Consider the following 115,343-nt stretch of genomic DNA (forward strand, 5'->3'; position numbering starts at 1 on the left):
CGGTGGCGTCGGTCATCAAGGTCAAGGACTACCAGGAAGCGCTCGCAGTTGCCAACGACACCGAGTTCGGGTTGTCGGCCGGCATCTGCACGACATCGCTGAAGTACGCGAGTCATTTCCGCCGCCATGTTCAGGCCGGCATGGTGATGGTCAACACCGCGACGGCGGGGGTCGATTATCACGTGCCGTTTGGCGGGCGGAAGGGGTCGAGCTACGGTCCGCGCGAGCAGGGCGCCTACGCCCGCGAGTTCTATACGTCGGTGAAGACCGCGTATATCAACCCGGGCGCGGTCTGACGCAGAACTAACAACAGAGCTCCCCAAAACGGAACTGGCCCGCCATCGCATTCAGTCGCGATGGCGGGCCAGTAGGGGAAGCTGCGAGAGCGCCAAGCCGAGCGCTCCGGCAGGTACAGCTACATCAACAGCAACTTTCCAACCTGCAACGCCTTACTGCGCTGCGTGACCTTGCTGCGACGAACCGCTGGTCACGCCGCCGACCGCGGCGTTTTGCGCCGCGACTCGGGCTTCGGCAGCCTGAATGTTCGACGGATATTCGTTCGGGTTCGAACGTGCCGGGTTGTAGCCGGCTTTTTCGATCTGAGCCAGCTCTTCACGGACTTGCGCGCGGGTCAGCGGCTGGTTCGATTGAGCGAAAACGGCAACCGGAGCAGCGAGGGTAGCGGCGATAACGACAGCTTGAACGAGCGATTTCATTTTTATTACCTCCAGGTTTTGTCTTTCTAGGCTGCGAAACCATTTGTTTGCAGCAGTGATGACAGTCTAGGGGGAGCGGAAAGTAGGGTAAATACCTAATTTCTGAAATCACTGTTTCCGAAACCAAAACAATAATGAGACAGCAAGGCCATCGAGCGTCGATTTGCGAAGCGATCCGCGACAGCTGGCGCGCATGAGTCAGCCGGCTGATATGGCCTTGATGAGCAGCAAGCCCGCGCCGGCGACGGCTATGGCGCCGCTCGCCCGGGCGACGAGTGCGCCGTCCGGCGCAAGTCGCTCGGCCGTAATGGCGGCCGTCACGGCGGCCATCAAGCGCAAATCCGTCATGCCGACGACCAGCAGAATTGCCGTGAGACCCCCGCAGCAACCGGCGCAATCGATGCCGATGCGCAGACCGTATCTCCACGCGCTCGGCGCATCGGCGGGAAGGCTGGGCGTCGTGCGGCTGCAGGCGAGGCGGCGGGCTTTCCATGTGCTGAACTGCAACGCGCCCGCGAGCAATACGACCACGCTGACCGCCAGCGGCATCGAACGCGCGAGCGCTGGCCACCGCAACTCGAGCGCCGCGAGCGACGCGCCCAGTGCAAACACGGCCGCGCCGAGCGCCGTCCATACGACCGCATACGCGCCACTCACGAGCATCGTCAGCAGGGCCAGTCGCTCCGCACTTGCGCGCGAGCCGATCGCGTCGCGATAGCGCAGCAGCGTCGGCATCAACGACGGCAGCATCATCGCCGCCATCATCACGATCCACATGCCGATGAACGATGCCGCGGCGCGGGCCCACGTGCGCCCGCAGGTCGGCATCCACAGCGTCGACATCGACCAGCCGCCGGGCATCGGCAACGCGCCCATCGCCGACATCGACGCGCCGTGGGCCAGTGTCGCCGCGACGCTCGCGGCGAATATCAGCACGCAGACGCCGACGAACACGCGCTGCGATGAGCGCGCCGCGCGCCGTGTGGCAAGGCGCTGCCCGCTCGTGCAAACAGCGCGCACGAGCGGACTCATGACCGCTCGTACTCGTCGTGACGGCGCCACCAGATGCCCGTCTCGTTGCGCCCCTTCGGCGCGCGATCGAGCCACTGGTATATGCCCCACAGCGCATCGACACCGCGCGCGTAAGTCGAGTACGTGTGATAGACGACGTCGTCTTCGAGCACGAACGCGCTCATGCCTGGCCGGTCGCGCGAATAGGTGGCCGCGTCGGTGCCGCAGGTCGCCGCGAACTGCGCGACCGGTTCGGGCGCCGGACTCACGTCCATCGCGTGACTGTTGCGTGCGTAGTTGTACTCGATATCGCCATCGCGCTGCTGTGCCTCGGTGAACGAGACGTTGAAGTCGAAATTGAAATCGCCGCTTGCCGACGAGGCCCATGGAAACGTCCAGCCCATGCGCCGCTTGTACGTCTGCAGCTTGTCGAGCGGCGCGCGCGACACCGCCGTCAGCATCACGTCGTGATGCGCGAGATGCACGGCGAAGCCGGCGAAGCCGTCCGCGATCGACGAGCACGATGGGCAGCCCGCCTTGTAGTCGGGGCCGAACATGAAGTGGTAGACGAGCAGCTGCGAACGTCCTTTGAACAGATCGGCGAGCGACGCGCTGCCTTGGTCGGTATCGAAGCGGTAGGCCTTGTCGACCCTGACCCACGGCAGCGCCTGGCGTTGCCGTGCGAGCTCGTCGCCGTGTCGCGTGTGGGCTTTTTCCGCGTCGAGCAGCGCGCGTCGCGCGGCGAGCCACTGTTCGCGTGTTCCGATCGGATGCGTAGTCATCGTGGGTACCTCCGTGAGTCGTGCCGCGCCGCGCGAGCCCTTGCCCGACGGCGTCGGTGACGGTTGTTGGTCGTGTTAGATTAGGGCCGGGCATCGATCGGGTGGGAGTGACAAGTGTGGCGGGATTCGCTTGATGCATTGACGTGCTACTCGCGGACTCGCACGCCGTGGACGCGCTGATTTCCGCGGCGGCGCGCGCGCTCGCGGCCGGCGATCCGCTTGGCGCGCTCGACCGCGTCGCGTTGCGCGACGACGCGCCGGCGCTCGCGCTGCGCGGCATCGCGATGGCGCAGCTCGGCGATTTCGGGCGCGCCAAGGCGTTGGTGCGCGACGCCGCGCGCGCGTTCGGCGCGCAGCATGCGGTGGCGCGCGCGAGATGCGTGGTCGCCGAAGCGGAGATCGCGCTGGCGTCGCGCGATCTCGCATGGCCCGTCAAAACACTCGACGCTGCGACCGCCACGCTCGACGCGTACGGCGATCGCGTCAATGCCGCGCATGCGCGGTATCTCGCGGCGCGGCGTCTGCTGCTGATCGGCCGTCTCGACGAAGCGGAGCGCAAGCTTGCCGCGCTCGATCCCCGGCCGTTTCCGCCCGCACTGCGTGCCGCGCATGAACTGGTCGTCGCGGGAGTCGCGCTGCGGCGTTTGCGCAGCGGCGCCGCCCGTGCCGCGCTGGCGCGGGCCGGACGCGCGGCACGCGAGGCCGGCATTCCGGCGTTGATCGCGGAAGTCGAAAGCGCATCGGTGGCACTGGGCAAACCGGCGGCGCGCATGATCGCGCATGGCGAAGAAGAACCGATCCCGCTCGATGAAGTCGAGAAGCTATTGACCTCGAATCGCGCTGGCGGCGCGTTGATCGTCGACGCTTGCCGCTACGCGATCCGCGATGCGAACGCGGCGGTTGCGCTCGCGAGCCGACCGGTGCTGTTTGCGCTCGCCCGCATGCTCGGCGAGGCATGGCCCGACGACGTGCCGCGCGACGCGCTCGTCGCACGGGCGTTCCGCGCCAAACGCGCTGACGAATCGCATCGCGCGCGGCTGCGCGTCGAGATCGGCCGGCTGCGCACGGCGCTCGGCACGCTCGCGAGCGTCAGCGCGACGACGCGCGGCTTCGCGCTCGCGCCGCGTCACGCCCGCGAGGTCGTCGTGCTGGCGCCGCCGGTCGAAGGCGAGCATGCGGCGCTGCTCGCGTTTCTGTCGGATGGCGAAGCGTGGTCGAGTTCCGCGCTTGCCCTCGTGCTCGGTGCGAGTCAGCGCACCGTGCAGCGCTCACTCGACTCGCTCGCCGCGGCCGGCAAGGTGCAGCCAGTGGGCGAGGGGCGCGCGCGCCGCTGGATGACGCCGCCCCTGGCCGGATTCGCGACGGCTTTGTTACTCCCTTCCCCGTTTCCTTCATGATTAGGATGGCCACCATGAACCGCTCTGCCGCCAGAATCGTCCGTGAATATGGGCCCTTTACGGGCGTCGATAAAGTGCATGGCGTCACCTACGACGGCCGACTGGTGTGGATCGCGACCGGCGAACGGCTCGACGCGTTCGATCCGGCGAGCGGCGAGACGCTGCGCTCGATCGCGGTGCCCGCCGACGCGGGCACGGCCTTCGACGGCGAACACCTGTTCCAGATCGCGCACGGCCGCATCCAGAAGATCGACCCGCAGAGCGGCCGCGTGCTGTCGACGATCGCGGCGCCCGGCGACGGCGGCCAGTCGGGGCTGACATGGGCCGAAGGTTCGCTATGGGTCGGTCAGTATCCCGAACGAAAAATCTATCAGGTCGATCCGGACACTGGCGCGGTGCTGCGCACGATCGAGTCGAATCGCTTCGTGACCGGGATCACGTGGGTCGACGGCGAGCTATGGCATGGCACGTGGGAAGGTGACGAGAGCGAGCTGCGGCATCTCGATCCGCGCAGCGGCGAGGTGCTCGAGCGCGTCGAGATGCCGGCCGGCGCGGGCATTTCCGGACTCGAATCGAACGGCGCGGATCTGTTCTTCTGCGGAGGCGGCAGCAGCGGGCTCGTTCGCGCCGTGCAGCGTCCCGTGCGAGAGAGCGACTCGCAATTGCCGGTCGATTCGACGAGCGAGTGATTCGTCATGCAAGCAGCGCGTCCTCGTTATCGGCGCTGGTATTTGGCTTACTTGTACTCGCCGATAACGTAAGTCATCGTTGGTAAACGAAGTATTCCATTGCGTTACTCTTATTGCGAGACTACTCCCCATACGCGGGCCGCCTGCAGCGACTTCTAGCAGGCCGTGGCAAAGCACCCAGCCACCGCCGGATAGCGGTCCCGTCATCTCGCTTCTTCAGCCTCGCCCCACCAGTGCTCGCATCAGACCCACCGACGCGGCGCATGCGCCACCACCCGGTACTCGAATAGCGGTGGAACGTACATCACGTCGCTTCCCGGCTACAAATAGACGATCGACGCTCAAGGAGCTTGTCGTCCCTCTTCCTGCGGGGCGTCCAGTCCAAACCGCAACACCCTCGGATGCTGCACCGCACACGCGAAGCATTCCGAGTGTTTTTCAACAGTAGCGGGGAATTGAGAGCATTTTCGCTGCACCCGCAACAACTACGACGGTTGGTTCTCAGCTTTATTTTCGTCTTCGTTGCTTGCCCGTGCATTGCGGCTGTTCGAAAAGATGTGATCAGAACCAAGCCAGGTTCACGCTCCAATCCTTATCGTTAGCAGACATACGCCTTACACAAACCCTTCATATTATTCGCTCGTTTTACTAAGTCTTGCCCCACACAAGCGGTTGCCGATACAACTAACAAAGGGTCCCCAAATGTCATCGCATCACAAAATGCGCCCAGCGCTTTGTCTAACGTCCGTTGCCGCTGCCTGCGTGCTCGCAGCTTGTGGCGGAAATTCGGATAGCCCCTCTGCCAGCAACAACAACGGTGGCACGACCGCCGGCACGACGTACTCGGGCGTGGTCGCCGCAGCCGCCTTCGTCCCGGGCAGCTCGAGCGGCAACCCAACCTTGAAGGCCGGCTACTACTCTGGTGCCACCGTGTTCGTCGATGCCAATGGCAACGGTGTGCTCGACAGCGGCGAAGCCTCCGCGAAGACCGACAGCAACGGCCATTTCTCGTTGACCACGACCACCACGGGTCCGCTCGTCGCTGACATCACGACCTCGGCCATCAACACGGCATCGGCCGCCAAGGTCGCCAGCCACCTGATCCTGCGTGCTTCGGCCGACCAGATCGCCGACCAGGGCGCCACCAAAGTCGTGATCAGCCCGATGTCGAGCGAAGTGCAGCGCCTCGTCGAAGCCAACGGCAGCAAGTACGCGACCGAGAAGGCTAATCTGTCGACCCGTCTGTCCGGCCCGGCATTCAACAACGCCTCCGTGACGGTTTCCGCCGGCGACGTCCTGGCCGACGCCAACACCCTGTCCGGCGCCGAGCAGTACGCGGTGCTGTTCGAAGAAAACGCACTGACGAACCGCTACACGTACGCCACCGCGAAGCTCGATCGTGGCGACAAGTACCCCGATGCGCTGGCCGTTGCCGGTGGCGACCCCACCCTGACCGGCGTTTCCGGCATCACCGCTGGCGAAACCATCCCGACGGATACGCGCAAGGCGATCAGCTTCGCACAAGCCCAGCAGGCTGCGTTCAACGTCGAAGCGATTCCGCGTTACGACAACGTCTTCGTGATCATGCTGGAGAACAGCAGCACGAACCGCATCAAGGGTTCGGCGTACATGCCGGCGGTCAACTCGATGATCACCAACGGCAACTACTTCTCGACCTACTTCGCGACCGGCAACCCGTCCGAGCCGAACTACACCGCCCTGGGCGGCGCCGACGACTTCGGTATCGGCGACGACAACTGGTGGGGTTGCGCCGCCGCCGGCGCCAACGCTCCGACGGACAAGGCTTTCGCCGGCGGCACGGCTTCCGACGGCCAGCCCCTGCCGTCCCACGTCGCGCTGACGCCGAACGACCCGATCATCGGTACCACCGCCGGCGGCGCCACCGTGGCCGTTGGATCGCTGCTGTCCAATTACACGGCGGCCACCAACCAGACGTGCTCGACGGACGGCACCGGTTCCGTCGCCAACCACAACATCATGAACGCGCCGAACCTGTTCACGCAGATTTCGAGTGCGGGCCTGACGTGGCGTACCTACAGCGAATCCTTGAACCCGGGTCAGGATCCGCGCGCCGACAGCCTCGGTGACACGGGTGTATCGCAGGCCTACAACCAGACCGACGGTAGCATCACCGTGACGGGCACGCCGTTCGCCATGCCCGGTTCGCTCTACAAGACCAAGCACCATCCGGGCATGGCCTATCAGAACGTGCGTAGCCTGCCGGAGTTCTTCGCGAACAACCGCACGATCTTCGGTACCCAGTACTACACGAACGCGGCCGACCTGACCAACACCACGCTCTACAAGGTTCCGACCGGCTACAACGTCGACCAGTTCAGCACCGACCTGGCCAAGGGCGACGTCGGTACGCTGAACTTCATCATGCCTGACCAGTGTGATGACCTGCACGGCGCCGGCAGCGACGGCACCTGTAAGGACAGCACGACCGCCTCGGGTACCGTTCCGGCTCATGCGCTGCTGACCCGCGCCGACTACTACACCAACGCCGTGGTGCAGAAGATCAAGGCATCGCCGCTGTGGCAGAACAAGCAGCGCAACGTTGCCATCGTGGTCATGTTCGACGAAGGCAATGGCACGTCCAACGGTGCCGGCAGCTCGTGCTGCGGCTGGGACGTGGGTGGCAAGGCTACGCAGATGCAGAACGCGGACGGCAGCTGGGCTCCGGTTCAGGCGAAGTACGGCAACGGCAACAAGGGCCATGGCAACTCGATCTTCGTCCTGATGACCAACCAGCAAGACGTGGGCGCCGCGCCGAAGGGCGTCGCCGACAGCGATACGTACAGCCACTTCTCGTTCGTGCGCACGGTGCAGGACATGTTCCAGCTGGCCGACCCGGCTGTTCCGACCTCGTACGCCAACCGTTCGAAGTACACGGAGTCGTACATTGCGCAGAACATCGCCAACCTGCCTGAGTACGCCGGCAGCGCCGACACGCACTACGACGCGGTTCGTCCGATGAACCACGCCTACGTGATTCCGGCCGGCTACACGCAGAAGTTCCAGACGGGTGACGTGAGCGATCCGGCGCAAGTTGGTCCGGACGCGACCCAGAAGAACCTGTGGGCGACGAAGTAATAAAAAGCACTAAACGGTAAGCACGCGCAAGCGTGCCATTCATCAAGCAGTAGCCTGCGCGGGAGAGCGGTTCGGCCGCTCCCCCGCCAGCTGTTTTATCGAACAAAGCCGGGGGAGTAGCGATGCGCAAGGTTTATGCGGGGGCGCTGTATGTCATCTTGTCGACACTGACCGCTTGCGGGGGCGGGGGCTCGTCACAGTCTGCTTCGACGGACGCAGGCACGGGCTCCACGGGCTCCACGGGCTCTACGGGGTCGGCGCCCACGAGCAAGCTGAGCGCTGCGGCCCAGGTCGGCGAGAAAATGTTCTTCGACAAGAACCTGTCCGGCGGCAAGAACCAGGCATGCGCGAGCTGCCACGATCCGGCGTATGCCTACGGCCCGCCCAACAGCCTGGCGGTGCAGCTGGGTTCCGATAACGTATCGGAAGGCCAGCGCGCGGTTCCCTCGCTGCGCTACAAGGCCATGACGCCCGCCTACGACGACAACGCCTCGAACCCCGACGGCATCACGGCGAACGCGCCGGGCGGCGGGTTCATGTGGGACGGCCGCGGCAAGACGCTGGCCGACCAGGTGGCGCTGCCCCTGCTCAATCCCATCGAGATGAACAACGCCTCCAAGGACGCGTTGGTGCAGGCGGTAAAGAGCTCCTCGTATGCCGCACAGTTCACGGCGGTGTACGGCCCGGCCGTGTTCGGCGATACGGACACGGCGTTCCAGGACATCGGACTCGCGCTGCAGGCCTACCAGAACGAGGACCCGAGCTTTGCGCCGTATTCCAGCAAGTTCGACCTGTATGCGAACAACAAGATCGGCGGCACGTTGACGCCGGCCGAATTGCGCGGGATGAACCTGTTCAACGATACCGATCGCGGGGCCGGCTGCGTGGCCTGCCATTTCATGGGCGCCAACTTCAACGGCTCGAACGCGCTGGGGACCGACTTCACCTATCAGGCGATCGGTGCGCCGCGCAACGACACGTCGATCCCGGACAATCCGAACCCCATCGCGGCCAACCTGAAGGCGAGCTACTACGACATGGGGCTGTGCGGCCCGATCAATAACGGCAGCTATGACAGCCACACGCCGCTTTCGGCCACCAGCGGCGCCGGTCCGGACCCCTTTACGGGCGTGAATAACCCGGATCCGTATTGCGGCCGCTTCAAGGTGCCGACGCTGCGCAACGTCGCCGCGCGCAGCGCCTTCTTCCACAACGGCGTGTTCCACTCGCTGGAGCAGGTGGTGCGCTTCTACAACACGCGCGACACCAACCCCGAGTACTGGTATCCGTCCACGGGTGGCGATTCCACCAGGCTGACCAGCAACCCGAGCTATGCGCTGCAACCCACCTATGCAGCGGGCGCGACGGTGAACATGTTCAACGATCTGCCGGCCGCCTACCAGGGCAATATCGACGAGGAACTGCCGCTGGGGCAGGGCCAGACCGACGCGGGCGGCACCACCGCGTTGAACGGTGCGCAGCCGCGTGCTGTCCATTCGGCGCCGCAATTGTCGGATCAGGACGTGCAGGACGTGATCTGCTTCCTGAATACTTTGAGCGACGGCTACCAGCCTGCCGCGACCCAGCCCACGAGCGGTAGCTGCGTGAATTGATCTTTTTGAATACTTGAACTATCCACGATGATGCATTTTTCGAATCCGGTGCGCGGCACTGCCATTGCGGTTTCCCTGACGGCGTTGTTCCTGCTGGGCGGTTGCCAGAACAAGGCCGAGCCTACCGCGGAGAACTTTACCAACACGATCACGCACTACCTGGCCGATCGCGGCCACCTGTGCGTGGCGAAATACGATTGGCCCATCCACGTGGCCGATCAGGACATCGTGGTCACGCATTCCCGCGATGCGCTGCAATTGCCGGTGATGGAAAAGCTGGGCCTCGTCAAGAGCACCGTCATGACGCTCGAGCGCACTGGCGAGGACGGGGCCAGGATCGAGGCGCCGGGACGCGAGTATGTGCTGACCGACGAAGGCAAGCAGTTCTACCTGCACAAGCCGGTGGTGGTGGCGACGCCCGGCAAGACGGTCACGCACGACGCCGATTTTTGCGTGGCCACGCTGACCCTGGACAAGGTGGTGGGCTGGGAGCCGCCCCAGACTCACGACGGCGAGACCAGGACCTCGGTGCTCTACACCTATAAGATCGACCCGGCGCCTTTTGCCAGGACTCCCGAGTTCCAGCGAGCGTTTCCCATGGTGGCGCGCGTGATCGAAGGCGCGGGCACCATGCAACTGCGCGAAGGCGTGCGCTTGACCAAGGACGGCTGGGTAGCGGAAGAATATCTCGTTCGATGATCGTTGAGTTCGCCGACGCCGTATTCCAAGGCGATCGTCCTCGCACGTGGGCCGGTCCATGCCGCTGCGCCAGGACCAGGTGCACCCTTACGGCGTCCCCGCTGGACTCAGCCCCGTGCTCGCAAAATAGATCACGAGAAAATACAGCAGCACATAGAGCGCGTAGGTCTGCCCGTTGCCGGTATAGACGCGGCGTATCCGAGCCGCCGCCACGAGCGCGAAGTGCGATATGCCGCGCCAGAACATCTGCGCGACCGGCGGCACCGTGCGGCTCACGATCGGCCGGTAGAAGTGGTAAAAATCCGGGGCGTTGCGCGCATTGCCGCGGCGGCTGCGGTAGTACAGCACACTGAGCCCGAACACGATCGCCGTGACGATCAGCACGACGATCACGACCGGCGTCGGATTCCAGAACCCGTAGATGCTTTCGAGCGACATGCCGCCCCACACCAGTGTCGCCGCGAACTGCGGATCGATCGCGGCCGACACCGGTTCGAGCAACACCTTCGGAAAGAACGACAGGACCACGATACCGACCACGAACAGCAACTGCGGCACCAGCAGCATCACAGGCGCTTCGCGCACCTGCGGCCGCTGCGGCGGGCGCGCTTTGAGGAAGACGCCGTTCAGCAGGCGCAGCATGTACAGAAAGCCGGCGCAGGTCGCGATCAGCCCGCACACGGCGAGCCCGTACCAACCCTTGTCGGTCATTGCGCTCAGTAGCAGCCATTTGCCGCCGAAGCCCATCAGCGGTGGCAGGCCCGACATCGAGACGAGCGCGATCACGACCATCGCGAACGTGAGCGGCATCTCGCGCGCGAGGCCGCCCACATCGGCAAAGTTGCGCGTGCCGGTGCGCGAGATCACGCCTGCGAGCGCAAGGAACAGGATGCCCTTCACGAACATGTGATTGGCGACCAGATACAGCGCGGTGACCCAGCCGAGATGGCTCATCAGGCCGATCGCGGCGACGATATAGCCGGTCTGGCTCATGCTCGACAACGCGAGCATCCGTTTGAAGTCGTTCTGCCGCAACGCCATCAGCGCGCCGAACAGGGTCGTCAGCATGCCTATCCAGGTCATCGCGTGCGCGAGTTCGAGGCCGACCTCCGAGCGTATCGTCAGATAGGTGCCGATCAACAGGCCGAACATCGCGACCTTGCTGACCACTGCCGACAGCATCGCGGTCACGTCGTCTTCCGCTTCGGTGTATGCGCCCGGCAGCCATACGTGCACGCCGATCGCGCCGGCCTTGATCAGGAAGCCCGCCGCGAGCAGCACGAACGCTCGGTTCGCCTCCGGTCCCGAATGGATCAAAGCTGACAGCGCGATGCTATCGTCGATCGCCGCGACGTTGGCGAAGCCCGCCAGCAGGAAGAACGCCGCCAGCAGCGAAAACAGCAGGAAGGTCAGCACATGCGGTCCCGCGCGCCGGCACTTCGCGATCAGGAAGCACGACGACAGCGTGATGATTTCCCAGCTATAGAAGAACTCGAGCGAGGTGGATGAGCGCAGCAGCGCCGGAATCGACAGCGATAGCACGACGAGCATCGGATAGAAGCCGGCGCGCACGTCGTCGCGATAGAGACTCGCCGCTGCGATCACGAGGCTGCCCGCGAGCAGCAGCCAGGCGAACAGTCCGGCGATACCGCGCGAGCCCTCGCAGAGGAGACTGCCGATCAATCCAATCGCGATCACCGCGAGCACGCCTTTCACGCGCCCCGGCAGACGATCGGCCGCATAGAATAGCGCACCCGCCGCGAGCGGCGAGAAGATCCACGCCGACGCGACGCCCGAGAACACGGCTGCCATATAGGCCGCCGCGATCAGCAGCACGGCGACGCCGAACAGCGGCAACAGCGCGGCGATGTTCGGCCGGGCTTTGGCCTCGACGTCGGACGGAGCCAGCGCGCGCACGAACCAGTGGAACATATAACCCGCTTCGAGCAGAGAGCCGGTCAGGATCAACACGATCCAGTACGGCTTGCCGGCGGCGGTCAGGCGCATCACGAGTTCCCACTTCGCCCAGAAGCCGGGGAATGGCGGCAGTCCCGCGATCGCGACCAGGAAGAGACCGAGCAGGCCGATCAGCAACGGGCTGCGCGACAGGATCGCGCGTGCATCGTCGCCGTGCCGCCGCAGCACGCCGATCAGCCAGAACAGCCCCGCCTTCGCGAACAGATGGTTGATGAAGAGCCCGCCGACGACGAGCGGGATCGATGCGTCCGCGCCGATCTGGCGCAACAACGCGAGCGACAGCATCAACAGCGCCATCTGCCCGATCGACGAATAGCCGAGCAAGCGTTGCGGCTTCGTCTGCTTGATCGCGAGCAGGTTCGAGAACAGGAACGTGACGCCGCCCGAGACGGCGAGCAGCGTCAGCAGGCCGTCGAACAGCGGCAGCAATTTCAGCAGCGCGAAAAACACGCCCGCCGATACGCCGACCGATACCATCGCGCCGACGCCGCTCGGCGCGGTCTCGTAGACGTCGAGCCCCCAGCCGTTGGCCGGAAACGGCTTCAGCTCGATCACGAGACTCGCGAACACGAGCAGGATCGCAGTCGTGCCGATCGGGCCGCCGAGCTGGTCGCGCAGCGACAGCAGTTCGTCGATGTTCAGCGTGCCGCTCACGTAGTAGAGCAGCACCGCGCCGAGCAGAAAGAGCGTCGACGCGATCACGGTCGCAAAGATGTACTTGAATGCGGCGGCGAGCGCGGCGGGCGTGCGCTCGAGCCCGAACAGGCCGTATGTCGCGATCGACACGATCTCGAGAAACACGAACAGGTTGAACAGGTCGCGGGTCATCACCATGCCGTCGATGCCCATCACCAGAATCAGGTACAGCAGCAAGGCCGCGTAGTTGCCGCGCAGACGGTCCCACAGATGCAATGCGCCGAGCAGCGCGACCACATTGACGCTGAACGTGAAGAAGCCTTCCCACAAGCCGAAGCGCAGATTGATCGACACCGGCGGCAGCGCGCCCGCGGTCAGCACCTCGATCGTGTCGCCGCCGTCGAGCAGGCCGTAGAACGACACGCCGGAGACGAGCACGATGCCGCACAGCGCGACGAAAAAGCCGAGCGTGAGCCATGGCTTGCCGAGCCGGTACAGCAGCGGAATGACGAAGCCGCCGCCGAGCCCGAGAATGAAGATGTGCAGCGGATGAAACAGCGCGGCTACCATTTCGACTCGGTGAAGGCGTCGATGGAAAGCGTCTTTCTGGCGGCATGAAGACGGATCGCGAACGACAGCATGATGGCGGTGACCGATAGCCCGATCACGATCGCCGTGACGACGAGTGCCGATGGAATCGGATCGATCGCGCGGTGCGCGGCGGCGGATTTGCTGAGCGCCGCGTCGATGATCGGCGCGGTGCCGCCCGTGACGTAACCGGTCGCGACCATCACGATGTGCAGGCCCGTGTCGATCACCGCGAAGCCGATGATGATGCGCAGGATGTTGCGGTGGGTCAGCATGCCCCACAGGCCGATCAAGGAAAGGCAGAAGCCCGTGATCAGCAGGATCTTCGAAACCGGGATGCCCGTGCTCATGCGCTCTCCTTCTCGTTCAGCTTCTGAACCGGTCGATGATGACACTAAGCTCCGCGCCGACCTTGACGCCGAGCAGCGTGGAAATCAGCGGGATCGCGCCGGCGCTGAAGAACGCGCCGAACTCACCGCGCGGCAGAAAGCGCGGGTCGAGAAAACCGCCAGCGAGCACGAGGCCCAGAATGCCGGTGCACACGTAGATCACGCCCGCGAGCGACTCGACGACGCTCAGCAGCGCGACGTTCAGCGTCGAGCGGGGCCGCGCGAGCAGCATCAGCATCACGGCGGACGCGACGATCGCGCCGCCCTGGAAACCGCCGCCCGCCGACAGATGCCCGTTGACGATCACGTAGCCGCCGAAGGTGAGGATCATCGGCAGCAGCACCTGCTTGCCGGTATGTACGATCTCGCCGGCTGGGCGGCGCGCGGGCGCGGATTCGTCCGCCGCAGCGGCGGAAGTCGCGTTGCTTTCCTCTTTCAGCAGCACGCCGACGCTCGCCGCGACCATGAATAGCACCGCGACTTCGCCGAGTGTGTCGAAGCCGCGAAAGGTGATCAGAATGCCGGTCACGATGTTCGGCGCGCCGAGTTCGAGCGGCCCTCTGACGACGTAGTACCAGGCGAGCGGGCGCAGCGCCTGCAACTCCGTGTAGCCGCCGACCAGCCGCCAGAACACGACCGCGAACAGCAGCACCGTCAGCAGCGCAAACGCGCGACGCATCATGATTCGGCCTCCCCCGCAGTGCGCCCGCCTTCGTCGGCGAGTGCGTCGGTGATCGTGGACGAGGTCATCGGCGTGCGGATCAGCCAGGCGGCGCGCGATAGCGCATGCGAGGACACCGGGTTGGTCACGAGCACGAAGTAGATCAACAGGATCAGACGGAAGGTCCAGTTCGGGTGATAGAACGCGAGGCCGATCAGCACGAGCATGTTGCCGAGCGTCGACGCCTTGGTGCCGGCCTGAATGCGCGTATACGCATCCGGCATGCGCAGCAGCCCGAGGCCGGCGGAGAACAGAAAGACGGCGCCCACCAGGATGAACACGCTGCCGATCAGTTCGAACATGCGCTAGCCCTTCTGATAACCGGTTTTGCGGATCGCGTACAGAAAGATGAAGGTCGCGAGTCCGGAACCGATCGCGGCTTCGGCCATCGCGACGTCGGGCGCGGCGAGCAGCAGGAAGGCTATCGCGGCGAACAGGCTCGCGAGCCCCGAGCTCACCATCGCGGCCAGCAGATTCTTCAGGCAGACGGCCAGTACGCCGCTCACGAGGATGCTCGCGCACATCAGCAGCAGGAGCAGTTCGAGCATGGCTCACAGCCCCCTTTCGAGAAAGCGCGCAATCGCGAGCACCGCGAGAAAGCTCAGCAGTGCATAGACAAGTGCGACGTCGATATAGACGAAACGACCGGAGACTTGCGCGTACAGCGCGATCAGCGACAGCGAGACGACGGTCAGCATGTCGATCGCGACGATGCGGTCGACGAGGGTCTTGCCGATCACGAGACGGATCACGCCGAACAGGATCGCGAAGAAGATCAGCACGGCGGCGATCCGGAGCATGATCTCAGCCAAAGATTTTCTCCAGATGCTTTTCGAACGGTGCGACGAGTGCCTCGGTCGCTTCGTCGATATCGGTCGTCTTCACGTCGAGCCAGTGAATGAATAGTATGTCGTCCCGAATATCCATGACGAGCGAGCCCGGCGTGAGCGCAATAGAATTGGCGAGCGCGAGACGGCCAAGCGGTGTTTGGAGGCGCGTGCGAACCTTGACGATGCCGGGCTTGATGTCGATACGCGGCGAGTACACCAGCGCCATCACGTTCAGATTGGCGCGTACGAGCTCGACGACGAAGGTCGCGCTATACGCGGCGAAGTGATACGGTGCGCCTGGCGTTAGACGTAGGCGCTGCCATGCTTCGCTCGACGATACGAAGACACGCGCGATGACGAAGGTAATGACGAGACCGACGAGTGCGGGTTCGACGGCGAGCGATGCATTGGCGATCATCCAGATGACGAACAGGACGACCCAGAGGCCAGGCATTCCCCGAAGAACGAACGACGACATCGGTTTTCCGTTGTTCGCAGCCATGTCATCGGTTCCTCAGGAGCCCTTGCGGAAAATTCTAAGTGACAATTTATGGCAAATCAACCGGCGCACAGTTGTCTGCCGGTGGTCGTTTTGCGAGCGTCAATGCGCGCGGCGCTTATCGGCTGCTCATCGAGTGAATTAGTGTCATTGCGATCTTTTAAATAAAATGGCGCGCGAAATGCCGACGCCGATCGGCGCGCATTTATTTTGAAACAGACTGCGTTGCCGCGATAAGACGCGACGTTGAATCTCTAAGCGGCGCCGTTCCGTTTTTAATCACCTGTGACTGATCGGAATCCGGAAGTCTAGTCGCCAGTCTATGCGCGCGCTGCATAAATTGATTTTTTTAATGAATTTGCGCCGGTGACCAGATCACGGTCGAATGTCGGGTTTCGCGCGGTCCGCGTGTCGCCGTGCCGCCTGTTTGACTTCTTCAAATGACCAATAAGGAGCAACAATGAAAGCCATGCTGGCAACCCTGACGATTGCGCTGCTGGCCGTCTCGTCCGGAAGCGCAATCGCCAAGGATTGGTCGACCGTGCGGTTCGGGGTCGACGCGAGCTACCCACCGTTCGAATCGAAAGCGGCCGACGGCAAGCTCGTCGGCTTCGATATCGATCTCGGCAATGAGATCTGCCGCCGGCTCAACGCGAAATGCGTGTGGATCGAGAATTCGTTCGACGGCATGATTCCCGCGCTGAAAGGCCGCAAATTCGACGGCGTGCTGTCGACGATGTCGATGACGCCCGCGCGCCAGGCGCAGATCGCGTTCTCGTCGAAGGTGTTCCGCATTCCGACGCGTCTGGTCGCGAAGAAGGGCTCGCCGATCGAGCCGACGCCGGAAGCGCTGAAGGGCAAGCGCATCGGCGTCGAGCAGGGCTCGATTCAGGAAACCTACGCGAAGACGTATTGGGAGCCGGCCGGCGCCGCGATCGTGCCGTATCAGGATCAGGATCTGGTGTATTCGGATCTGCTTGCCGGCCGTATCGACGCGTCACTGCAAAACGCGGTGCAAGCCGATATCGGCTTTTTGCGCACCGCGCGCGGCAAGGACTTCGGATTTGCCGGCAATCCGCTGTACGACGCGAAAACGCTCGGCAGCGGCACAGCGATTGGTTTGCGTAAAGAAGATACCGATCTGCAGGAAAAGATCGACAAAGCCATTGCCGACATCCGCGCCGATGGCACTTACGACCGCATTGCGAAAAAGTATTTCGATTTCGACGTGTACGGTCAGTGAGCCGAGGCCGCGCCGCACGTGACCAGTTTCGACCTGGCACTCGCGCGGCCCGACACCTAAACTTGTGTCATGACCGTCCTGAGCCGTGCTGCGGCAAGCCGGGATGCCCGAATCGGTTGCAACCGGCGCCTCACGCGGCGCTGCAGGTTTCCGCTTACAAAAGTGAGCGGGCAGGGGACGTCGCAATGCGGCCACCGGCTCGCATGCGGATCGCCTTGCGCACGGCGCGATCCGCATCGGGGAGGCACCGACATGCACGGCTTTCAGATCACGTTCTTCACCCAGCAGGGGCGCAGCCATCATGGCAAGCCGCTTGCCGACTGGCTCGTGCGTCTCGCGAGCGAACTCGGCCTGCGCGGCGCGACCCTGATCCCGGCTTGCGAAGGCATCGGCCATCATCATCGCATTCACTCCGCGCACTTCTTCGAGCTTGCCGATCAGCCGTTGTCCGTCGTGATGGCGGTGACGAGTGACGAAGCCGATCGGCTGTTCGATCGACTGCGCGCGGAGGGTTTGCATCTGTTCTACGTGAAGACGACCGCCGAGTTCGGCGTCGTCGGCGAGGCCGACGGGGCTTGAACGACCGGGCCTCGCTGGCAAGCCCCACGCCTCGCTCGTCCAGGCGACGAAGTCGGCCGCCATGTCGGAGTCCACGGGCCGATCGCAGTCTCGTCGAAATCGTTGATGTCGAATACGAGCGCGCGCTCGGGGGTTGCGAAGCCACCGAAATTCATCAGGTGGCAGTCGCCGCAGATCTGGAAGCGAAAGCCGCTGTTCGCGGTCTTCGCAAGATCGTGCGCCTGGATGGTCGCGCTGCCGCGATAGAACGTGAACGGCGACGCGAGCATGCGGCCGCAGCGCAGCGGCACGAGGGATTCGACGCGCCCGCGACTGCTTTCGCGCAGCACGCGAATCGGATCACGATGGATGTTGCCGATGTCGGAGTGGGCGCTGCGCGGCGTGTTCTTGCGTGCATGGCGGCCGACTTCGCGGCGCTCCGCGAGCGTTTCGGGTGGCTTCATCGTTTGCCCCTTGGAAATGCGGCGTTATTCGCTTCGTTTTGCGGTGCGGGCCTCGAGAAAAGCGGTGAACGATGGTCTTGCCTGCTCGCACCCTAGCGTGTCCGCGCCGTGATTGCCAGAGAGGGAGCCCGCTATGTGCCCGCGGATGTCAGGCGCCGCGCATGCGCCCGCTGGGCGTACGCGCGCCCGGTGTGGCCATTGGGCATGTCGCATGCTTCGCTGCAAGAGCCGAGTCATCCCAGGGAGAGCGAATCATGCGGCAGGTTTCGGCAAACATGCTGATCGCGCTGTCGGCCGTTGCGTTGCTGGCGGGCGCGTCCGGCTGCAAGCGGACGGCCGGGAATGGCGGTATCTCGACCGGCCAGGTGAGCAGCGGTGTCATGAGCAATTCGGCGAGCCCGCGCGGCACACCGGGCGATAGCGACGCGGCAAATCGTGCGAACGGCGAGGCGGGCGCGGCGGCGAGCGCAGCGCCCGCCGCGAGCGACGCCGCGCCGGTCCGCAGCACGCCGGCGAGCACGGCGTCCGCGACGCAGTAAGCGTCGCTTAGGCGCGGCGGCGCATTGGTCGCCGTTCCGTGCGCGCAGGCTTGCTCTCGGTCGCGCGCATGGCGACGCGATGAGACGAGATGGGTGTCGTCAGCAACTCCGGAACACTGCCAGGGGTCATCGAATCGGTTTCGCCGCAATAGAACGAGACGCGGAACCGCGCGCAGCAGGCGCCGCCTTCCTGGCAGACATGACTCATGGAAAGACGGAACGGACAGGTATTTGCGCCGCGGCGAAGCGGCGCTCGCGTGTGCGTGTGATATGGAACGCCGGCCCGCTTCAATGCTATGCCGTGGGCTCGTCGTGCCGCACATTGACCATCCACGGCACGCCGAAGCGGTCGATCAACGTGCCGAAGCCGCTGGTCCAGAAGGTCTGCTGGAATGGCATCGTGATCTGTCCGCCGTCCGCCAGCGCGTTGAAGTACTTTTCGCCGGACGCCTGGTCGTCGGCGGTGACCGACAGGCTGAAGCCCGCATGCACAGCATTGCCGCCGCGGCAATCGCCATCCGACATCAGCACGTGCGTGTTACCGACGACGAGCGTCGCGTGCAGGATCTTGTCGGCGTGTTCGGGCGCCACCGGGCGAGCGGGATCGGGCGGCGCGTCTTTCGCGCGCAGCTTCAGCAACTCCTGCGCGCCGAGCGCCGAACGATAGAACTCAATGGCTTCCTCGCAACGGCCATTGAAGAGCAGATAGGGCTGGATTTCCATGCTGATTTCCTGAGACGGGCGAGGGTCGGGCAGACGATTCTATCAGCGTGATCTCGCGGACGAACGGCTGTCGAACTTGCGATGCATCGATCGGCCCCACGATGAAGCCATCCTGATGCTCTACAGCGTATCCCCGCATCAGGCCTTCCCGGCATGACTCCCGCCATTGGCCGGATAAGCCTCCTGCAACGCGATCGAGCCTGTCTCCAGCAGCGATTTGAGGTTGGACATGATCTTCGGCCAGCCACCCGACACCGCCTCGATGAATTTCGACGGATCGCGCTCGATCGTATGCGTGAGCGTCAACTTGACCGCCGTTCCGCTCGGTTCGAGCTCCATCGTGCAGCGCGAGTCGCCTTCGGCCTGCAACTCGGGACGAATCTGGTGCTGCCAGCGGATCACCAGACGCCGCGGCGGATCGGCCTCGACGATCTCGCCCGCGTCGAAGATCTGGCCGCCGCTCGACACGAGTTTCCATGACGAGCCCGCCGTCCATTCGCTTTCGCAGTGCATGCCGAACCAGTACTGCTTGATGAACTCCGCGTCGGTGAGCGCCGACCACAACTGTTCCGGCGTAGTGCGGATATAGGTCACATAGACGAACGTCGATCTAGTCATTGCCTTTCTCCAGGCGTCGTTTCAGGGTCGAGAGCGCCTTCAGGCGCGGCTTTTCGAACTTGGCAATCCAGCGCTCGTAGATCTGCTGCAGCGGCACCGGATTGAGGAAGTGCAACTTTTCGCGCCCGCTGCGTACGGTAACGACGAGGTTCGCCGCTTCCAGCAGGCCCAGATGCTGGGTCACGCCTTGCCGCGTCATGTCGAGGTGGTCGCACAGGTCGTTCAGGGTCTGGCCGTCGTGCGCGTGCAGCACATCCAGCAGCTTGCGCCGGCTCGGATCGGCGAGGGCTTTGAATAGCAGGTCGGTGTCGTCGGGGCGCTCGGCCATGAACGGCTACAGGCAAGTAATTTGTTGCGTTTACTATAGGCAAGAGATTGCTTGCATGTCAAGCAGGCGTGAGGGACACTCCGCAGGTCCGACACATGCGCCGACTACCGCTTACGAGCCGCTCAAGTCCGTTTCGGAATGTTGCCGCCATGCAAAGGACCGAACAGCCGCGCACAGAGCATGCCCGTCGCCAGGATACCGAGGCCGAATGGCACGGCATCACCCGTTGCCTCGATCCGAAAGTCGCCAACACGAAAAATCAGAAGATAGCCGACGACCATATTGAAGAAGCCCCACAGTACATTGACGGTCGATGACGACAGCCCTTTTCCGGACGGCTTCGCGAACGGGCTCTGAAACGGCTCGCCCATCACACCGCAGACGAAATGCGGCACGGCATTCGCGAACAGGACACCGCCGAAAAAATAAGAGACGACATGCGGCCAATCCATTTCAGTTGCTCCTTGAATCGAGTAAATCGATGAGGTCGCGGGCTGTGCCCGTTTCGATGCCGTTTCGGATGAAGTACCTGCAAACGTTCAGGAGTCAGCGAGCCGCTGCAGCAGTCCCACCGCGGCGGCGAGCGTGGCCTGTTCTCGCGGCGATAGCTGCGCTTGCAAGGCACGGATCAGCCAGTCCTCTTTGGCCGCCCGACTCGCCTTGAGCGTTCGTCTGAACGTGGGGGTGAGATCGATAAGGGTTTTGCGTCCGTCGGTTGGATCCGCTTCGCCTTTGACGACGCCCAGCGTCTCCAGACCGGCAACGGTAATGCGCATGGACTGGGGTTTTACGCGCTGCGCTCGCGCTAGCGCGGAAACTGTGGCTGGGCCGTCGCGCTCCAGATGAAACAGCACCGACTTCTGCGCCGACGTAAAGTCGCTCGATTGCGAATGTTCCCGCGCGCGGCGAATCAGTTTGCTCACGGCAATGCGCAGTTCGCCCGCAAGGGCGGCTAGATCGGTAGATTGGGAAGACGGTGATTGTCGTGACATGCCGAAAACATAGCATATGTACAGTTTAACTGTACATATAAACTGAATATATTTTCGCCGTCGAGTCCCCACGAACCCAGCATAAACAAGCGCCTGTGAGATACTTTCTCATTCACGCATAATCCCTGAGTCCACCACGTCTTAACCGGCCCAGGCATGCAAGCTCATCCCCTCCGACTCGCGCCCGGCGACGACCTTCGCGTCGCCGTCGAAGACGCGCTTCGTCAAGGCGACCTGCAGGCGGCGTTCGTCGTCCAGGGCATCGGCAGCCTCCACGTTGCGGCATTGAGGTTCGCCGGCGCGCAAGCGCCGACGGAAATTCGCGGCGACCTCGAAATATTGACCCTCGCAGGCTCCATCTCGCCCGATGGCGCTCATCTGCACATGTCGATCGCGGATGCGCGCGGGCAGGTGTTCGGCGGTCATGTGGCGCGCGGCTGCACGGTACGCACGACCGTCGAGTTGCTGCTCGTGTCGGTTCCGGGCTATTCGTTCGCGCGGGAGCCTGATCCGCAGACGGGTTTTATGGAACTCGTGATTCGCGGCGGCGGCGCTCCGCAGTCCGGCTCCGCCTGATCACGCAAAGGCGCTATCGCTTCGCGCGCCGGTAGTCGCTCACCGCCCCGCCAACATCCGCCCGCCGACTCCCACCAACAGCACACCCGCTGCCGTATCCAGCACGGCCTTGCGCCGAACCAGCGCGCGCCGAACCGACGGATGCGAGGCAAGCAACGCCATCGCGCAGTACCACGCGCACGAAATGCCGATCGACAGCGCCACGACCGCGATATCGAGCCACAACGGCGCATGCGCGGGCACCATCAACGCAAAGATGCTGCCGTAGAACGCGATCGACTTCGGGTTCGTCATGCTGACGAAATAGCCTTTCTTCGTCGCAGCCCAGCCCGACGCGGCGCTGCCGACGTCCGCGGACAATGGCCGCCGCGCGGTCACGATCATCTTGATGCCGAGCCAGATCAGGTAAAGCGCGCCGGCGATCCGCAGCACGGCGCTGAGCCACGTCACGTGCGTGACGATCAGGCCCAGCCCCGCGATCGCGATCAAAGCCCACGTGCCGGACGCGGCGGCGAGCCCCAGGCCGGTCATCATGCCGGCGCTGCGCGACGCGACGGCCGTCGACGTGACGATAAGAAAGTTGGGTCCCGGGCTCGCGACGCTTAGCGACAGAACGCCCGCAAGCGCAAGCAGGATGTTGACGGAACGCAAGATGAATCCTCCGTGGCGGGCCGGCATGGGTCCGAGCGATCGCTCCGACGCCTTCATCATACCGGCGCGCTTCGGGCCCGCTGACCGTGTCCCTGATATTGGGAGGTCGGGTTTACTGTAATTGAAAGAGCGTGCCTTTCCGAAGCATGATCCGTCGTACGTTGTACGATGAATTTCAACGTTGCCCGACAACTTGGTTCGCGAGCTCGCGGAGTCGGTTGCCGGCGAGGCTGCGGCATGGTCGGCTCGCAGACAGAAAATAACCTTCGAGACGCAGTCCCATGCTGGCAAAGCATTTCTCTTGCAATGCGTCCTCGAGATCCGGCCGGGGGCCGGGTCGTTGCGTCGACATAAGTTGGGCGATGTGTGGGTTTTCTGCCGTCGCACGTCGAAGTGGAAGCTCCCGATTTCAGGTTGTACCTTATACGATGTCTTATAACAAATATTGATGCTCCACATGCCCTGACGCTTTCCGCGCCGCATCCGCGCGAAGAGAGCGAGGCCTGCCAGGAACACGCGGTGGATCCACTTCCAAGGAGATAACTTATGAAGATGCGCTCAGTCCGAGAGCTTGCGGTACTCGGCCTGTTTGTTCTGACCGTCGCCGGTTGCGGTGAGGGTAATAACATTTCAGGTCCAGGTAGCTCGACCACGCCACCCACCAACCCGACTTCGCCGACCTCCCCGGTCTGGACGCCCGGCCGCTACGCTGGCGACACGAACCTGCCGGATTCGCCGTCTTTGCCGGCGGACACCCAGGTTTGCTCGACGCTTCAGGCAAGCAACAACCTGGTGAAGAACGCGGACGGCTCGCTGCCGGTCAGCTCGGATCCGACGCCGGTCACCTACGGCGGCGCAACCACGGCGCTGAACAACCCCGACCAGGCGCGTATCCAGGCCGCGCTCGACGCGTGCGGCGCCGCCGTGGACGCGGAAGTCGGCGCGAAGATTACGCAGGCCGATCAGCAGGCTGCCGCTACGCAACAGGCGGCCAATAATCCGAACGTCAACATCGCGGGTGCATCGAGCGAAACGCTGTCGAACCCGACCTATAAGGCCACCAAGTTCGCGGTGCGTCTCGTCAAGAACAGCAGCGGCGCCGGCAATGCATTCCTGAGCGGTCCGCTCGTTCTGCCGTCGGGCGTCACGCTGTGGATCGACGACGGCGTCACGCTGTTCGCGAGCCGCGACGTGGTCGTGTACGACAAAACCGCGCAGGATCGGCCGAACGCGATCACCTGCGGCGCCGCGATCAACAACCCGGCCGGGCTTCCCGCGCCTGTCGGCACCGCCAACGCGGGCGCGGCGACCATCGCGGGCACGAGCGGCATGCAGAACTGCTATCCGCTGATCCGCGGCACGCATACGGTCAACGCGTCGATCATGGGCACGGGCTCGATCGATGCGCGTGGCTACATGCCGCTGATCAGCTCGTCGCCGCAATATCCGACGATCCGCTGGGCAACCGGCGTCATCGAGGCGCTCACGTATTCGGGCAACAACATCACGGGCGTGACGACGCCGAAGTTCAGCTGCACGAACACGATCGCCGCTTACCGTGCGGGCACGCTCGCGCCGGAAGGCACCGCTTGCGACGTGGTCACCGCGATGGGCAAGACGACGCTGACCACGCCGGCCGTCACCTATGTGGTGAACCGCCAGGCAACCAGCATCCCAGGCGGCTACACGGTTACGGGCGGCGGCTGTACCGCTGGCACGGGCGGTTGCGCACGCTGGGTGCCGGCAAGCTGGTGGGATATCTCGTACCACGGCAACAAGGACATCGGCGGCGGCCCGTACAGCTTCCAGGGCAACCCCGGCATGCTGTGGATGCAGCAGTCGAAGAACCTGTCGCTGTATCAGATCACGTTGCGCAACAGCACGTTCTTCACCGTCGAAGCCGACGGCGTGGACGGCTTCACCGTGTGGGGTATCAAGATCATCACGCCGTTGCTGCCGGATGCGGCGAACCAGGCGAGCGTCGGCATGAACAACGACGGCTTCGACGGCGTCAGCGGTTCGTACGCGCACCTCTATACGGGCGCGACGATCGATGCCAGCTCGACGGGCGTGAAGAACACCGACGGCGTCGACCCGAGCGTTGCAGCGGGTCCGGAACACGCGGCTCTCGGCACGGGCAGCAAGACGACGTCAGCAGGCCAGGTGTACTTCGACGGCTACGTGAAGAACGTCGCGATCGTGTACAACTTCCTGAGCCCGTCCGACGACAACGTCGCGTTCAAGGGCGGCCTGCAGGATCCGCGTCCGGCGGCGGCACAGGGCGCGACGACGCCGGCCAACATGCTGTGGTCCATCGACGGTAACCGCGGCGTTTCGTCGAACCGTACGTACGGCATCACGGTGGCGCACAACCACAACTACAACGGCCATGGTCTGTCGATCGGCAGCCCGACGAATGCAGGTGTCCGGAACATTCACTTCTACGACAACTACTTCGACAATATCTACGACGGCACCAATTCGTCGACGGATATGGGCGTCGTGGGGCTGCGTATCAAAAGCGGTCAGGCACGCGGCGGCGACGTCAGCAACATCTACTATGACGGCGCATGTATGCGTGGTGTGAAGGATTTCCTCGTGTTCGACATGTACTACACGGGCCCGAGTGCCGATCCGATCTCGTACACGGGGTTGGGCTGGCTGGTGCCGAACTTCCACGACATCAACCTCAGCAACATCCGCATGATGAACATCCCGGCCAACAAGACCGCGGGCAAGAACGGCGGCGGCGGCCTGACCTTCCGTGGCCTGCATGCCGATACGGCATACGCCAATACGCAGAGCGTGATCCAGCTGAACCTGGATAACGTGGTCGCGGACAAGGACGTCACGATGTCGATTGCGAACCTGAGCAAGCCCGTCGTGAACATTGGTGCGCTCGATGGCTCGACGCAATCGAAAGCCGCCAACGCCACGCTGAACCTGGGCGCGAACGTGAGCCTGATTGGCTCGTCGATGGCTCACGGCACGGGCGGTATTCTGACGAACACGTCGAGCGGCGCGGGCAAGTACACGACCCCGACGAACACGTTGAACCTGACCGTCAATGGCAGCGACGACGCTGGCGCCGCGGGCGACACGAATCCGGCGGCCACGATCGTCTCGCAGAATGCGAAGCTGTCGCTGTGCGATCAGGCTTCGTCCTGGCCGGTCTTCCCGAATGTGAAGTAAGCGTGGTTGCTTGAAAGACCGGGACTCGCGGTGTCAGGCTGCGGGTCTTTTTGAAGCCTCACGGGTGACTGTGGGGCTTATTTTCTTTTGGGCTGGCGCGGGAAGTCATCATTCCGCGGTATTGCCATGCGCCCGAACCAGCTTGTGCAGCAGGTTGGCCGGATCGTCGGCGCAGCCCGCATTGGTGCGTTCGCGAAAACGCGTCATCGATACCGACGAGCCGAGGCCGAATAACAGCAGCCCCAACACCGCTACGCATCCGAGAGCAATGGCGTTCATGGCATTGCGGCTCCTTGTCAGGCAATCGACGCACGCCTGTTTGGCGAGAATCAGGCGGCTCCCATTCTCGCACGGGCCGGCACGCGAGGTCCGCGCGGCTGGACCCCGCAAAAACGACTGCGCCGCGATCGTTCCAACACCGATCGCGGCGCAGCTTACTACTCAAATACGTGGACTACGGCCAGGCTTAGTCTTCGTGATCGAATTCCGGCAGCGCACGCGTTCCTTCAATCGCGACCGAATGCAGCAGCTCAGGCTTCAGATCGAGCAGACGCAAGATCGTCGGCGCGACCTGCGTGGTCAGCACCGGCTCGTCGTTGACCTGCCCGGCGTGATGCGCGTGAGGCACGTACATCACGAGGCCGAGATGACTGTCGTCGGGCGCGTTGCCGCCATGCTCTTCGTCCTTGGACTTGCTCGACGTATAGATGACGCCCGGGTTCGGTTGAACGATGATGTCGGGCGTACGGCCGCGCGACGGGTCACCGAACCGGTTAGCCAGTTGCGGGCCGGACAGGATGTACGCCTGAGGGCCGTCCGCGCAAATGCCGGGTGCGTTGCAGCTCAGATTGGCTTTCAGCGTCTTCACGACCGACGACACCTGGCTTTGATCGCGCAGCCAGATCAGGCCGACGTCGTCGGTCTGCACGAAACCCGTGCCGACAAGTCCGGTGCCGTCGTTGAGGTTGCCGCTCTTCGTAGCGGCCTGCCCAATATTGCCGCCCGAATCCAGGTAGTTGTTGGCTTCGAGCAAGTTGGTCAGCGTATCGCCGTTCTTCACGAGCTTCGAATGATCGGTCGGCGACTGGCCATGCTTCGCGGTCACGATGATCGCCGTCGACGAATAGAGATTGCGTTGCTTCAGTTCGGACACGACGCGTCCCAACGCGTCGTCGATATACGCGATCGCGCCCGCGACTTGCGGACCCGGCGTGAAGCTCGCATCCAGATAGCCGCCGCCCGACGCGACCGTGGCCTTCTGCGCGACGCTCAGCGTCTGGAAGTTGGCGCCGAACACGGTCGGCACCGCGACGTTCTTTTGACCTGTCGAATCCTTGCCATCGATTTCATTGATCAGCGATTGCACGTGATAGTTGTCGAACTTCTTCGTGTGCGTGTACGTGTCGAGGTAGTAGGTCTTGGTATCCGGATCGATCGAATTTATTTCGGTGCGCGAAAGGTCGTCGACGCCCGCGCCCGACGGTCCATTGAGCCAGTCGTAGCCCCACGCGTGCTTGTCCGCCCACGCGGTGCGCGCGCCGTTGACGTTGCCCTTGATCACTTCGAAAACCGTGTTGGTCTTCAGATAGTTGTGCGGATAGACGGGCGTACAGACGCCATTGACGAGCGCATTCGGAATCGCCTGCGGATTGAACGCGCCGCCGCCGTCGAGATGGATCAGCGCGCCGCCGTTCTCGCCGTCGATGCCGGTCGTTTCATCGAAGACGACATTCCAGCCGGTCGGGCCCGTGCAATGGGTATCGGACGGCGCATAGAGCGTGCGGTCGTAGGAGACGTCGTAGAACAGCCCCGCGGACTTCGGCGAGCCGCCGGTCACGAGCGCGGCGAGGCCAGGAAACGAATCCGACAGTCCCGGTGTATGCGCGTTCGTATAGGTGGTGCCTGACTTCGCGAGCAGCGCCAGGTTAGGGCACGTATTCGCGCCGATGCAACGCGCGACGTCCTGCTCATGCAGACCGTCGAAGCTGATCAGCAGCACATGCTTGACGGACGCGCGATCGCGATCGTGATCGCGGCCGTGGTCGTGATCGTCGCCGGCTGTTGCGACTGCCGAGTACAACCCGGCGAGCAATGCGACGGCGGCGCACATTGCGCTTTGCTTACGCTTCCATTTCGTGATCGGTTTCATGTCTCGTCCTTTTGTTTGACAACAAATTTGGGTAGTGCGGGACGAATTTGAACCGTAAAAAAAGTCATTTGCGTGACCTGAAATTAATACTTTGCAATACTGAGGTGTTAAGGTCTTGTTAAGGTTTGGGTGATTCATTCGACGCGCATGCGCTGTGAACCTGATTCGAATCCGCGCGTGATTTTTCGCGAGTCGTCAAGCATAAAAAACGGCACGGGCTATTGCAGCCCCTGCCGTTTCGCCGGTCGGTAGTCGAATACCGCCAGGCGTCATCCCAGTGAATGAATCAAGGCCTGATCCGTCACCTGCACCGGCCTGACCTTGATCGATTGACTATACAGCGGCGGCGGCGTCGAGCAAAACTCGTCGAGGTCTCCTTGTGGCATGCCGGGCTTAACGTATTGCAAAGGCGACGGGTTTACGCGGGGCAGTGGACCTTCCATCGTCGAACCGTACGCGCCGAGTTCAAGCAGGCCTTGAAACCTGCTCGGATTGATAGCTTGCGTGGTGGGAGCAGCGGCCGCCGTGCGGCGCCGCCGCCGTCCGTGCCGCTCGCGCCATGCCGGTCGCCGCGATCGCCGCGCCCGCACGCGGCATGACGCGCGCGCGTTCGCCTAGTGCGCGGCCGGCTCCCGCGTGATGGAATCCACGCGGTCGGGATAGAACGCAAGGTGCTCGCGGATCGACGCGACAGCGTCGTATGGGTGCTCGTAGGTCCACACCGCGTTGGTGCCGCGCTCGCCGGCCGAAGGAATCGAGAAGTATGCGCATTCGCCCTTGTACGGACAATAAGTGGCGTGCGCCGTGCGTTCGAGCCGGGTCATGTCGACGTCCTTGCGCGGGATGTACAGCACGGCCGGATAGCGGGCTTCGAGCAGCGTCAATGCGTCGTGCGTATCGGCAATCACGTGACCGCCTGCCATGACGATCACGCGCGCCTGGTGGTGCTCGACCGTGATTGGATGATCCGGGCCGGGGATCTTGACGGGTTTGTCGTTCGGGACCGAATGAGTGGACATAACGAGGCTCCCTGCGAAAGTGGGGCTGCGAGGTTTCGTGAGTCGACGGCGATGTTCGTCGCCGAACGCCATGCAAGCGACTGAACATTGCCCGTATTGCCGTACTACTTCCTTTCAGGTATTTCTATCACATACTAACGCAGACCTTCCAGGTGCTGTGAGCGGCGCAATGCCCGTCGGAATTGCATCAGTTGCGTGCGCGTGCTTTTGTGCAACGGGATGGCGACTTCGCGGAAGACGAACACGATCAGCCGACTGACAGGAGCGCGTCATGCTCGTTGGATATCCCGTGTATGACCCTGCAAGTGAGCCTGCAATCTCGTCGACAAATGGCGAGGTTGTTTGACTATGCCGGCACTTCGGAAGCGTTGGTCACTTCGCGCATTTGAGGCGTGTGCCGCTCTAACCTTGAACCTGTTGTCCTGCCCTTCGCACGCACAGGTCGTGCCGGGGCAATTGTCGAGCAATACCGTGATTGGCGGCAATGTAAAGCAGCACGCAGACGCTGTGCTGGCGATCATGACCTACACGACAGTCCCGGACGTTACGACCAGTAACCTGTCGGTCAATAACGGCCTGACGGGTAATCCCGGCTTCGGGCAGACTCAATTTGGCGGCGGCTTCACGCTCAGCAGGTCGTTTCCGTTGTACATGGAGGGCACGCTCGCCTACAGCCGCTACGATCCGATCTTCATTGCCACGGATGGCGCCCAGCAGCGTGCGGTGCCGACGAAGTGGAATACCTTCAGTGGCACGGTCGGCCTGGGGTGGGATTTCCGCATCACGGACGAACTGGCGTTCCGTCCGATCTTGAACGGCACGATTGGGCGTGTCTCGAGTGACCTGAAGGTAGGGCAGTCCCTCTTCAATCGTGTCACCGACAGCAACCTGCAGTTCCTCGAAAACGGCTCGCTGAACGCCTACGGCTATGGCGGCTCCCTGATGCTCGACTACGAGCATTACCGCGAAAACTACGAAATCGACGCCGAACTGCGGGCAACCGATATTTACCTGCGCAGCTTCGGCGGTTCTTCGGAGGCCGTTCAGGGCTCGGCCATGGCGCAACAAGTGAGCCTCTGGACGCGCTGGCGCGCGCCTACCGGCTGGCACGCGCTGGACCGGCCGGTCCGCTATGTGCTCGAAGCCGCTTACTCGCACTATTTCGGCGACAGCGCAGGCGTGCTGGGTTTCAACGACCTCACGTCGTTGGGAGTGGGCCTCGAACTCGACAGCAGCAGGTATCCCGTCATCGTCACCCGTACGCGCGCGATGGTGCGCTATGTGTTCGGTCGCAACGTGCACGGGGTGTCGTTCGGATTCGCGATGAGTTTCTAGCCGGGCCAGCTTGCCGGTCCGGCAACGAGGCTCGAACCCATACGCGCGATCCAAAGCTTCTGGTTCTCGCGCGGCACGAAGCAGGGCGACTCCGTGGTCGCCTAGACGTTGCCGTAGTCGTGCCGCGGCAGTGACGCTGCAATCGCGCGCGGCCACGCGGTATAGCGCTTGCTCGGCCCAGACATGAATCGATCAAGGGAGCCGTGATGAACGACAAACCGAAACAGCCCGATGCCGGCGGCAATCTGCCGGGCACGTTGTAGCAGAACCAGGCCCTGAACGAAGGGCCAAAACGAAGGACCTCGTGCCATGCGTACATTCGAACAGAGCCGGTCGACGAAGCGGATCGACAGCGAGCCGGACATGCGCTTGCAGAAGATAGAGATTGCCGACTTCCTCGTAAGCTGGACCGTCATCCGGGATTCGGAAGGCGCTTTCCAGTGGGTCGTGGTCGTGACGGAGCGTGGCGGCGAGCATCACACGATCTTCGAGCGACGCGGGACGTGCGGCCACGTGTCATGGGACGACGCGCTCGACATCGCGGCCGAAACCGCGCGCCGCGTCGCGGCCGGGCTCGTCGAGCCGGGTGAACCGGCGAAGACGAAACAGCGGCGCGGGCGCACGCCGGGTGCATCGCGCCCGAATCATTGATGCGCGATCGCGGGCGGCGCCCCGTGGTGTCAGTAGTATGTGCTAGCGCGTCTGTGCCGCGCGACGCGACCTCGGCAGCCAATGCCGCAATGCGAGCAATACAGTCGATCCCAGCAGCAGCGTGGCGATCGGAAACGTGCCCGCGGCATTCACCGCGATGTCCATCGGGCGCTCTCCGAGCAACTGCATCCGGCGGCGCGTCATCGCGGCGCCGAGCGACTGCAGTTCGTTCTTCAGCACGCGCTCGGCGTCGGGCAGCAGGATGGTTTCCTCGTCGGCGACATGATGAGCGACTTCGCGGATCAGTTGATAAAAGAGCCCGTCGTAGGCGGCGTTTTCGGGGCCCATCCCGCGCAGCTTCGCGATCGTTGCGCGCATCTCGTCGTGCTCGGGACGGCTTTTTCTCAGTGCCTCGTCATTGCCGAGCGCGCGGTCGAGCGCCGGGTAGAAAATTTCACTCCTCGAGTTGCGCGTGGATATCGAGCGCGTCGCACACGCCGTTGACGATCGCGCGTTTGCGCCACCACGGCGTGGACGCGTGGTATCGGTGCGAAGCGGCGAGCACGTGCATATGGTCGAGGCGGATCATCGACGTAATCGACGGCGACAGCGATGAGGCGTCATTGGACATGGCGTTTCTCCAGGCAAAGGGTGCCGGCGGTTACCGCATGCGCCATTCCCGCTGCCCAGCAATCGATCAACGCGGTGCCGGCTGCCGCGAGCGCACTGCTTTGCTGCTCGTGAGGGCGCTCAACGCGGAGTCCGCGGCATCCGCCGCACGGGCGAACAGGTCGTCGACGATTCGGCGCGCCGCGCTATATCCGCCCATCAACGCATCGGCCTCGGTGTCGAACGGCCGGCTGCCCGCAATGTCGACGCGCAGCGGCGAGAACGTTGCGACCGCAGCACCCGCCTGATAGATGTGAACCACCGCCGCGTAGCGCGTGCGTACCGCCGCGCGCCCGGCGGGGCGCAACGTGAAATCCGCCGCGACGGTCACCTCGATCGTGAACCCGTGGTATTCGTAGGTCCGCATCATCATGTCCTTCGTCGCGTGAGTGTGTGATCGTGCCGGTGCGCGATGATAATGCGCGACGGGCGCGGCGCTAATTGCCGCCCTGCGCGCTCGAGCGGCGCTGGCTCCGTGCTTCGAGCGTAGCGAGCCGCGCGAGCAAAGGGCGCGCTTGCGGCTGCAGCGCCGGCGGCAGTTCGGCGTTGGCCTCGATGCGCGCGCGCCAGTAAGCCGGCTTCGCAATTCCCGTGGCCTGCCAGTCGACGCGGTCGCCTTGAACGAGTTGTTCGAGGCGCTGGACAATCGCGCTGACGTGCGTCAATTGCCTTGTGACTGTTTTGTAATTACGCGCGGCTTTCACAGGTTCTCTCCCCGTTTGGTTATCTCCAGCTTACTCGTCGTTCACAGTAAGTCATACCGGCTTGATGACATGTCCGAAAACGCCGGATTCAGCATACGCTCGCATTCGCAAAAAAAAAATACATCGCAGTGAGTTGTCCGAGACAGCCGCATTGTGGACAGCCCCGTCCACTCTCGCGCCGCAGTTTGCGGGACTCACATTCGACGAACCGACGCGCCGGGTTGCTTCTACGCTCGACTGTTGGTATGACGTCGTGATGACAGCGTGTGCAAATGAAGTTCGCGCCGTCGTCGGTTAGTCGGTCAACTTCTGATCTGGATCAAAATAGCAAAAGGCGGTGCGGTGATCGCGCCAACGCTCGGGTACCCTCGTTGGAAATCCCTTTGTGCGTGGCACGATGAACGTGGTGACTATCGCGAGGGAGGGCGAAATGCCTGATGTCGGACAAGGCTCGTGCGCTACCGATGCACGCAAGCGCGGCGCATCCGCGCGTTGCGATTGTGATCGCACCACGACTCACGCTGCGAAGAATCGGCACGCGGCAGCGCTGCGCGGAACGCTCGTGATGACATTTGCCGTCGCCATGATGGGTGGATGCGCGACGTCGGCCGAGCGCACCAATGTGCGGCCTTCCGGTCAACAGACGTGCAATGTGGCCGGCAAATTCTGCAACACGTTTTTCGGACCTTGACGGAAACGCTTCCAGCGCGTGCCGGCGGCCACGGCACGTTCCTGACCGACCCGCGTTCGTCTGCAATCGGACGACCGATGTTGGACGTGTCGCGGCGCGCGCGTTTGCTCGGGCGTGTCCATTGCCTTCAGCTTGTGGACAGCCAGCATCGGTTGGAGGAGCATGGTCGCCTGGATACGCTTGAAGGCGTATGCGCGATCGGACAATTCCACCCGCCACTTACGCGCACGAGCGAGGCAACCAGTCGTCCTGTTGCAGGAGGAAAGAAATGCTCACGCAGAAAACCAAGGACATCGTCAAGGCCACGGCGCCGGTTCTGGCAGCGCACGGCTATACGATCATTCAACGTTTCTACAGGCGGCTCTTCGAGGCGCATCCCGAACTGAAGAACGTGTTCAACATGGCCCACCAGGAGCAGGGGCAGCAGCAGGAAGCGCTCGCGCGCGCCGTGTACGCATACGCCGAGAACATCGAGGACCCGGGCAGTCTCGCCGCGGTGCTGCGCAATATCGCCAGCAAGCACGCGAGCCTCGACGTGAAGGCGGAGCACTATCCGATCGTCGGCGAACATCTGCTTGGCGCGATCAAGGACGTGCTCGGCGACGCCGCGACCGACGACATCATCTCCGCGTGGGCGCAGGCATACGGCAATCTCGCGGACGTGCTGATGGGCATGGAAGCCGAATTGCGCGAAACTCGCGCATCGCAGCCGGGCGGCTGGACCGGATGGCGCACGTTCGTCGTCAAGGAGAAGCGACCCGAGAGCAGCGTCATCACGTCGTTCATTCTCGAACCGAAGGACGGACAGCCGGTCGCGAACTTCGAGCCGGGTCAGTACATCGGCATTGCCGTCGATGTGCTCGCGCTCGGCCTGCAGCAGATCCGGCAATCCAGCTTGTCCGACGTGCCGAATGGCCATACATATCGGATCTCCGTCAAGCGCGAGAGCGGCGAGGCCGGGCGACCGCCGGGCTATGTGTCCTCGCTGCTGCACGATCACGTGAACGTCGGCGACGAAGTCAAACTGGCGGCACCGTACGGCACGTTCTATATCGATGTTCATGCGAAGACGCCGATCGTGCTGATCAGCGGCGGTGTCGGTCTGACGCCGATGGTCAGCATGTTGAAGCGCGCGATTCAGGACCCGCAGCGGCGCGTGGTGTTCATTCACGGTGCGCGCAACGGCGCCGTGCACGCGATGCGCGACCGTTTGCAGCAGACCGCCGCCACCCAGTCGAATTTTCGCGCGATGGTGTTCTACGACGCGCCGCTCGATACCGACGTGCAGGGCCGCGACTACGATTACGCGGGTTTCATCGGCCTCAGCAAGCTGCGCGACGAGATCCTGTTGCCCGACGCCGACTACTACATCTGCGGTCCTGTTCCTTTCATGCGGATGCAGCACGACGCGCTGAAAAACCTGGACATTCACGAGTCGAAGATTCACTACGAGGTGTTCGGACCGGATCTGTTCGCCGAATGACGCAGACGGTCGTGCAGCGACGGCTGCCGTGGAAGCGACCAGCAGGAATGCAGTCACCGTGACCGGGAGCGCGGCATGAAAGTGCATCATCTGAACTGCATTTCGACTTGCCCGCTGTGCGGCAAGCTGTTCAACGGGCACCCCGATTCGTTGATCCGCCGCGGGCATCTGACCTGCCATTGCCTGCTCGTCGAAAGTCCGGCGGGGCTCGTGCTCGTCGATACCGGTTTCGGTCTGCGCGATGTCGCCGATCCCTATTCGCGCCTCGGCAAATTCTTCCTGAGACTGCTGAAGCCTGAGTTCCGAAATGAAATGACGGCGATCAGGCAGATCGAGCGGCTCGGTTTCGACCCGGCCGATGTGCGCCACATCGTGATGACGCACCTCGATTTCGACCATGCGGGCGGACTCGACGACTTTCCGCACGCGACGGTGCACATGCTCGCGAGCGAGCGCCAATACGCGGCGCAGCAGAAGACGTGGCTGGACCGGCAGCGCTTCAGGCCGCAGCAGTGGTCGTATCAGAACATGTGGCGCGTGCATTCGCCGCAGTACACCGAGCGTTGGGAGGGCTTCGCCAAGGTCCATCCGATCGAAGAACTCGCGAGCGAGATCGCGCTCGTGCCGTTGCGAGGCCATACCTATGGTCACGCGGGCGTCGCGGTACACGGCGATGGCGGCTGGTTGCTGCTCGCGGGCGACGCCTATTTCGACAACGGCGAACTCGACCCGGTGCGTCCGCATTGCGCACCCGGTTTGCGCTTCTATCAGTGGATGCTCGAAAAGGATCGCGCGGCGCGACTGTACAACCAGCGCCGCCTGCGTGATCTGGCGAAGAGGGCGAGCCCCGCGCTGACGATTTTTTGCAGCCACGACGTCGACGAATTCGAGCGGCTCGCGGGCCGTTCGGTGGCGGTGCCGGCGGAGCAGATGGCGTGACGCTCGCAGGCTTGCGAGCGCGCCCGGTGCTTCGCGGATCGCTCACGTCTTGCGCCTGGCGCGTTCCGCGCGGACGATGCGCAGGAATGCCGGCCGAAAGTCGTGGCCCCACTGTGACACGCAGTGCGCTTCATCGACGACGACGGGTTCGATGCGTTGCCGGGAACGCGCCCGCAATGCGTCGATCAGCTCGGGCCGCGTCAACTGCTCGGGCGTGACGAACACGATGCCGCGGCGTGCGCCGCGCAACGCGTCGTAGGGCGCCGCGGCCGGGAACGCGATGTGCTGATACGTCATGACGTGACATTTATGGCCAAACGGGTGGGCTCATGAACAAGGAAGACAAAAGCGACGCGCATCCCTACGCGTCGGGCGGATGGGGGTCGATCAAGGCGGTTGCGACGATCCTGCTGCAGGAAAAAGCGCCGCTGAAGGATAGCCAGGTTCTGATGCATCAGAACAAGCCCGACGGTTTCATGTGTGTCAGCTGCTCGTGGGCGAAGCCGGCCGATCCGCATACGTTCGAGTTTTGCGAAAGCGGCGCGAAAGCGACCGCGTGGGATCTGACGGCCAAACGCGTAACGCCCGATTTCTTCGAGGTCCACACGGTCGGCGAACTTGCAAAATGGCACGACCACGATCTCGAGGAGGCGGGGCGGCTGACCGAGCCGCTGCGCTACGACCCGGCTACCGACCGCTACGTGCCGGTGCCGTGGCAGCAAGCATTCGATGCGATCGGCGCGGAGCTGCGCACGCTGGACCCGGCCAGCGTGGTGTTCTACACGTCGGGCCGCGCTTCGCTGGAAACCTCGTACATGCTGCAGCTTTTCGCGCGCATGTACGGCACGAACAATCTGCCCGACAGCTCGAACATGTGCCACGAAAGCACCAGCGTCGGCCTCAAGGAAGCGATTGGCGTGGGCGTCGGTACGGTCTCGCTCTACGACTTCGAGAAGACCGACCTGATGTTTTTCTTCGGCCAGAACGTCGGGACGAATAGCCCGCGCATGCTGCATCAGTTGCAGGACGCGCGCAAACGCGGCGTGCCGATCATCACGTTCAATCCGCTACGCGAGCCGGGACTGCTGCATTTCGCAAACCCGCAGTCAGCGTTGGAGATGCTCACACCCAGCGATACGCAGATCAGCACGCAATACCACCAGGTGAAGACGGGTGGCGATACCGCCGCGATCCTCGGCATCTGCAAGCTCGTCATCGAAGCGGACGATCGCGCGGTGAGCAAGGGCGACGCGCGCGTCGTCGACGTCGATTTCATCCGCGAGCATACGAACGGCTACGAGCAATTCGCTCAGTACGCGCGCGACGCGAACTGGGACGACATCGAGCGAGTGAGCGGATTGCCGCGCGACGCGCTCCAGGCAGCCGCCGACGAGTACATGAACGCGAACGCGGTGATCATCCATTACGGCATGGGTCTCACGCAGCATCGGATGGGCGTGCAGAACGTGTGCATGCTGTGCAATCTGCTGCTGCTGCGCGGCAATATCGGCAAGCCGGGCGCGGGGCCGTCGCCGGTGCGCGGGCATTCGAACGTGCAGGGACAGCGCACGGTCGGCATCACCGAAAAGCCGGAGCTCGCGCCGCTCGATCAACTGGCCAGACAGTTTTCGTTCGAGCCGCCGCGCGAGAAAGGCATGAACATCGTCGAGGCCTTCGAGGCGATGCTCGACGGCAAGGTCAACGCGATGATCAACCTCGGCGGCAACCTCGTGCGCTCGGTGCCCGACCGGGTGCGCACCGAACCGGCGTGGGCCGCGCTCGGGTTGACTGTCAACGTGGCGACCAAGCTCAATCGCAGCCATCTGGTGCACGGCCAGCGCTCGTATCTGCTGCCGTGTCTGAGCCGCATCGAGATCGACCGGCAGGCGGGCGGCGCGCAGGCGGTGTCGATGGAAGACAGCACGGCGCACTTTCATGGCTCGCGTGGCATGGCCGAACCGGCCGCGCCGACGATCCGCTCGGAGCCGTTCATCGTCGCGGGCATCGCGAAGGCGACGCTCGGCGAGCGCTCTAGCGTCGACTGGGATGCATGGCGCGACGACTATTCGCGCGTGCGTCTGGAGATGTCGAAGACATGGCCCGAGATGTTCGGTGATTTCGAGGCGCGCATGTGGACACCCGGCGGCGTGATCCGGCCGCTGCCGGCGCGGGAGCGCAAGTGGAAGACCAAAAGCGGCAAGGCCGAATTCATGGTGCCGACTTCGATCGGCGAAGATCCGGACATGCCCGCGCGTGAGCCCGATTCGCTGCGGTTGATGACCTTGCGCAGCGACAGCCAGTTCAACACGACCATCTATGGCCTCGACGACCGCTTCAGAGGCATCAAGGGTTCGCGCATGGTGATTCTGATGAATCGGGCCGACATGGAGAAGCGCGGACTCGCGCACGGCGACCGCATCTGCCTCGAGACGATCGCGGACGACTGCGTCGAGCGGCACGTCGACGGACTGACCGTCGTGCCGTTCGACGTGCCGCAGGGATGCATCGGCGGCTATTACCCGGAATGCAATCCGCTGCTGCCGCTATGGCACTACGCGAAAGAGAGCAAGGTGCCGGGCGCGAAGTCGATTCCGGTGCGCGTACTGGCGGCCACGCGGTGACCAGTGCTTCGTAGATACAAAGAGGCCGGCATCGTTACCGGCGCCGGCCGCTGAATTACACCCGGGCAGCGCGTGAAGGGCATGATAAGCGCGTGCCCATCTCCATCATAGTCGCGCCAGCGGCCCGCAACGGACGCGCAGCGTGTTGGTAATGCATGAGTTGCGTACAGAGCCGAACCGGCAAGCTGGCAAAGGACGAGAACCAAAAGCTTCGCACCGGATGTGGCGCGCGCAGCGCTATCCGTGATGTCCGTTACCCAGCATTGAAGGACAGCGCACGACGCCACATAGTGTTCGGATACTGCGACGTCCCCTACGGATTCGGGGACAGCGTTTCTCTAGAAGCGCTCATGGCGTTCCATCGCTGCCTCCGGGCTGCGGTTCGATTTGCAGGCAGCCCGGCATCGTCCGTTTCATCGCGTCGGCAGCCCCCGCACGCGACACGCAGTCCATGCGCGATGTCCGCGACCTGTGCGCGCGCCTGCACGCGTCATCCCGTGCAGCATTGCCAGGATCGCAGCGATGCGTGCCGCCGTTGCGCGGACGCCTGCCGCGCGTTATGACGGAACGCGCGTCCACAGGCGACCCGCGAAACGCAGCGTTCAGCGCCGCGGCTTTGAGCCCTTCCAGCTCGACTTGCGCGCGAACTCCACGAGCGAATGCAGATAGTCGAGCGACGCGTCCGCCTCGCGCGTGCCGAGAAAAATCTGCCTGGCGATGCCGGTCTTGCCTAGCTTCACGCTGACCACCGGCATACGGTCCGCGTATTCCTCGGCGAGCCAGCGCGGCGACGCCGCGATCGCTCGCGACCATCTGCAGCATGATGTCGGTGGTTTCGATGGCGCGCCACAACAGGTAGGGCTCGCCGCGCAACGTCACAAATAATTCGTCAAGGTGCCACGTGGTGCCGGGCTTGTGACGCGCCGCTCTCACACGGCGCGCGAAGCACCCACCGAACTTGTCGCACAAGCGACGGATCGTCTCGTAACTGACGATAACCCCGCGCTCGAACAACAGTTCTTCGATATCACGCAGGCAACTGATGACCGCTGCCGGAAAGCGATGGCCGTGGTAAAGCGATTCGGCGAATTGGGGCTCGAGCAGGCGTCGATGTCCGAGATTGCGGCGCGGGCAGGCGTGTCAAAGGCCACGCTCTACAACTACTTCGAGTCGAAAGAGGAGATGTTCGCCGAGTTCATGGGCGCCGCCGCGCAACAAGGAGTAGGAGCTGCATTCGAGCGACTGAAGACCACCGTGCCGGTTCGCGACGCACTGTTGAGCTTCGGCAAGCACTGTCCGGTTGTGGTCCTGACACCGCAACTGCTCGCGGTGCGCCGTCTCGCGCATCTTGAGGGTGGCCGGTCGAAGGTCGGCGCTCTGTTCTATGAGCGCGGGCCGAAGCCCGGCTGGGGAGTGGTGACCGACTTGCGGCAGCAATTGATTGACGCCGGGAAGCTGCGCAGCTGTAACGCAGCCATCGCGACAGCGCATTTGCGTGGGCTGTACGAGGCGGAGTTGCTGGAACTCCGCCTGCTGGGCGTGCCGGCGGATACCAGTGCGCGCAATATCGCCAAGGTCGTTCAAAGAACGGCCGACATGTTCCTGGCCGCATATGGGCCAACGGACGGGACTGACGCCGCATAGGCTGGCGCCTGGACGCTCGCGGACCGTGGGAGACGGCAAGCGAAGCACCACCGTGTCGCTAGGTGGACGGTTCACCCTACACAGCGTCGGCGAAATCCGCCGTTTGCAACGCCTGACATGGGTATCAACCTGTTGCGGAGCCAATCGTCACGATGAATGAGCCAGTGGACGGCTACTCCGGATCATGCCCGGATGGCGGGGCACGCCGATGGCGGTCCATGCGATCGCCGAAACCCGCAGGCAGCCGACGAAGATGCAGCGCCTCATCAAATTGCTGACGAAGCGTTGAGGGCAGTCCATTGTTCACCCATCCAGGGTCTCGCGGCCAGCGATTTGCCGACGTCATGAACGAATCGCCGCAAACGCCGTCGTGCATCACATGCGCCTACTGCGATGAACAGAATCCGGGTAGCCGCGACAATCGCCGGTCTCTCAGGTATGGCTGCGCGGGTTGCGCAGCCATACGGGGTTATTTCGAAAGCTGGGTCGGCACTTGCGTCGACGCTTGTGTCGGAAGTTGCGGAATCTGCGGAAGCTGTGGAGGTTGCGGAAGCTGCGACCCACCCTGTGAAAGCTGCTTCGTGGACGGTTGCCCGGCGGACGCTGTCTGCTGCGACGGCAATTGCTGCGGCAGATTGTTTTGCGCAAGAACGGATGTGCTGGTAAGGAAGGCGAACAGTACGAGGAAGATCTTTTTCATTTCAATTCTCTACAGTTGGTTGTATTGATCTTGATGCGATTAGCAGCCGCGGGCCGTATCAACGCGCGGCCAAGGTTGCCTTGTAACGCCAGGACGCTGTTGCGGTACTAAAGTCGACGGGTTTATCCGACGCTACGTTGTCTGACGGGAGGGAAGCCGACGAACTAGTCACCCCGCCGTAGTTGTTGAACGCCTGTCGTTGGGCTTCCACGCGGGCTAACACTGCCTGAAAGTCCATTGCATGTTGCGTATCGGCGCTTGCGCGTTCGTGGTAGCCGACCGTTTGACGCTGAACCGCTTGAGAAGCCGCTTGCTCATACGCTTGGGGACCATTGCTGTTAGCGAATGCGGCGGTCGAGAAGGACAAGATCGACGCGACAACAGGGACGGGGATGAAGGTCTTCGACTTTGGCATGATCAGACTCCATATCGAGCGTCGGATGGAGACGCGGTGTTTGGGGAACAACGGTCTGGCGAGGCCTTGAGTGCTGTTTGCCAGTTCGTTGAGTGCCAGTTTAGTCACTTACTATCTACTTACAAGCATCCCCAGGGCAACGGATAGTTGTCGTCGCTGCAAGGTTGTAGCGCGACTGCGCTGAAGCGGTTGCGCGCTTCTTTAGTGTGTCCGGAGGCAAGGGCGGTGCGGACCGTCTGAATGACACGCAGCACATTTGCTTCGACGCTATCCAGCCGGGGGTTACGCAAGCGGGATCAGCCGTCGAGCATGCTTGCTGTTCTTATGTCAGCGATTCGCGATTCACGCAAACCGTGCATTGAAGATCTCGCAACTCATAATTGCGCGCGTCGAATTGCGGCGCGCTTTGCTTATACTGCGTCCACATGAAACAGGCTTCGTTTTTACGCAGGAATACTTATGGCACACCAACTTACGTTCCACGCCGGTTCATCGAACACGGACGTCATTCACGACATCGTTCAGCACGCGTTGCGCAGCGCTGCTACGGCCTCCACCACGAATGGAGCTATCGATGTGCTGGGTCAGGCGCTACTCGAGGTCGAGCGCCTCGCCGCGCACCCGAGCGTCCTGACGCACTGAGCCCGCTGCGCGTCTGCGAACTGGCCGGGAGTCGGACCGGCAGCGCAGCGCACGGCGTACCGGCGATGGCGGATGCAGCGCGGCTCGATTTTTAGAATCAATATTGACCAATCACGCGAATGTGATAATATTATCAAATACTGGCCCGTCCGCGAAGTTGCTGTAGGCGAGTCGCCGCAATGCCAGCGCACGCTGAATCAACCGTGGAGATGTCACCCATGACTGCTCAACCAGACCTGAACGATTCGCTGCATCGGTGGCAGGAATGACGCGCCGACCGCGCATCTTTTTCGCCTTGCTGTGCTCGTTCCCGCTTGCTGCGACGGTCTGCGGTTGTTCCACGACCGTGATGCCCACGCCGCGCGTCATCGCGATTGTCGTTCCCGCGATGCCAGCACCGGCAATAATGTCGCCGCCCGATCCGATGGCGCGTCCATTGTGGATCGAAGTCACCGGGCAACCCGGCGGCCAATCGCAGACAGGCACCAGCAAACCGGCGACGCCGCAAGACCCGTCGCGCCAGCAGGGTGATGACAGGCGTACCCACAGCGCGGCTAGCGGCGCGACGCCGATCTGACGGATGCGCCGCGCGGCGACTTCCGCCGATGCTTCGGCCCAACGACGAAAGCCACTCGATCACTCGCCCAGTGGGGGCGCTTATGACTGTATACCATCGTCAATCTCTGTTTTGGGGCGCCGTTGCGTTAGCGGCCGGCGTGTTGCTGTGGAACCTGCGTGCCGTTCTCACGCCGTTTCTGCTCGGTGCGCTCGTCGCATACATTTTGCAGCCGGGCGTGGAGTGGCTGGTACGCCATCGCATTCCGCGCGGCCTTGCGGCGCTGGTGATGATGTCCTTGTTTGCTCTGTCCGTCGCACTCGTCATGCTGCTCATGTGCGTAGTGGTCCAGAAGGAAGGGCCGGAACTCATCAGGCAAATTCCATTTATCGTCGCAAAACTCGATGGATGGCTGAAGCCGCGTCTGGCTTTTCTGGGACTGGATTATTCGCTCGATGTGACGAATATCCGCGAGGTGCTGGCGGCCCGTCTCAAAGCGGACGGGCAGGGCGCGATGCTTGCCGTATGGCAGTACCTGCGCACCAGCGGCAACGTGATGATCAATGTCGTGAGCAATGCGGTGCTGATGCCACTCGTCCTGTTCTATCTGCTCTACGACAGGCACGAGGCGTTCGAGCGCATGGCGAGCTTCGTGCCGCGGCGCTGGCTCGGCAAGACACGGGAATTCGTCGGAGAGATCGATTGCATGATGTCGCAGTACCTGCGCGGGCAACTGCTGGTGATTGCAGTGCTCGCGGTGTTCTACCCGACTGTGCTGACGATTGCAGGGTTGGATCTGGCGGTGCCCGTCGGCCTGTTTAGCGCGCTTGCCGTATTCGTTCCCTACATCGGCTTTGCGACCGGCCTCGCGTTCGCGCTGCTGGCGGCGCTGCTGCAATTCGGTGACTGGTATGGCCTCGCCGTGGTGGTCGCGGTGTATGGCGTCGGCCAGATTCTTGAAAGCTTTGTGCTGACGCCGAGACTGGTTGGCGAGCGCATCGGCCTTCATCCGCTCGCGGTCATCTTTGCGTTGCTGGCGTTTGGGCGGCTGTTCGGATTCTTCGGCGTGCTGCTCGCGTTGCCGGTCAGCGCCATCCTCGCATCGGCATTGCGGGAACTGCGCCACCGCTATCTCGCGAGTGCGCTTTACCAGGGCTGACCGGCATCGCGATCGCCCGATTCGACGTCCGGGCACCTGCCCCGCCTACCCACCAACCCGACACCGCACCGGGCGGCCGCACCTGCGATGGCGCGGAAACGCCGCGCTAGTTGCACTGTCACGGCAAGGTCGGAGCATCGGGAACGGTGGGCAGTGGACGTCGCGCGATCCGCTCGGCCTCTACACGTGTGAGACCGAACGCCTGCAACACAATGGCGGCGGTTCGCTGGGCAAACTTCTCCTCCTTCGAGCGAAGCACCTTTCGCGCACGAACGGTCCGCTTCGACGAGATGGCCAGTTGCATTTCGGCGGCAATTCCCGCGAGCACCGTCCCAATCACGGTGATAACGGACATGAGCCGGTCCGCGATCACAAAGCGCCTTTCTGAAATGCCCTTCTCGCTATCGCGCAGCAGGCGCAGGCCGAGACCCCTGCTGAGCAGGCGCGGCGACAAACCTTCGCGAATGAGAAGTTGCCCCCAAACTGGCTCGCGGTAGGCCCGCAGGAGCGTGTGACGGACTGAGACGGCGATCACTTCCGCTGGATCGGACAACCCCGCGGCGAGGCGATCGAGCGTATCCGCAAATTCCTCGAACAGCCATTCGATGAGCGCCGTGAAGATGCCTTCCTTGGATTCGAAGTGGTTATAGAAGGAGCCGAACCCGACGTCGGCTGCCTCGGTGATTTCGTTAATGGTGACGGAGCTCAAACCCTTGGCCGCCACCAGTTTCAGCGCAGCGTCGAGCAGGCGCGCGCGCGTCTCGCGTTTGCGACGGGCACCGCGCGGATAGCTTCGATTGATCGCGTCGTGGGACGCACTTGGCGCCTTGAGAGAGCGTCCGCGGCTCGCGCGCGGTTGGGGGGCTTGTGGCATGTCGGCTCCGTAGTCGTGGTTATTCGATATCCGGATTCTAGATATATATGTCATAGTTGACAATATACTCAGTATTGGGTCTAATGTCACCCGCGTCGCCGACAACCGGACGTACGAAGGACCCGACGATGCCGACGGAGCGAAAAAAATCCGTTAGCGGTCGATCCCGAGTCCTCGGCCGGAACTGACAGACCAGATAGACCAGCAGATCACCGGGCGGTAGGCATGAACGGGCGCTGCCCCACGTACTGGTTGCGTGGAGGCACATCGAGCTGGCAAGTACCGACATGCACGTCGATAAGCAGGACTAACGTATCAACGAAGCTTGTTTTATGCGTCCGCGCTGATAGCGAACCGTGCTTGCTGGCACTCGGGTTTGCACGGCATCAGGAAACTTTCTTACCAGGGTTATCACCCGTCTTGTGAACATCGTGAAACATTCCGGCCCTATCGCGCAGGCGCCTGCGCGTCGCTTCTTACCTTCCCTCGTTCAATCTCCGCAGTGTGCACGCATGGTGCTTGCGGCTTGCTGCGCGGTCATGCTCGCGGCATGCCACCAGCGCGAAGCCGCCGCTCCAGAGCCGAAGCCCGTGGTCGCCCTGGCCGTCCACGCTGACGGGCGCACGGCAAGTGCGTCGCTGCCGGCTCAGGTGCAGGCGCGCTACTCCACGGCGCTTTCGTTCAGAGTGGGCGGCAAGATCATCGAACGGCGCGTTCGCCTCGGCGACGCCGTCAAGGCGGGACAGGTTGTTGCGCTGCTCGACCCGACCGACCTGCGCAGTAACCTGGCTAACGCGCGAGCGCAGCTCGATGCCGCCGAACACCGGTTCGTCTACGCGAAGCAGCAGCTCGATCGCGATCAGGCGCAGGCGCAGGCAAACCTGATTGCACCGGCGCAGCTCGAACAGACGCAGGACGCGTACGCATCCGCTGTTGCGCAGCGCGACTCGGCGCGCGCACAGATGGCGCTCGCCTCGGACAATCTTCGCTATGCGACGCTGACTGCGGATCACGACGGCGTGATTACCTCGGAGGACGCCGACACGGGCCAGAACGTTCAGGCAACCCAATCCATCTATCACCTCGACTGGACGGGCGACGTAGACATCGTCTGCGACGCGCCCGAGCGCACGCTGAGCTCGCTGACAGTCGGCAGCATGGCGCGCGTAACGCTGCCGGCGCTACCCGGCAAGACCTTCGAGGCCCGCGTGCGCGAGGTGTCGCCTAGCGCGGATCCGCAAAGCCGTACTTGGCGCGTCAAGCTCAGCCTGAACGCGCCCGGCCCTGAAGTGCGCCTCGGCATGACGGCCACCGTTGCGTTCGATGCCGTCGGTGACGCGTCGGACGCACAGCCGTTCACCGTGCCGGTGACGGCGCTCTTTCATCAGGGCGAGAAGCCTGCTGTGTGGGTGGTGCGTACCGGCACCGACACACTCGAACTGCGTCCTGTGACGGTGCAACGATACGACGAGCGCACGGTCTCGATCGCATCGGGCCTCCGCGACGGCGACCGCGTCATGGTGCAGGGCGTACACGCCGTGAGCGCAGGCCAGCATGTGCAGGTGGTGGCGCCCTTGCATCCGGAGGATTTCCCGTCATGAATTCACGCGACGATGAATCCGTGCGCGAGAGCGCGCCTGTCCCGTCTTCCGGGGCAGACAAATCTGGCGAAGGCGGCTTCAATCTTTCCGCCTGGGCGTTGCGTCATCAGCAGCTCGTGATCTTTCTGATCGGGCTCGCCACGCTTTTCGGCGTAATCGGCTATACGAAACTCGCGCAGTCGGAGGATCCGCCGTTCACCTTCCGCACGATGGTGATCAAGACCTACTGGCCTGGTGCGACTGCGCGCGAGGTGCAGGAACAGATCACGGACCGGATCGGCCGCCAGCTACAGGCCGCGCCGAACATCGACAACATCAAGAGCTACTCGCGGCCTGGCGAGTCGATGATCTTCTTCGCCATGAAGGACTCCGCGCCCGTCAAGGAAGTGCCGGATACCTGGTATCAGGTGCGCAAGAAGGTCGGCGACATTGCCGCGACGCTGCCGAAGGGAACCGTCGGCCCGTTTTTCAACGACGAATTCGGTGACGTCTACACCAACATCTATGCGCTTGAAGGCGACGGCTTTTCGCCGGCGCAACTGCACGACTACGCTGACAGGCTGCGCACAGTCCTGCTGCGCATACCCGGTGTGGCGAAGGTCGACTATTTTGGCGACCCCGATCAGCACATCTTCGTCGAGATACCGAATGCGCAGCTCACGCGGCTTTCGATCACGCCGCAACAGCTCGCGCAGGCGATCGACGCACAGAATGCCGTGGCGCCCGTCGGCACCATCACGACCGCGGACGACCGCGTGTTCGTGCGGCCGAGCGGCGCGCTCAAGGATGTGCAGGCGCTCTCCGACATGCTGATCACCATCAACAAGCGCACGTTCCGGCTGGGCGACATCGCGAAGGTCACACGCGGTTATGACGACCCGCCGGCGACCCAGATGCGCGTCGGCGGCCAGGCGGTGCTCGGCATCGGCGTGACGATGCAAAAGGGCGGCGACGTGATCGACCTCGGCAAGGCGCTCGACGCAAAAGCCGCCGAACTGCAGGCAACGCTGCCGGCGGGTCTGAAACTCGCGCCGGTTTCGAGCATGCCGCACGCGGTCAAGCACTCGGTGGACGAGTTCGTGAAATCGGTTGGCGAAGCGGTGGCGATCGTGCTGGTCGTGAGCCTCGTCTCGCTCGGCCTGCGCACCGGCATGGTCGTCGTGATCACGATTCCGATCGTGCTGGCGGTGACGGCGCTTTGCATGCACATGTTCAATATCGGGCTCGATAAGGTCTCGCTCGGTACGCTCGTGCTCGCGCTAGGCCTGCTCGTCGACGACGCGATCATCGCCGTCGAAATGATGGCGGTGAAGCTGGAGCAGGGCTGGAGCCGGGCGCGCTCGGCAGCGTTCGCGTATACCAGCACGGCATTCCCGATGCTGACAGGCACGCTCGTCACCGTATGCGGCTTCCTGCCGATTGCCCTCGCCAAATCGAGCACGGGCGAATACACGCGTTCGATCTTCGAAGTGTCGGCCATCGCGCTGATCGTTTCGTGGTTCGCGGCCGTCGTGCTGGTGCCGTTGCTGGGTTATTACCTGCTGCCGGAACGCAAGCCTGAACCCGGCGGTGCACACCATGATCCGCATGAAATCGGCAACACCGGCTTCTACCGGCACCTGTCGGGATGGGTTGCGTGGTGCGTCGAGCGTCGATGGGTCGTGCTCGGCGTCACCGTCGTGCTTTTCGCGATTTCCATGCTGGCCTTCACGCGCGTGCCGCAGCAGTTCTTCCCGAACTCGGAACGGCCGGAACTGCTGGTCGACCTGCGGCTGCCGGAAGGCGCCTCGTTCGAAGCGACGCTGCGTGAAGCGAAGCGCCTGGAAAAGGTACTCGACGGCAAAGCCGAAATCGACCACTTCGTCGACTTCGTCGGCACCGGCGCGCCGCGTTTCTACCTGACGCTCGACCAGCAGCTTCAACAGCCGAATTTCGCGCAGTTCGTGATTACGGCTAAAAGCGTGGAAAACCGCGAGGAACTGATGCGTTGGCTGGACGGCAAGCTCGAGAAGGATTTCTCCGGCGTGCGAGCGCGCGTCTCCCGGCTCGAGAATGGTCCGCCGGTCGGCTTCCCGATCAAATTCCGGGTGAGCGGCGACGATATCGCGACCGTCCGATCGATTGCGCAGACGGTGGCGGACAAGACCCGCGCCGATCCCCGCACGCGCAACGTCCAGTTCGACTGGGACGAGCCGGCGGAGCGCTCGATCTCGTTCGAGATCGATCAGAACCGTGCGCGCCAGCTTGGTGTCACGTCGGAAGACGTGTCGAACTTCCTCGCGATGACGCTATCGGGCTACACGGTGACGCAGTACCGCGAGCGCGACAAGCTGATCAACGTCGATCTGCGTGCGCCCAGGAGCGAACGTGTCAATCCGGCGCAGCTCACGAGCCTCGCGATTCCGACGCCGAACGGCCCGGTGCCGCTCGGTTCGCTCGGACACGTGCGCAATACGCTCGAGTACGGCGTCATCTGGCAACGTGACCGCCAGCCGACCATCACGGTGCAGGCGGACGTGCGCGGCGACGCGCAGGGCATCGACGTGACCCACGACATCGAACGTGCGCTCGCGGCGGAAACCGCCAGGCTGCCGGTCGGCTATCGCATTCAGGTGGGCGGCGCGGTCGAAGAAAGCGTGAAGGGCCAGACGTCGATCAATGCCGAAATGCCGTTGATGATCATCGCCGTGCTGCTGTTGCTGATGATCCAGCTCAAGAACTTCGCGCGGACCTTCATTGTCGTGCTGACGGCACCGCTCGGTCTGATTGGCGTCGTGGCCGCGCTGCTGCTGTTCGGCAAGCCCTTTGGTTTCGTCGCGTTGCTGGGCGTGATTGCCATGTTCGGCATCATCATGCGCAACTCCGTGATTCTGGTCGACCAGATCGATCAGGATATCGCGGCAGGGCAGCCGCGCTTCGACGCGATTATCGGCGCAACGATAAGGCGTTTCAGGCCGATCATGCTGACGGCCGCTGCCGCCGTCCTCGCGCTGATTCCGCTGCTGCGCTCGGGCTTCTTCGGTCCGATGGCGACCGCACTGATGGGCGGTATCACGATTGCGACGGTACTGACCGTGTTCTTCCTGCCCGCGCTGTACGCGGCGTGCTTCAGGGTCCGGCACGACGAGCGCGGAACGCAACCGGTCGTCGCCGAGCAGATGGAGGTTTGATGATGAGCTTCGCCTACAAGACATCCGTGATGGCCGTGGCTGTGGCCATCGCACTGACGGCCTGCACGTTCGGCCCGAACGGCGCACCCCCGGCGATGCCTTCGCCTGCGCACTACGGTGCCGGGGCACAGCCGGCGAAGACCGTCGCAGCGGGCGGCGTGGCGCAGCAGTTCGATATCGGCGCAGTGGGCGTTCCGCAATGGTGGCAGCTTTACCGGTCGGACGCGCTGAATGCACTGGTCGAGGAAGGCTTGCGCAACAGCCCCACGCTCGGGGCTGCGCAGCGGACGCTGGCGGCCGCGCAGCAGGAACTGCGCGCCCAGGTCGGCGCATCGACGCTGCCTTCAATCGATGCTGCCGCACAGGTCGATCGCGGGCGTTCACCGCTTGTGCCCGGCATCGGCCCCAGCGAGGTTAGCTATAACTTTTTTGCCGGACAGGTTCTCGCGTCCTACACCTTTGACCTGTTCGGTGCGACGCGTTCGGCGAATGCGGCCAGCGCCGCTCGCGTAGACGTGCAGGCGTATCAACTGGAGGCGGCGCGGCGCGCGCTGGCGGCAAACATCGTCGGTACGACGATCAGCGTGGCGGCACTCGATCGCCAGATCGCGCTCACCGAACGGCTCGTCGCCGTGGCCAGGACGGTCGCGAACGAGGACCAGCAGCGGTACGCACTCGGGTCAGTTTCCCGTGCGCAGGCGCTCGCATCGACGCAGGATGCGGCTTCGGCTGCGGCGAGTCTTCCTGCGTTACGCCAGCAGCGCGCCACAGCCCTCCATGCGCTCGCGGTGCTGATGGGCCGCACGCCGGACAACGCCCCGGCCGTTCCCGACCTCGACAGCCTGACGTTGCCCGAACACGTGCCCGTCGTGGTGCCGTCGGACCTGCTGCGTTCGCGCCCCGACATTCAGGCAGCCGACGCCGCCGTGAAGGCCGCCGCCGCCGACGTCGGCGCGGCGACCGCGCAGCTCTTTCCGAGCCTGTCGCTGACGGCCTCGATGGGCCGCGGCGGCTTTAGCTGGCCGGCGGTGCTCTCAGGCGCGGGCGGGCTGTGGGCCATTGGTGCAAGCCTGTCGCAACCGATCTTCCATGGCGGGGCGCTGTTCGCGCACCGCAAGGCCTCGATCGATGCTTACGATGCGGCGGTGCTGAACTACAAGTCCACCGTACTGTCGGCGTTCCAGAATGTCGCGGATTCGCTTGCCGCGCTGGATAACGACGCACAGACACTCGCGTCGACTGAAGCAGCGGCACAGGCAGCGGAGGCGGGATTCGACGATACCGCGTCGCGCCGCCGCATGGGTTCGCTGCCGTCAACGGCGGAGCATGCCAGCGAGCAGCGCTTTCTCAGCGCACAGATCGGCGCCGTGCGCGCGGCAAGCCAGCGCATGAACGATACCGTCGCACTGTTCCAGTCGATGGGCGAACTGCCGCCGGGCCAGCCGCAAACAGCGTCGGCGCAATGATCGCGTGTCGATGAAGACGGAAAGAGCGACCTGCCGATCAGGCCGCTCTTCCTCGACTGCACCAGCGGGTATCGGAGCAGTCGTTTCATATCCGAAATAAGAATGCGCCCACGTGCAGGAAGGTCAAGACGGACTTCACGTGCATCGAACGCGCCAGAACTTCAGGTTGTCCGGTTCCCTGTATGGACTATAAGAAACTGATCGCCTGTCACGAGTGCGATCTGCTGTTTCGCAAGCCTTTGCTGCGGGGCGGGCAGACTGCGAGCTGCTCGCGCTGCCGTGCGAGCCTGGAAGGAACGCAGGCATCGAGCGTGCCCCTCGACCGGATTGGTGCGCTCACCGTTGCAGCTTTGATCACATTCTGTATTGCGCAGGCTTTCCCGGTCATACAACTGCAGACCAACGGTATGACGTCGGAGGCGACGCTATTCGGCGCGGTGCAGTCGTTGTGGACGGGGCACATGCGCATCGTCGCAACGATGGTCTTATGTTCGGCGATCCTGTTTCCGCTGATCGAACTCCTCGCCCTTCTCTATGTGCTCGTTCCGCTGCGCCTTGGCAAGGTAGTACGTCATTTCAATCGAATGCTTCGCGTCGTGCAGCTCATCCGTCCATGGGGCATGATCGAAGTGTTCATGCTCGGCGTGGTCATCACGATCGTGAAAATGGTCAGCATGGCGCAGGTGATCCCTGGGCCAGGACTGTTTGCATTCGGTGCACTCACGTTGATGTTGGCGTTTCTCGCCACTTTCGACCCGCGCGTGCTCTGGTCGACGCGGGACGAAATAAAGTTTCGACAACCCGCTGAGATCCGCTGGACCAGAGTGACGCGCAGGTGCGCCCCGCGAGCCCCGACGTTCTTCGGCCTGAAGCCCGCGCCGACGGCGCATATGACGGCGCGCAGCGCCGGGCTCATAGCCTGTCATACCTGTGGACTGGTGCAGAAGCACATCGCGGCGTCGTCAGAGCAGCGCTGCTCGCGGTGCGAATCGGTGCTGCACACGCGCCATCCCGATAGCGTGACGCGCACGTCGAGTCTGGTTCTTGCCGCCGCGCTCGCCTACATACCCGCGAATCTGTTGCCGATCATGCACGCGTCATCCCTCGGCCACTCGGAGGAGGACACGATCCTCGGCGGCGTGGCGTACTTCTGGACTTCAGGCGACTGGCCACTCGCCGTCGTCGTGTTCGTAGCCAGCGTCGTGGTGCCGATGCTCAAACTCGCGATTCTCACGCTGCAGATCGTAGCGGCCCGTCGCAGTCCGGACTGGCAGCCGCTCGAACGCGCTAGGCTGCATCGGCTCGTCGAGTGCGTGGGCCGGTGGTCGATGCTCGATGTCTTCGTTGTCGCACTGACGGTCGCGCTGGTGCATTTCGGTTCGTTCGCGGTTGTCACTGCCGGTCCGGGCGCGCTGGCTTTCGGCGCGGTGGTGATTCTCACCATGCTCGCGTCGCATCAATTCGATCCGCGGCTGATCTGGGACAACGTCCGCTGCGGGCCAGCGCGTGGTTCACGGCGATGAACGAATACCGTTCTAGCGGCGTCCGCACTCCTAAATAACCTCATATTTGCGAACTACTCTCCGAGCGATGCATCTTCCCACGCCACCCAGACCTGACATCAAGCCGCGGAAACGCTGGATTCCCTCCCTCATCTGGTTAGTGCCGCTCATCTGTGCGCTGATCGGTGTGGCGCTGGTAGTCAAATCCGTCACCGACAAGGGACCGACAGTGACGGTCACGTTCAGCAACGCTGAGGGCATGGAGGCGGGCAAAACGAAGGTCAAATACAAGGACGTGGAGATCGGTTCGGTACAGGCGGTCGCGCTGTCAAAGGACCTGCAGCACGTCATCGTCACGATCGAGCTGACCAAACAGGCAGAAAAATTCGCAAGCCGCGGCACGCGCTTCTGGGTGGTTCGCCCGCGCGTGGGCGCTAACGGCATCTCGGGCCTCGGTACGCTGCTCTCCGGCGCGTATATCGGTGTCGACGTCGGGCAGTCTTCGGAAAGGCAAACCGCATTTGTCGGCCTCGAAAGTCCGCCGATCGTCACGTCCGGGCAGCCGGGGCATCAATATACGCTGAGGGGCGACTCCTTGGGCTCCGTCGATATCGGCGCGCCGATCTTCTACCGTCGCATCCAGGTGGGCCAGGTGGTCGGCTTCTCGCTCGATCCGACCGGCGCGGGAGTGGTTGTCAATGTTTTCGTCAATGCCCCGTTTGACCGGTATGTCGGCACCAATACACGGTGGTGGCACGCAAGCGGTGTTGACCTCCGTCTCGATTCGAATGGATTGAAGCTCAATACACAATCTCTGGCGACCGTGGTCGTCGGAGGCCTGGCGTTCCAGTCGCCGCCGGGTCAGGACGCCGGACAACCGGCCGCTGACAAGGCGGCGTTCCGACTCGCATCGGACGAGTCGGACGCGATGCGCGAGCCCGACGGCGCGCCGCTCAATGTCGTGATGCGGTTCAACCAGTCGCTGCGCGGCCTGTCTGTCGGCGCTCCCGTCGACCTTCGAGGCATCGCGCTGGGGCAGGTGACGGACATCGGTATCGAATATAACGAAAAGGAGAAGAGTTTCAGCATGAAGGTATCGCTGGCGCTGTATCCCGACCGGCTCAGCCGGCGCTCCAACGAAGCGCTACCGGCTCCCAACTCGCAGGGTGGTCATGAGTTGCTGGAAAACCTCGTCATGGAGGGAATGCGCGGTCAGTTGCGAACCGGCAACCTGCTGACAGGCCAGCTATTCGTGGCGCTCGACATGTTTCCGAAAGCGCCTCGGGCGACCGTCGATGTTCATCGCAATCCTATTGAACTGCCGACTGTGCCTAACACCCTTGACGAACTTCAGGTGCAGATTGCCGATATTGCGAGGAAGCTGAATCAGGTGCCGTTCGACAAGATCGGAGCCAACCTTAACGGCGCACTTGAAAACGCCAACAAGCTGTTCGGGCACATGGACACAGAGGTCGTTCCGCAAGCCCGCGACACACTGGCGGCCGCGCAGAAAACCTTCAGTACCGCCGAAACGACGCTCCGGCAGACCGCGCCCCTGCAATCGGACATCCAGGATGCGATGCAGGAATTGACACGCACCCTGCAATCCCTCAATGCGCTCGCCGATTATCTGGAACGTCATCCCCAGGCGCTCCTGTTCGGCAAGAAAGGAGACCAACGGTGAAACTGATCCAATCCCGCGCGCGGCGCGCGATCGCCCGTATCGCGACCGTCATGGGTCTGGCCGCGCTGTGCGCCTGTGCTTCCCCGCCGGCTCGCTTCTATACCCTCGGCACTGACAGCGAACCGACGCGTGCAAATGTTACGGTCAGTCCGGCCTTCTGGATCGACATGCGCATGGTGAAGGTGCCTGTTTCAGTGGCAAGGAGCCAGCTCGTCGTACAGGTCGATGCGGCGCGCGTCAGGATTCTGGAAGACGAGCGCTGGGCATCGCCGCTTGCAGACGAGATCCGCAATGCGCTGCTCGCGGCCGCGACTCGACAGGCGGGCGGCCCCGACACATACCGGGCTGGTCACGCTGAGGACGCTCGCACGTATCAGGTCTCCGTCGACGTGCAGCGTTTTGAATCGTGGCCGGGCTCACACGCGCTGCTTGACGTCACCTGGAGTGTACGCAAGTCGAACGACTCACGAACATTGACCTGCCGCAGCATAGTCAGCCAGCCCGTATCGGCCGGTTACGATGCACTCGTCAACGGCCATCGAGTCGCAGTGAGAAGGATAGGCGCTCAAATTGGCGAAGTCGTCCGGGAATTTTCGGCGTTGCCTACCGTGTCCGCCGTTGCACCGGCGCGCATCCCTGCGAGTACGAGAAGTTCGGCGTTGTTATGCCCGGCTCTAGCAGGCTGAACCGATACAGGAATTGGTGCATCACGCACCGGGAGGGAAATGGAACGAAACCGCCACCGCAACTATGTGGGAACATTCAAGATCGTCGGGACCGATGCTTGCAACAGCAGCGGGAACGACGATTCCTGCTTGCGCAAGGAGGTCGATGACCTGTGCATCGCGCTCTTGATCGCTGGCGCGAACGCCGCGAGATCACGCCACTCATGTACCTGCTCCATGCGTGGCCGTTTTTGACGTCGGCGCCTCATCCGGTCAGAGCTGTGTCGCGAGCGCTCCACGCCGTTTCGAGGTTCCACAGCGAAGCTCTCGACGACAAGGAGCCCGAGCTGATTGCTAGCGTCGAGGCTTTAGCAGGTGATTGAGTTTAATCGCTAGCGGCCCGACCGGGCTTCTCCGCCGGGCCGCACCCGGCTGACTTCAGGCCGATCAGACCGATGGCGCCGGACCTCTTGATTCAATCGGCGTCGACAGTCTCCTCCACGACCGGCAGCGGACGCGCTGCAATCTTCTCCGCCTCCGCGCGCTTGAGCCCGAGTGTCTGCAGCAGCATTGCTGCAGTACGCTCAGGGAAGCGCTCCCCGCTAAAGCCAAGCTCCTTGAGTACGCTTGCCGCGGGCGCGCCCGGTGCGACGAAGTTCAGCTCGGCGGCGATTGCACAGAGGACCGTACCGGCTACCGCAAGAAATCCGATGAACGGGTCGGCGACCACAAAGCGCTTCGCGGCAATGCCATTCACAATGTCGCGCAGCAGCCGCTGGCCCAGTCCGCGGCTCATCGCATGCGTCGGAATAAACCCTTCACGTATCAGGAAACGTCCCCACACGGGGTCTTGCTGCGCACGCAGGACCGTATGACGCACGGCGACAGCGATCACTTCGGCCGGGTCGGAAAGGCCAGCGGCGAGGCGATCCATCATGTTAGCGAAATCCTCGAACACCTCGTCGACAAGCGTCGCGTAAATCGCCTCCTTCGATTCAAAGTGGTTGTAGAACGAGCCAAAGCCGACATCAGCGGCTTCGGTGATTTCATTGATCGCCACGCCCTCCATGCCTTTTTCGGCCATCAGCCTGAGGGCGGCGTCGAGCAGACGGGCACGCGTCTCGCGCTTGCGACGCGCACCGCGCGGCTCGCGTTGTTCGGGAACGGCAACCGGGGCGACTGGCGCCGCACGGGTAGGACGCTTTGTAGTGTTCGGCATGATGGATCCAAGCTTGGTTATGCCTAAGTATAGATCGTAATGTCTATGTTGACAAAACACTCATGAATGACTTTAATGTCATTAAAGGCGACCCGAAGGCCGGCCTTACATACAAGTACAACAGACAACATCTGGAGTGACTGTGGAGACAGCAGCAAAGGACGGCGCCGCGCCGTGGAGCCGGCATGGACAGGTTCGTCCGCCGATTGGCGCATTACCGTCGGTGGTTGACGTCTTACTGGTGGGTTGCGGACCTGTCGGTGCAACGATTGCCAATCTACTGGCGCACTACGGCGTGCATGTATTGATTGTCGACAAGTCGCCCGAGGTTTCCATCGCGCGCCGGGCAATCGGGCTGGATAGCGACGCGCTGCGCATCCTTCAGCTTGCGGGCATTGGCGATCACGATTTCGAGACCAGCACCATTCCATATGTGCGGATGAGGTCGCCCATGCTGGGGCAGGTCGGCCAAATCAGTTCGGCGAGCCGCCTGGATGGCTATCCGAAGCCCGTCACGTTGTACCAGCACGAACTCGAGCGGTGCCTGCGCGGGAATGAGCGCTGGAAGTTCATGCTGCGGCCGGACGAGCGCCACGAGAACATGAAAGCCGAGGTCCGCATACGCGAGATGGTCGCTCCATCGGGCAACCCGGAAGACACGATGATCGAGCGCAAGGCGGTGTATCGCTTCCGAACGCGAACCCTTAATGCATCCAGCCGGGGGCGTGTGTTCTTCGCGGGCGACGCCGCGCACATTAGTCCTCCATCCGTCGGCCGAGGGTTGGCCGCGGGACTGCGAGATGCCGCCAACCTGTGCTGGAAGCTTGCATGCGTAGTGCAGGGGCGAGCGGATTCACGCATTCTCGACACTTACGGCGAGGAGAGGCGGCCTCACGGGAAGGCGATAACAAAGCTCGCAAGGTTCATGAGAAAGCTCGTCACGCCGCGCAATGGCGGCAATGCCTTGTGGGCTCATGGGCTGATGCAATTGTCGCCACCGGTGCTCCCGCTGCGTGCGCAGCCCGACGAATCGCAGATCCAGCCGAAAAAAACAACTAGAAGAGGTGTGGTTGTCAAAGGCCGCTCGCCGACGAAGCTTGTGCGCGGCGCAGTCATTGGGCAGGGGCGGGTACGTGGTTTGGATGGCAAGGCGCGTCCGAGCGACGAGGTGTTCGGGCAGGGCCTGGCGCTGATTGGATTTGGCACAGATGCCCGAGCCTCGCTTGATTCTTCTGAGGCAGCAGCCTTCGCGCGTGCCGGCGGAAGCACTGTGCAGATCGCACACCGTGGAGAGCGGCCGCATCTCGCTCGGCATGACAGCTGGGAGGACCTCGACGGTGTGTTCCTTCCGCGTCTCGTACCGGTTGGTTGGGCCGCCGTGGTGCGGCCCGACAAGACCGTCGTTCACGATGGCCCGGCGACCGATGCGTCGCGGCTCGTGCGCGAGAGTCTTTCCTTGCCAGGTCAGCACTGCTGGGTCATGCAGTGATCGCGAAGCCGCATGCCATCTCGAAACCCCATTCACACCGTGTGATCTCTTATCGCCATGAACCTGACCACTGTACAACCAGCCCGTCACTCCGATCCTACGACGAAAGCGTCGGCATTGGCCTATCTGATATTCGACCGGCCAGATCTCGAGAAGGCCGAGCAATTTCTCAGTGACTTCGGGCTCCGAACGGTATCGCGCGGTGAAGCGCTCCTGCTGCTGCGGGGAACGGGCGCTTCACACTTCTGCTATGTCGTCCGGAAGGCCTCGAAATCCCGGTTCGTTGGTTTTGGGCTACAGGTCGACAACAGGGCCGAGCTTGATGCACTTGCAAAACTGCCGGGCGCCTCGGACGTCGAACGCTCGCCCCTGCCCGGCGGCGGCTATACGGTACGGCTGACCGATCCTTCGGGCTTTCGCGTCGACGCGATATGGGGCCAGCTGCCAGCTTCGACGTTGTCTCATCGGCCGCCCTTGCCGTTCAACTCCGTGGATGCGGCGGTCAGGATCAACGGGACGCAGCGACCACCCGAAGGCGCGCCGGAAATTATCCGGCTCGGACACGTCGTGCTCGAACTCGTTGACTATCAGGAAACCTGCGCGTGGTATACGCGGCATTTCGGCTTCATCCCCAGCGATGTGCAGGTGCTTCCCGATGGTTCGCCCGCCGTCGCGTTCATGCGGCTCGATCTCGGCGACAAGCCAGCCGATCACCATACGCTCGCGCTTGCACAAGGCTTCGTGCCCACCTATAGCCATAGCGCGTACGAAGTCGTTGACGCCGACGCGGTTGGCATGGGCCAACGCATTCTGCGCGACAAAGGTTGGACGCACGCGTGGGGGATCGGCCGACATATCCTGGGCAGCCAGGTGTTCGACTACTGGCAGGATCCGTGGGGCGACAAGCACGAGCACTATTGCGACGGCGACCTCTTTACGGCGGACGCGCCGACGGGTGTCCATGCGGTGAGCCGCGAGGCGATGGCCCAATGGGGACCGACGATGCCACGCAGCTTCACGAAGCCCAGGTTCACACCCGCGAGCGTCGTGGCACTTTTCAGAAACCTGCGCCGCAGCCCCGACCTGACGTTGAGCAAGCTGCGCACGTTGGCGAAGCTTTTCGCCTGAACCACCCTACTTTCATAGAATCCGGAGATCGATAAATGGCACTTCACGTTCTGCATTACCTTCATGATGGCCGCGCCCAGTGGGGCGTAGTCGCTAATGGCGCCATCACGCCGATTCATGGCGAATTCAAGTCGACCGCCGAGTTTATTGAAGCCAATCCCGTCGAACGGCTGGCGGTACTGGACGGTTCTCCGATTCCCGAATCGGATGTGCAATGGCTGTCACCCGTGACCGCCAACCAGCAGTTTATCTGTCAGGGCGCGAATTATCGCCAGCATATGATCGACTCCGGCATGGACCCGGATGTGAAGAAATTCAACATGATCTTCACGAAGGCGACGAGCTGCATCGTTCCTGCCGACTCGCCCCTCGTAAAGCCCAGGGAGGTGCAGTTGCTCGACTACGAGATCGAACTCGGTCTTGTGCTCAAACGCGACGTCACTTCCCGCGAAACGGTCACCGACGAGAACCTGCATGACTACATTGCTGGCGCCGTGATCGTCAACGACTACTCCGCGCGCGATATCCAGATTCCGCAGATGCAGTTCTACAAGGGCAAGAGCTACCGCACGTTTGGCCCTGTCGGCCCTTACCTTTGCCTCCTTGAGAAACATGATATTCCGAAGTTGAAGGAGCTCGTGCTGACACTGACGGTCAATGGATCCGTCCGCCAGAATGACACGACTGCGGGTCTCGTCTATGGACCGGCAGAGACCTTGTCGGAGCTTTCCGGCGTGCATGATCTGCGCATCGGTGACCTGCTCGCGACGGGCACGCCATCTGGCTGTGCACTGAGCATTCCATCGCCCGAAAAGCAACGCGCCGCGGCGCAGCTGCCTGAAGCGGAAAAATGGCGTCTTTTCCTGAAGATGCAGGCGGACAGGCCGCAGTACCTGAAGGTGGGGGACGTCGTGGAGGCGCATATCGTCAGCCACGATCGCTCGATCAATCTGGGCGTGCAGCATAACGTCGTTGTGGAAGAGGCAGCATGAACGGCATCGCAAACGTAGACGAAGTCCTTGCCATCGAAACGCAAGGGCTGCCGGCGGATCTCCCGTCGAGCACCTACGAGATGATCTGCCGGGGCGCGGCGATTAATCCATCGGCACCGGCACTTTCGTTCTTTGCAACGGCCGACGACTATCGGAACGCCGAGTGCTGGACGTATAGTGAACTCGTCCGAGATATCACGCGCACCGCGAACATGTTCTCGCGCCTCGGAGTACAACGCGACTCAGTCGTCGCATATGTTTTGCCCAACCTCCCTGAAACGCACTTCGTGATCTGGGGTGGGGAGGCCGCCGGAATTGTCTGCGCGATCAATCCATTGCTTGAGCAGGAAGCCATCGGCCAACTCCTCAACGCTGCAGGCGCCAGCGTGCTGGTAACGCTGGCGCCGTTTCCCGGAACTGATCTTTGGCAAAAGGTACAAGCGGTGCTGCACAAGGTTTCTTCGCTGAAGGATCTGGTGCTCGTGAATCCGGCCGAACGTGTGACGGGTTCAAAACAGTCCGCGACGCGGATGCTGCAGCGTAACGAGTGCTCAAGGCTGCACGGCGAGGGCGGCGTGCGGGGCGCGGTTCCTGCGCATATCGAGATCCACGACTTCGGCGTTGCCATCGCGCAGGAGTCGGGAACGGCACTTCAAGGCGCGCGGCACTTTGGCGCCGACGACGTGTCGTCGTACTTCTGCACGGGCGGGACGACCGGTCTGCCGAAAATTGCGATGCGCCGCCACGGCAATGAGGTGGCTAATGCCTGGAGCACGGGTCAATTCTTCGGCGACAGCGTCGGGCCAGGCAAGACGCTTTTCTGCGGACTGCCACTCTTCCACGTGAATGCCGTCATGGCAACGGGTCTCCTGCCTTTTTCCAAAGGCGCCCAGGTCGTGCTCGGCACGCCACAAGGCTATCGCGGCGATGGCGTCGTCAAACGTTTCTGGGAAATCGTCGAGCATCACCGCATCAATTTCTTCAGCGGTGTCCCGACGCTTTATGCGGCGTTACTCGATATTCCTGTCGGCGAGCACGATGTGAGTTCGCTGGAGTACGGACTGTGCGGTGCGGCTCCCATGCCGGTCGAAGTTTTCCGGACCTTTCAGGAAAGGACGCGCATCCGGATTCTCGAGGGCTATGGCCTGACCGAGGGGACCTGCGTGAGCAGCGTCAATCCGCCGCTGGGGGAGCGCAGGCTGGGCTCAATCGGGCTCCGCATTCCGGGCCAGGCGATGAAAGCCGTCATCGTCGACGCTGACGGGCGATATGTACGGGATTGCGAGATCGATGAGGTCGGCCTGCTGACTATTTCCGGCTCGAACATTTTCCTCGGGTATATCGTGCCCGAGCAGAACAAGGGGCTCTGGCTGGATCTCGGCGATGGCAGGTGCTGGCTCAATACCGGCGACCTCGGTCGATGCGATGTCGATGGTTATTTCTGGCTTACTGGTCGCAAAAAGGAAGTGATCATTCGTGGCGGTCACAACATCGATCCGGCAGCGATCGAGGAACCGCTCTATCGGCATCCCGCCGTCAAGATCGCGGCGGCGGTCGGTCGTCCCGATGCACACGCCGGGGAGTTGCCGATTGCCTATGTCCAGCTCAAACCGGGTGCAACCGCGACTGAGGACGACCTCGCCGAGTTCGTGCGACTCGAGATAGGCGAACGCGCGGCACTGCCTAAACGGATCAGAATCCTGGATGCGATGCCGTTGACAGGCGTGGGCAAGATTTTCAAGCCGGCGCTGAAACAGCGCGAAACGGTAGACGCGTTACAGTCGGCGCTCGTGGAGGCTGGCGTCGAGGGAGCAACCGTTAGGATTGTTGAAGATGCTTCGCGCGGGCTTTCGCTTCACGTCGAACTTCTCGACGCCGCGCCCGAAGCATTGGCGACTTCCATTCTCGGGCGCTTTCCGTTCGCATTTTCGCTTTCGATTGTCGCGAGGCCATCACGGACGGAGCAATGTTGATGTCACGGCGGCGATGGGGACGCCAAGCCGGCCAAGGTGACAGGAGCCTGGCATCAGCGGGGGCGTTCAGTCACGCGCACGCGGCTCGATGCGGCGTTTCAAACGCCGGTGTCATGAGTTAAACGCTCGCGTCGATTTAGAGGAAAGAGGATGAATACTGCTTCAGAAAGGTCCTTGCGTTCGCTTGTTGAAAAATGGCTCGGGCCAATATCGGCGACTACGGTTCGGATTACCCGATTCGGTCGTGCGGGCACAAACCAGAGACCCTATGTGCGTATCGAGCTGGTGCTGCCGACAGGGCCGGTTGGACTATTTTTCTACCGGCACCGCGACGGTGCGTGGTGCGTATTCCCGCCCGAGACTGAACGTTTGGCGATGCGCGCTTACTAGCGTGCGGGGCGATGGAGGCATGCTGTACCAGCAATTATTCCAAAGGCAGAGAACGAATAATTGGACGGTTTAAAGTCTCGACACCAGGAGGTACGAAGAATAGAAAGCATGGTAAGGATAACGCGAAAGCGTATTTCCACATAACGTGTACGAGGCAGTAGTGGTGTTCTAAACATTCGTGCCTGTTTCATGTCATTTAGTAAAACTACCTAATCAGACATAACCGGCGGACCTGATAAGCGGTCGAAGCCTATGAGGAACGACGCAACGCCCCCAGACGGAGCTCCGCATCGGTTCCACAGGAAGCACCACGGGTTCAAAAAATGCCCGGGCAACGAGACAGGAGAAGACACGTGATGAACTACAGACGAATGATCCGCTCTGCCAGTATGGCGGCTTGCCTCTGCTCGGCTGCGCTTACCGACAATGCAAACGCCCAGTCGGCGGGAAGCATTACGCTGTCGACAGGATGGCTTCACATTGCGCCACAGGGCGACGCAACGCCACTCACCGTGGAGAGTATTGGCGGCGAAACGGTGAATCGCCAATTAGCCGGTACCGGGGCGCATGCGACGTCAACGGATACGGTGGGAATTAACACCGAGTACTACGTCACGGACAACATTGGCGTCGCTATGCTTCTGGGACTGCCATTGACAGTAAATCTGGTTGGCGACGGGACGCTAGCGAAGTATGGCAACCTCGGCTCGACGAGGCCGATGCCGCCCGCCATCGAACTTCGATACCACCTCTTTTCGGCCGGCTCGAAATTCCGTCCATTCATCGGTTTGGGCGTGAACTACACATGGTTCACCCAGGTTCGGACAACCAATAGCCAGTTTGTCACTGATAGCGTTGGTCCCGGTGGTTCGGCACACGCAACACTCAGTTCATCGTGGAATCCGGTATTCGAGATCGGGGCAAGTTACGCGATTACAAAACACTGGGCTGTCGGAACCTCCGTCAACTACATGCCGGTGAAGACGATGCTTACGTTAGATGGTCAGACCGCGACTGGAACGCAGATCGTTTCCAAATCGACGCTCTGACTCAATCCCCTTAGCGTCTTCGTGAACGTCGCCTATACGTTTTAGCGCGTACGACTCGCTAATGCACCGATCGAGAGATTTGAATGCCCATCGAAGAGATCGACTACGTTATTTTTCGCGCCCCGGGCCTGGCTGCGGTCCGCGACGTCATGCCACCGCTAGCGCACCCCGCTTCCCTTTGGATCGAACAATGAAACGACAGGTCCTCAAGACTATTCTTTTTGCTTTGCCCAAGGCTCTTGAGCTGACGGCACGCCGCTTTCCCGCTTATCGTGATCGTCTGACGGAGCGCGATCTCGTCGCCTGGATCGGACTCGCGGATCAAAGCATCGGTCGCGTCATCAGGTTAAGGAACGGACGTGTTCGGTCCAGCGCCGGCAGGCATCCGCGGCCCGACGTGAGCATGGTCTTCAAGGACGTCGCCACCGCCCTGAAGTTCCTTTCTCCCAATCCGGACCAAGGCGAAATCATCCACGCTGCCAAGAACTTCAAGGTGGTCACCGAGGGCGAGGACGAACTGTTGGTTTGGCTAATGCAGACCCTGAGCATGATGCGGACCGTCGGCCTGCCGATGGGCACGCCTTTGCGCGACGGCGCCCGCCGCTACACCACCTGCACCAACGGCGGGCCTCTGTTCGTCTACGTCAAGGATGGCCGCGTCGTTCGGGTGACGCCCATCGAGCTGGACAGCACGGATGCGCCAAGTTATGTGATCGAGGCGCGCGGCCGCCGTTTCAGCCCGCCACGGCGTGGCCTGGTCGCGCCCCACGCGTTGACGCTCAAGTCGCTGGTCTATTCCGACAAGCGCATCCTTCACCCCATGAAGCGGGTCGACTTCGACCCTGACGGCGAACGCAATCCCCAGAACCGGGGCAAATCCGGCTATGTGCGTATCAGTTGGGACGAGGCCCTGGACATTGTCGCCAGGGAAATCAACCGGCAGAAGCGCGTTCACGGTCCCGGTTCCATCACCTTCCCGATGTCGTCCCATCACCAGTGGGGCAACGTGGGTTACTACCTCAGCGCGCTGACGCGCTTTGCCAACCTGATCGGCTTTACCCGGGTCGCGGCCAATCCGGATAGCTGGGAAGGCTGGTACTGGGGTGCCATGCATCATTTCGGCAACTCGATGCGCGTCGGCGTGCCATCCGGCTATGGTGGCGTCGAGGATTGCCTGAAGGAAGCCGACATGATCGTGTTCTGGTCCTGCGACCCCGAAAGTACCAACGGGGCCTATGCGGGATTCGAGGGGACTCCGCGGCGCCTGTGGGCCAAGGAACTCGGCATTGAGTTCGTTCATATCGACCCGCACTGCAACCCCACGGCGCAGTTGCTGGGCGGGCGCTGGATTCCGGTCCGACCGCAAACCGATGCTGCTCTCGCCACCGCCATCATGTACGTGTGGGCCGTGGAGGGCTTGTACGACGAGGATTACATCGCCACCCGCACGACCGGTTTCGACGAGTGGAGGGCCTATCTTCTGGGCGAATCCGACGGCGTTCCCAAGACGCCCGAGTGGCAGGAGGGCGAAACGGGCGTGCCCGCCAAGGACGTCCGTGCGCTTGCGCGCCGATGGGGGAACAGGAAGGTCCATCTCGCGGTCGGGATGACCGGCGCGGGATTCGGCGGCGCGGGCCGCGGCGCGACCGGAGCGCAATGGGCGCGCTGCATGATCATGATGATGGCGATGCAGGGCTGGGGCAAACCGGGGGTCAATTTCGGCTGCCTTGAAGCCGGGGTGCCCCACGACCTCCATTTCTATTTTCCCGGCTACGCGGACGGCGGCATATCCGGCGACCTGGCGTGGACCGCCAATGCGGTGAACAATTACCAGCGCATGCCGCACATTCTGTCCATGAATCCGGTCAAGCAAATGGTCCCGCGGCAGCAACTGCCCGACGCCATCATCAACGGCCATGCGACGGGCTACCTCTGGGACGGCATGTCCCAGGAAGCCCAGTTCGCGCCGTTCAGCTACCCCATGCCCGGATATTCGCCGATCCACATGATCTACCGCTACGGCGGGTCCGCCTTCAGCACGGTGACGAATTCCGGACGCTGGGCTGAAGCCTACCGGCACCCGAGCATCGAGTTCGTGGTCAACCAGTCGATCTGGATGGAGGGCGAGGCCCAGTTCGCCGACATCATCCTGCCGGCGTGCACCGCGCTGGAGCGCTGGGACATCGGCGAATGGGCGAATTCCGGCGGCTACGCCCATCATGGGTTTAGCACGGTCAATCATCGCGTGATGACGCTGCAGCACAAGTGCATCGAGCCTTTGGGCGAATCCCGTTCCGACTACGACATCTTCACTGCCATCCTGACCCGGCTGGGCCTTGGCGGGGTGTTCACCGAGGGATGCAGCGAGCTGGACTGGGTCAAGCGGGTCTTCGACTCGTCGGATCTGCCCGATCGCATTTCGTGGCGCGAGTTCTGCCGCAAGGGCTATTTCGTCGTGCCGCCCGAAAAGCCCGAGTTGCGCCATCCGGTGGACATGCGCTGGTTCGCGGAGGGACGGCGCAAGGACCTGCAGGAACCCCATCCGCTGCCGTCCCAGTTCGCCGAAAAATTCGGCATGGGCCTGCAGACGCCGAGCGGCAAGCTGGAGTTCGTGCCCGAGCTGCTGAAGCGGCACACTGCGGACAATCCCGAGCGGCCGCCGCTCAACCGCTATATCCCCTCGTGGGAGGGGCGGCGCTCGGACCTGGCTCAGCGCTATCCGCTGCAGCTGATCGCCACCCACAGCCGTTACAGCTTCCATACCCATTGTGACGGCAAGAACTCCTCGGTCAACAGTGTTGAGGATCATCGCGCGCTGATTGGCGGGCACCGCTTCTGGCTGCTGAGGCTTGATCCGGCCGACGCGGCTTTTCGAGGCATTGCCCATCGCGACCTCGTCAAGGTGTACAACGACCGCGGCGCGGTGATCTGCGCGGCCGACGTCTCGGCGCTGGTCACCGCGGGAGTGGTCAAGTCGTACGAGGCGAGCGCCGAGTTTCAAATGATCGAAATAGATGGCGAGCGAGTCGAGATAGGCGGTTGTATGAACGTGCTCACGCCCGATCGGCCGCAAACCGCCGGAACCAGCAGTATGAGCCCGAACTCCTGCCTGGTGCAGGTCGAGAAGTGGCGAAGCGCCGAGGCGTTCGTGCTCGGTCGCGCAGCGTGAGGACTACAGAATGAGCAAGTTGAACCTGGTTATCAAAGTCGGGCGTTGCGAGAACTGCCAGAACTGCGTCATTGCCGCGCGGGACGAGCACGTCGGCAACGACTTCCCCGGTTATGCCGCGCCCGCCGCCGCCAATGCCGACAGCCCCATCCGGATCCTGCGCCGCGTCCAGGGCGACTCGCATATGGTCGAAACCACGTATCTGCCGGTCATGTGCAACCACTGCGACGAAGCGCCTTGCATGCGGGTGGGCGGCGACGCCATTCGCAAGCGCGCCGACGGCGTCGTCATCATCGATCCGGACAAGGCGCGGGGCCGGAAGGACATCGTGAAGTCCTGCCCGTACAAGGCGATCGTCTGGAACGATGAGTTGCAACTGCCGCAGACCTGGATCTTCGATGCCCATCTGCTCGACCAGGGCTGGCCGCAGCCGCGTTGCCAGCAGTCGTGCCCCACCGACGTCTTCGAGACGGTCAGGCTCGATGACGCTGCGATGGCCGAGAAGGCCCAGCGCGAGGGGCTCAAGGTCTTGCGGCCTAACCTGGGCACGAAACCGCGCGTGTGGTACAGCGGCCTCGAACGCTGGGAAACCTGCTTCATCGGCGGAAGTGTCAGCGCGCGGATGGGAGATGTGGTCGAGTGCGTCACGGATGCGGCGGTCGCCCTGTACCTCGGCAATCAGAAGATGGCCGAAACCGTCTCGGACGGCTTCGGCGATTTCCGGTTCGGCGGTCTGGCCAAAGGAAGTGGCATGTACCGGGTCGAAATCCGTCATGCCCTCGGCAGCGCCTGGCGCAAATGCGAATTAGGGGGCGAGAGCGTTTACCTGGGCGAGGTCAGCCTCGCACAGTCGACAAACGGTATGGACGTCGCGTGATCATGGGCACCGCAACGAAGCTGCTTGGCATGAGACGGGCGGACCGCTCACGCTTCAGGATGGGCGACGTATGCAGTCGCCGGCCGACTCAAGGCCGCACGCTATCGCCCGAAGATCGTCCAACCGGACGAAGGAGCTCATGACGTCCCCGCGAAGCGCGCCTCTGCGCTTTTCCAAAGGGCTTTGGATGCCTTGGTCCGGAATACCAGTGCGCGGTATGACGGTTCCGATTTCCTCTCACGTGTGCCAGATTTCGTTAACTTTGTTGACAACAAAATCAGATATGAGTCTAATGTCACATAAACCGCGAGGCGGCCTGATCGGGCGTCGACGGATCATTGCGAAACCCGTCATCTGACAAGCATGCCGATCTGGCGGCACCGCAGATGTCGGCCTGACCGGTACTTTATGCCATGAAGCGGGAACGCCTGACACGGGCACAGCGCAGAGAGCAGACGCGCGAATGCCTGCTTGAGGCTGCGCGGAAGATGTTCATTAAAAAGGGATTCGCCGCGACGAGCGTGGAGGACATCGCTGAGGCGGCTGGCTATACGCGCGGCGCGTTCTACTCAAACTTCGGCGGCAAGCCGGATCTGCTGATCAGGTTGTTGCGCCGCGACGACGATAGGGCGCGGACGAATCTCCTGACGATGATGGAGAAGGGCGGCACGCCCGATGAAATGAAGGACCGCGCCATCGCGTACTACAGCCAATCTTTTGTTGAACACGATTGCTTTCCACTTTGGGTCGAGGCCCAGTTGCTCGCGTGCCGGGACACCCCGTTTCGGGAGCGCATTAACGCCTTCCGGCAGGAGAAGCTGGAACAGATCAGCGTGTACATCCGCATGTTTTCGGCGCGCAACGGCAGGCCGTTGCCCCTGCAGGCCGAGGCTCTCGCGGTTGGCCTGGTGAGCCTGTGCGAGGGCGTGCAGTTCTTCAGGATGTGCAGTCCGCAAACGGTGAGCGACAAGGTGCTTCAGACAGTGCTTGCCGGATTTTTTTCGTGCGTGTTGTCGCGACAGCCGGAAGAAACAGTCTACGACAATCATCGCCTGGACGTACCCGCCTGAACCGTGAAAGTCAGAGGGCTACTGCGTACGAGGGCCAGTTCCGCTACGAAGGCCTGACACGATAAAGGTGAAGCGGCAACCGCTCGGGCAAGGGACTGTCCCGAGAGAACATGCCGGTCTCTAGCGGTTCGCGCGGATCTTGATGTATTTCAAGCTGTTAAAGACGATGGCCATGAATTACGACCACACGAATTCCCTAAATACCACGGTCGGGAGCAGCACAAATGACCGGAATGAACCGGGTTCGGTGTCGAACCACCTCGTCGAGGCAACCAGTACCCATTACAGCAAGGAACTGGGCATGGGCGCACCATAGCGACTCATATGACAGGATGGACTGGCACAGCCCAATTCCCGCGGCAGCCCCTTCCGAGTGAACGCGGCATGGCGGCGCCGAGCTGTCGCCAAGGCGACGCAACCGCTCGATAAGTTACCGCGGGCATCAGTCGGAGGCATCGACAGGTGCCACTCCACCCCCCGCTCGCCACAACAGCACATTGGCCGCACCTCAAGCGCCTTCGGCTGTTGATCGAGACGACCCGAAAGACACGGCGTCAAGCCTTGCTGTAGCCGGCTAGACGTACCGCTACCTCCACTTTCAGGCAGCGCACAGCATTTCAATTCCCGACGTGCAAGAAAGAACCGGATGAGCTCGGGGCCAACCCGCCGTTCGCGCTTTTTGAATCTGTCACTCATATCTGACACGCGAACCATATATGATTGCATTGTCAGTAGTGACGCGAAGGCGTACAATTCACGCGTCGATGAAACGTGCGATCCGAAAGTCGTTATGACTGACGGCGCGCGGGTCGTCAACGCTACTCGTGATGGGCGCGGCGGTCTCGATACGTGGGGGAATCAGTGAAGGATACAGTCTCCGGACAGGCGCTCGGGTTGCGCCAGATGTTCGCCAAAAGTGCTACGCGTGTGGTCGCTGTCACAGGCGGCTCGAAAGGAGTCGGCCGTACGGCTGCCGTTGTCAACCTCGCGATGGCGCTGACCAGACAGGGTATGGACGTGCTGGTGGTGGACGAATGTCCTGGCGCGCGGTCGGCGAGCACAATGCTTCAAGACATTCACGCCGCAGGCGTGTTCGCTCCCGCGATACATCGCAACTTGCCGCGCGTGCTGGCCGTTGACCGTGGTCGACGTCAGTTCCACTCGACTGGCACAGGCCATACGGATCACGAAAACTTCGCTGGCCTGCAGTACGACGCGGTGCTCACGAGCCCGCCGAACATCGTGCTGATTGACGCCGCGCTTGCTGGCAACGGCGCGTTTTCACCGCTTGCGTTGCAAGCCCACCACGTCATCGTCGTCATGCAGCTGTCGGCCGCTGCAGTAGCAGACACTTACGTTTGCATGAAGCGCCTGCGTCTCGCACAGGGCATCGAGGAATTCCGCATCATTGTGAATCTGTTCGATGGTGAAGCGGACACTCACGCGCTGCTGGAAAATCTCGGAGCCATTGCCCGCGATTATCTGGCTGTCTCGGTTCTCAAGGCAGGCTGCATCTCAATCGATCCGTGTATCGCGCAAGCGGCAGAGCTTTCGCGCTGTGTCGTCGATGCATTTCCTGGGTCCCCGGCGGCGAGCGATTTTGCACGCGTTGCTGCCGATATGCAGTCCTGGTCGAGGCGGCCCGCAGCGTCCTGGCTGCCACCTGCGACAACGCACATGGCGGCACGGGGGCAGCGCACGCATAGGACTTTGGGCCCGGCAGCAGCATACCGGTAAAGCCTCGAAGAACGATCTCCCCGACCCAGGGGACTTGCCGGGGTCACGGTGTTTTTCGGGTAGGCGCGGTTCGTGAAAGCGTGACTATGGTCGCAGGGGCAAAGACATCAAAAAGGTCTTTGCCGACGCAATCGGACCGGTAATTACCGACGGAAGAGAGCAGCTATGGTGGGCAGCGCTCACGCGAAGCGCACGCGTTCGAGCTTGCACAGAGGGAGCCGGGTTATGAATCGCGCTGTTGATCCGTGGAGTATGACCGTCACAAGGCTTGGCGATTGGAGACTTAACGAACGAGCCACTGCGCATGGATCTGCCTTGAACGGTTCCTCTGTTCGACAGTCGATCGCTTCGACCGATAAGCCAATCATACGGGTACTCGACCAACCGACCGCGCAAACACTGATCGTTTCATGGTGCGATGTGCGCTCCGGACACTATGGATACCAGACATGGTGCGAAGTCGTCGCGCGGGTGCCAGGCATCTGTGCGCTGACCGGTCGGCTAATCGAAGTCGGAGATGCCATCTACAGGCCGCGCCTCACTGGGCCCACACCGGCTAATGCTCACGCAATGATCTGTGCGAGAAGCGTTAGCCTGATAGAACAGCCGATCTGATGTGATTCGGTTCTCTGGTGTCTTTACGGCAGAATGCTCAGCGCTTTCATGTGCGGCGGTGACACCAGGCGCATCCACGCGCGTCAGGCGTGACCGGACAGTACCCCTGGTCGCGGTTGCACGGCATTGGACTATGTTCCACAGCGTGCGGTGCGGTACAGGTCCACGAACAGGACTGGTATCCAAAGGATATCCACACAAGTCGTCAGATAGCAGATGGGACGTTAACCATGGAATACATTGAAAGCTTGCGCCTGTTCCGGACTATTGTCGAAGTCAAACACTTCAGACGTGCCGGGGAAATGATGGATCTCTCGCCATCGGTCGTTTCGCGGGCGATCTCATCGCTGGAAGAGCGCCTGGGCACGCGACTTTTCCATCGCTCGACCCGACAGTTTTCGCTGACGGAAGCCGCGGAGCGCTTTTACGATGGATGTTGTCGCATCCTGGATGACCTTGATTGCCTGGAAGCCAGTGCGGCGGGCCACGGTCGACTGCCGGCGGGCGTACTGCGACTGGTCGCACATACGACCACCGCATTGACGTGGCTCGCACCGCTGATTGCGTCCTTTAAACGCAAGCATCCGAACGTCACCCTGGATATCACATTGACCGAGCGGCCCGTGGACCTGACGGCCGACGGTTACGATCTGGGTATCGTCCTGCCTTTCATGCTGGCGACGGATCTGGCTGTGACGCGGCTGCTCCAGCGGTTGCCGCTGGTCATTGTCACAACGGAAGCTTATCTGGGCAGGCGTCCTCGGCCCCGGCATCCGGCTGAGCTGGCCGACCATGTGTTCGTCACGGTCCCTCCTTCGATGCACAAACCATGCGTCACCTTTCGAATGGATCAGGAAAACATCGCGGTCCCGATCAGCTACGAAATTGCGTCGAACAATCCCATATTCAATCGCGACATCGTACTCGAAGGATTCGGTATTGGTCTGCTTCCAATCGCCCTTGTTGAGGAGGACATAAAGGCCGGACGGCTCGTTCGTCTGCTGGAAGACTTCGAGATCGCCGATACTGTGGCCGAGGTCCGCCTGGCATACATCGGACGCGCACTGTTGCCCGCGAAAGTCAGGGCGTTTATCGACCATACCGCGGAGTTCTTCGAACAGGGCATGGGACCTTCCGCTGCTGGTTAGGTGGCGCCGCATTGCTGCCGCATGTGGTCGAAGCATGAAAGAAACGCCTGCGTGCGACGTGTGCTGCGATAGGGGGCGTTTGACGAAAGGGGCGACAAAGTACGTTAAGGCAACAAGGGCTTCCCCATTGAGCGCAAGCACAAATGTGGTTTTCTGTTGTTGCCATGCTGCCTTGCCGGCGTCGCCTGAGAAGGTGAAGGACTGCTGTACTACAACGGCGTGGTTCGAAAAGCGCCGATTTTTGGTAACACGGACGAACTGAGCCGCACCGCTCGTGGAGGGCGGTGTGTTGATTTGTGGTGAGTATCCCGATGGATTTGGAGGTCTTGGGTATCGACCTCCCGCGCTCAGACTTGCCGCGGTTGAAGCGGTCCGAGTCCCAGCATCGTGAGCCAGTGCGGGTGGTCCCGCCCCGTCATCAACTCACACGGAATTTTGCCTTGACGCTCGGTCCGGCGGCTGCGCACGAAGCGCCGATGATTCAGGAAGAAGCGCAGTAGGTCGAGGTAAGGGGCGCCCAGATGGCGACGCAGCGTGAAATAGTTGCGCAAGCGCGAGTTCAGATTTTCGACGAGCGCGCTGCTGCGCGGCGTGTGGGCCATGGCCTCGGACACCGCGGCCAGCACGGCGTGGAACTGGCGAACGCGAGCAGGTCATCGCGCTGGTTCTGCAGCGCGATGCGCACCGGGCGGATGCGGCGCGCATCCAGCGCTTCGAGCACGCCCAATTCCTCGACGATGAAGTCGAACAGCGCTTGCCGCGTGGCGAGTTGCGGACCCGCCAGCGACACGATGTCATGACTGAGCCACTGGGCCAGCGTGCGGATGTCGCAGGCTAACTGATGCGCCTGCGCTTCCGTCGGACGTGCCCGCCTCGGCTGGGCAGCGAAGCCGCCGGCGCGCCCCCGCGAGCGGGGCTGGTTGAGGCTTGGCTTGTAGCTTCTCGCGCCGCGACCGGGCGCCCCTGACGAAGTTGCCCAGCGTGTTGGTCAGTCCTTCGCACTGGCGCTGGATGTTTCGTGACGGCGCCCGATAGTTTTCCCGGGCAGTTTTCCCACGCTGCGGCGAAACGACGCGATCCGCTGAACTCAACCGTCGTGTCATCGACTGGATTTATAATGATCATATCGTCATAAATGACATATATGTCATATGACGGATTGTTTGTGCTTGGTGCTGCCCGTAATCCAGTCGGCATCTAAGCTTCTCTGCAACCAGGCAACGGAATGAGCGGTTGTGCCGGGTTAAGTCGCTTCGCTTAAGGAGATTCATGAGATGGACCAGGTTACCCAGCTGACACGCAATCACGAGATCGCATTGAAAATCCTGCGCCTGTTGCACAATCGCCTGGAAGAGGCCCGGCAACGGTTCGGGCAGAGGACGAGCGACGCAATCAAGGGGGGCGACGGCACGTCCGCGCTCACCATTCCCAACCTGGCGCAGTTCACACCATGGGGTGCCTGGCACTATACGGCCGATTTCGCGCAGCGCTCCGTCCTGTTCTGGGATGCCTTGCGTCAACGCGGCAACGAGTTCATCGAGCGCAACAAGGCCGGGATCAAGCCGGCGTTGCATTTCGACTATGACGTAGTGCTCGACGCGAGGCACTTTGAGCGGCCCGTCAACTACGCTCTGCTGTCGATACGGCCGCCGGAGGGTGTCGTGGTCGACGTGAAGAAGCGCCCGTATCTGATCATCGATCCGCGCGCCGGGCACGGTCCCGGCATCGGGGGCTTCAAGGACGATTCGCAGGTCGGCGTTGCCCTGCGCGCCGGTCATCCCGTCTATTTCGTCGTGTTCTTCCAGGAGCCAGAGCCCGGCCAGACCCTGCTCGACGTGTGCGCGGCCGAGCAGCAGTTCGTACGGAAGGTGCGCGAACTGCATTCAGACAGCCCAAAGCCCGCGATCGTCGGAAATTGCCAGGGCGGCTGGGCCGCGATGATGCTTGCCAGTTCGTCGCCGGAAGACACCGGTCCCATCCTGGTCAACGGCGCGCCCATGTCTTACTGGAGCGGGGCGTGGAGCGAGAGCGAGGTGCCCAATCCAATGCGTTATGCCGGAGGCATTCTGGGCGGCACGTGGCTCTCGTCCCTGGCGGCCGATCTTGGCAACGGCAAGTTCGACGGCGCGCATCTCGTGAACAACTTCGAGTATTTGAACCCAGCCAACACGTTCTGGGACAAGTACTACAACGTGTTCGCCAACATCGATACGGAACCGGCGCGCTTTATCGAGTTCGAGCGGTGGTGGGGCAGCTACTACCTGATGAACCGGGAAGAGATCGAGTGGATCACCCGTAACCTCTTCATCGGCAACAAGCTGTGGTCCGGCGAAGTGTCCGACCCGTCGGGCAAATCCTTCGATCTGCGCGCCATCCGCTCGCCCATCATCCTTTTCGCATCGATGGGCGACAACATCACGCCGCCGCAACAGGCGTTCAACTGGGTCGCTGACATGTACAGCAGCACCGAGGAGATCAAGGCGCGCGGCCAGGTCATCGTCGCCCTGACGCACGAGGACGTCGGCCATCTCGGCATCTTTGTTTCCGGCAAGGTGGCGAAGAAGGAATACACGCAAATCTTCAACGTGCTGCAGACAATCGAGACGCTCGCGCCGGGCCTCTACGGCATGTCGATCAAGGAGGGAAAGGGCGCAGACGGCAAAACGGAATACGAGGTCTCGCTCACCGAACACCGGCTGGAAGAAGCCGTCGAGCATTTCAACGAGTTGCGGCGCGAGGACGAAAAGCCGTTCAAGGCCGTGGCGGTTGTGTCGGAGTTTAACCAGCTAGCCTACGAGCTGTTCGTTCAACCCTTTGTGCAGCATGCGTCGAACGAGATGACCGCACGGTTGCTGCGCGATTTTCATCCGTTGCGTCTCCAGCGCTGGGCATTCTCGGACCTGAATCCGTGGGTGGCCGCGCTGCGTCCGATAGCCGATGCTGTCAGAGCCAGCCGGCAGCCCTCGAGCGACCTCGAACCCTGGCGCAAGGTGGAGCAGCGCGGCTCAGAACTGATCAGCGCCTCGCTCGATCAGCTCCGGGCGGTAAGAGACGCCAGCATTGAAGCACTGTTCTTCTCCATCTACGCGAATCTTTTCGCAATGTACGACCCGGACCGCCTCGGCGAGCATGGGGCCGGCACGTCCGCCGCCGCCGATCCTCGCAGCCTGCCGTTCGTCCAGGCGGCGCTCGCCTCGCTGAGGCAGGGCGGCTACAACGAGGCGGTCGCGCGCACCGCGTTCCTGCTCGCGCCAAAGGGCGAGCCGCTGCCGCTATCGCGCATCGAGACAGTCAAGCAACTGGTCGATGAATATGCCGACGACCTGCCGCATTTGCCTCCTGCCGACTGGCGGCGCATTCGCGGGGAGCAGGAACTCATCGCGACTTTTGAGCCGCAACAGGCTATCCAGACGTTGCCCGATCTGCTCGCCAGCCCGGAAGACCGAAACCGGCTCCTGACCTTGCTCGACAAGCTGCTGGCCGACCGGCGGGTGCTGCGCATCCCGCCGACACCCGCGCAGGAAGAGGCGCTGCGCGCCATCCGGTCAGTGCTCGGCGCGACAACCGCGCTCGAGTCGCAGCCCCAAAAGGCCCACGCACCGCGCGTTCGGGCCACGGCATCGTGAATGCCGCCAACCCGTCAGTGAGGGCTCCCGGCGGCAATCACGGACCTCGGCGTGCGCCGCTATGGCTTTCACGGGCTGTCGTACGAGTACATCGCCAGCGTGTTGCCCCACGTCGCACCCGGAGCAGCCGCCGGGCGCACTGTGGTTGCGCATCTCGGCAACGGCGCGAGCATGTGCGCCCTCGTGGCGGGCGCGAGCGTGGCCAGCTCGATGGGCTTTACTGCCCTTGATGGCCTCCCGATGGGCATCCGCTGCGGCAATCTCGATCCCGGCGTGGTGCTGTACCTGATGGAAGAACAGGGCATGGATGTGCGTGCTGTGGAGGTTCTCCTGTATCGCAAGTCTGGATTGCTCGGCGTATCGGGCGTCTCCGCGGACATGCGCACGCTGCTCGAAAGCGACGATCCTCGCGCCCGCTTCGCGGTCGATCTTTTCGTCTATCGCATCTCGCGCGAGCTGGGCTCGCTTGCCCGCCGCCATAGAAGGCATCGACGCGCTCGTGTTTACCGGCGGCATAGGCGAGCACGCGGCGGCGGTCCGCGAGGCTGTCGTGCAGCGAGCGAAGTGGCTCGGTGCTGAACTGGACGGCGCTGCTATCTCAAGGGCGGACCGCTCGTGACCACCGCTTCAAGCCGCATACCGGTGTGGGTCATTCCGACCAACGAAGAACTGATGATTGCGCGCCATACGCGCGCTGTCGTGCAGTAAAGCGATGTCAACGGAAAACAGCGGACAGGCAGGCCCACTGCTGAAGGGCATGAAGGCGCTCGTCACGGGCATAGCCAACGAACACTCAATTGCATACGGGTGCGCGAAGGCGTTTCGCGAACTCGGCGCTGACCTTGCGATTACGTATGCCACGGAAAAGACCAAAGCTTGGGTCGAGCCAATCGCGCAGGAATTGGATGCTCACATGCTCCTGCCGCTCGACGTCGCCGATGCGAACCAGCTCAACGCGGTGTTTGCCGAAATAGGCCAGCGTTGGGGACGCCTCGACATCGTGCTGCACTCGATTGCGTGGGCACCGAAGGACGACCTTCAGGGCGGGCTGTTGCACTGCTCGAGCGAGGGCTTCGCGCAAGCAATGGACATTTCGTGCCATTCCTTCGTGCATATGGCCGCGCTTGCCGCGCCCCTCATGGATAAAGGTGGCACGCTGCTCACCATGAGCTATCACGGCGCAAGCAAGGTCGTGCCGAACTATAGCGTCATGGGACCCGTGAAGGCCGCGCTCGAAGCGTGCGCGCGTTACCTCGCCCATGAACTGGGTCCGCAGGGCATCCGCCTTGCTTCGTCAGTCGCAGCGGCCGATTGGACTGGCGTCAATCAGAAGGCCTTGGTCGAAAATCGTGGACCTCGATCGCGACGAGAGTCGGAGCTGGCAATGGAGCATTGCCAACCGGCAGCGGCTTTACCGTCCTGCGAGTCGGTACCAGGAATCCATCGAATTCGCGAAAGTCCTCGCAGATGTGAGCGGCCCGCGCCCAGCGTCCGATAACCATGGCGGTGTAATCGATCCTGCAAAGGCGATGTTGCCTATCGAAATAGAAATCCTGGACCCGGCTGTGCGTTGGAATGTCGCTGGGAAAGGTCGCCCGGATTCTTGGCCATATCCCGGCCGAAGTCGCCAGTGGCGGAAGTTCTTTGAACGTAAAGCCGCCGCGCAAGAATAAGAAAGGTGCTGTCAGATAGTTCCAGAACGCGTAGGCGCCGAAATAGACAAAGTCGAGGTCGTCCCAGTAGATTTGCCGTCGCCAGCCACGAAATGCTGTTCGCGGTCCGTCGCGGCGAGCCAGGATAGCCCCGTCTCGCCCGACGACGCGAACAAGTTCCTCTCCTTGAAGTTCACTCGTTTCGCCAACATGCGGAAAATCGTTGAAAGCGAAGCGAGGCTCGTGTGTCGACGCGCGAACCTGCACTTGTCGCAGTATTGGCCGTCGCTTTGCGGTGAACAGAAGGCCGCAGGCGGAAACCGTCGCCTCGATCTCCGCCAGTTCGGCCCATCGCGCCGCACCGCCGTGCGCCTCAATCGCTGCTCGGATCGAATCCGGCAATGCGTTGCTCCGTTCCATGTCGATGCTCCCGATGCTCGTCATTTGCAACCAATTCGTGCAGGCGGCGATGGAATGCAAGCGCGCGTGGCTGAATGCAAGCACACTTGCCGATAATCCGAGCACGCGCGTTCCGTCAGCTGCAGCTATTTCGAGTCGGAAAACGGGTCGATCGCAAGCACGCCCGGTTTCAAACGCAAGTCGCTACACCCACGGATCCAGACGGTAACCGCCTACGGCCAATGTACGTCCCAAATAAATGGAAATGGTCGCCATCCGCCTGGCCGGTCATCCAGACGCCGTGGTAACCCTGAGCTCCGACCAGTAGCGGCCCCCATCGCACATCAGCGGGCCAAGCGCTGACCGTACACCCACCCTTCATATTTGCCGTATCGATCATATATGATATTATAATCACGTATGATTCATTAAGCTTGCTCTCCTATCGCAGTGCGGCTCCCTCATTTCACGCCCGGCCGCGACCGAATGCAACACCGCTTACATAGGTATCGCGTGCATGAGCCAGATCTCTCAAATGCATACTCTTCGCCGCGCTTCCGCCGCGCGACAAATAGTTGCAGTCATTTTTCACCTTATCGCGCTGACGATGTTCGGCCTGATTCCGGTTGTCTCCAACGCAGCGACGCTGCCGCCCCTTAGCATAGATGCTCCTGCTGATTCTTCGCCATCCATGGGCGCGGGCTCCGAGGCATTACAAAGGCTCGGTGCGCTTCAGGAAAAACAGGACCAGATCCGGCAGGGTGCTTCGACGGCAACAAGCGACGCGCAACTGTCCGGGCTGGACGCATTGAGCCGGCGCGTCGCCGAAGACGTCGACAGGCTGATAACCACGTCGCTGGAGCCCGATCGCGCGAAAACGCACGCCCAGCTCGACGTACTCGGAACAGCACCCGCTTCCGAATCCGCCGCGGAAACTCCCGCGGTCGCCCAACAGCGCAGCGTTCTCGCTGCTCAGCAATTGCAACTCGATGCCGAACTCAAGCAGGCGGCAACGATCAAGGAGAACCTTGCCAACCTGAGCGCCCAGATCACGCGACTGCTGCAAAACCATCTGAAAGATCAACTGGCCCTTCGTTCCGACAGCGTAGTCAGCGCCGCGTTCTGGGCGTCGGCGCTCCGCCCGGACACGGCTGACTATCAACGTCTGCGAGACTTCAATGCGCAGATCGACAGGCAGATTCAAACGACATGGCAACCGGGGCAGCGGGTTGCAACCGCCCTGCTTGTGCTGCTCGCCCTGGCCGTTGCAACGATTGGAACGCGGCTTCTTGACAGAGCATCAGAACGGTTCTGCCTACGCCGCCTTCCGGAAGGCCGGCTACGGCGCAGCGCGATGGCGATCTCGACCGTGTTCGCGTCTGTGGTGACCACCATATGTGCCGTTGATCTGCTCTACTTCGCGTTGACCCGTCAGCAGGCGCTGCCTCCTGCGCTGCAAGGCTTCGCGAGCGAAATCATCAAACATGTTGTGACTTGCGCGCTGGTCGCTGCTCTCGGCCGGGCATTGCTTTGCACACGACATCCGTCATGGCGGTTGCCGGCCATCGCGGATCCCGTCGCTCGCGCGCTACGCCCTTTCCCATGGACACTGGCCGCATTGCTGCTGTTTTCAGGAGCCATCGAGCAGATCAACCGGGCCGTCGACACCAGCGTGCAACTTACGCTCTTTACTCGCGGCGTGGTGGCGTTGGTGGTCGCTCTGACCATCGGGATGTCGCTTTTACGCGCAAACCGGGTACTCACTGCGCTCGCCGCTGCCGGAGAATCGCCTGAGGCGCGTTCTACCCTCGCTGGCATTATTCATGCCGCCGTCAGCCTTGCCGTCGGAGCTTCTCTGATTGCATTGCTCTGTGGTTATGTTTCGTTCGCGCGGTTCCTGACTTACGAACTGGTCTGGTTCGATCTCGTACTGAGCAGCGTTTATCTGCTGACGAAGCTCGCTCATGATGTTTGCGAAACCGTATTTTCGCCATGCCACGCCAGCGGCAAAACAATCAGGCATCTATTCGGCCTGCAAGATGTTCATCTCGAACAGGTGGCAACGGTACTCTCCGCCATTCTTCGCAGCGCATTGATGCTCGCCGCAGTCATCGCACTGCTAACGGGCGGCCTCGGGACAACGCCCCGAGATCTGGTCGATAGCATTCTCGACGTATTCGTTGGCGAGCGATTACATGCGCTCAATATTGTTCCCGCCCATATCTTCAGCGCTATCTTTACCTGTGCAGTCTGCCTGTATCTGGTTGGGCTCATGCGCAAATGGCTGGACGCCGAGTTTCTGCCCAAGACGCAAATGAGTTCGGGTATGCGCGCGTCGCTGGTGACGGTCTTCGCCAACGTCTGCTATGTCCTCGTCGCGCTGCAAACCTTGGCCGTACTCGGCGTGAAATGGCATAACCTGGCGTGGATCGTCAGCGCATTGTCGGTAGGCATCGGCTTTGGTCTGCAGGAAATCGTTAAAAACTTCATTTCCGGGCTGATATTGCTTGCTGAACGGCCGGTCAAAGTAGGCGACATGATCAGTATCACCGGCATTGAAGGCGATATCCGGCGCATCAGTGTACGTGCGACCGAAATACAGCTCGCAGACAGATCAACGGTGATCGTTCCGAATTCGCACCTGATTTCTCAGAATGTGCGCAACGTGACAATGGGAAACAAAACGCAGGGGGTTGTCACACTGGCCCTTACTTTTGCGCTGGACGTCGATCCGGAACAGGTGCGCGATGTTCTTCTGCAAGCTTATCTGGATCACCCATCGGTTCTCGATCGTCCCGCGCCATCGGTGATCTTTAGCCAGTTGACGCCTGACGGTATGACATTGACTGTTACCGGCTATGTCGGTAGCCCGAGAATCGCCGGGGATACCAGAAGCGATCTGCTATTTGCAGTCCTGAAGCGACTACGTGCTGCAGAAATACCGCTGTCGATCTCTCGAACCGTCGTAGTCCGAAGTATGAGCGATATCATCTCGAACCAGGAACCCACCGATCGCAATTCCGGTCCGGTAGAGCTCCGTGTCCTGTCTGCAATCAGCGAAAATAGATAGTCGTCGAAGTGATTTCTCGCGGTCATGGGACTGGTAAAAGCCGTTATCGGTGGCTTGCTGGCCCTCGTTACACCGGTGATCGCAGCTCTACGCTATCGCCCACGCGGAACCGCTTTCCGCCGGGCGAATCCAGCGAAACGCGTTCCCTGGTATAGGTTCCGTTCGCTTGCAGGCATTCCGAGTAACTGATAACTGTCATCCAGTCATAGACTTTTCCGTCCTGGATCAGTGCAGCGATGTTCTCTGCCATGCCACGCGGCGCACGAGCAGTCTGCTGCAGTACACCGTAATAACGGCACTTGCTGTCCGCTGACCGTAGCACCACGAAGCCGCCGACCTGATTCGTACCTGCGACGCTTTCAACCGTTGCGTTCATCGAGGAATCGCCGGCTGCATGCGAACTCGCTGCGAATAAAATCAGCAGCGCGGCAAACCACTTTTTCATTAAAGACTCCTATGGGTTAAAGGAAGGGTAGCGGCTTTGTATTTGCGACCAGGCGCTCGACTTCGAGCAGCGCGTCGCCGAGCACATCTATAGCCCCGCTTGCAGTGGATGCCGTAGCTGCGCTGCGCAACGCGTGCTGCACGATCTCGTGAATAACTTCAGTGTCCGATTGTCTGCGCTTGGACGTGAATCGTTGTGCTGGCTAATCCTTTGTAAATAACGGAGCCGGTATCCACCGCAAAACTGAGCACATGCTGTGTCGGATGTGGGTTGCAGTATAACGACAGCGCGTCGTTATTCGACGCGCGCAATTGTGAGTTGCCGTTTCATACATTCGCCGTCCGCTCGCAAATTACGCCGGTTGGGCGGCCGTCATCAAATGCACGCCGCAGCACGAGGGCTCCGCGCCCCGAGATCGCCGTTCGGTCCGGCGCCCTGTCGTTTCGCGACCGCTGCGCGCGGATAGATGCCTCTCGACGTTGCAAGCTCGGAAACAATGTATTGAAGAGAGCTATTTGTGATTAAACGATAAGAAAATGACGGACCTCAACGGAACGGGCACACGGGCTTCAAGGACCTTGCCTGGTCGTTGTTTCGTTAACCCGGCGTCTGTTGTTCCTGGCGCTCGAGACTGGAAGCTTCATCATGGCTAAAGCGTTCATGCCCGTTCTCACTGTCGTGTCAGTCATCGCTCTCCCCACGGGCACCTCTGCTCAGGGCAACGGTCCTCTGACGCGTGAGCTAGTGCACGAAGAAGTCATCCGACTGCAGCTAACGGGCTCTGACCACCCCAACGGTGACGCACACTATCCGGCGAACATCCACGCGGCCCTGGCGAGCGTGGCGGCTCAACAGCAGGCGTTCAGTGGGCACGGTGGCGTGAAACTGGGCTCCGCAGTTTCGGGGGTACCGGCAATGTCTCAGCTGGCCTCGTATCGTTCTATCTACAACGAAAGTTGATTGGACATCACGGCGGGGCAAGCCGCAGCCTTGTCTGGCTTTCCATAGCGACGTCGGCGTACCCCTCCGGACGCGAGGTTCAGCGGAAGGCGTAGATGTCGGGAATCTGCATTCGGGGTCGGCCGACCCCGGAATCACCAGGTTCGGCCACGCGGGGATTCACTTCAACCAGCACCAACGAGATTCCCTTTTTTGTCGCGCAGCGGAATTCGCCCAGGTTGAACCCGTTCGGTTTTTTGCGCCATGGCCTTACCGTTTTGCGCCGGATCGCGGCAGGCCCGCTTCATCGAATAGGAGAAAGTTTGTGAGATTCAGGATAGTTTTGCTTGCGCTGACCGCGACTACGGCCGTATGCCTGAATAGCACCGCGCAAGCGCATGTGAGGGTCGGTGTCCTTGTGGGTATCCCGCCCCCCATGATGATGGCGCCACCCGCCGTCGTCTACGCTGCGCCCGCCCCACTCGTCGTCCAGTCGGTCCAGCCAACCCCGAGCACCGTCTACGTCGAAAAAACGCAGACGAGTCCGCCGTCGGGTACCTGGTGGTATTGCCCGGTGACAAAAAAATATTACCCGTACGTGAAGGGGTGTTCGAGCGGCTGGGTGGAAGTGCCGGTGAGGCCAACCGGGCCGAAATGACATGAGCAAAATGAATTCCCTCTCTCTGGCAATGCGCACGAAACGGGGCGTATCCGCGCTAGTCACCGCCGCGGTCAGCCTGGGCTGCATCATCGCGCTCGACGGCTGTGCTGGCATGCCGACAGGTCCCACAGTGATGGCCCTGCCCGGCACCGGCAAGTCTTTCGATCAATTCCGCGCCGACGACGCGACGTGCCAGCAATTTGCTTCTCAGCAGACCGGCGGCGTGAGCACCCAACAGGCCGCAGCGACAGGCGCCCTCGGCGGTACGGTGGTCGGCACCGCGCTCGGCGCGGCGGCCGGTGCGGCGTTCAACGGCCGCCGCGGCGCAGCGGTCGGCGCAGGCGCAGGTCTGCTCGGCGGCAGCATGATCGGCGCCGGCATGGCGCAAAGCTCGGCCGCCAGCCTTCAACACCGCTACGACCAGGCGTACGTTCAGTGCATGTACGCAAATGGCGAACGTGTGCCGGTCCCGCGCAGCGCCGCCAATGTGTATCGGACGCACGACGAAGCGACGCCTCCGCCGCCGGCCTTTGATACGGCGCCTCCGCCAGGTTACTGAGCCAGGCACGCCGACCACGCTCGCGTTGTCGACGGGGAGCGAGCGCTTGAGCGCTTACTCCCGTCAGGTGGCCTGTGGAAAAGCCGAGAGTTGTTCTCTCATCCTGCACGACGACTCTTGCAGTACGAGCTTTCCGCTCAACCAGAGTCGGTCTGACACGGCAGAAGGGCAGGGCCGTCGTTCACGCCGCGGTCGCCTGTTGTGATTTGAGACAAACGGCTTGGCCGACGGCAACAATTCTTACTTCGAATGCGATCTTACATTCATACATGATATTTAAGTCATAGTTGACAAATCGGGCGTATTTGACTTAAATGATGGTTGTGCGACGACCGCAGATAGAAAGTCCGGATATCCGGCGGCCAACCCAGATGCTCACGAGTGCCCGGTCCGATCAGCCGTCGTATTTGCCCGGGCGTGTGACGCATGAACATTGGGCTGCTGTCTCGGCCAGCCGCAAGCACCTCGCGCTGGGAACGAAACTGAAGGAAAGGGCTATGAGGGTGGCAGCACATAGAGACCGATTCATAGGCAACGTCCTCGGCAGTTGGGTGATCGCCTGCTGTGCGATGGATGCAGTGTGCTACTTCCTGCCTGACACGCAGCAGCTAGCACCGCTGCCGTTGGTTTTTGAACTGGTGATGGCGACAGGCGTGGCGGCGTTGGCCGCACTGTTCGTGCCATCGCTATGCAGTCGTTTCGTGGCACGTCAGGCTGGCTTGCCCGGTCATGAGGGCACGCATTACGCGGCATGGTGTGGGCGTCTGGCCGGGCTGCTTTTCGGTGTATTGGGCGATATCGCGTTGCAGGGGATCTGAGAGAAGAGGTATAGAGGGTCGGCCGGGATTCGTGAATATCTGAAGCTTAAGATATTCACGATTACCCTCGACGGGAAATCAGGCGAAGCGCCATGCAGACGACGGCGCTACCGCCATTTTGCAGGCGGGATCGCGCGAGCCGAACCGGGTTGCAACGGTTCGCATCATCCTGCACTTTTCCTACCGGCCGTGGTGGCCGGTAAGGAGAAGTTCATGGCACAGTCTGAACTGACGTGCGGCAAGCAACGTACCGCGACGCGCGCACGTTCGATTTCGTGCGCGGCCGAATTCCTCAGCGAGTTTGACGCGTATCTGGGCACCGTCAAGGGCCTCGCAGAGGGCACCCGCCGGAAGTACGGCCGGTTTGTCCGAGGCTTCCAGGACGTCTGGTGCTGCGACGACCCACCGAATTGGCAAGACCTGTCAATCGAAGATCTCCGCGGATATCTGCACCGCGAACTTTCGAGCAAGAGGCGCCGACCATCGAATTCGCCAATCGTCGCGCTGCGCGCGATGCTGCGGTTTCTCACCGCGATGGGTCTTGTGCCGTCCGGTCTCGAGGAAGCACTACCTCGAATCCGAGATGGCGTCACGCGACGCTTCCAGCCAGCCTGACGAACGATGATGTGGAACAACTCATCAAGTGCGGGTCGACGCTGCTACGCTTCAGCCGCTGCGGAACACAGCAATCATATTGTTGCTCGCCAGGACCGGGATGCGGGCTGCTGAAGTCATGCACCTCGGTCCGGATGCGCAAAGCGAAGCGATGTTGTCACCGCATAATGCCCACAAGGGAAGGGCGTCAGCCCGGCCGCCGGTTGTCCGGCACGGGGAGCTTCGATGGTAGTAATAGAACGGATAACGATGACGATGCGCGAGCGGGACGAACACGCGTCAGTGGGCTGAAGTGATTCCCGCGCTCACGAACATGTTCGCCGCCGCGAAGACGCTGCGCAGCCGGCTTCAGTAAAGAGGCGAGCGAGCCGTCGCGTTCTTCGCGTCGGCTCGTATCTGCGGCCGCTCTGTCGCCGAGCATTGAGCAGGGCGCCACATGCCTTCCCGTCAGACGGATTCCGCGGTCATCCCCGATTGCGGTTCCCCGATTGCGGTTCCCCGACACGCGGCCGTCACTTGCCGCGCCTCCACCGCCCACGTAATGACAGTTCAATCGCGCCAATACCGACGCCAACCGTATTGGACGTTCAACGCGGTTGATACACTTTGAAAATTCCTCCACCGGGCTGCTTGCATCGCCAGCGGAAGCGTCATCGCCAGGCGCTTGCATGCCGGCGCCGCAACGCTCTGGCGCGGGCAGGACCGGGAACGCTGGTTGCGGGTTGATCACGATGGCCGCGGTTAGCCACGGTCACCCGCAATCTCACATAGGAGAGCGTCATGACTTTGGACAAGAACTCGAATCGTCAGCCGTCGAATCCGGCGCAGCCCGGCCGCGACAGCGGACAGCAGCAACAGAACCAGACTCCTCCGACGCATCAGGGCGGCCAGCGGCAGCCCTGAGCGCGATGAGTGACGGCGTGTCCAGGCGTCGTCGCTCGAAAAACCGGAACCCCGACGTAATAGCGCCGCTAATGGCGGATCGTGACTACGAAGGCGAAGTGGAAAAACTACACATCTATCTGTTCGGCGCGCACGATGCGGTTCGGCACGAGCAGGCGCTGATCCGGCTCGACAAGGCCGGCTACATGGTCACGCTCGCGCGGGTCGTGGTCGAAGATCTGCCGACCTATGCGCAGGCGCGCGACCGCCCCGAGCTGCAGAGTCTGATCCGACGACTCGCGCCGCGCGACACGCTCGTCGTGCTCGAGCTGGCCGCGCTGGGCTGCAACGCGCGCGACATCCTCGCCACCGTGATGCAGTGCCGGAAGGCCGGCGTGGCGCTGCGGTGCGTCGAAGTCGGCCATACCGATCTGGCCGGGCGCCCAGAGCCCTCGGCGGTGAAGGCATTGCGCGCGCTGGTGCGGCTCGACGCCGCGTGCCGCAGCCTGCGCAGCCGCGACAGTCTCGCGGCCGTTCGCGCGAGCGGCAAGCATACGGGCAGGCCGCCGTCGCTTTCCGAGCAGCAGCGTCAACGCGTGCTGCAATCGCTCGGCAGAGGACAGTCGGTCAGCGAGGTTGCGCGGCGCTTCGGCACGTCGCGTCAGACCGTGATGCGCATTCGCGCGGACACGCCAGCCGTGTAGAAATTGCGTGCCGGAGCCGTTTGCGTCACCTTCTTACCGCATCGCTGATCGTGCAGCCCGCGCGGCGCGTTTCGCACGACTCATCGCGTGAAACGCGCCATTCCGTTCTGACATGTGCGCAGATGCTCCTGTCCGTAACGTAACTGTTACGGTCAGGGGCATCTGCTTTGCTTTGAAAGTTCATACGTCTAACCTCAACGTACAACAAACCATATCAATGCCTGAGATCCGAATCCGAGGCGCGGCGCGATGCCGTGTGAACGCCATGAACGTAAAACGTCTGACTGTTTATGCAAGCCCGGGATCACTGCGAGTCGTCGAGGTCTGGAAAAGCCTGATCGAACATCGTGCGCAAGTGTGCGGCTGGTCCGCCCACGTGAACAACGCGGGCGGACGCGAGTCGCTGAGCGTCGATCTGGTCGATTGCCCTGCGGATCGCCTCGCGATTATCTCGGCCGCGTTGAGCTCGGGACCGATGACCGTGCTGGCGACCGACACTGAGTCGACCATCCGTTCCTCCTGAATGCGCAAGACCGCTGCGCCAGAGCTTTACCCTATGCCATAGCGCACTCGCCCTTCGCCGCACGGCTTTTGAGCGGCCTTCGTGGCACTGCTCCCCAAGCGGCCCTGGTGGCCGCTTCTTTTTTTGCGCGTCGCGAGACTTGCAAGGCCGCCCGCTTTCAACGGTATGGCGCGCGCCACGCCTGCTTACGCAAGCGTCGGAAATGAAACGCATTGAAGGGTAGATGCCTTGCTCGGTCGTCGGCAGCTCGATGAAGGAGAAGCCGATGTCCAACGATCGATCGACGAGCGCTCCGGATCGCGAGTCGCAAGCGGAAAACGACACGCCCGCGGACCACGTGTCGCAAACGCGCCGCAAGATGGTGCAAAGCGCCGCGGCTGGGCTGGCCGCCGTCTTCGCGGGCACCGCTGATCACGGGCGGCGATTCCGGCATCGGCCGCGCGGCGGCGACCGCGTTCGCGCGCGAGCTATGTGACGGGACAGGTGGATGGCGCGACGGGCGGCGAGGGGCCGCCGTGATCGCGTGAAGAACGGCGCCGCGACGGCGGCAGCGCTGCGCCGCTGGCTCAATGAAGGCGAGCGGACGTGACTGCGGCGCCGTCCGTGCCCGCACGCGGCGGCGTGTGCTGACTCGCCTCGATGCGCGCGCGGAAATAACGCGCGGTGCGCGGCAGCCCTTCGTCAAGCGACGTGCCCGGCTGCCACCCGAGCAGTTTTGTCGCCAACGAGATGTCCGGCTGTCGATGCCACGGATCGTCGGCCGGCAGCGGCCGTGATTCGAGCGGCGACGCGGAGCCGGTCACCGCGACGATGCGCCGCGCGACCTCGCGCATCGACACTTCGTGCGGATTGCCCAGGTTGACCGGGCCGCCTGGATCGTCGGCGCTGTTCATCAGCAGGATGAAGGCGTCGATCATGTCGTCGACATAGCAGAACGAACGCGTCTGCGAGCCGTCGCCATAGACGGTCAGCGGCTCGCCGCGCAGCGCCTGCATCATGAAGTTCGACACCACCCGGCCGTCGGACGGATGCATGCGCGGACCGTAGGTGTTGAAGATGCGCGCGATGCGGATCGACAGACCATGCTGGCGGCGATAGTCCATGAACAGCGTTTCCGCGCAGCGCTTGCCTTCGTCGTAGCACGAGCGCGGACCGATCGGATTCACGTGGCCCCAGTAGTCTTCTTTCTGCGGATGGACGAGCGCGTCGCCATACACCTCGCTCGTCGACGCCTGGAAAATCCGCGCTTTCATGCGTTTGGCGAGCCCGAGCATATTGATCGCGCCGTGCACGCTGGTCTTCGTAGTCTGCACCGGATCGTGCTGGTAGTGGATCGGTGACGCGGGGCACGCGAGGTTATAAATTTCATCGACTTCCACATACAACGGGAACGTAACGTCGTGACGCATCAGTTCGAAGTTCGCGCAGTCGAGCAGATGCGCGATGTTGTCCTTTGTACCGGTATAGAAGTTGTCGACGCATAGCACGTCGTGTCCTTGCGCGACGAGCCGTTCGCACAGGTGCGAGCCGAGAAAGCCGGCGCCGCCGGTGACCAGAATGCGCTTGCGGGTAAGTTCTTTCATGGTGCGTGATCCTGTGGTTGGACCGCATGAACGTTGAAAAGCAGCGTGGCATCACCCCGTGACGTGCAGCAGCGCGTCGTGCCAGTCCTGCGCGAAACGGTCGATATGAAAGCGTTCGAGCGCCGTGCGCCGCGCGCCTTCGCCGAGCCGCCGCGCTTCGCCGGGATCGCGCAGCAGCCCGAGCATGGCGTCGACGAGCGCGTCGACGTCGGTATGCACGAAGCCGTTTTCGCCGTTGCGGATCACGGTGGCGAGCTCGGCCGTCGCGAGACCGACGATCGGCATGCCGATCGTCATCGCCTCGACGATCGCGAGGCCGAGGCTGGTCCAGCGGATCGGATTGAAAAAGAAGCGGTAGCGCGCGCTGAACGCGGCCAGATCGAGGTTGCCGATTTCACCGATGCCGTCTAGCCGCTGTGCGTCCATGCCGACGAGATCGAGCGGCACGCGCGTTCGCGTTTCGCTGAAGACATCCGCGCCGAGCCGCCGGCCGCGCTGCGCGAGATGATTGACGACCACGATGCCGCGCTGCAGTTCGCCGCTGTAGCGCACGCCGTCGGGCACCACGACGCCATGTTCGATCACGCGCGTCGGCGTGACGCCGCTGTCCCACATCAGCCGGTTGAAGTGCGTGACGTGGACCAGCAGCGTTCCCGGATCGTCGACCCAATGCCATTGCTCGAACGGGTTTTCCTGCGGCGGGTCGTGCTCGACATAGACGCGTGGCAGACGTTGCTGCGCGGTGCTCAGCACGTGCTCGCGGTCGTGGTCCCAGTGGGTGCGATGCTGGTACAGCACCACGTCGAACTCGTGGTTGGCCACGTCGTCGATTGCGATCTCGTGCACGTTGTCGCCCCACGGCAATACGCCGACCTTGCCGGCATAGCCGGGCGGATGACCGGGTTTCGTCACCAGATAGAAATCGTGCGGCGTCTGGCTCAGGTAATACATGTAGTTGCCGTGCACGTGCCAGGTCAGCACGCGCAGCCGGCGGCAATTACGCAACATGGTGCAGATCCTCGAAAGACAGCGAAACGGTCCCCTCATGCAGGCTGCAGGGCGCGCCTGGTTGCGCCGGGAGCGCGCGCAAGCTGCTCGCGGGCGGTCTCGACCACCTGTTCGACCTGCATGTTCAGCGCGCACGGATGACCATACGGGCAGTCGCGGAACATGCACGGCCGGCACGCCGGATAGTCGGCCAGCACGCGATGCCGCGCATGATCGAGCGGCGCCCAGCGCCGCGTGTCGCTGCCGCATGCGATCACGACCGACGCGCTCGCCATCGCCGCGGCGATGTGCGAGATGCCGGTGTCGTTGCAGACCACGAGCCGCGCATGCGCGACCAGCGCGGCGAGTCCGCCGAGCGACGTCGCACCCGCCAGATGCAGCGCGGGCGCGCTCATCGCGCCGAGCACCGCGCAGGTCAGCGGCGCTTCGGCGGCCGTGCCGGTGATCGCGATCTGCCAGCCGTCGGCGGCGAGGTGGTCGGCGACGGCCGCGAAGCGCTCGCCGGGCCAGCGGCGCGACGGCAATTGCGAACCGGGGTGAACCAGCACGAGCCGCTCGTCTTCGATGCCGTGATACGTGCGCAGCGCGGTGTACTCGTCGAGGTCGAGCTCGGTGAGCGGGAACGTCAGACGCCGGTCGTGCGCCGGCGCGCCGAGTGCGCTCATCAGCGCGAGATAGCGCTCGGGCTCCGGCAGCGCATCGGGCCAATCGATGAAGCAACCCTCGCGCGGTACCTCGTCGGGCTGCACGAAGCCGGCGTCGGCACACGCGCCGAGTTGATGCAGCAGATGGTTGGCGATGCCGCCGCTGCCGTGCAGCTGGATCGCCAGATCGAAACGCCGCTCGCGCATCCGCGCGAAGAATGCGGGCAAGCCATCGTTCGATTCTGGCTGCTCGGGAAAACCGACCGCGCCCGGAAACACGATCAGCTCGTCGACGAGCGCCGCATAGCGCTCGACGAACGCGCGTGCCCACGGCAGTCCGATCAGCGCGATATGCGCATCCGGCGCGGCCGCGCGCAGTGTGCGCAAGGCGGGCACCGCGCACAGCATGTCGCCGAGCTGCAGCGCGCGAAATACGGCGATACGGCGCGGCGCGAGCGCCGCCAGCAGCGAGGGTGGGGTCATGGAAAGAACACCTTGAAACGGATGGCGCCATAGAGCCGCCAGTAGATCGATAGAAACGGAATGGGGATCGACGTCCAGAGCATTTCGGCGACGTGGCGCCAGCCGTGGTTGCGCCCGCGCAGCCGGCGCGCGCAGAAATAGCCGGTCAACCCGCACCACGCGATCAAACCCGCGCCCGCGAGCATCGGCTGATCCGCGAACGAACCGCCGATCGCCAGCAACGCGGCGGAGAGAATCGCGTAGTACAGTAGCGGCGGCCGCGAGCGGATGCGCGTTCGAAACAGTTCGGGATGCTTGCGATAAAGCAGCGCATCGAACTGGCTCTTTTTCTGCTGCGCGATGCTGACGCCCCAGCGCGCGGGCCGCACCGGATGCACGACCACCGCGTCGCGGGCGCGCACGATCTGGCCGCCCGCGGTAAGCAGCGTGAACTGCAGGTCCGAATCCTCGCGCCACGCCGACGTGAACCGTTCGTCGAAGCCGCCGGTCGCGACGAGCGCCGCACGCGTGACGAACACGTTCGCGGTCGCGAATTCGGCGCGCGCGAGGCCGCTCGCGTCGGCTTCGTAATCGGTCGGTAGATCGGGCGGCGAGGGCAGCGGCACGACGATCGTGCCGGCGGCCGCCGTCGCGCCTTGCGCGAGCGCCGCGACGCCAGCCGTCAGCCAGTGCGGATCGGGCAGCGTGTCGTCGTCGGTGAAGGCGATCAGCGAAGCGCGCGCATACTGCCAGCCCGCGTTGCGCGCGCCGGCCGGCCCCTGGGTGCGCGTGACCGGGAGATAGTGCAGTTCCAGCCCGCGCGGCGCCTTCTCGCGTGCGAATCGTTCGACGCAGGCGCGCGTGGCGTCGTCGGGACCGTCGTCGCAGACCACGATCTCGTAGCGGTGCGGCGTGAACTGCTGCGCGCATAGCGCGGCAAGGCAGTTCGCGAGCATCGCGGGACGGCGGTAGGTGGGCACCACCACCGACACGTCGGGCCACGACTGCGTGCGCAACGTGCGGCCGGTTTCCTCGGCATCTTCGCTGCTGTAGCGCGCGGCCACGCCGCCATGCAGGGGCGACGGACACATGACCGAGGCGTTCATGCGCGGCCCCCCGCCTTGTCGACGAGGAACGGGCCGATCACGAGCGCGTCGAGCGGCGAGGTCCAGAACGACTCGACCGCGTCGCGCGGCGAATTCACCATCGGCTCGCCGCGCGTGTTGAACGACGTATTGACGAGAATCGGCACGCCCGTGCGCTGCTTGAACGCCGCCAGCAAGTCGTAGTACAGCGGGTGCTGCGCGCGGTTGATGGTCTGCACGCGCGCGGTGCCGTCCACATGCCGCACGGCCGGAATACGCGCGGCCTTGTCGGCGCGCACGTCGAACACGAACAGCATGAACGGCGCGGTTTGGCCGTTCACGAACCATTCGTTGGCGTCCTCTTCCATCACGACCGGCGCGACCGGGCGGAAGTCCTCGCGATCCTTGATCTCGTTGAGCTTCGCCTGCATTCGCGGATCGACCGGCGACGCGAGAATCGAGCGCGCGCCGAGCGCGCGCGGCCCGAATTCGGTGCGCCCCTGATACCAGCCGATCACCTTGCCTTGCGCGAGCAGATCGGCGGTCTCGCCGGCGATATCGGCGAGTCGCCGGTACGGTACTTTCGACCAGCGCAGGAACTGCTCGATTTCCGCTTCGCTGTATTCGGGCCCGAGATACGCATGATCCATTCTCCAGTGACGTTCGCGGTCGCCGCGCGCGGCACGCTCGCGATAGTCGGTCCACAGGGCCGCGCCAAGCGCGGTGCCAGCGTCGCCGGCCGCCGGTTGCACCCACACTTCGCTGAATGGCCCGGCGTCGCGCACCTTCGAGTTCATCACGCAGTTCAGCGCGACGCCGCCCGCCATGCAGAGCCGGCTCAAGCCGGTCTGCCGATGCAGCCAGTGCGCGAGTTCCAGCACGGTCTCCTCGAGCACGCGCTGCAACGAATTGGCGATATCGAAATGGCGTTGTTCGAGCGGCCCGCCTCGTTCGCGCGCGGGACCGAAGCGTTCGGTCAGCCGCGGAGCGTCGACGGTATAGCTGCCGTCCTGCCGATAGCGGACGATCTCGCGGAACACCTCGACGTAAGCCGGCTTGCCGTACGACGCGAGCGCCATCACCTTGTACTCGTCCGACGAGTGCAGGAAGCCGAGCCAGTCGGTGACCTCTTCGTACAGCAGCCCGAGCGAGTGCGGCAGCTCGACCTGTTTCAGACGCTTGTACTCGCCGCCGACGAATTGCCCCATGCTGGTCGTCACGCCCTCGCCGCGGCCGTCCATCGTCAGCACGGCGGTGTCGTCGAACGGCGCGGCGAGAAACGCGCTCGCCTCGTGCGCGAGATGGTGCTCGACGAAGTGCCATGCGAAGCCGTGCTCGCGGTCCACGCCCTGGAAGCGCTTGCGCAGATGATGCGGCGCGCCGTCGAGCAGTTGGCCCTTCGCGTTGGCGATATAGCTGAGGAACAGCGGGTCCCACGGCGACGCGGACGGGTTGTCCGGGCGCGTGCCGGCCGGATCGAACGGCAGCTCGATCGTCGCGCCCGGCCTCTTCGGCATGCCGCCGAATAGCGTGGGGTCGTACGAGTAAGCGACGTGATCGATCGCGGCGAGCGTAATGCCGGCGGCCTTCAGGCAGTAGTCGATCGCATCGAACGGGAGCTGCCAGGTCGAGAACGGCACCGGACGTTTCGCGTGCTTGACGTGCGTGAAGCGTTCGTCTTCGGCGGCGGCGAGCACCACGCCGTCGCGCAGCAGCGCGGCGGCGCTGTCGTGATAGACCGCATTGATTCCGAGTGTGTACATGGCATTAGCAGTGGAAGTGGGTTCAGGGGACGGTTGGCTGATCGATCAGCGACGGCGTGCTCGTGTTATCGGTGCGACCGGTGCGCTCCGATACACCACGACGCGGCGCATGCGCATGCGCTTGCCGCAATTCGAGTGCCGCGTGCACGACCTCGTCGGTCGGAACGCCGAGCAGGCAGGCGTGATGCCCGTGCGGACACACGCTGCGATAGCACCAGCGGCATTCGACGTCGCGATACAGCACGCGTTGCGGCGTTTGCCACGGCGTGTGCTGCGGGTTGGTCAGCGCGTAAAGATCGACGACCGGCGTGCCGAGCGCAGACGCGACATGCACGGGTCCGCTGTTGTTGGACACGAGCACGCTCGCGCGTTCGAGCAGCGCGGCGAGTTCGGCGAGCGTCAGCGCACCGCTCAGGTCGTATAGCTGCGCGCGCGCGCCGGGCGCGGCCGTGCGCATCACGGTCTCGACGAGCGCTCGCTCGCCCGCGCCGCCGGTCACGAGCACCGAGGCGCCGGTTTCGCGCGCGAGCTGCGTGGCGACCTCGCCGAAGCGCTCGGCCGGATAGCGGCGCGACGCAGCGGTCGCACCTGGATGCAGCACGAGGCACTCGGTGTGGCGGCAGATGCCGAGCGTCCTCAGTTTCGCGTCGAGCGACTGGCGCGCGGCCGGCGGCACGCGAAAGCGCATGCCGGTGTCGCCCGTCTGCGCGCCGACGTGATGCACCAGATCGAGCTGGCGTTGCACCTCGTGCCGTGTGCGCTGCTGCGGCTCCGGCTCGCGCAGCCAGTCGGTCAACAGCGCGTACGGATTTTCACGGCAATGCGCGAGGCGGCGCGGAATCCCCGTGAGATAGCACAGCATCGCGGCCGGCAACGGGCTCTGGCTATAGACGGTGAAAATCACCGCCGCGTCGAAGCCGCCGCGCCGCAGCCGCTGCTGCATGCGGTGATCGTCGAGCAGATCGCGCGGCACGGTCGACGCGGGCGCGACCCACGGCGCGTCGTATTCGATCACATCATCGACGTCGTCGAGAAACGGCGCGAGCGCGACGCCGCTGCGCGACGCCAGCAGCGTGATATGGCGGTCATCGGCGGACTCGCGCAGCGCGTGCAACGCGGGCGTGGTCATCAGCACGTCGCCCAGATTGTCGAGGCGCACGCACAGAATCCGTTTGACCTCGCCGCCCCAGCACACCGGCTGCGACGTATCGGGCGCGCGCGCGTGAGCCAGCTTGGGCGGCGCAAGTGGCAGAGGTGCGTTCACCGCGGCGCCTCCTTGCGGCGCGCCGCGGTGCCCGGCGGCAGGCCGTGCAATACGACGCGTTGCGCGGCCTCGTGGAGACCGGCGGCGCGCGCGCTCGGCGTGCGCTGCGGGCCGGTTCGCCATTCGGTCTCGTGGCCGTTGTCAAGCAGGATCGTACGGCAGCCGGCGCGATTGCCCGCTTCGACGTCGTCGAGAATGTCGCCGATGAACCAGCTGTTGGCGAGATCGAGCTCATGCTCTTCGGCCGCGCGCAGCAGCATGCCGGGCGCGGGCTTGCGGCAGTCGCAGACGATCGCGTAACGCGCGACGCTGCCCTCGGGGTGATGCGGACACCAGTACGCGCCGGCGAGCGTGGCGCCGCACTCGGCGAACATCTGCCGCAGCCGGCGTTCGACGTCGAACAGCGCTCTGTCTTCGAACTTGCCGAGCGCGATGCCGGACTGATTGCTGATCACGAACAGCGCGTACGGGTATGCGGCGAGCAGCGCGAGCGCTTCGCGCGCGCCCGGCGCGAAACGCATCAGCGCGGGATCGGCGTTGTAGGGCACGTCTTCGAGCAGCGTGCCGTCCTTGTCGATGAACACAGCGGGTAGCGTCATGATGGTTCGTATGCGCGAGCTTGGGTCAAAAGTCGGAAAAAGGCGCGCCGCAGCCGCTGGACCGGCCGCGGCGTGTTCCAAATGCGCACACCGTGCGGGTTCGCGCGGCGTGCGCCGTCGTCAACGGGACGACGCTCCGGCTGCTGCTCGCAGCGGTAGCTGCGCTGGCTCGGACGCGGTGTCGAGCGATGTTTTGGTCGGTGCGAGCCTTGCCGCGCGTGCATAGATTTGCGCGAGCGCATCGCTGACGCCGCGCCAGGTGAAGCCGGCCCGCGCCCGTTCGAGGCCCGCTTCGCCCATCCGGCGCGCAAGCGCGGGGTCGCGCCGCAAGCGGTCGAGACGCGCGGCGAGCGCATGCGGATCGCGCGGCGGAACGAGAAAGCCGGTCACGCCATCGAGGATCGAATAGCGGATGCCGCCGACATCGGCGCCGATCACCGGCGTCGCGCAGGCCATCGCCTCGATCGGCGTGATGCCGAACGGCTCGTACCAGGGTGTCGTCACGAACACGTCGGCGGCGCTGTAGAAGTAGCGCAGCCGCCTGCGACCACACCGGCCGACGAAGCTCGTCTGCTCCGCGACGCCGCATTCGCGTGCGATCTCGCGCAGGCGCGCGATCTCCGGCGTCGCGATTTCGTTGGGCGCGTCCGAATTGCCGCCGACTATGTACAGCTGCGCCGACGCGTTGAACGTGTGCTTCAGCACGCCGACTCCGCGCACCACGTTGTCGATGCCTTTGCGCTGCACGAGCCGCCCCACTTGCAGCACGATGAAGTCGTGCTGGCGCCAGCCGAGCGCATCGCGGGCGGCTTCGCGCTCGACGGGCAGGAACTCCTCGGCATCGAAACCGCACGGCACGATCTGGATGCGCGCTGGATCGGCGCGATAGTGTTCGAGCAGATCGGCCTCGTCCTGCGGACATTCGGCGACGAGCACGTCCGAGCCTGCGACCAGTTCGTCTTCGATCGCGAAGCGTTCGTCGGGGAAGCCGTCATCCGTTCCCTGATGGATACGCCGCACGCGGCCGAGCGCGTGAAAGGTCGTGACCAGCGGCACGCCGAGCGCAGCTTTCACTTGCAGCGCGGCGAGGCCGGACATGAAGAAGTTCGCGTGCATCACGTCGTAGGACTGCGGTTCGCGGCGAAAGAACGCGCTCAGAAACGCGGCGAACTCGTCCATGAACGGCAGCAGTCGTTCCTTTGGCAATTGCCGCGGCGGTCCCGCGGGCACATGAATCACGCGCACGCCGTCCATGTCGACGCGCTCGGGCAGCAGTGCGCGATCGCGGCGCGTGAACACGTCGACCTGATGGCCCATTTCCACCAGTTGACGCGCGACGTTCGCGACGTAGATGTTCTGTCCGCCGCTGTCGACGCCACCGGCGACAGCAAGTGGCGACGCGTGTTCGCTGATCAGGGCGATCTTCATTGGCATTCCTTCCTGCGATGAGCGGCAATTGATGTTGACTTTCGTAAGCGGCGCACAGCATGTGGTGTGCCATTCGCATCCTGCGGTGCGGACAAACGACGCAAACGTCGCGCGGAACCGTACGAAGCGCTGTAGCGTGCCCTTTTCCGTGGGTAGAGAAGCGCTGTGGCGTCCCCTGTTTCTACATACGGTCATGTAACTTCGAACCGCTTGCGCCGCGCCGGTACCAGGATGGGCGAAGGACCCCGCCCATTTAATAAGTAAGAAGTGCGCGGAAAAGGGCTGGAGCCAGCGCCTTTTTTGCTTGCGCCCGGGCGCGCCGCTTGCGCGACGCCACACTTGTGCGACGTTTCTTCCGGGTGCCCCCACCACGACCTCATGCCGAATTCCGCCCCGCCGCCTCGCTCCGAACTGACGCGCCGAATCGTCGGCGATCTCGCGCATGCGGTATGGCGTTATCGCTGGCAGACCAGCGGGGCGCTCGCGCTGATGATCGCCGCGCGGCTCGCGACCGTGCTGATGCCGCTCACGCTGAAGCACATCGTCGACGAACTGAGCCATCCGCTCGCGCATATGGCGTTTCCAGTGTTCCTCGTGCTCGCCTATGCGCTGCTACGATTTTTCGGCGACGCGCTGAACGAGGCGCGCGACGTCGTGTTCAGCATGGTCGTGCAACGCACGGTCGCGGCGCTGACCGAGCGGACCTTCGCGCATCTGCATCGGTTGAGCGCGCGCTTTCATGCGCGGCGCGAGACTGGCGCGATCGTGCGCGACGTGCAGAAAGGCGCCGACGGCATCGGCTTTCTGCTCGGCACCGCGCTGTTTACGATCGTGCCGACCTTCTTCGAGATCGCGGTGATCGTCGCGATCATGGTGCATAGCTACGCGCGCGAATTCATGCTCGCGATCGTCGTGACCTTCGTGCTGTATGCGGGCTATACGTTCGTGTTCACGCGGCGGCGTGTCGCATTCCAGCGCGCGGTCAATCTGCTCGAAGCGCAATCGGACGGGCGGCTCGTCGACAGTCTGCTGAACTACGACACGGTCAAATACTTCGCGACCGAAGAGAGCGAGACGCAACGGCTCGGCAACGTGCTGGAAAAGTGGGTGCACGCGCGCATCGCCAACCAGAACGCATTGACCGCATTGCACGTGGGACAGAGCGCGGTGATCGCGCTCGGGGTAGCGGCGGTCATGCTGCTCGCCGCGCAGCACGTGGTGGCCGGCAGCATGAGCGTCGGCGATCTGATTCTGGTGAACGCCTACCTGATCCAGATCTGCATGCCGCTGAACACGCTCGGCTTCGTGTTTCGAGAGACCAACGACGCGCTCGTCAACGTCGAGCGCATGTTCGTGATTCTGGCGGCGCGCGGCCGCGTCGGCGAGGATATCGATGCGCGCGACGCGCAGCCGCTGAAGGTCGGCGCGGGGCTGATCGAGTTCGAACACGTCGATTTCGGCTACGACACAACGCGTCAGGTGCTGCGCGATGTCGACTTTCACGCGTATCCGGGCAAGACGCTCGCGGTGGTCGGCGGCAGCGGCTCGGGCAAATCGACGCTCGTGAAGCTGCTGTTTCGCCTCTATCGGCCCGAGCGCGGCATGATCCGCATCGACGGGCAAGACATCAGCATGGTCACGCAGCGCAGTCTGCGCGAGGCCATCGGCATCGTGCCGCAGGACACCGTGCTGTTCAATGAAACGATCGCCTACAACATTGCCTATGGACGTCCGTCGGCGACGCGCGCGGACGTCGTGCGGGCGGCGCGGGCGGCGCAGCTCGACGAGTTCATCGAGCGCTTGCCCGACCATTACGACACGCGCGTCGGCGAGCGGGGCGTGCGGCTATCGGGCGGCGAGCGGCAGCGCATCGCGATTGCGCGCGCGATTCTGAAGGACCCGCGCATCATCGTGTTCGACGAGGCGACCTCGGCGCTCGACACGCGCTCCGAGCGCGCGATCCAGACCGAGCTGACGCGCCTCGCGCAAGGCCGCACCTCGATCGTGATCGCGCATCGACTTTCTACCGTCGTCGACGCGGACTGGATTCTGGTGATGGAGCACGGCCAGGTGGTCGAGCAGGGCACGCATCGGGAACTGCTCGCGCGCGAGGGCGTGTACGCGAAGATGTGGTCGCTGCAATGGCAGCAGGGCGAACTCGAACACGCGCAGCGCCGGCTGACCGCGCGATCGGTCAGCGTCAGCGCATTGACGGCGGGTGTGATCGATGCATTGCACGACGAGATCGCCGAGCAGCGCGTCGTCGTCTACGCGGAGCCGTCCGACAACGAGCTGCGGGTGACCGGCGATCCGAGCGTGCTGCAACCGTTGATCGCCGAGTTGTGCCGCAATGAGATCGCGCAGGCGAGCCCGGGGCAGCGCATCGCGTTGCGCGCGGAGCGGCACGGCAATCACGTGTGGTTCAGCTTGCTAGGCATGGGCGACAAGCCGGCCGAGCTATCGCAGGCGGCGGCGCGGCAGATGGAAAGCGCGCTGGCGGCCGTGGGCGGCAGCTTCACGCTGACGCCGCTGAACGGGCGGCTCGCCTATGTGGCGATGCTGCCGCTGCGGCCGGTCGCGGATGCGCAACCGCCACTGGCGTCGGCGTCCACGGCGCCGGATTCGGCGGAGCCCGCTCCGCTCGATGGCCTCTTCGTGCTCGCGATCGACGACCAGGAAGAAGCGCGCGACGCGCTCGAAGCGGTGCTGAGCACGAGCGGCGCACGCGTACGGCTATGTGCAGCGGGCACCGAAGCGCTGGACTGGCTGCACGCGACGGACCCGGCGCAATGGCCGCACGTGCTGCTGTGCGATCTGATGCTGGCCGGCGAAGATGGCTATGACGTGCTGAGCCGTTTGCGCGCACTGGAAGGCGGGCGGCCGTCGATACGGGGCAGCCCACTGCCCGCGATCGCGCTGACCGGCTACACGGACGCACTCGACGAACAGCGTGCGCGCACCGCGGGTTTCGACGCGCACTTGCACAAGCCCGTGGCGCCCGCGGAACTGATCGCCGCGATCCGGCGGCTCGCGCAGGCGCCGTCGCGCACGGACACGGCGTTGCCGCGATAATGATGCGCGCGATTCAGGTCTGAGCGAGGTCTCAGATCGGCGCGTCGAACTTGCCACCAACAGTCGTCGTTGCGGACGCCTCGAGATTGCGCTCGGCGGCGCGCACGCGGTCGCGCATCGCGAGGATCGACCGGGGGGCCACCCGGCGTTCTCGCACGGTCCACGCCAGCCCGGCCAGCAATCCGGTGCCGTCGCGCATCAGCGTGCCTTCCCGCGCGAATACGTCGAGGGCGCGCAGAGTCGCGCTCAACGCTTCGCCCAACGGCAGACGCAGCCACGCGACCCACGCCGCGTTGCGCGCGAGCATGCGACGGCGCAACGCGCTGTCGCGCACCGGCGACGGATGGTGATGGAGCGTCAACTGCTCGCAGTAGACGATCGCATGTCCCGACGCGAGCACGTCGAGCGAAACGAGTGCTTCCTCACCGCCGATGAAAAGACGCGGCTCATAGCCGCCGATCTTGCGATACAGCGCCGCGCGAAACACGCACGCGCCCGCCATATAGCCGATCAAGGAGGGCCCCGGCAGACCGACACGGCCGAGCGGGCTTGCGCGCATCAACGCGCAGGTCGGATCCGTCGTGTTGTCCGCGCCGACCGCGACGCGCGCATTCAGCACGCCGACGCGCGGCCATGCATCGAGCAATTGCACCGCGCGTTCGAGCGAGCCCGGACCCCACCAGGTGTCGTCATCGCAGAACGCGACATAGTCGGTCTCGACGCACGCGACCGCGTGGTTGCGCCCTGCCGCGCCGAGATTGCCGTTGCATTCGACGACGCGAACGCTCGGATAGCGCGCTTCGACGAGTGCGACCGTGTTGTCGGTGGAACCGTTGTCGGCGACGATGATCGGCGGGAACTCGGGTAACGCGAGCAGACGTTCCAGAGTGATGAGCAATTCGCCCGCGCGGTTATACGTGAGAACGACGACCGAAATGCGCGGGTGGGAGGCGTTGGTTTGCATGCTGTGCAATCGTTCAACGTTGGACTGCGACGACGCAGCAAACCTCGTGCCGTACGTCACGCGTTTTGCGTAGCTGGAGCCGATTCGTCGCGGCCAAGCTGCCAATAGCGTTCGGACGAAAAAAGGCTTGCCTGTCCTTCGGGACCGAATGCGCGCAATTGACTGCGATAAGCGTCGAGTGCCGCGCGCTTCATGCGCTCGTGTTGCGTGGTGCCGGGCACGTCCAACGCATGCGGCGTGTCAGCGGCGTAGCCGCGTTTCGCGAGGTCGGACAGGCGCGCTTGCACGACGCCGGACATGCGCCGGTAGGGCACATCTTCATAGGCGATGAACGGAGTGGCTGGCTGACGCCGCATCAGGGCGAGACAGGCATTGGACACGAGAACGTGATCCGAATGGAACAGGCCCAACGGCATCACGATCAGCGTGGGTTTTGTTTCGGAAACAGCGTGGTTCAACGCGGTGATCAGCCCGTCCGCATCAGGCGATGCGTGGTATTGCGCGTCGCGAAACAGCAGATGCACGGGAATCGCCGACAACAACCCCAGCGCCTCCCGGTCTTCCGCCTGACGCGCCCGCATCGCTTCGAACGCGTCGGCGAAACCGGCGGCGCGGTCCCAATCGGTCGTCATGTTGTCGGCGGGCGGCGCGGTGAAAACTGTGCAGACGACCGTGCCGGGATGAGCGGCGATCACCAGTCCGCAGCTGAGGACCGCATCGTCGAGATGCGGTGAGATGACGAGCAGGCGCTGGTTCGATTCCATACCGGCAATTAGCAAGCTGCATTCCGCCGGCGCGGTGCGCGAAGGGTCGGTGCGGGAATAGCACTTGCTGCCATTGCGGTTCTACTATCGCTTGCCACTTCAACTATGAGCCCCCTGCAAAACCGCCCGACCACGTTCGCACCGTCGAAGTTCGCAAAGGTCAGGTTACCGAATCGATGTCGCGCGACGCGTTTCACGAACGCGTTTTATCGGCTATTACGAGCCCTATGCGACCAGCCATGAATCGCTCGATCGCGACGAGGACGTGCAGCAGGAAGTGGCCCACGCGGCCGAAGCCGTCGCGAGTTGCGTCGAGCAGATCCGCGGCGGGCGCAAGGAACCGGGCGAAAGCCTCGGCACTCCGCGCGCCAAATGATCCGCAACTCACTTAAGAAGGGCGAAGCACGACGAACGACGAAGTGGCGAGCCCGCGCACGCAACGGCGGCGGCTTGGAGGATGGCTGCCGCGCGAGGAAGCGCATCTCACGCGCTACCGGACCATGCTGGTCGCCAAAGCACGCGAACGTGCGCGCACGGCGCCACGCACGCGTGCCGTTGAAGAACTCGCGGCGCTGATCGAAGGCGATCCGGTGCTGCGCATGGATATGACGCGGGCCATCATTCAGGCGCAACAGGCGGGCTACGTGCTCGGCTATACATCGATCGACGAGCTGATGACGATCGTCGATTACCTGATGACCTACGCGCCGCCGTTCAGCGAATCGGATCTGATTCATTGTCCGCTGAACGCGGTGCTCGACTGGCCGATGTGCATGCCGTCCGGCTATGCGCTGTTTCGCGACCCGGCGCTCAACGCGCAACTCAAGCACGTGCTGAACTGCTGGTGTGGCTTCCTGAGCGGCCCGCATTCACGCGCGCATTTAAATACGTTGTCGCCCGACGGCTGGTTCAGCCCTGAGGCCGACAAACGGATCGGCCTCGCGCAATTCGTGTGCGATCCCGAGCAACCGTATTGGGGCTTTACGTCGTGGAACGACTTTTTCACACGGCGCTTCCGTCCCGGCATGCGGCCCATCGAGGAGCCGGACAACGACAAGCTGATCGTCAGCGCGTGCGAGGCGACGCCGTACAACGTGCAGCACGGCGTGAAGCTGCGCGACACGTTCTGGATCAAGTCGCAGCGGTATTCGCTCGAAGACATGCTGAGCTCGCGCGAGCGCGGACTGGCGCGGCGCTTCGAGGGCGGCTCGGTGTATCAGGCCTTTCTGAGCGCGTTCAACTACCACCGCTGGCATGCGCCGGTCAGTGGCGTGATCTCGCGCGCGTACGCGGTGGACGGCAGCTACTATTCGACCGCCGATAGCGAAGGCGAAGACCCGAGCGGCCTCAACGATTCTCAGGGCTACATCACGGCACTGGCGGCGCGCGCGGTGATCGTGATCGAGTGCGACGATCCGGCGGTGGGGCAGGTGGCGTGCGTGTTCGTCGGCATGGCGGACGTGTCGTCGTGCATGATCGAGGCGTTGCCTGGTCAGCGCGTCAGAAAGGGCGATGAGTTGGGGTTTTTCCAGTACGGCGGATCGACCTGCTGCCTGGTGTTCGAGCCGGGCGTGATAGACCGCTTCGTCGTGGAACCGCCGTTCGGCGACAGGCAGCCACCGATCGAGGTCAACGCGGCCGTTGCGAGGGCCGCGTCGCGCAACGCGTCGTCGTCGCAAAGCAACGGATAGACCCGTTGGGCTCCACCAGGCCGCTCGTTCAGCCGCGCAGCCGCGCGAAAATACTCATCAGCTCTTCGAGAACCACCGGCTTTTTCAGGTGCGCGTCGAAGCCCGCGTGTTCGGCCGCGCTGACGTCCGCCTGCTGGCCGAAGCCGCTGACCGCGATACAGATCACGGACTTCATCGTCGGCATGCCGCGCAGCTTGCCGATGAACTCCATACCGTCCATGCCCGGCATGCCGATGTCGGACAGGATGATATCGGGCGCGTTGCCGTTGATGATCGTCAACGCTTCCTCGCCGCTCGTCGCGGTCCGCACTTCGGCGCCCTCGCTTTCCAGCAGCAACCTGAAGGTTTCGACGGTCGCGGCGTCGTCGTCGACCATCAGGATGCGCGTGCCTTTCAGCGGCTCGGCGACGACTTCGATACCCGCGCCCGTGCGGGTGGCGAGCCGATGGGTGGGCAGCGTCACCGTGAACGTCGCGCCGCGGCCGACGCCGTCCGACTCCGCGCGCACCGCGCCGCCGTGCAGGTTGACCAGATCACGCACCAGCGCGAGGCCGATGCCGAGGCCCCCGCGGCGCGAACTCGGATCGCGGCTCTGCTGGAACATCTCGAAGATATGCGGCAGCAGCGACGCCTCGATGCCGATGCCGGTATCGATGACGCGCAGCACGGCCTCGCCGTGATCATTGACCTGCAACGACACCTGGATCGAACCGCGCTGCGTGAATTTCAGCGCATTACTGATCAGATTCCACACGATCTGCTCGATACGCGTGAGGTCCGCGTGAATGATCACGGGCGCATCGGTCATCTCGACGCTGAGTGTGATGTCGCGTTGCGCGGCATCGTCTTGCACCGCGCTGCACACGCGCTGCACGATCTCGCGCATGTCCACTACGGTGCGCACGACAGACAGCTTGCCGGTGCGCACGCGCGAAATGTCGAGCAGATCGTCGATGATTTGCGCCTGGCCGATCACGGTGCGGCGGATCGTATCGGTCGCGCGCGACACGTTCAGGTTCTGCCGCGTTTCCGGCGCGCGCGCGATCAGTTCGGCGCTCGCCGAAATCAGGTTCAGCGGATGCTTGAGCTCGTGCGACACGACCGCGAGAAATTCGTCGCGGCGCCGCTGTGCGTCGCGCTCGCTCGCCGCGCGCAGCGATTCGACGCGGGTGCCGCGCCCCGAGATCGGGTCGGTGGCGAACTCGCCGAGATCGCGCGTGATCTGCGCAAAGCCGCTGATGCCCGGTTCGTCGAGACGGGACAGCACGCCGCTCGCGAAAAAGCGCGTGCCGTCCTTGCGCAAATGCCAGCGCTCCTCTTCGGCGCGGCCATTCAGACGCGCTTCGGCGAACTCGCGTTGCGCGACGTTGTCGGCGCGGTCCTCTTCGGTGTACAGGATGTCGGCGGACTGGCCGATCATATCGGCTTCCGTATAGCCGAAAATCCGTTCCGCGCCCGCGTTCCAGCTGTTGATCACGCCGTTGTCGTCGAACGTGATGATCGCGTAGTCGCGCGTGCTTTCCGCGACGATGCGCATGCACCGCTCGCCTTCGCGCAGCCGGTCTTCCGCCTGACGCCGCCCGGTGATGTCGATGAACGACAGCACCGCGCCGTCGATGCGGTCTTCGGTCGTGCGGTAAGGCACGAAGCGCGCGAGATACCAGCGCCCGTCGTTGCTCTTCAGCTCGCGTTCGATCAGGCGCAACGAGTCGAATGCCTCGGCCGCGTCGTCGGCGAGCTTGTCGTATTCGAGGCGGTGCGTGATGTCGAGCAGCGAGCGGCCGATGTCCGACGGAATGATGCTGAAGACATCGGTTGCGCGCGGCGTATAGCGCTTGATGCAGATGTTGCGGTCGACGAAGATCGTGCCGATGTCGTTCGCGGCGATCAGGTTGTGCAAGTCGTCGTTGATCTTGCCGGTTTCCTCGACCTTCGACTTCAGCTCCGCGTTGACCGTGGTCAACTCCTCGTTGATCGATTGCAGCTCTTCCTTGCTGGTTTCGAGTTCCTCGGTCGCCGAGCGCAGTTCCTCGTTGATCGCCTGCAATTCCTCGTTCGATGCCTTCAGCTCCTCGGTTGAGGTTTCCGACTGCTCGATCGTGGACTGCAACTGTTCCTTCGTGCGTTGCAGTTCCCGTTCGAGCTGACTGATGATCGGGTCTTTCTGCACGTCGGCCGGCGCCGTTTCGGCGTTCGCCACGCTGTCCTCGACCTCGTCGAACAGCACCAGCACGAAGTCCGCGTTCGCTTCCGGATCGTGCACGGGCCGCGCGGTCATGTTGACGAAGTACGACCGGCCATCGCGCTCGATTCGCACGCGGCGCGCTTCGACGCTGCGGTTCGTGTGCAAGGCCTGATAGATCGCGGTGCGCAGTTCCAGCCGCAGTTCCGGACGCACGACGGCCACGATGTTGTGCGACGGCTCGCCGCCGGAATACTGCAGAAAACGCCCGGCGCGATCGGACAGATGAACGATTTCGGATTCGCGGCTCACCAGCACGCTGGGCGGCGCATATTGCTCGACGAGCCGCTGATGCAGATCGCCGAACGAAAAGCGCCGGCGCCCCGGCGGCTGCACCGTGGTCACCACAGGCCGCAAGCTCATCGTCCCGGAAATCGCGATCGGCACCGGCGTGTCACTGCGTACCGCCATGTTCGCGCGATAGATGCGGTTGCGCTTGTCGACCACGGTGAACATCGAGCTCACGCCGTCGGCCGACTCCGAGCTGCCGAGGAACAGCACGCCGCCGGGACGCAGCGCGAAGTGGAACATCTTCAGGATTTCGATCTGCGCTTCGCGGTCGAGGTAGATCAGCAGGTTGCGGCAGCAGATCATGTCGAGCCGCGAGAACGGCGGGTCGCTCAGCACGTTATGGTGGGCGAACAGCATGTGCTCGCGCAGCTCTTTCTTGATCCGGAAATGCGCGGCGTCCCTCGTGAAGAACTGGCGGATGCGCGCCGGCGTCAGGTCGGCGGAGATCGAGTCCGGGTACACACCGGTGCGCGCGAGGGAAATGGCGCGCTCGTCGATGTCGGTCGCGAATACCTGAAAAGACAGGCCCTCGGGCGACTTCAGCGAGCGTTCCTGCAGCAGCATCGCCAGCGAATAGGCTTCTTCGCCCGTCGCGCAGCCCACCGACCACACGCGGATGCGGTCCTGTTCGCCGCGGTTTTCGAACAGGGGCGGCAATACTTCACGTTCGAGCACGTCGAACGCTTCCTTGTCGCGGAAGAAATTGGTGACGCTGATCAGCATGTCCTGCAACAGCGCCTGGGTTTCTTCAGGGTGCAGATGCAGATAATCGCGATACGCCTGCAGTTCGGTAATGCCGTTGACTTGCAGCCGGCGTTCGATACGCCGCAGAACCGTAGCCCGTTTGTAATGTCGGAAATCGTGTGCGGTGCGGGTGCGCAGAATCACCATGATTTCGCGCAGCGCGCGCTCGGCCGACTCGTTGACCGTGTCTTCCTCGGGCTCGTCCGCCTCCGCGGCCGGCAGATGGATTTCCCGCGCGGTGGACCACAGATCGAGCAGCCGTTGCGGCATCTCGGCCGCGGTCATCACGAAGTCGGCCATGCCGGTCGCGATTGCGCTGCGCGGCATGCTGTCGTATTCGGCCTCGGAAGGGTCCTGCACGAGCGTGATGCCGCCCATTTCCTTGATGCGCGACAAGCCGACCGAGCCGTCCGAGCCCGCTCCCGACATCACGATGCCTATCGCGCGTTCGCGGTGCGCCTCGGCGAGTGTGCGGAAAAACAGATCGATGCTCGCGCGGCGTCCTTCCTCGGGCAGCTTCCGCGTGACGCGCAGGTAGCCGTCGACCATGATCATCTCGAACGAGGGCGCGACCAGATAGACGTGGTCCGATTCGATCGGCGTGGGGCCTGTGACCTGCTGCACGGACATGCTGGTGACTTTCTGCAGCAGTGAGGCCAGATTGCTTTCGTGATCCGGCAACAGGTGAACGACCACGACGAAGGCCATCGACGTGCGCGCGGGCAGCGCCTCGAAGAACTCCGTCAGCGCGTTAAGCCCCCCCGCCGATGCGCCGATACCGACGATCGGATACAGTGCCTGGCTAGGCAGAGTTTGCCCTCGCTTCTTTGACATGGCTGCGTGTCCCTTCTTGGAAAGGATAGTGTTCAGCGGTGGATTTTTATAGGGCGACGAGCCCATTTCTTGCTGGCTCGGACGGCTATTATCCCGCATGGCACTCATTTTTCCATCAGCATCGACTGCAGCAGTTCGGCCGCGTGCCTCGCGCGCAGCACATTATCCTCCTCGCGCTGTTGCGCGGCGGTATCTCCGGTTTTGGCGAAATGGTCGCGCAACTCGCGGCTAAACATTTCGCGCTCGCGCAGCGCACGCAGCGCTTTGCGCAATAAGTCCTCGGCATCCGTCATGCGGCCGTCGCCGAGCGACGCGGCCGAATACGCATGACCGGTATGACAGCGATAACGCATCACCCGCGATCCGGTGATGCGCCACAGCGTGCCGTTGCATTCGGGGCATGTGAAAGTCGAGGGCGTCGCGAGTCCCCTGATTGCTTCGAATGCCGTAGTGCCGGCCAGCCACGCGTCTTGTTCGAGAACGATGCGATCGGTCGCCTCGCGCCGCGCACGGCCGTTTTTTCCCGGCGCGCTGGCGTTGCCGCCGGTCAGTTTTACCAAACATTGCCCCATTTGATCGAGCGGCAGCACGTGGTCGGCAAACGGCGATGCATGTCGCGGCATCTCGCTCGCGAACGCGTCGGCCGGGTCCTGGACGAGCGTCGCGCCGCCGCACGCCTGGATTGCTTCGAGGCCCGCGGTGCCGTCGTCGAGCAGGCCGGTCAGGATCACGCCGATCGCGCGTGGCCCTATCTGGGCGGCCGCAGTGCGAAAGAGGGGGTCGATCGCCGGGCGCGCGAAGTTCTCTTTCGCGCCGTGCAGAAGCCGCAGTAGCCCATCCTCGACGACGAGGTGCCGATCGGGCGGCGCCACGTAAATTCTGCCGGGCGCGTAATGTTCGCCATCCTGTGCGTGCTTGGCGGGTAGCGGTCCGGCCTGGTTCAGAAGCGCGGGCAGCATGCTGCCATGCGCGCCGATATGCAGCACGACGGCGATGCTGGCGGGCATATCGACGGGAAGCTGCGAGGCAAGCGAACGCAGCGCATCGACCCCTCCCGAGGACGTGCCGATTACGATGAAGTCGCGGTGGGTCAAGTAGGCTCCGGGACGTGGAAGCGGGGCGTGAAAGCGGACCTTTCCTGTTAGTCAAACAAACGAGCAAGCCATATGCCGTCGCTGCATTTTTTGGGGCGTTGCCGGTAAAAGCGTTCTTTTGGCGACGGCGGTTTTCAGCCTCCGCCACAATCCGGGCACGCGGGCCGAAAGCGCCGCGCGAAGCTCGCACAATGCATATGACGAATGTCGTGCAACATCAGCTGCCGGGCGAATCGACCCAGTTCGTGAATCTGGTCCGCAAGTGGACGTCGATGCTGGTGTGTGCCGCGAAGAACGGCGAGCGTCCCGAGCCGGCTCACGAAAGCGCCATGCACGATCTCATGGTGCGCTTCGCCGATGCGCTGCGCGGGCGGTCCGGTTAACGCGATTACTCCGGCGCGGGCTGACTGCCCGTTGCTCGCGCGCGGCCGCTCGTGTCGTGCGCGAGCAGCGTGTCGTAGATCGTCAGATAGTCGTCGGTCATGCGCGCGGCCGTGAAGCGGCGCTCGAACGCGCGGCGGCACGCGCCGCGCTCGATGCTGTCGATGCGCGCAACCGCTTGCACGGCCTCGTCCACGTTATCGACGATCAGGCCGCTCACGCCGTCTTCGATCAATTCGGGCACCGCGCCGCGGCGAAACGCGATCGCCGGCGTGCCGCATGCCATCGCCTCGATCATCACCATGCCGAATGGCTCGTCCCATTCGATCGGCAGCAGCAACGCGCGCGCGTTCTCGATCAATTGCCGGCGCGCGCGGCCCCCGACTTCGCCAAGGTATTCGGTGAACGCGCCCGAGCGGCGCAACAGCGGATCGATGCGTTCGCGGAAATAGTCGCGTTCGCCGGGATGAATCTTCGCGGCGATCTTCAATGGCAAGCCGCTGCGCCGGGCGATTTCGATCGCGAGATCGGGACGTTTTTCCGGCATCATGCGGCCGAGAAAAAGCAGGTAGGAACCGGCCATCGGTTGAAATTCGAACTGGTCGAGCGGCAGTCCGTGATGGACCGTGCCCTGCCAGTTCGCCCACGACACGGGCCGGCGCTGACTCGCGGAAATTGACACCACCGGCACGCGCGCGAATTCGCGAAACAGCGGGCCATGATCGTGCAGCAGCAGACGGCCGTGCAGCGTCGTCAGCGTACGGCATGGCAGGCGCTCGGCCCACGCGAAATGCAGCGGCTCGCCGTGAAAATGAACGACGTCGAAGCGGTCCGCGTCGCGAATCACGCGCGCGAGCTGCCTGATGTGATGGGTTTGCGTGTCCCACACGTTCGCGTCGCGCCAAAGTCCACGCGGGCAGATCGGTACGAGCCGCGCGGCGCTCTTCGAATCGGCGCTCGCATAGAGCGTCACGTCGTGGCCGCGCGCGACCAGCTCTTCGGTCAGATACGACACGACGCGTTCGGTGGCGCCGTACGCGAACGGCGGCACGCTTTCGTAAAGCGGAGCGATCTGGGCGATTCTCATCAGTCGTTGAAAAGAGGAAGGAGAGGTTAGCGCGCAACATGCCGCGCCGGACCACCAGCAGCAAGTGACGTACCGCCGCGGGACCGTTGGCGCGGTATGGCGTTCGCTCGATGCGGGCACTTGACCGATTGAAGGAGCCGCCATGAACCGCGCAACGCGATCCGCTACCGACGACACGCAGGCCACCGCTCGACGCGAAATCGCGAGCACGCCCGATGCGCTCGCGCTGCTCGAGGCCGATCACCGCGCCGTGGAAAAACTGTTCGACGCCTTCGGCAAATCGCCCGGCGACGAGCGCGACACGCTCGAAGCCAAAGCCGCGCTGGCGCAGCGCGCGTGCGAAGAGCTGACGATGCATACGATCATCGAGGAAGATCTGTTGTATCCGGCCGCGCAACAGGCGCTGCCCGACGACGACAAGCTTGATGTCGAGGAAGCCTACGTCGAGCATTTTCTGGTGAAAACGCTAATCGCGAAGTTCGAGACGCTGAAGCCGGGCGACAAAGGCTTCGACGCGACGTTCAAGGTCATGTCCGAGCTCGTGCGGCATCACGTCGAGGAAGAGGAAGGCGAACTCTTTCCGGCCTTGCGGCGCACCGGGTGCGATCTCGCCGCGCTCGGTGAAAAGATCGCGGCGCGCAAGCAAACGCTGCAAGCCAGGCTGAATGAGGCGGGCAGTCGCGCGGTCGGCGACAAGACCTGATGGGAGTCTTGAATTTGCGCGCGGCGCTCGCACTGATTCGTTTAAAACGTCGCTGCGACGGTCATGTCCATAAGTCGACACTTACGGACGTGCGCACCCCCTTACAAGTCCATTAACATCGATTTCAGGAGGGTACAACAAGATCGCCTGATACAGCAGGGGAGAGCCATGTCAAGGAGAAAGTTGAAACTGACGCCGTATCTGGCGGCAGGGGTCGCCTCGCGCGACGACTTTTCCATCTACGTCACCGCGCGCCGCAGCGCCGATGGGCGATTCTATGCCGATCTGCTGGTGAGCCGTAAAGTGGATGGCCGCCGTCTGTTCCCGTTCGATGGCGCACCCGAGGTCGGTCCGTTCAACAGTATCGAGGAAGCGCGGCTCGCCGCCGAGGAGTATGGTGCGCGAATCGTCGCGGCCGACCTTGCCTGTCCCGAGGCGTGAGCGCGGCCCGCCGCGATATCGCCTGGCGACACCCTCCCCGTCAAACGCTTGCCCTGGTTCACGACTGGCACGCGGTGGGTCTGTGCGCCCGCCGTTTTCGTTCTGGCGTCGTCGACGTCGCCTTCCTCGAGCACCAGTCCGGCGGCGCGCTGATTTGATTGGCACGTCGAATAGCGGGATGTCATCGAACGAAGGCGCGCCGCGCGGAACAACGCTTGCTCGCCTGTGGCTCGCCGTCATTCGGGCACGGTGCATGTGGCGCCGTACCGCGGCATCGCTCACGTTCACGGAGAAGCACAAATGGACAAGGAACTCGAAGCCCGCATTCGCACGCGGGCGTACCAGATCTGGGAAAACGATCCGTCGCCGGAAGGGAAAGCCGACGACCATTGGGAAGAAGCGCGCCGGCAGATCGAGGCGGAAGGCGCGGCCGACGACGCTGCCGTGCAGCAGGAGCCGACCGATCAGTCCGCGGAGCGCGAGCGCGGCTCGCGCATCGCGCCCGATGAGCAACTGCAGGAAATGTCGGGCGATGACATGGAACCGCCGAAGCGCGCCACGCGGCCGCGCGCCGGGTAAGCGAGCGCCGCCCCTTTACACCGACGCCGGCGATGGCGTCGGTGCCACCGGCAATGCGCGTTGGTGGCGCGTCGCGGTCTCTCATCAGTGGTCCCGCTCGACGCGCGGGAGTTGATCGAAGTAATGCTCGACGCGCGACAGCGCATACATCGCGGCGGCCGACCGCACGTCGTTGCGGTCGCCCGAAAAGCGCCGCGTCTCGGCGAACGTGGTGAACTCATTGCCGCGCCGTCGGAACGACCACGCGAAGCATTGCGTGCCTGGTGGCGGATCGTCATCGGAGCCGCCATGCGCGCCGCTATCGGCGAGCCCCGTGTTCGATACCGCGATGTCCGCGCAGCAGCCTTCCTGGCGCAGCGCGCCCTCGGCCATTTCGCGCGCGACCGCTTCGCTGGTAAGCCCGTATTGCTTCATCGTGCTTTGCCGCACGCCGAGAAAGCCTGCTTTGCCCGATGGCGAGTAGCTGACGAAGCCGACATCGAGACACGCGCCGCTACCCGGCACGCTCGCCAGATACGACGCGATCTGACCGCCGGTGCAAGATTCGGCGGTCGCGAGCTTCAGACCTCGCGAGCTGAGGAAGGACACGACCTGCATGGGAATGTTCATGATTTTCGCTTTTGTTGTGCGACGGATTCGGACCGGCATTTTGTTCGTGCAATCGCTCTCGAGAAGCGCGGAGCAAAGATCGGTCCGGGCGCGCTTCACGTTTCGCGCTTCGCCACGAGCACCTGCCGGCTGTATGCTCATTGCTGAAGCGTGAAAGAGCAGCGGACTCGCGCGCGGCCCCGTCGCAATGCGTGGCGCGCGCAGCGCTGCACATTCGCGAGGAGGGGGCGATGAGCGATTTCGACGAAGCGCGCGCATGGATGGTCGAACGGCAGATCGTGCAACGCGGCGTGCGCGACGACTGCGTGATCGAGGCGATGCGGCGCGTGCCGCGCGAGGCATTCGTGCCATCCGATCTGCGCGAATTCGCGTATGACGATACGCCGCTGCCGATCGGCGGCGAGCAGTCGATCTCGCAGCCGTACATCGTCGCGAAGATGCTCGCGGCCGCCGAGTTGCAGCCCGGCGATCGCGTGCTCGACATTGGCACGGGCTCCGGCTATGCGGCCGCGATCGCCGCGGAGATCGCGGGCCGGGTGGATTCCATAGAACGCGACGCGAGCCTCGCCGAGGGCGCGCGCGAGCGCTTGCAGCGGCTCGGCTACGAGAACGTCGAAGTGCATGTCGGCGACGGCACCGCGGGTTTTGCCGCGCATGCGCCCTATAACGCGATCATCGCGGCGGCGGGCGGACCGCGTGTGCCGCGAGCGCTGCGCATGCAACTCGCCGTGGGAGGACGGCTCGTGATGCCGGTCGGCAGCAGTCAGAGCCGTCAGCGGCTCGTGAAGATCGTGCGGCGCGACGAACACGACTACGACGAACATGCGTTCGGCGACGTGCGCTTCGTGCCGCTCGTCGGCGACGATGGCTGGCCGGAGCCAGGCGGCGCGGCGCGCGCGGATTTGCGGCCCGCATCCACGTCCACGCCCATCCCGCTCACGCCTACGCCGGCCGCACCTATGCCGGCCGCGCTCGAACTCGCGATTCGCGACGCGGCCGAACCGTTGCCCGACATCGATTCCGCGGAATTCGCGGCATTTTTCGACCGCTTCGCCGGGCATCGCGTCGTGCTGCTCGGCGAGGCCAGTCACGGCACGTCGGAGTTCTACCGTGCGCGCGCGGCGATCACGCGGCGCCTCGTCGAGCAGCACGGCTTTTCGATGATCGCGGTCGAGGCCGACTGGCCCGACGCCGCGATCGTCGACCGGCATGTGCGCGATCGGCCGATGCCCGGCGGGCGGTCCCGACCGTTTCGCCGCTTTCCGACCTGGATGTGGCGCAACACCGACTTCATGGGCTTGGTCGCGTGGCTGCGCTCGCACAACGCCGCGCACCCCGAGCGCGAAACGCGCTTTTACGGGCTCGATATCTACAGCCTTTCCGAATCGATCGACGCGGTATTGCGCTATCTCGACAGCGTCGACCCTGCCGCGGCGTGCATCGCTCGCGAGCGTTATGGGTGCCTCAGTCCGTGGCAGAAAGATCCGGCCGTGTACGGACGCGCCGCGTTGAGCGGCGGCTACGCGCAGTGCGAAGAGCACGTGGTCGCGCAACTCGGCGATCTGCTGAAAAGCCGGCTCGACTATGCGCGCGAAGACGGCGAGCGCTTCCTCGACGCGGCGCAGAACGCGCGGCTCGTGGCGGTCGCCGAGCACTACTATCGCGCGATGTACTACGGCGGGCCGCAAAGCTGGAATTTGCGCGACACGCATATGTTCGACACGCTGCGTCATACGCTCGACAGCCGCGGGCCGCAGGCGCGTCTGGTCGTGTGGGCGCACAACTCGCATATCGGCGACGCGAGCGCCACGCAGATGGGCCGCATGCAGGACGAGATCAATCTCGGCCAGCTGTGCCGCGCGCAGTTCGGCGACGCGGCGGCGCTGATCGGGTTTGGCACGCACAGCGGCACGGTCGCCGCGGCGAGCGATTGGGGCGGACCGATGGAGGTCAAGACCGTGCAGCCATCGCTCGGGGGCAGCGTCGAATTCAGCATGCACGGCACGGGTCTCCCGCGCTTCCTGCTCGACCTGCGGCCCGGCATGCACGACACGCTGCGCGAACGGCTGCGCGCGCCGCTACTGGAGCGCTTCATCGGCGTCGTCTACCGTCCCGGGACTGAGCGGTATAGCCATTACGCGGAAGCGTCGCTGGCCGAGCAGTTCGATGCGTTCGTGTGGTTCGATCGCACGAGCGCGGTGAGCGCGCTGCCCGTTTCCGCCGACGAAAAGAACCACGCGGCGGAGACTTTTCCATTCGGTGTGTGAGGGCGGTCGGCACGCTCACGCCTCAGGCGAGGAACGCGGCTTGCAACGGAACGGACAGTGCATTCCAGCTGGTCCGAACCGAGGGGTCGGTCATGAACAAGGTTGTACAGCGCCTTGCCATCGCCGCGATGTCGGGTGTTGCCAATGGCGTCGTCTGCGCGCAAGGCGCCTGGCGAGTTGAGCCGCGACCAGGCGAACCGTGAACACGCGGGGCGCGCGAACCAGGCCGCGGTTCAGCACGGACAGCGCCGCCAGCATGGCGCGAGCAGCGCGCGCAAGCGGCGACGCGGCCCGGCTGCCGCCGTCGCCGCGCGTGCTCGCGATCCCGCCATGAAGGACGAACCGGTCTGGTTCCTGCTGATCGGCGCGCTGCTCACGTTCATGGCCGTCGCGCGCGGGCCGATCCGCCGCTTGCCGCTGACCGGCGCGATGATCTATCTGCTGGTCGGCGTGGCGGTCGGGCCGGCCGTGTCCGGGCTCGTCGGGGTCGATCTGCTCCGCAATACCGCGTTGCTCGCGACGCTGGCTGAAGTCGGGCTCGTCGTGTCGTTGTTTTCGATCGGCATGCATCTGCGCGTGCGGCTGCGCAATCCGCTGTGGTTGTTGCCGCTGCGGCTCGGCGGCCCGGCGATGCTCTTCACCGTCGCCTTGATGTTCGGCTTCAGCGCTTTGGTGACCGGCCTCGCGGACGGCGCGGCGTTGTTCCTCGCGGCCGCGCTCGCGCCGACCGACCCGGTGCTCGCCAACGAGCTGCGCGTGACGCAAGCTGGCGACGACGAGCCCGTGCGGTTCGCGTTGTCGGGTGAAGGCGGCCTGAACGACGGTGCCGCCTATCCGTTTGCGGTGCTGGGGCTGACGCTTGCCGGCGCGAGGCTGTTCGGCTCGGGCAGTGGCGTGCATTTCGTCGGCTCGGTGCTGTGGGGGATCGTCAGTGCGCTCGTGATCGGTTGCGTGTTTGCGATCGTGTTCGCGCGTGCGATCTTCTTTCTGCGCACCCGCTACGGCGAAGCGATCGGTCTCGACGGATTTCTCGCGCTAGGCCTGATGTCGACGTCGTACGGCGCGGCGCTGCTGCTGCACGCGTATGCGTTCGTCGCGGTGTTCGTGGCGGGCGTCGCCGTCCGTCACGAGGAACTGCGCGCGACGGGCGACAAGAATCCCTCGGAAGTGCTCGACGAGGTGCAGCACGGCGAACAGGTCGATGTCGCCCAGGATCCAGAAATGGCGCATGCGGTCCTCGCCGAATCGATGATGGGCTTCATGCGCGAAATGGAGCGACTCGCGGAGTTGTCGCTGATGCTGATCATCGGCTGCGTCGTGTCCGCGCACTGGCGCGAGATGTTCGATCTGCGCGCCGTGTTGCCCGCGGTGTTTCTGTTTTTCGTCGCGCGGCCGCTGTCCGTCGTCGTCGCGATGATGGGTGCGCGCATCGACAATAGCCAGCGGCATCTGATGGCGTGGATGGGGATTCGCGGCGTCGGCGCGTTTTACTACCTGATGTTCGGCCTCGAATACGTGCGTGGCGCGATGACGCCGCTGCTGCCCGCCGTGCTCGATGCGATCGTGTTGTCGGTGCTGCTGCATGGCTCGACCGCGAACTATCTGTTGCGGCGGTATTTCGACCGGCGTCGCTGAATGAAGAGACGGGCGCGATGGCGCGCGTTAGTTGTCGCGCCGCGCTCCGCGTGGCTCCCGTTTGCCGCTCCTTGTATCGCAATGTATCCGCGCGGCCCGGGGATACGTGCGCTTACCAAACCCGCTGATCCAGACACATGCGAGATACGTCGGCGCGTTCAAATACGTGCACCGCAAGTTCGAGCCCGGATTTGCAGACCTGAATATCACTGGATCAACAGGAGTAAGCCACCATGACCCGCATCGAAGAAGTGCTGTACACCGGCAAAACCCATACGACCGGCGGCCGCGAAGGCGCCGCGCGCAGCTCGGACGGCCGTCTCGACATCAAGCTGTCGCCGCCCGGCACCTCGGGGGGCGGAACGAATCCCGAGCAGTTGCTCGGCGCGGGCTGGTCGGCGTGTTTCATCGGCGCACTCGGGCTGGCGGCGCGCGCGTTGCACCTGCCGTTGCCGGCCGATACCAGCGTCGAT

98 protein-coding genes and 7 pseudogenes (2 of these 105 running past the window's edge) are annotated in these 115,343 nt (G+C 63.3%); 58 read left to right on the top strand and 47 right to left on the bottom strand.

Annotation, left to right across the window (positions count from 1 at the left end):
• A protein-coding gene (locus OKW28_RS15910) for an aldehyde dehydrogenase family protein (RefSeq protein WP_429447160.1) crosses the window boundary here: on the top strand, positions 1-296 show its end. It extends 1,147 nt beyond the left edge of the window; only the last 296 of its 1,443 coding nucleotides appear in the window; its start codon lies beyond the left edge, outside the window; it ends in the stop codon at positions 294-296.
• Between the two features lie 153 nt (positions 297-449).
• On the opposite strand, the gene OKW28_RS15915 is transcribed toward OKW28_RS15910, so the two are convergent.
• The 3 genes from OKW28_RS15915 to OKW28_RS15925 all read right to left on the bottom strand — a co-directional run bounded on the left by OKW28_RS15915 (position 450) and on the right by OKW28_RS15925 (position 2,509).
• Complete coding sequence (locus tag OKW28_RS15915) at positions 450-716, bottom strand: DUF4148 domain-containing protein (RefSeq protein WP_090810603.1); 267 nt, start codon at positions 714-716, stop codon at positions 450-452.
• A gap of 198 nt (positions 717-914) precedes the next feature.
• Positions 915-1,748: a DUF2182 domain-containing protein gene (locus OKW28_RS15920; protein ID WP_429447162.1), complete on the bottom strand. Its 834-nt coding sequence runs from the start codon at positions 1,746-1,748 to the stop codon at positions 915-917.
• The gene (locus tag OKW28_RS15925; protein WP_429447164.1) at positions 1,745-2,509 is read right to left on the bottom strand and encodes a DUF899 domain-containing protein; all 765 of its coding nucleotides are present in this window, start codon (positions 2,507-2,509) and stop codon (positions 1,745-1,747) included. The genes OKW28_RS15920 and OKW28_RS15925 overlap by 4 nt, the downstream gene beginning before the upstream one ends.
• A gap of 167 nt (positions 2,510-2,676) precedes the next feature.
• Here OKW28_RS15925 and OKW28_RS15930 point away from each other — a divergent pair, with 167 nt between their 5' ends.
• The 5 genes from OKW28_RS15930 (at position 2,677) to OKW28_RS15950 (ending at position 10,024) form a co-directional block, all read left to right on the top strand.
• The gene (locus tag OKW28_RS15930) at positions 2,677-3,906 is read left to right on the top strand and encodes a helix-turn-helix domain-containing protein (RefSeq protein ID WP_429447166.1); all 1,230 of its coding nucleotides are present in this window, start codon (positions 2,677-2,679) and stop codon (positions 3,904-3,906) included.
• Positions 3,907-3,920: 14 nt separating this feature from the next.
• Positions 3,921-4,595 (top strand): glutamine cyclotransferase, encoded by a 675-nt coding sequence (locus OKW28_RS15935; RefSeq protein ID WP_429447168.1) that lies wholly within the window; start codon positions 3,921-3,923, stop codon positions 4,593-4,595.
• 702 nt (positions 4,596-5,297) lie between these two features.
• Entirely contained in the window at positions 5,298-7,712 is a 2,415-nt protein-coding gene (locus OKW28_RS15940; RefSeq protein ID WP_429447170.1) for an alkaline phosphatase family protein, read from the top strand.
• A gap of 122 nt (positions 7,713-7,834) precedes the next feature.
• Positions 7,835-9,325: a cytochrome-c peroxidase gene (locus tag OKW28_RS15945; protein WP_429447172.1), complete on the top strand. Its 1,491-nt coding sequence runs from the start codon at positions 7,835-7,837 to the stop codon at positions 9,323-9,325.
• 27 nt (positions 9,326-9,352) lie between these two features.
• The gene (locus OKW28_RS15950; protein WP_429447174.1) at positions 9,353-10,024 is read left to right on the top strand and encodes a hypothetical protein; all 672 of its coding nucleotides are present in this window, start codon (positions 9,353-9,355) and stop codon (positions 10,022-10,024) included.
• An 87-nt stretch (positions 10,025-10,111) separates the two neighbouring features.
• On the opposite strand, the gene OKW28_RS15955 is transcribed toward OKW28_RS15950, so the two are convergent.
• From OKW28_RS15955 to OKW28_RS15985, 7 genes are read right to left on the bottom strand one after another with little or no spacing between them, the layout of a single operon-like run.
• The gene (locus tag OKW28_RS15955) at positions 10,112-13,207 is read right to left on the bottom strand and encodes a complex I subunit 5 family protein (protein WP_429447176.1); all 3,096 of its coding nucleotides are present in this window, start codon (positions 13,205-13,207) and stop codon (positions 10,112-10,114) included.
• Complete coding sequence (locus OKW28_RS15960) at positions 13,201-13,575, bottom strand: sodium:proton antiporter (RefSeq protein ID WP_090810587.1); 375 nt, start codon at positions 13,573-13,575, stop codon at positions 13,201-13,203. Before OKW28_RS15960 ends, OKW28_RS15955 begins: the two co-directional genes overlap by 7 nt.
• A 16-nt stretch (positions 13,576-13,591) precedes the next feature.
• Positions 13,592-14,296: a Na(+)/H(+) antiporter subunit B gene (locus OKW28_RS15965; protein WP_429447178.1), complete on the bottom strand. Its 705-nt coding sequence runs from the start codon at positions 14,294-14,296 to the stop codon at positions 13,592-13,594.
• A complete protein-coding gene (gene mnhG, locus OKW28_RS15970) occupies positions 14,293-14,637 on the bottom strand; it encodes a monovalent cation/H(+) antiporter subunit G (RefSeq protein ID WP_090810583.1) in 345 nt (114 codons plus the stop codon). The genes OKW28_RS15965 and mnhG overlap by 4 nt, the downstream gene beginning before the upstream one ends.
• Before the next feature lie 3 nt (positions 14,638-14,640).
• Entirely contained in the window at positions 14,641-14,883 is a 243-nt protein-coding gene (locus OKW28_RS15975; RefSeq protein ID WP_018422732.1) for a hydrogenase subunit MbhD domain-containing protein, read from the bottom strand.
• Between the two features lie 3 nt (positions 14,884-14,886).
• Positions 14,887-15,147 carry a monovalent cation/H+ antiporter complex subunit F gene (locus OKW28_RS15980; RefSeq protein ID WP_018422733.1) on the bottom strand — a complete coding sequence of 87 codons (261 nt, stop codon included), beginning with the start codon at positions 15,145-15,147 and terminating at the stop codon, positions 14,887-14,889.
• The gene (locus OKW28_RS15985; protein WP_429447180.1) at positions 15,140-15,643 is read right to left on the bottom strand and encodes a Na+/H+ antiporter subunit E; all 504 of its coding nucleotides are present in this window, start codon (positions 15,641-15,643) and stop codon (positions 15,140-15,142) included. The genes OKW28_RS15980 and OKW28_RS15985 overlap by 8 nt, the downstream gene beginning before the upstream one ends.
• Positions 15,644-16,124: 481 nt before the next feature.
• On the opposite strand from OKW28_RS15985, the gene OKW28_RS15990 reads away from it, so the two are divergent.
• On the top strand, positions 16,125-16,907 hold the full coding sequence (locus OKW28_RS15990; RefSeq protein ID WP_018422735.1) for an ABC transporter substrate-binding protein: 783 nt from the start codon (positions 16,125-16,127) through the stop codon (positions 16,905-16,907).
• 252 nt (positions 16,908-17,159) lie between these two features.
• Positions 17,160-17,486, top strand: coding sequence for a DUF190 domain-containing protein (locus tag OKW28_RS15995; RefSeq protein WP_184023499.1), 327 nt, complete (start codon positions 17,160-17,162; stop codon positions 17,484-17,486).
• A gap of 71 nt (positions 17,487-17,557) precedes the next feature.
• Here the strand turns inward: OKW28_RS15995 and OKW28_RS16000 are convergent.
• A pseudogene (locus OKW28_RS16000) lies at positions 17,558-17,929 on the bottom strand (DUF2252 family protein); the annotation flags it as partial.
• Positions 17,930-18,183: 254 nt separating this feature from the next.
• On the opposite strand from OKW28_RS16000, the gene OKW28_RS16005 reads away from it, so the two are divergent.
• The gene (locus OKW28_RS16005; protein WP_429447183.1) at positions 18,184-18,468 is read left to right on the top strand and encodes a hypothetical protein; all 285 of its coding nucleotides are present in this window, start codon (positions 18,184-18,186) and stop codon (positions 18,466-18,468) included.
• 294 nt (positions 18,469-18,762) lie between these two features.
• Here the strand turns inward: OKW28_RS16005 and OKW28_RS16010 are convergent, their stop codons facing one another.
• The 5 genes from OKW28_RS16010 to OKW28_RS16030 form a co-directional block, all read right to left on the bottom strand.
• Positions 18,763-19,191, bottom strand: coding sequence for a VOC family protein (locus tag OKW28_RS16010; RefSeq protein WP_429447185.1), 429 nt, complete (start codon positions 19,189-19,191; stop codon positions 18,763-18,765).
• Between the two features lie 138 nt (positions 19,192-19,329).
• Positions 19,330-19,809: an SRPBCC family protein gene (locus tag OKW28_RS16015; RefSeq protein ID WP_090810571.1), complete on the bottom strand. Its 480-nt coding sequence runs from the start codon at positions 19,807-19,809 to the stop codon at positions 19,330-19,332.
• On the bottom strand, positions 19,802-20,137 hold the full coding sequence (locus tag OKW28_RS16020) for an ArsR/SmtB family transcription factor (protein ID WP_429332558.1): 336 nt from the start codon (positions 20,135-20,137) through the stop codon (positions 19,802-19,804). The genes OKW28_RS16015 and OKW28_RS16020 overlap by 8 nt, the downstream gene beginning before the upstream one ends.
• Positions 20,138-20,259: 122 nt before the next feature.
• Positions 20,260-20,589 (bottom strand): hypothetical protein, encoded by a 330-nt coding sequence (locus tag OKW28_RS16025; RefSeq protein WP_429447187.1) that lies wholly within the window; start codon positions 20,587-20,589, stop codon positions 20,260-20,262.
• A gap of 87 nt (positions 20,590-20,676) precedes the next feature.
• A complete protein-coding gene (locus OKW28_RS16030; RefSeq protein ID WP_429447189.1) occupies positions 20,677-21,129 on the bottom strand; it encodes a MarR family winged helix-turn-helix transcriptional regulator in 453 nt (150 codons plus the stop codon).
• A 156-nt stretch (positions 21,130-21,285) separates the two neighbouring features.
• Here OKW28_RS16030 and OKW28_RS16035 point away from each other — a divergent pair, with 156 nt between their 5' ends.
• Positions 21,286-21,705, top strand: coding sequence for a PPC domain-containing DNA-binding protein (locus OKW28_RS16035; protein ID WP_429447191.1), 420 nt, complete (start codon positions 21,286-21,288; stop codon positions 21,703-21,705).
• Positions 21,706-21,744: 39 nt separating this feature from the next.
• Here OKW28_RS16035 and OKW28_RS16040 read toward each other — a convergent pair whose 3' ends face one another.
• Positions 21,745-22,356 carry a LysE family translocator gene (locus tag OKW28_RS16040; protein ID WP_429447193.1) on the bottom strand — a complete coding sequence of 204 codons (612 nt, stop codon included), beginning with the start codon at positions 22,354-22,356 and terminating at the stop codon, positions 21,745-21,747.
• A 546-nt stretch (positions 22,357-22,902) separates the two neighbouring features.
• Here OKW28_RS16040 and OKW28_RS16045 point away from each other — a divergent pair.
• On the top strand, positions 22,903-25,548 hold the full coding sequence (locus tag OKW28_RS16045) for a glycosyl hydrolase family 28 protein (protein WP_429447195.1): 2,646 nt from the start codon (positions 22,903-22,905) through the stop codon (positions 25,546-25,548).
• A gap of 111 nt (positions 25,549-25,659) precedes the next feature.
• Here OKW28_RS16045 and OKW28_RS16050 read toward each other — a convergent pair.
• The 3 genes and pseudogenes from OKW28_RS16050 to OKW28_RS16060 all read right to left on the bottom strand — a co-directional run.
• Positions 25,660-25,827 (bottom strand): annotated as a pseudogene (locus tag OKW28_RS16050) (MAPEG family protein); the annotation flags it as partial.
• Between the two features lie 187 nt (positions 25,828-26,014).
• Entirely contained in the window at positions 26,015-27,697 is a 1,683-nt protein-coding gene (locus OKW28_RS16055) for an alkaline phosphatase family protein (RefSeq protein WP_429447197.1), read from the bottom strand.
• Between the two features lie 614 nt (positions 27,698-28,311).
• The gene (locus OKW28_RS16060; protein WP_429447199.1) at positions 28,312-28,716 is read right to left on the bottom strand and encodes a DUF427 domain-containing protein; all 405 of its coding nucleotides are present in this window, start codon (positions 28,714-28,716) and stop codon (positions 28,312-28,314) included.
• Positions 28,717-29,064: 348 nt separating this feature from the next.
• On the opposite strand from OKW28_RS16060, the gene OKW28_RS16065 reads away from it, so the two are divergent.
• On the top strand, positions 29,065-30,051 hold the full coding sequence (locus tag OKW28_RS16065; RefSeq protein ID WP_429447201.1) for a hypothetical protein: 987 nt from the start codon (positions 29,065-29,067) through the stop codon (positions 30,049-30,051).
• Between the two features lie 309 nt (positions 30,052-30,360).
• On the top strand, positions 30,361-30,702 hold the full coding sequence (locus OKW28_RS16070; protein ID WP_429447203.1) for a hypothetical protein: 342 nt from the start codon (positions 30,361-30,363) through the stop codon (positions 30,700-30,702).
• Between the two features lie 42 nt (positions 30,703-30,744).
• Here OKW28_RS16070 and OKW28_RS16075 read toward each other — a convergent pair.
• From OKW28_RS16075 to OKW28_RS16085, 3 genes and pseudogenes are all read right to left on the bottom strand, one after another.
• Positions 30,745-31,333 (bottom strand): annotated as a pseudogene (locus tag OKW28_RS16075) (hemerythrin domain-containing protein).
• Positions 31,334-31,399: 66 nt separating this feature from the next.
• Positions 31,400-31,744 carry a hypothetical protein gene (locus tag OKW28_RS16080; RefSeq protein ID WP_429447205.1) on the bottom strand — a complete coding sequence of 115 codons (345 nt, stop codon included), beginning with the start codon at positions 31,742-31,744 and terminating at the stop codon, positions 31,400-31,402.
• Positions 31,745-31,808: 64 nt separating this feature from the next.
• Positions 31,809-32,075: a hypothetical protein gene (locus OKW28_RS16085; RefSeq protein WP_429447207.1), complete on the bottom strand. Its 267-nt coding sequence runs from the start codon at positions 32,073-32,075 to the stop codon at positions 31,809-31,811.
• 959 nt (positions 32,076-33,034) lie between these two features.
• Between OKW28_RS16085 and hmpA the strand changes: the two genes are divergently transcribed.
• Positions 33,035-34,249, top strand: coding sequence for an NO-inducible flavohemoprotein (gene hmpA, locus OKW28_RS16090; protein ID WP_429447209.1), 1,215 nt, complete (start codon positions 33,035-33,037; stop codon positions 34,247-34,249).
• Between the two features lie 75 nt (positions 34,250-34,324).
• Positions 34,325-35,188, top strand: coding sequence for an MBL fold metallo-hydrolase (locus tag OKW28_RS16095; RefSeq protein ID WP_184023474.1), 864 nt, complete (start codon positions 34,325-34,327; stop codon positions 35,186-35,188).
• A gap of 42 nt (positions 35,189-35,230) precedes the next feature.
• On the opposite strand, the gene OKW28_RS16100 is transcribed toward OKW28_RS16095, so the two are convergent.
• Positions 35,231-35,485, bottom strand: coding sequence for a hypothetical protein (locus OKW28_RS16100; protein WP_429447211.1), 255 nt, complete (start codon positions 35,483-35,485; stop codon positions 35,231-35,233).
• A 32-nt stretch (positions 35,486-35,517) separates the two neighbouring features.
• Here OKW28_RS16100 and OKW28_RS16105 point away from each other — a divergent pair, with 32 nt between their 5' ends.
• Positions 35,518-37,809: an FdhF/YdeP family oxidoreductase gene (locus tag OKW28_RS16105; RefSeq protein ID WP_429447213.1), complete on the top strand. Its 2,292-nt coding sequence runs from the start codon at positions 35,518-35,520 to the stop codon at positions 37,807-37,809.
• Positions 37,810-38,411: 602 nt separating this feature from the next.
• On the opposite strand, the pseudogene OKW28_RS16110 reads toward OKW28_RS16105, so the two are convergent.
• A pseudogene (locus OKW28_RS16110) lies at positions 38,412-38,655 on the bottom strand (LysR family transcriptional regulator); the annotation flags it as partial.
• A 216-nt stretch (positions 38,656-38,871) separates the two neighbouring features.
• Between OKW28_RS16110 and OKW28_RS16115 the strand changes: the two are divergent.
• A complete protein-coding gene (locus OKW28_RS16115) occupies positions 38,872-39,453 on the top strand; it encodes a TetR/AcrR family transcriptional regulator (RefSeq protein ID WP_429447215.1) in 582 nt (193 codons plus the stop codon).
• Between the two features lie 469 nt (positions 39,454-39,922).
• On the opposite strand, the gene OKW28_RS16120 is transcribed toward OKW28_RS16115, so the two are convergent.
• Complete coding sequence (locus OKW28_RS16120; RefSeq protein WP_429447217.1) at positions 39,923-40,153, bottom strand: hypothetical protein; 231 nt, start codon at positions 40,151-40,153, stop codon at positions 39,923-39,925.
• Positions 40,154-40,211: 58 nt separating this feature from the next.
• Entirely contained in the window at positions 40,212-40,568 is a 357-nt protein-coding gene (locus OKW28_RS16125; RefSeq protein WP_429447219.1) for a hypothetical protein, read from the bottom strand.
• A 459-nt stretch (positions 40,569-41,027) separates the two neighbouring features.
• Here OKW28_RS16125 and OKW28_RS16130 point away from each other — a divergent pair, with 459 nt between their 5' ends.
• Entirely contained in the window at positions 41,028-41,210 is a 183-nt protein-coding gene (locus tag OKW28_RS16130; protein ID WP_184006903.1) for a hypothetical protein, read from the top strand.
• A 111-nt stretch (positions 41,211-41,321) separates the two neighbouring features.
• On the opposite strand, the gene OKW28_RS16135 is transcribed toward OKW28_RS16130, so the two are convergent.
• Entirely contained in the window at positions 41,322-41,663 is a 342-nt protein-coding gene (locus OKW28_RS16135) for a hypothetical protein (protein ID WP_429447221.1), read from the bottom strand.
• Between the two features lie 206 nt (positions 41,664-41,869).
• Between OKW28_RS16135 and OKW28_RS16140 the strand changes: the two genes are divergently transcribed.
• Positions 41,870-42,925 carry an AI-2E family transporter gene (locus tag OKW28_RS16140; RefSeq protein WP_429447223.1) on the top strand — a complete coding sequence of 352 codons (1,056 nt, stop codon included), beginning with the start codon at positions 41,870-41,872 and terminating at the stop codon, positions 42,923-42,925.
• A 118-nt stretch (positions 42,926-43,043) separates the two neighbouring features.
• On the opposite strand, the gene OKW28_RS16145 is transcribed toward OKW28_RS16140, so the two are convergent.
• Entirely contained in the window at positions 43,044-43,799 is a 756-nt protein-coding gene (locus tag OKW28_RS16145) for a TetR/AcrR family transcriptional regulator (RefSeq protein ID WP_429447225.1), read from the bottom strand.
• Between the two features lie 512 nt (positions 43,800-44,311).
• Between OKW28_RS16145 and OKW28_RS16150 the strand changes: the two genes are divergently transcribed.
• From OKW28_RS16150 to OKW28_RS16175, 6 genes are all read left to right on the top strand, one after another.
• Positions 44,312-45,400, top strand: coding sequence for an efflux RND transporter periplasmic adaptor subunit (locus OKW28_RS16150; RefSeq protein ID WP_429447227.1), 1,089 nt, complete (start codon positions 44,312-44,314; stop codon positions 45,398-45,400).
• A complete protein-coding gene (locus tag OKW28_RS16155; RefSeq protein WP_429447229.1) occupies positions 45,397-48,570 on the top strand; it encodes an efflux RND transporter permease subunit in 3,174 nt (1,057 codons plus the stop codon). The genes OKW28_RS16150 and OKW28_RS16155 overlap by 4 nt, the downstream gene beginning before the upstream one ends.
• A gap of 2 nt (positions 48,571-48,572) precedes the next feature.
• Positions 48,573-50,036, top strand: a complete 1,464-nt coding sequence (locus OKW28_RS16160) for an efflux transporter outer membrane subunit (protein WP_429448722.1) — start codon at positions 48,573-48,575, stop codon at positions 50,034-50,036.
• Between the two features lie 182 nt (positions 50,037-50,218).
• Complete coding sequence (locus OKW28_RS16165; RefSeq protein WP_429447231.1) at positions 50,219-51,559, top strand: paraquat-inducible protein A; 1,341 nt, start codon at positions 50,219-50,221, stop codon at positions 51,557-51,559.
• 67 nt (positions 51,560-51,626) lie between these two features.
• Positions 51,627-53,222, top strand: a complete 1,596-nt coding sequence (locus tag OKW28_RS16170; RefSeq protein WP_429447233.1) for an intermembrane transport protein PqiB — start codon at positions 51,627-51,629, stop codon at positions 53,220-53,222.
• Positions 53,219-53,908: a PqiC family protein gene (locus OKW28_RS16175; protein WP_429447235.1), complete on the top strand. Its 690-nt coding sequence runs from the start codon at positions 53,219-53,221 to the stop codon at positions 53,906-53,908. Before OKW28_RS16170 ends, OKW28_RS16175 begins: the two co-directional genes overlap by 4 nt.
• Positions 53,909-54,362: 454 nt before the next feature.
• Here the strand turns inward: OKW28_RS16175 and OKW28_RS16180 are convergent, their stop codons facing one another.
• On the bottom strand, positions 54,363-55,106 hold the full coding sequence (locus OKW28_RS16180; protein ID WP_429448724.1) for a TetR/AcrR family transcriptional regulator: 744 nt from the start codon (positions 55,104-55,106) through the stop codon (positions 54,363-54,365).
• 142 nt (positions 55,107-55,248) lie between these two features.
• Between OKW28_RS16180 and OKW28_RS16185 the strand changes: the two genes are divergently transcribed.
• The 11 genes from OKW28_RS16185 to OKW28_RS16235 all read left to right on the top strand — a co-directional run bounded on the left by OKW28_RS16185 (position 55,249) and on the right by OKW28_RS16235 (position 70,743).
• The gene (locus tag OKW28_RS16185) at positions 55,249-56,595 is read left to right on the top strand and encodes an FAD-dependent monooxygenase (RefSeq protein WP_429447237.1); all 1,347 of its coding nucleotides are present in this window, start codon (positions 55,249-55,251) and stop codon (positions 56,593-56,595) included.
• 57 nt (positions 56,596-56,652) lie between these two features.
• Entirely contained in the window at positions 56,653-57,723 is a 1,071-nt protein-coding gene (locus tag OKW28_RS16190) for a VOC family protein (RefSeq protein WP_429447239.1), read from the top strand.
• Positions 57,724-57,758: 35 nt separating this feature from the next.
• Positions 57,759-58,715, top strand: coding sequence for a fumarylacetoacetate hydrolase family protein (locus OKW28_RS16195; RefSeq protein ID WP_429447242.1), 957 nt, complete (start codon positions 57,759-57,761; stop codon positions 58,713-58,715).
• On the top strand, positions 58,712-60,688 hold the full coding sequence (locus tag OKW28_RS16200; RefSeq protein ID WP_429447244.1) for an acyl-CoA synthetase: 1,977 nt from the start codon (positions 58,712-58,714) through the stop codon (positions 60,686-60,688). The genes OKW28_RS16195 and OKW28_RS16200 overlap by 4 nt, the downstream gene beginning before the upstream one ends.
• A 746-nt stretch (positions 60,689-61,434) precedes the next feature.
• Entirely contained in the window at positions 61,435-62,127 is a 693-nt protein-coding gene (locus OKW28_RS16205) for an OmpW/AlkL family protein (protein ID WP_429448726.1), read from the top strand.
• Between the two features lie 190 nt (positions 62,128-62,317).
• Entirely contained in the window at positions 62,318-65,296 is a 2,979-nt protein-coding gene (locus OKW28_RS16210) for a molybdopterin-dependent oxidoreductase (RefSeq protein WP_429447246.1), read from the top strand.
• Between the two features lie 10 nt (positions 65,297-65,306).
• A complete protein-coding gene (locus OKW28_RS16215; RefSeq protein ID WP_429447248.1) occupies positions 65,307-66,173 on the top strand; it encodes a 4Fe-4S dicluster domain-containing protein in 867 nt (288 codons plus the stop codon).
• Positions 66,174-66,586: 413 nt separating this feature from the next.
• Positions 66,587-67,243 (top strand): TetR/AcrR family transcriptional regulator, encoded by a 657-nt coding sequence (locus tag OKW28_RS16220; protein WP_429447250.1) that lies wholly within the window; start codon positions 66,587-66,589, stop codon positions 67,241-67,243.
• 903 nt (positions 67,244-68,146) lie between these two features.
• Entirely contained in the window at positions 68,147-68,980 is an 834-nt protein-coding gene (locus OKW28_RS16225; protein WP_429448728.1) for a MinD/ParA family ATP-binding protein, read from the top strand.
• 252 nt (positions 68,981-69,232) lie between these two features.
• A complete protein-coding gene (locus OKW28_RS16230) occupies positions 69,233-69,595 on the top strand; it encodes a DUF3331 domain-containing protein (RefSeq protein WP_429448729.1) in 363 nt (120 codons plus the stop codon).
• Between the two features lie 230 nt (positions 69,596-69,825).
• Positions 69,826-70,743 (top strand): LysR family transcriptional regulator, encoded by a 918-nt coding sequence (locus OKW28_RS16235; RefSeq protein WP_429447252.1) that lies wholly within the window; start codon positions 69,826-69,828, stop codon positions 70,741-70,743.
• Positions 70,744-71,090: 347 nt separating this feature from the next.
• Here the strand turns inward: OKW28_RS16235 and OKW28_RS16240 are convergent, their stop codons facing one another.
• A complete protein-coding gene (locus OKW28_RS16240; protein ID WP_429447254.1) occupies positions 71,091-71,345 on the bottom strand; it encodes a hypothetical protein in 255 nt (84 codons plus the stop codon).
• Positions 71,303-71,533: a hypothetical protein gene (locus tag OKW28_RS16245; protein ID WP_429447256.1), complete on the bottom strand. Its 231-nt coding sequence runs from the start codon at positions 71,531-71,533 to the stop codon at positions 71,303-71,305. The genes OKW28_RS16240 and OKW28_RS16245 overlap by 43 nt, the downstream gene beginning before the upstream one ends.
• 484 nt (positions 71,534-72,017) lie before the next feature.
• Here OKW28_RS16245 and OKW28_RS16250 point away from each other — a divergent pair, with 484 nt between their 5' ends.
• The 4 genes and pseudogenes from OKW28_RS16250 to OKW28_RS16265 all read left to right on the top strand — a co-directional run bounded on the left by OKW28_RS16250 (position 72,018) and on the right by OKW28_RS16265 (position 79,490).
• Positions 72,018-74,369, top strand: a complete 2,352-nt coding sequence (locus tag OKW28_RS16250; RefSeq protein WP_429447258.1) for a DUF3141 domain-containing protein — start codon at positions 72,018-72,020, stop codon at positions 74,367-74,369.
• Positions 74,370-74,393: 24 nt separating this feature from the next.
• Positions 74,394-75,077 (top strand): annotated as a pseudogene (locus OKW28_RS16255) (acetate/propionate family kinase); the annotation flags it as partial.
• A 49-nt stretch (positions 75,078-75,126) separates the two neighbouring features.
• Positions 75,127-75,867, top strand: coding sequence for an SDR family oxidoreductase (locus tag OKW28_RS16260; RefSeq protein ID WP_429447260.1), 741 nt, complete (start codon positions 75,127-75,129; stop codon positions 75,865-75,867).
• 1,070 nt (positions 75,868-76,937) lie between these two features.
• Positions 76,938-79,490 (top strand): DUF3772 domain-containing protein, encoded by a 2,553-nt coding sequence (locus OKW28_RS16265; protein ID WP_429447262.1) that lies wholly within the window; start codon positions 76,938-76,940, stop codon positions 79,488-79,490.
• 67 nt (positions 79,491-79,557) lie between these two features.
• On the opposite strand, the gene OKW28_RS16270 is transcribed toward OKW28_RS16265, so the two are convergent.
• Positions 79,558-79,935 carry a hypothetical protein gene (locus OKW28_RS16270; RefSeq protein WP_429447264.1) on the bottom strand — a complete coding sequence of 126 codons (378 nt, stop codon included), beginning with the start codon at positions 79,933-79,935 and terminating at the stop codon, positions 79,558-79,560.
• Between the two features lie 645 nt (positions 79,936-80,580).
• On the opposite strand from OKW28_RS16270, the gene OKW28_RS16275 reads away from it, so the two are divergent.
• The 8 genes from OKW28_RS16275 to OKW28_RS16310 all read left to right on the top strand — a co-directional run bounded on the left by OKW28_RS16275 (position 80,581) and on the right by OKW28_RS16310 (position 86,111).
• Complete coding sequence (locus OKW28_RS16275) at positions 80,581-80,895, top strand: DUF4148 domain-containing protein (RefSeq protein ID WP_429447268.1); 315 nt, start codon at positions 80,581-80,583, stop codon at positions 80,893-80,895.
• A 638-nt stretch (positions 80,896-81,533) separates the two neighbouring features.
• Positions 81,534-82,094 carry a hypothetical protein gene (locus tag OKW28_RS16280; protein WP_429447270.1) on the top strand — a complete coding sequence of 187 codons (561 nt, stop codon included), beginning with the start codon at positions 81,534-81,536 and terminating at the stop codon, positions 82,092-82,094.
• 371 nt (positions 82,095-82,465) lie between these two features.
• Positions 82,466-82,912, top strand: coding sequence for a hypothetical protein (locus tag OKW28_RS16285; protein WP_429447272.1), 447 nt, complete (start codon positions 82,466-82,468; stop codon positions 82,910-82,912).
• Between the two features lie 213 nt (positions 82,913-83,125).
• A complete protein-coding gene (locus OKW28_RS16290) occupies positions 83,126-83,527 on the top strand; it encodes a site-specific integrase (protein ID WP_429447274.1) in 402 nt (133 codons plus the stop codon).
• 780 nt (positions 83,528-84,307) lie between these two features.
• Positions 84,308-84,430, top strand: coding sequence for a hypothetical protein (locus OKW28_RS16295; protein ID WP_429447276.1), 123 nt, complete (start codon positions 84,308-84,310; stop codon positions 84,428-84,430).
• 71 nt (positions 84,431-84,501) lie between these two features.
• Positions 84,502-85,113, top strand: a complete 612-nt coding sequence (locus OKW28_RS16300; protein ID WP_429447278.1) for a recombinase family protein — start codon at positions 84,502-84,504, stop codon at positions 85,111-85,113.
• Positions 85,114-85,378: 265 nt separating this feature from the next.
• A complete protein-coding gene (locus OKW28_RS16305; protein WP_429447280.1) occupies positions 85,379-85,636 on the top strand; it encodes a hypothetical protein in 258 nt (85 codons plus the stop codon).
• A 265-nt stretch (positions 85,637-85,901) separates the two neighbouring features.
• Positions 85,902-86,111, top strand: coding sequence for a hypothetical protein (locus OKW28_RS16310; protein WP_429447282.1), 210 nt, complete (start codon positions 85,902-85,904; stop codon positions 86,109-86,111).
• A 91-nt stretch (positions 86,112-86,202) separates the two neighbouring features.
• Here OKW28_RS16310 and OKW28_RS16315 read toward each other — a convergent pair whose 3' ends face one another.
• From OKW28_RS16315 to OKW28_RS16350, 8 genes and pseudogenes are all read right to left on the bottom strand, one after another.
• Positions 86,203-87,219, bottom strand: coding sequence for a UDP-glucuronic acid decarboxylase family protein (locus tag OKW28_RS16315; RefSeq protein ID WP_429447284.1), 1,017 nt, complete (start codon positions 87,217-87,219; stop codon positions 86,203-86,205).
• A gap of 51 nt (positions 87,220-87,270) precedes the next feature.
• Entirely contained in the window at positions 87,271-88,227 is a 957-nt protein-coding gene (locus OKW28_RS16320; RefSeq protein WP_429447286.1) for a glycosyltransferase family 4 protein, read from the bottom strand.
• Positions 88,217-89,354, bottom strand: a pseudogene (locus OKW28_RS16325) (glycosyltransferase family 9 protein). The gene OKW28_RS16320 and the pseudogene OKW28_RS16325 overlap by 11 nt, the downstream one beginning before the upstream one ends.
• Positions 89,351-90,439 carry a glycosyltransferase gene (locus tag OKW28_RS16330; protein WP_429447288.1) on the bottom strand — a complete coding sequence of 363 codons (1,089 nt, stop codon included), beginning with the start codon at positions 90,437-90,439 and terminating at the stop codon, positions 89,351-89,353. Before OKW28_RS16330 ends, OKW28_RS16325 begins: the two are co-directional and overlap by 4 nt.
• Entirely contained in the window at positions 90,436-92,181 is a 1,746-nt protein-coding gene (locus tag OKW28_RS16335; protein ID WP_429447290.1) for a carbamoyltransferase family protein, read from the bottom strand. The genes OKW28_RS16330 and OKW28_RS16335 overlap by 4 nt, the downstream gene beginning before the upstream one ends.
• Positions 92,182-92,203: 22 nt before the next feature.
• Positions 92,204-93,445, bottom strand: a complete 1,242-nt coding sequence (waaF, locus tag OKW28_RS16340) for a lipopolysaccharide heptosyltransferase II (RefSeq protein WP_429447292.1) — start codon at positions 93,443-93,445, stop codon at positions 92,204-92,206.
• The gene (locus OKW28_RS16345) at positions 93,442-94,044 is read right to left on the bottom strand and encodes a D-glycero-alpha-D-manno-heptose-1,7-bisphosphate 7-phosphatase (RefSeq protein WP_429447294.1); all 603 of its coding nucleotides are present in this window, start codon (positions 94,042-94,044) and stop codon (positions 93,442-93,444) included. The genes waaF and OKW28_RS16345 overlap by 4 nt, the downstream gene beginning before the upstream one ends.
• A 120-nt stretch (positions 94,045-94,164) precedes the next feature.
• On the bottom strand, positions 94,165-95,472 hold the full coding sequence (locus OKW28_RS16350) for a glycosyltransferase family 4 protein (RefSeq protein ID WP_429447296.1): 1,308 nt from the start codon (positions 95,470-95,472) through the stop codon (positions 94,165-94,167).
• 378 nt (positions 95,473-95,850) lie between these two features.
• Here OKW28_RS16350 and OKW28_RS16355 point away from each other — a divergent pair, with 378 nt between their 5' ends.
• Complete coding sequence (locus tag OKW28_RS16355; protein WP_429447298.1) at positions 95,851-98,544, top strand: ATP-binding cassette domain-containing protein; 2,694 nt, start codon at positions 95,851-95,853, stop codon at positions 98,542-98,544.
• Between the two features lie 31 nt (positions 98,545-98,575).
• On the opposite strand, the gene OKW28_RS16360 is transcribed toward OKW28_RS16355, so the two are convergent.
• Both OKW28_RS16360 and OKW28_RS16365 read right to left on the bottom strand, forming a co-directional pair.
• On the bottom strand, positions 98,576-99,508 hold the full coding sequence (locus tag OKW28_RS16360; RefSeq protein WP_429447300.1) for a glycosyltransferase family 2 protein: 933 nt from the start codon (positions 99,506-99,508) through the stop codon (positions 98,576-98,578).
• 56 nt (positions 99,509-99,564) lie between these two features.
• Entirely contained in the window at positions 99,565-100,272 is a 708-nt protein-coding gene (locus OKW28_RS16365) for a PIG-L deacetylase family protein (protein WP_429448731.1), read from the bottom strand.
• A 202-nt stretch (positions 100,273-100,474) separates the two neighbouring features.
• On the opposite strand from OKW28_RS16365, the pseudogene OKW28_RS16370 reads away from it, so the two are divergent.
• Positions 100,475-100,648 (top strand): annotated as a pseudogene (locus OKW28_RS16370) (NADPH-dependent FMN reductase); the annotation flags it as partial.
• Positions 100,649-100,691: 43 nt separating this feature from the next.
• A complete protein-coding gene (locus tag OKW28_RS16375; RefSeq protein WP_429447302.1) occupies positions 100,692-101,963 on the top strand; it encodes a phosphatidylserine decarboxylase family protein in 1,272 nt (423 codons plus the stop codon).
• Between the two features lie 28 nt (positions 101,964-101,991).
• Here the strand turns inward: OKW28_RS16375 and OKW28_RS16380 are convergent, their stop codons facing one another.
• Both OKW28_RS16380 and OKW28_RS16385 read right to left on the bottom strand, forming a co-directional pair.
• Positions 101,992-106,074 (bottom strand): CheR family methyltransferase, encoded by a 4,083-nt coding sequence (locus tag OKW28_RS16380; RefSeq protein WP_429447304.1) that lies wholly within the window; start codon positions 106,072-106,074, stop codon positions 101,992-101,994.
• Positions 106,075-106,178: 104 nt separating this feature from the next.
• A complete protein-coding gene (locus OKW28_RS16385) occupies positions 106,179-107,168 on the bottom strand; it encodes a chemotaxis protein CheB (protein ID WP_429447305.1) in 990 nt (329 codons plus the stop codon).
• A 191-nt stretch (positions 107,169-107,359) separates the two neighbouring features.
• Here OKW28_RS16385 and OKW28_RS16390 point away from each other — a divergent pair, with 191 nt between their 5' ends.
• Complete coding sequence (locus OKW28_RS16390) at positions 107,360-107,551, top strand: hypothetical protein (RefSeq protein ID WP_429447307.1); 192 nt, start codon at positions 107,360-107,362, stop codon at positions 107,549-107,551.
• A gap of 5 nt (positions 107,552-107,556) precedes the next feature.
• Here the strand turns inward: OKW28_RS16390 and OKW28_RS16395 are convergent, their stop codons facing one another.
• Positions 107,557-108,636: a glycosyltransferase family 4 protein gene (locus OKW28_RS16395; protein WP_429447309.1), complete on the bottom strand. Its 1,080-nt coding sequence runs from the start codon at positions 108,634-108,636 to the stop codon at positions 107,557-107,559.
• 142 nt (positions 108,637-108,778) lie between these two features.
• Here OKW28_RS16395 and OKW28_RS16400 point away from each other — a divergent pair, with 142 nt between their 5' ends.
• The 3 genes from OKW28_RS16400 to OKW28_RS16410 all read left to right on the top strand — a co-directional run bounded on the left by OKW28_RS16400 (position 108,779) and on the right by OKW28_RS16410 (position 110,359).
• On the top strand, positions 108,779-109,339 hold the full coding sequence (locus OKW28_RS16400) for a hemerythrin domain-containing protein (protein WP_429447311.1): 561 nt from the start codon (positions 108,779-108,781) through the stop codon (positions 109,337-109,339).
• 168 nt (positions 109,340-109,507) lie between these two features.
• A complete protein-coding gene (locus OKW28_RS16405; protein WP_184059249.1) occupies positions 109,508-109,780 on the top strand; it encodes a DUF6723 family protein in 273 nt (90 codons plus the stop codon).
• Positions 109,781-110,080: 300 nt separating this feature from the next.
• Entirely contained in the window at positions 110,081-110,359 is a 279-nt protein-coding gene (locus OKW28_RS16410) for a DUF2934 domain-containing protein (protein ID WP_429447313.1), read from the top strand.
• Between the two features lie 84 nt (positions 110,360-110,443).
• On the opposite strand, the gene OKW28_RS16415 is transcribed toward OKW28_RS16410, so the two are convergent.
• Entirely contained in the window at positions 110,444-110,968 is a 525-nt protein-coding gene (locus tag OKW28_RS16415) for a CinA family protein (protein ID WP_429447314.1), read from the bottom strand.
• Positions 110,969-111,198: 230 nt separating this feature from the next.
• Here OKW28_RS16415 and OKW28_RS16420 point away from each other — a divergent pair, with 230 nt between their 5' ends.
• The 3 genes from OKW28_RS16420 to OKW28_RS16430 all read left to right on the top strand — a co-directional run.
• A complete protein-coding gene (locus OKW28_RS16420; protein ID WP_429447316.1) occupies positions 111,199-113,235 on the top strand; it encodes a protein-L-isoaspartate(D-aspartate) O-methyltransferase in 2,037 nt (678 codons plus the stop codon).
• A 330-nt stretch (positions 113,236-113,565) separates the two neighbouring features.
• Positions 113,566-114,870: a cation:proton antiporter gene (locus OKW28_RS16425; RefSeq protein WP_429448733.1), complete on the top strand. Its 1,305-nt coding sequence runs from the start codon at positions 113,566-113,568 to the stop codon at positions 114,868-114,870.
• Positions 114,871-115,103: 233 nt separating this feature from the next.
• Positions 115,104-115,343: the 5' portion of an organic hydroperoxide resistance protein gene (locus OKW28_RS16430; protein WP_429447318.1), read on the top strand. It continues 177 nt past the right edge of the window; 240 of the gene's 417 nt are visible here — the first part of the coding sequence; its start codon is at positions 115,104-115,106; the stop codon falls past the right edge of the window.

This window comes from Paraburkholderia sp. 40 (genome assembly GCF_050434105.1).
Lineage (GTDB): Bacteria > Pseudomonadota > Gammaproteobacteria > Burkholderiales > Burkholderiaceae > Paraburkholderia > Paraburkholderia tuberum.

Coding starts and splice junctions, on each gene's coding strand:
- OKW28_RS15915 (WP_090810603.1), bottom strand. CDS start 716: ATGAAATCGCTCGTTCAAGCTGTCGTTATCGCCGCTACCCTCGCTGCT.
- OKW28_RS15920 (WP_429447162.1), bottom strand. CDS start 1,748: ATGAGTCCGCTCGTGCGCGCTGTTTGCACGAGCGGGCAGCGCCTTGCC.
- OKW28_RS15925 (WP_429447164.1), bottom strand. CDS start 2,509: ATGACTACGCATCCGATCGGAACACGCGAACAGTGGCTCGCCGCGCGA.
- OKW28_RS15935 (WP_429447168.1), top strand. CDS start 3,921: ATGAACCGCTCTGCCGCCAGAATCGTCCGTGAATATGGGCCCTTTACG.
- OKW28_RS15940 (WP_429447170.1), top strand. CDS start 5,298: ATGTCATCGCATCACAAAATGCGCCCAGCGCTTTGTCTAACGTCCGTT.
- OKW28_RS15945 (WP_429447172.1), top strand. CDS start 7,835: ATGCGCAAGGTTTATGCGGGGGCGCTGTATGTCATCTTGTCGACACTG.
- OKW28_RS15950 (WP_429447174.1), top strand. CDS start 9,353: ATGATGCATTTTTCGAATCCGGTGCGCGGCACTGCCATTGCGGTTTCC.
- OKW28_RS15955 (WP_429447176.1), bottom strand. CDS start 13,207: ATGGTAGCCGCGCTGTTTCATCCGCTGCACATCTTCATTCTCGGGCTC.
- OKW28_RS15960 (WP_090810587.1), bottom strand. CDS start 13,575: ATGAGCACGGGCATCCCGGTTTCGAAGATCCTGCTGATCACGGGCTTC.
- OKW28_RS15965 (WP_429447178.1), bottom strand. CDS start 14,296: ATGATGCGTCGCGCGTTTGCGCTGCTGACGGTGCTGCTGTTCGCGGTC.
- mnhG (WP_090810583.1), bottom strand. CDS start 14,637: ATGTTCGAACTGATCGGCAGCGTGTTCATCCTGGTGGGCGCCGTCTTT.
- OKW28_RS15975 (WP_018422732.1), bottom strand. CDS start 14,883: ATGCTCGAACTGCTCCTGCTGCTGATGTGCGCGAGCATCCTCGTGAGC.
- OKW28_RS15985 (WP_429447180.1), bottom strand. CDS start 15,643: ATGTCGTCGTTCGTTCTTCGGGGAATGCCTGGCCTCTGGGTCGTCCTG.
- OKW28_RS15990 (WP_018422735.1), top strand. CDS start 16,125: ATGAAAGCCATGCTGGCAACCCTGACGATTGCGCTGCTGGCCGTCTCG.
- OKW28_RS15995 (WP_184023499.1), top strand. CDS start 17,160: ATGCACGGCTTTCAGATCACGTTCTTCACCCAGCAGGGGCGCAGCCAT.
- OKW28_RS16005 (WP_429447183.1), top strand. CDS start 18,184: ATGCGGCAGGTTTCGGCAAACATGCTGATCGCGCTGTCGGCCGTTGCG.
- OKW28_RS16010 (WP_429447185.1), bottom strand. CDS start 19,191: ATGGAAATCCAGCCCTATCTGCTCTTCAATGGCCGTTGCGAGGAAGCC.
- OKW28_RS16015 (WP_090810571.1), bottom strand. CDS start 19,809: ATGACTAGATCGACGTTCGTCTATGTGACCTATATCCGCACTACGCCG.
- OKW28_RS16020 (WP_429332558.1), bottom strand. CDS start 20,137: ATGGCCGAGCGCCCCGACGACACCGACCTGCTATTCAAAGCCCTCGCC.
- OKW28_RS16025 (WP_429447187.1), bottom strand. CDS start 20,589: ATGGATTGGCCGCATGTCGTCTCTTATTTTTTCGGCGGTGTCCTGTTC.
- OKW28_RS16030 (WP_429447189.1), bottom strand. CDS start 21,129: ATGTCACGACAATCACCGTCTTCCCAATCTACCGATCTAGCCGCCCTT.
- OKW28_RS16035 (WP_429447191.1), top strand. CDS start 21,286: ATGCAAGCTCATCCCCTCCGACTCGCGCCCGGCGACGACCTTCGCGTC.
- OKW28_RS16045 (WP_429447195.1), top strand. CDS start 22,903: ATGAAGATGCGCTCAGTCCGAGAGCTTGCGGTACTCGGCCTGTTTGTT.
- OKW28_RS16055 (WP_429447197.1), bottom strand. CDS start 27,697: ATGAAACCGATCACGAAATGGAAGCGTAAGCAAAGCGCAATGTGCGCC.
- OKW28_RS16060 (WP_429447199.1), bottom strand. CDS start 28,716: ATGTCCACTCATTCGGTCCCGAACGACAAACCCGTCAAGATCCCCGGC.
- OKW28_RS16065 (WP_429447201.1), top strand. CDS start 29,065: ATGCCGGCACTTCGGAAGCGTTGGTCACTTCGCGCATTTGAGGCGTGT.
- OKW28_RS16070 (WP_429447203.1), top strand. CDS start 30,361: ATGCGTACATTCGAACAGAGCCGGTCGACGAAGCGGATCGACAGCGAG.
- OKW28_RS16080 (WP_429447205.1), bottom strand. CDS start 31,744: ATGATGATGCGGACCTACGAATACCACGGGTTCACGATCGAGGTGACC.
- hmpA (WP_429447209.1), top strand. CDS start 33,035: ATGCTCACGCAGAAAACCAAGGACATCGTCAAGGCCACGGCGCCGGTT.
- OKW28_RS16095 (WP_184023474.1), top strand. CDS start 34,325: ATGAAAGTGCATCATCTGAACTGCATTTCGACTTGCCCGCTGTGCGGC.
- OKW28_RS16100 (WP_429447211.1), bottom strand. CDS start 35,485: ATGACGTATCAGCACATCGCGTTCCCGGCCGCGGCGCCCTACGACGCG.
- OKW28_RS16105 (WP_429447213.1), top strand. CDS start 35,518: ATGAACAAGGAAGACAAAAGCGACGCGCATCCCTACGCGTCGGGCGGA.
- OKW28_RS16115 (WP_429447215.1), top strand. CDS start 38,872: ATGGCCGTGGTAAAGCGATTCGGCGAATTGGGGCTCGAGCAGGCGTCG.
- OKW28_RS16120 (WP_429447217.1), bottom strand. CDS start 40,153: ATGAAAAAGATCTTCCTCGTACTGTTCGCCTTCCTTACCAGCACATCC.
- OKW28_RS16125 (WP_429447219.1), bottom strand. CDS start 40,568: ATGCCAAAGTCGAAGACCTTCATCCCCGTCCCTGTTGTCGCGTCGATC.
- OKW28_RS16130 (WP_184006903.1), top strand. CDS start 41,028: ATGGCACACCAACTTACGTTCCACGCCGGTTCATCGAACACGGACGTC.
- OKW28_RS16140 (WP_429447223.1), top strand. CDS start 41,870: ATGACTGTATACCATCGTCAATCTCTGTTTTGGGGCGCCGTTGCGTTA.
- OKW28_RS16145 (WP_429447225.1), bottom strand. CDS start 43,799: ATGCCACAAGCCCCCCAACCGCGCGCGAGCCGCGGACGCTCTCTCAAG.
- OKW28_RS16150 (WP_429447227.1), top strand. CDS start 44,312: ATGGTGCTTGCGGCTTGCTGCGCGGTCATGCTCGCGGCATGCCACCAG.
- OKW28_RS16155 (WP_429447229.1), top strand. CDS start 45,397: ATGAATTCACGCGACGATGAATCCGTGCGCGAGAGCGCGCCTGTCCCG.
- OKW28_RS16160 (WP_429448722.1), top strand. CDS start 48,573: ATGAGCTTCGCCTACAAGACATCCGTGATGGCCGTGGCTGTGGCCATC.
- OKW28_RS16165 (WP_429447231.1), top strand. CDS start 50,219: ATGGACTATAAGAAACTGATCGCCTGTCACGAGTGCGATCTGCTGTTT.
- OKW28_RS16170 (WP_429447233.1), top strand. CDS start 51,627: ATGCATCTTCCCACGCCACCCAGACCTGACATCAAGCCGCGGAAACGC.
- OKW28_RS16180 (WP_429448724.1), bottom strand. CDS start 55,106: ATGCCGAACACTACAAAGCGTCCTACCCGTGCGGCGCCAGTCGCCCCG.
- OKW28_RS16190 (WP_429447239.1), top strand. CDS start 56,653: ATGAACCTGACCACTGTACAACCAGCCCGTCACTCCGATCCTACGACG.
- OKW28_RS16195 (WP_429447242.1), top strand. CDS start 57,759: ATGGCACTTCACGTTCTGCATTACCTTCATGATGGCCGCGCCCAGTGG.
- OKW28_RS16200 (WP_429447244.1), top strand. CDS start 58,712: ATGAACGGCATCGCAAACGTAGACGAAGTCCTTGCCATCGAAACGCAA.
- OKW28_RS16205 (WP_429448726.1), top strand. CDS start 61,435: ATGAACTACAGACGAATGATCCGCTCTGCCAGTATGGCGGCTTGCCTC.
- OKW28_RS16210 (WP_429447246.1), top strand. CDS start 62,318: ATGAAACGACAGGTCCTCAAGACTATTCTTTTTGCTTTGCCCAAGGCT.
- OKW28_RS16215 (WP_429447248.1), top strand. CDS start 65,307: ATGAGCAAGTTGAACCTGGTTATCAAAGTCGGGCGTTGCGAGAACTGC.
- OKW28_RS16220 (WP_429447250.1), top strand. CDS start 66,587: ATGAAGCGGGAACGCCTGACACGGGCACAGCGCAGAGAGCAGACGCGC.
- OKW28_RS16225 (WP_429448728.1), top strand. CDS start 68,147: ATGTTCGCCAAAAGTGCTACGCGTGTGGTCGCTGTCACAGGCGGCTCG.
- OKW28_RS16230 (WP_429448729.1), top strand. CDS start 69,233: ATGACCGTCACAAGGCTTGGCGATTGGAGACTTAACGAACGAGCCACT.
- OKW28_RS16235 (WP_429447252.1), top strand. CDS start 69,826: ATGGAATACATTGAAAGCTTGCGCCTGTTCCGGACTATTGTCGAAGTC.
- OKW28_RS16240 (WP_429447254.1), bottom strand. CDS start 71,345: ATGGCCCACACGCCGCGCAGCAGCGCGCTCGTCGAAAATCTGAACTCG.
- OKW28_RS16250 (WP_429447258.1), top strand. CDS start 72,018: ATGGACCAGGTTACCCAGCTGACACGCAATCACGAGATCGCATTGAAA.
- OKW28_RS16260 (WP_429447260.1), top strand. CDS start 75,127: ATGAAGGCGCTCGTCACGGGCATAGCCAACGAACACTCAATTGCATAC.
- OKW28_RS16265 (WP_429447262.1), top strand. CDS start 76,938: ATGAGCCAGATCTCTCAAATGCATACTCTTCGCCGCGCTTCCGCCGCG.
- OKW28_RS16270 (WP_429447264.1), bottom strand. CDS start 79,935: ATGAAAAAGTGGTTTGCCGCGCTGCTGATTTTATTCGCAGCGAGTTCG.
- OKW28_RS16275 (WP_429447268.1), top strand. CDS start 80,581: ATGGCTAAAGCGTTCATGCCCGTTCTCACTGTCGTGTCAGTCATCGCT.
- OKW28_RS16280 (WP_429447270.1), top strand. CDS start 81,534: ATGAGCAAAATGAATTCCCTCTCTCTGGCAATGCGCACGAAACGGGGC.
- OKW28_RS16285 (WP_429447272.1), top strand. CDS start 82,466: ATGCTCACGAGTGCCCGGTCCGATCAGCCGTCGTATTTGCCCGGGCGT.
- OKW28_RS16290 (WP_429447274.1), top strand. CDS start 83,126: ATGGCACAGTCTGAACTGACGTGCGGCAAGCAACGTACCGCGACGCGC.
- OKW28_RS16295 (WP_429447276.1), top strand. CDS start 84,308: ATGACTTTGGACAAGAACTCGAATCGTCAGCCGTCGAATCCGGCGCAG.
- OKW28_RS16300 (WP_429447278.1), top strand. CDS start 84,502: ATGGCGGATCGTGACTACGAAGGCGAAGTGGAAAAACTACACATCTAT.
- OKW28_RS16305 (WP_429447280.1), top strand. CDS start 85,379: ATGAACGTAAAACGTCTGACTGTTTATGCAAGCCCGGGATCACTGCGA.
- OKW28_RS16310 (WP_429447282.1), top strand. CDS start 85,902: ATGTCCAACGATCGATCGACGAGCGCTCCGGATCGCGAGTCGCAAGCG.
- OKW28_RS16315 (WP_429447284.1), bottom strand. CDS start 87,219: ATGAAAGAACTTACCCGCAAGCGCATTCTGGTCACCGGCGGCGCCGGC.
- OKW28_RS16320 (WP_429447286.1), bottom strand. CDS start 88,227: ATGTTGCGTAATTGCCGCCGGCTGCGCGTGCTGACCTGGCACGTGCAC.
- OKW28_RS16330 (WP_429447288.1), bottom strand. CDS start 90,439: ATGAACGCCTCGGTCATGTGTCCGTCGCCCCTGCATGGCGGCGTGGCC.
- OKW28_RS16335 (WP_429447290.1), bottom strand. CDS start 92,181: ATGTACACACTCGGAATCAATGCGGTCTATCACGACAGCGCCGCCGCG.
- OKW28_RS16345 (WP_429447294.1), bottom strand. CDS start 94,044: ATGACGCTACCCGCTGTGTTCATCGACAAGGACGGCACGCTGCTCGAA.
- OKW28_RS16350 (WP_429447296.1), bottom strand. CDS start 95,472: ATGAAGATCGCCCTGATCAGCGAACACGCGTCGCCACTTGCTGTCGCC.
- OKW28_RS16355 (WP_429447298.1), top strand. CDS start 95,851: ATGCCGAATTCCGCCCCGCCGCCTCGCTCCGAACTGACGCGCCGAATC.
- OKW28_RS16360 (WP_429447300.1), bottom strand. CDS start 99,508: ATGCAAACCAACGCCTCCCACCCGCGCATTTCGGTCGTCGTTCTCACG.
- OKW28_RS16365 (WP_429448731.1), bottom strand. CDS start 100,272: ATGGAATCGAACCAGCGCCTGCTCGTCATCTCACCGCATCTCGACGAT.
- OKW28_RS16380 (WP_429447304.1), bottom strand. CDS start 106,074: ATGTCAAAGAAGCGAGGGCAAACTCTGCCTAGCCAGGCACTGTATCCG.
- OKW28_RS16390 (WP_429447307.1), top strand. CDS start 107,360: ATGCATATGACGAATGTCGTGCAACATCAGCTGCCGGGCGAATCGACC.
- OKW28_RS16395 (WP_429447309.1), bottom strand. CDS start 108,636: ATGAGAATCGCCCAGATCGCTCCGCTTTACGAAAGCGTGCCGCCGTTC.
- OKW28_RS16400 (WP_429447311.1), top strand. CDS start 108,779: ATGAACCGCGCAACGCGATCCGCTACCGACGACACGCAGGCCACCGCT.
- OKW28_RS16405 (WP_184059249.1), top strand. CDS start 109,508: ATGTCAAGGAGAAAGTTGAAACTGACGCCGTATCTGGCGGCAGGGGTC.
- OKW28_RS16410 (WP_429447313.1), top strand. CDS start 110,081: ATGGACAAGGAACTCGAAGCCCGCATTCGCACGCGGGCGTACCAGATC.
- OKW28_RS16415 (WP_429447314.1), bottom strand. CDS start 110,968: ATGAACATTCCCATGCAGGTCGTGTCCTTCCTCAGCTCGCGAGGTCTG.
- OKW28_RS16420 (WP_429447316.1), top strand. CDS start 111,199: ATGAGCGATTTCGACGAAGCGCGCGCATGGATGGTCGAACGGCAGATC.
- OKW28_RS16425 (WP_429448733.1), top strand. CDS start 113,566: ATGAAGGACGAACCGGTCTGGTTCCTGCTGATCGGCGCGCTGCTCACG.